This window comes from Paenibacillus sp. PL91 (assembly GCF_012935325.2).
Lineage (GTDB): Bacteria > Bacillota > Bacilli > Paenibacillales > Paenibacillaceae > Pristimantibacillus.
The window spans coordinates 1-115,343 of the sequence record NZ_JABBYG020000010.1 but is presented as its reverse complement, the minus strand read 5'-3'; the positions used below and the strand labels follow the sequence as shown (position 1 = coordinate 115,343).

The 115,343-nt window shown below is 49.2% G+C and carries 105 protein-coding genes, 1 tRNA gene, 1 pseudogene and 2 other annotated features (1 of these 109 running past the window's edge); of the genes and pseudogenes, 12 read left to right on the top strand and 95 right to left on the bottom strand.

Annotation, left to right across the window (positions count from 1 at the left end; translation table 11 throughout):
- The 6 genes from alaS to cymR all read right to left on the bottom strand — a co-directional run.
- Positions 1-2,192, bottom strand: partial view of an alanine--tRNA ligase gene (gene alaS / locus HI950_RS22040; protein WP_169082701.1) — the 5' portion only. Its footprint begins 442 nt before the window's first position; 2,192 of the gene's 2,634 nt are visible here — the first part of the coding sequence; its start codon is at positions 2,190-2,192; its stop codon lies off the left edge, out of view.
- A 355-nt stretch (positions 2,193-2,547) separates the two neighbouring features.
- Positions 2,548-3,618 (bottom strand): AI-2E family transporter, encoded by a 1,071-nt coding sequence (locus HI950_RS22035; RefSeq protein WP_169082702.1) that lies wholly within the window; start codon positions 3,616-3,618, stop codon positions 2,548-2,550.
- 159 nt (positions 3,619-3,777) lie between these two features.
- Entirely contained in the window at positions 3,778-3,975 is a 198-nt protein-coding gene (locus HI950_RS22030; protein ID WP_053374838.1) for a hypothetical protein, read from the bottom strand.
- A gap of 13 nt (positions 3,976-3,988) precedes the next feature.
- Positions 3,989-4,525, bottom strand: coding sequence for a PRC-barrel domain-containing protein (locus HI950_RS22025; RefSeq protein ID WP_169082703.1), 537 nt, complete (start codon positions 4,523-4,525; stop codon positions 3,989-3,991).
- A gap of 17 nt (positions 4,526-4,542) precedes the next feature.
- Entirely contained in the window at positions 4,543-5,697 is a 1,155-nt protein-coding gene (locus HI950_RS22020; RefSeq protein WP_169082704.1) for a cysteine desulfurase family protein, read from the bottom strand.
- Between the two features lie 340 nt (positions 5,698-6,037).
- Positions 6,038-6,457, bottom strand: a complete 420-nt coding sequence (gene cymR, locus HI950_RS22015; RefSeq protein ID WP_053374835.1) for a cysteine metabolism transcriptional regulator CymR — start codon at positions 6,455-6,457, stop codon at positions 6,038-6,040.
- 200 nt (positions 6,458-6,657) lie between these two features.
- Between cymR and mnmA the strand changes: the two genes are divergently transcribed.
- Positions 6,658-7,791, top strand: a complete 1,134-nt coding sequence (gene mnmA / locus HI950_RS22010) for a tRNA 2-thiouridine(34) synthase MnmA (RefSeq protein WP_169082705.1) — start codon at positions 6,658-6,660, stop codon at positions 7,789-7,791.
- A gap of 76 nt (positions 7,792-7,867) precedes the next feature.
- Here mnmA and HI950_RS22005 read toward each other — a convergent pair whose 3' ends face one another.
- On the bottom strand, positions 7,868-9,205 hold the full coding sequence (locus tag HI950_RS22005) for a hemolysin family protein (protein WP_169082706.1): 1,338 nt from the start codon (positions 9,203-9,205) through the stop codon (positions 7,868-7,870).
- 380 nt (positions 9,206-9,585) lie between these two features.
- Here HI950_RS22005 and HI950_RS22000 point away from each other — a divergent pair, with 380 nt between their 5' ends.
- On the top strand, positions 9,586-10,143 hold the full coding sequence (locus HI950_RS22000) for a copper resistance CopC family protein (RefSeq protein ID WP_169082707.1): 558 nt from the start codon (positions 9,586-9,588) through the stop codon (positions 10,141-10,143).
- Positions 10,143-11,228: a copper resistance D family protein gene (locus tag HI950_RS21995; RefSeq protein WP_169082708.1), complete on the top strand. Its 1,086-nt coding sequence runs from the start codon at positions 10,143-10,145 to the stop codon at positions 11,226-11,228. The genes HI950_RS22000 and HI950_RS21995 overlap by 1 nt, the downstream gene beginning before the upstream one ends.
- A 367-nt stretch (positions 11,229-11,595) precedes the next feature.
- Here the strand turns inward: HI950_RS21995 and HI950_RS21990 are convergent, their stop codons facing one another.
- The 14 genes from HI950_RS21990 to HI950_RS21925 all read right to left on the bottom strand — a co-directional run bounded on the left by HI950_RS21990 (position 11,596) and on the right by HI950_RS21925 (position 27,558).
- Entirely contained in the window at positions 11,596-12,906 is a 1,311-nt protein-coding gene (locus HI950_RS21990; protein WP_169082845.1) for a replication-associated recombination protein A, read from the bottom strand.
- A 161-nt stretch (positions 12,907-13,067) separates the two neighbouring features.
- Entirely contained in the window at positions 13,068-13,739 is a 672-nt protein-coding gene (locus HI950_RS21985; protein WP_169082709.1) for a YdeI/OmpD-associated family protein, read from the bottom strand.
- Positions 13,736-14,491, bottom strand: coding sequence for a tRNA threonylcarbamoyladenosine dehydratase (locus tag HI950_RS21980; protein ID WP_169082710.1), 756 nt, complete (start codon positions 14,489-14,491; stop codon positions 13,736-13,738). Before HI950_RS21980 ends, HI950_RS21985 begins: the two co-directional genes overlap by 4 nt.
- A 29-nt stretch (positions 14,492-14,520) precedes the next feature.
- Positions 14,521-16,344, bottom strand: a complete 1,824-nt coding sequence (gene aspS, locus HI950_RS21975; RefSeq protein ID WP_169082711.1) for an aspartate--tRNA ligase — start codon at positions 16,342-16,344, stop codon at positions 14,521-14,523.
- A gap of 44 nt (positions 16,345-16,388) precedes the next feature.
- Positions 16,389-17,636: a histidine--tRNA ligase gene (hisS, locus tag HI950_RS21970; RefSeq protein WP_169082712.1), complete on the bottom strand. Its 1,248-nt coding sequence runs from the start codon at positions 17,634-17,636 to the stop codon at positions 16,389-16,391.
- Between the two features lie 689 nt (positions 17,637-18,325).
- Positions 18,326-18,496 (bottom strand): hypothetical protein, encoded by a 171-nt coding sequence (locus HI950_RS21965; protein ID WP_169082714.1) that lies wholly within the window; start codon positions 18,494-18,496, stop codon positions 18,326-18,328.
- A gap of 94 nt (positions 18,497-18,590) precedes the next feature.
- Positions 18,591-19,034: a D-aminoacyl-tRNA deacylase gene (gene dtd / locus HI950_RS21960; protein ID WP_169082715.1), complete on the bottom strand. Its 444-nt coding sequence runs from the start codon at positions 19,032-19,034 to the stop codon at positions 18,591-18,593.
- Positions 19,035-19,085: 51 nt separating this feature from the next.
- Positions 19,086-21,266, bottom strand: coding sequence for a RelA/SpoT family protein (locus tag HI950_RS21955; RefSeq protein ID WP_169082716.1), 2,181 nt, complete (start codon positions 21,264-21,266; stop codon positions 19,086-19,088).
- Positions 21,267-21,456: 190 nt separating this feature from the next.
- Positions 21,457-21,984 (bottom strand): adenine phosphoribosyltransferase, encoded by a 528-nt coding sequence (locus HI950_RS21950; protein WP_169082717.1) that lies wholly within the window; start codon positions 21,982-21,984, stop codon positions 21,457-21,459.
- Positions 21,985-22,033: 49 nt separating this feature from the next.
- A complete protein-coding gene (gene recJ, locus HI950_RS21945; protein ID WP_169082718.1) occupies positions 22,034-24,046 on the bottom strand; it encodes a single-stranded-DNA-specific exonuclease RecJ in 2,013 nt (670 codons plus the stop codon).
- A 32-nt stretch (positions 24,047-24,078) separates the two neighbouring features.
- The gene (locus tag HI950_RS21940) at positions 24,079-24,996 is read right to left on the bottom strand and encodes a cation diffusion facilitator family transporter (RefSeq protein ID WP_169082719.1); all 918 of its coding nucleotides are present in this window, start codon (positions 24,994-24,996) and stop codon (positions 24,079-24,081) included.
- A gap of 101 nt (positions 24,997-25,097) precedes the next feature.
- Positions 25,098-26,012: a protein translocase subunit SecF gene (gene secF / locus HI950_RS21935; protein WP_169082720.1), complete on the bottom strand. Its 915-nt coding sequence runs from the start codon at positions 26,010-26,012 to the stop codon at positions 25,098-25,100.
- Positions 26,002-27,234: a protein translocase subunit SecD gene (gene secD / locus HI950_RS21930; RefSeq protein ID WP_169082721.1), complete on the bottom strand. Its 1,233-nt coding sequence runs from the start codon at positions 27,232-27,234 to the stop codon at positions 26,002-26,004. Before secD ends, secF begins: the two co-directional genes overlap by 11 nt.
- A gap of 84 nt (positions 27,235-27,318) precedes the next feature.
- Positions 27,319-27,558, bottom strand: coding sequence for a post-transcriptional regulator (locus tag HI950_RS21925; RefSeq protein WP_169082722.1), 240 nt, complete (start codon positions 27,556-27,558; stop codon positions 27,319-27,321).
- 207 nt (positions 27,559-27,765) lie between these two features.
- On the opposite strand from HI950_RS21925, the gene spoVB reads away from it, so the two are divergent.
- On the top strand, positions 27,766-29,319 hold the full coding sequence (gene spoVB, locus HI950_RS21920) for a stage V sporulation protein B (protein WP_169082723.1): 1,554 nt from the start codon (positions 27,766-27,768) through the stop codon (positions 29,317-29,319).
- 46 nt (positions 29,320-29,365) lie between these two features.
- Here spoVB and HI950_RS21915 read toward each other — a convergent pair whose 3' ends face one another.
- Entirely contained in the window at positions 29,366-30,118 is a 753-nt protein-coding gene (locus HI950_RS21915) for a DUF421 domain-containing protein (RefSeq protein ID WP_317618426.1), read from the bottom strand.
- Between the two features lie 228 nt (positions 30,119-30,346).
- Between HI950_RS21915 and HI950_RS21910 the strand changes: the two genes are divergently transcribed.
- Positions 30,347-30,739, top strand: a complete 393-nt coding sequence (locus HI950_RS21910; RefSeq protein WP_169082725.1) for a TIGR04086 family membrane protein — start codon at positions 30,347-30,349, stop codon at positions 30,737-30,739.
- Between the two features lie 79 nt (positions 30,740-30,818).
- On the opposite strand, the gene yajC is transcribed toward HI950_RS21910, so the two are convergent.
- The 60 genes from yajC to HI950_RS21610 form a co-directional block, all read right to left on the bottom strand.
- A complete protein-coding gene (yajC, locus tag HI950_RS21905) occupies positions 30,819-31,127 on the bottom strand; it encodes a preprotein translocase subunit YajC (RefSeq protein ID WP_169082726.1) in 309 nt (102 codons plus the stop codon).
- Positions 31,128-31,141: 14 nt separating this feature from the next.
- Positions 31,142-32,275 carry a tRNA guanosine(34) transglycosylase Tgt gene (gene tgt / locus HI950_RS21900; protein WP_317618425.1) on the bottom strand — a complete coding sequence of 378 codons (1,134 nt, stop codon included), beginning with the start codon at positions 32,273-32,275 and terminating at the stop codon, positions 31,142-31,144.
- Between the two features lie 22 nt (positions 32,276-32,297).
- Positions 32,298-33,344, bottom strand: coding sequence for a tRNA preQ1(34) S-adenosylmethionine ribosyltransferase-isomerase QueA (gene queA / locus HI950_RS21895; protein ID WP_169082727.1), 1,047 nt, complete (start codon positions 33,342-33,344; stop codon positions 32,298-32,300).
- 10 nt (positions 33,345-33,354) lie between these two features.
- The gene (locus HI950_RS21890; RefSeq protein WP_169082728.1) at positions 33,355-35,475 is read right to left on the bottom strand and encodes a SpoIID/LytB domain-containing protein; all 2,121 of its coding nucleotides are present in this window, start codon (positions 35,473-35,475) and stop codon (positions 33,355-33,357) included.
- Entirely contained in the window at positions 35,465-35,932 is a 468-nt protein-coding gene (locus tag HI950_RS21885; protein ID WP_169082729.1) for a thiol-disulfide oxidoreductase DCC family protein, read from the bottom strand. Before HI950_RS21885 ends, HI950_RS21890 begins: the two co-directional genes overlap by 11 nt.
- Before the next feature lie 6 nt (positions 35,933-35,938).
- A complete protein-coding gene (ruvB, locus tag HI950_RS21880) occupies positions 35,939-36,940 on the bottom strand; it encodes a Holliday junction branch migration DNA helicase RuvB (protein WP_169082730.1) in 1,002 nt (333 codons plus the stop codon).
- Positions 36,941-36,959: 19 nt separating this feature from the next.
- The gene (ruvA, locus tag HI950_RS21875) at positions 36,960-37,595 is read right to left on the bottom strand and encodes a Holliday junction branch migration protein RuvA (RefSeq protein ID WP_169082731.1); all 636 of its coding nucleotides are present in this window, start codon (positions 37,593-37,595) and stop codon (positions 36,960-36,962) included.
- A complete protein-coding gene (gene ruvC, locus HI950_RS21870; protein ID WP_169082732.1) occupies positions 37,592-38,095 on the bottom strand; it encodes a crossover junction endodeoxyribonuclease RuvC in 504 nt (167 codons plus the stop codon). Before ruvC ends, ruvA begins: the two co-directional genes overlap by 4 nt.
- A 181-nt stretch (positions 38,096-38,276) precedes the next feature.
- Entirely contained in the window at positions 38,277-38,912 is a 636-nt protein-coding gene (locus tag HI950_RS21865; protein WP_169082733.1) for a BofC C-terminal domain-containing protein, read from the bottom strand.
- A gap of 151 nt (positions 38,913-39,063) precedes the next feature.
- The gene (locus HI950_RS36455; protein WP_169082734.1) at positions 39,064-40,968 is read right to left on the bottom strand and encodes a LysM peptidoglycan-binding domain-containing protein; all 1,905 of its coding nucleotides are present in this window, start codon (positions 40,966-40,968) and stop codon (positions 39,064-39,066) included.
- A 262-nt stretch (positions 40,969-41,230) separates the two neighbouring features.
- Positions 41,231-42,100, bottom strand: coding sequence for a prephenate dehydratase (pheA, locus tag HI950_RS21855; RefSeq protein ID WP_169082735.1), 870 nt, complete (start codon positions 42,098-42,100; stop codon positions 41,231-41,233).
- Positions 42,097-43,071 (bottom strand): homoserine kinase, encoded by a 975-nt coding sequence (gene thrB / locus HI950_RS21850; RefSeq protein WP_169082736.1) that lies wholly within the window; start codon positions 43,069-43,071, stop codon positions 42,097-42,099. The genes pheA and thrB overlap by 4 nt, the downstream gene beginning before the upstream one ends.
- Positions 43,072-43,077: 6 nt before the next feature.
- Complete coding sequence (locus HI950_RS21845; RefSeq protein ID WP_169082737.1) at positions 43,078-44,364, bottom strand: homoserine dehydrogenase; 1,287 nt, start codon at positions 44,362-44,364, stop codon at positions 43,078-43,080.
- A gap of 24 nt (positions 44,365-44,388) precedes the next feature.
- On the bottom strand, positions 44,389-44,826 hold the full coding sequence (locus HI950_RS21840; protein ID WP_169082738.1) for an ACT domain-containing protein: 438 nt from the start codon (positions 44,824-44,826) through the stop codon (positions 44,389-44,391).
- A gap of 125 nt (positions 44,827-44,951) precedes the next feature.
- Entirely contained in the window at positions 44,952-46,277 is a 1,326-nt protein-coding gene (gene obgE, locus HI950_RS21835) for a GTPase ObgE (protein WP_053374802.1), read from the bottom strand.
- A gap of 13 nt (positions 46,278-46,290) precedes the next feature.
- Positions 46,291-47,028, bottom strand: coding sequence for a Spo0B domain-containing protein (locus tag HI950_RS21830; protein WP_169082739.1), 738 nt, complete (start codon positions 47,026-47,028; stop codon positions 46,291-46,293).
- A 135-nt stretch (positions 47,029-47,163) separates the two neighbouring features.
- Positions 47,164-47,475, bottom strand: coding sequence for a 50S ribosomal protein L27 (gene rpmA / locus HI950_RS21825; protein ID WP_056629028.1), 312 nt, complete (start codon positions 47,473-47,475; stop codon positions 47,164-47,166).
- Positions 47,476-47,606: 131 nt separating this feature from the next.
- On the bottom strand, positions 47,607-47,945 hold the full coding sequence (locus tag HI950_RS21820; protein WP_053374799.1) for a ribosomal-processing cysteine protease Prp: 339 nt from the start codon (positions 47,943-47,945) through the stop codon (positions 47,607-47,609).
- 11 nt (positions 47,946-47,956) lie between these two features.
- Positions 47,957-48,268, bottom strand: coding sequence for a 50S ribosomal protein L21 (gene rplU / locus HI950_RS21815; protein ID WP_053374798.1), 312 nt, complete (start codon positions 48,266-48,268; stop codon positions 47,957-47,959).
- Positions 48,269-48,283: 15 nt separating this feature from the next.
- Positions 48,284-48,373, bottom strand: a sequence feature (ribosomal protein L21 leader region).
- 84 nt (positions 48,374-48,457) lie between these two features.
- A complete protein-coding gene (locus tag HI950_RS21810; RefSeq protein ID WP_223285426.1) occupies positions 48,458-49,705 on the bottom strand; it encodes an Rne/Rng family ribonuclease in 1,248 nt (415 codons plus the stop codon).
- A 38-nt stretch (positions 49,706-49,743) separates the two neighbouring features.
- Positions 49,744-50,625 (bottom strand): M50 family metallopeptidase, encoded by an 882-nt coding sequence (locus tag HI950_RS21805; RefSeq protein ID WP_169082740.1) that lies wholly within the window; start codon positions 50,623-50,625, stop codon positions 49,744-49,746.
- Positions 50,618-51,535: a M23 family metallopeptidase gene (locus tag HI950_RS21800; protein WP_169082741.1), complete on the bottom strand. Its 918-nt coding sequence runs from the start codon at positions 51,533-51,535 to the stop codon at positions 50,618-50,620. The genes HI950_RS21805 and HI950_RS21800 overlap by 8 nt, the downstream gene beginning before the upstream one ends.
- A 165-nt stretch (positions 51,536-51,700) precedes the next feature.
- Positions 51,701-52,846 carry an FtsW/RodA/SpoVE family cell cycle protein gene (locus HI950_RS21795; RefSeq protein WP_169082742.1) on the bottom strand — a complete coding sequence of 382 codons (1,146 nt, stop codon included), beginning with the start codon at positions 52,844-52,846 and terminating at the stop codon, positions 51,701-51,703.
- A 7-nt stretch (positions 52,847-52,853) separates the two neighbouring features.
- On the bottom strand, positions 52,854-53,645 hold the full coding sequence (gene minD / locus HI950_RS21790) for a septum site-determining protein MinD (RefSeq protein ID WP_169082743.1): 792 nt from the start codon (positions 53,643-53,645) through the stop codon (positions 52,854-52,856).
- A gap of 3 nt (positions 53,646-53,648) precedes the next feature.
- Positions 53,649-54,314: a septum site-determining protein MinC gene (locus tag HI950_RS21785; protein WP_169082744.1), complete on the bottom strand. Its 666-nt coding sequence runs from the start codon at positions 54,312-54,314 to the stop codon at positions 53,649-53,651.
- Positions 54,315-54,379: 65 nt separating this feature from the next.
- Positions 54,380-54,904 carry a rod shape-determining protein MreD gene (gene mreD, locus HI950_RS21780; protein WP_169082745.1) on the bottom strand — a complete coding sequence of 175 codons (525 nt, stop codon included), beginning with the start codon at positions 54,902-54,904 and terminating at the stop codon, positions 54,380-54,382.
- Positions 54,901-55,785 carry a rod shape-determining protein MreC gene (mreC, locus tag HI950_RS21775; RefSeq protein ID WP_317618424.1) on the bottom strand — a complete coding sequence of 295 codons (885 nt, stop codon included), beginning with the start codon at positions 55,783-55,785 and terminating at the stop codon, positions 54,901-54,903. The genes mreD and mreC overlap by 4 nt, the downstream gene beginning before the upstream one ends.
- A 37-nt stretch (positions 55,786-55,822) precedes the next feature.
- Positions 55,823-56,851, bottom strand: coding sequence for a rod shape-determining protein (locus tag HI950_RS21770; protein ID WP_169082746.1), 1,029 nt, complete (start codon positions 56,849-56,851; stop codon positions 55,823-55,825).
- A gap of 38 nt (positions 56,852-56,889) precedes the next feature.
- Positions 56,890-57,579: a RadC family protein gene (radC, locus tag HI950_RS21765; RefSeq protein ID WP_169082747.1), complete on the bottom strand. Its 690-nt coding sequence runs from the start codon at positions 57,577-57,579 to the stop codon at positions 56,890-56,892.
- Between the two features lie 95 nt (positions 57,580-57,674).
- The gene (locus HI950_RS21760) at positions 57,675-58,304 is read right to left on the bottom strand and encodes a Maf family protein (protein WP_169082748.1); all 630 of its coding nucleotides are present in this window, start codon (positions 58,302-58,304) and stop codon (positions 57,675-57,677) included.
- Positions 58,305-58,358: 54 nt separating this feature from the next.
- Positions 58,359-58,601 carry a DUF4321 domain-containing protein gene (locus HI950_RS21755; RefSeq protein WP_169082749.1) on the bottom strand — a complete coding sequence of 81 codons (243 nt, stop codon included), beginning with the start codon at positions 58,599-58,601 and terminating at the stop codon, positions 58,359-58,361.
- Positions 58,602-58,662: 61 nt separating this feature from the next.
- On the bottom strand, positions 58,663-60,081 hold the full coding sequence (locus tag HI950_RS21750) for an SPOR domain-containing protein (protein WP_169082750.1): 1,419 nt from the start codon (positions 60,079-60,081) through the stop codon (positions 58,663-58,665).
- A 793-nt stretch (positions 60,082-60,874) separates the two neighbouring features.
- Positions 60,875-62,269, bottom strand: a complete 1,395-nt coding sequence (murC, locus tag HI950_RS21745; protein WP_169082751.1) for a UDP-N-acetylmuramate--L-alanine ligase — start codon at positions 62,267-62,269, stop codon at positions 60,875-60,877.
- Between the two features lie 7 nt (positions 62,270-62,276).
- Positions 62,277-63,662, bottom strand: a complete 1,386-nt coding sequence (locus tag HI950_RS21740; RefSeq protein ID WP_169082752.1) for a bifunctional folylpolyglutamate synthase/dihydrofolate synthase — start codon at positions 63,660-63,662, stop codon at positions 62,277-62,279.
- Positions 63,663-63,693: 31 nt separating this feature from the next.
- Positions 63,694-66,336, bottom strand: coding sequence for a valine--tRNA ligase (locus tag HI950_RS21735; protein ID WP_169082753.1), 2,643 nt, complete (start codon positions 66,334-66,336; stop codon positions 63,694-63,696).
- A gap of 56 nt (positions 66,337-66,392) precedes the next feature.
- Positions 66,393-66,632 (bottom strand) — a binding site (T-box leader).
- Between the two features lie 117 nt (positions 66,633-66,749).
- Positions 66,750-68,132 (bottom strand): LysM peptidoglycan-binding domain-containing protein, encoded by a 1,383-nt coding sequence (locus HI950_RS36795; RefSeq protein WP_169082754.1) that lies wholly within the window; start codon positions 68,130-68,132, stop codon positions 66,750-66,752.
- Between the two features lie 86 nt (positions 68,133-68,218).
- Positions 68,219-69,229: an RluA family pseudouridine synthase gene (locus tag HI950_RS21725; RefSeq protein WP_223285425.1), complete on the bottom strand. Its 1,011-nt coding sequence runs from the start codon at positions 69,227-69,229 to the stop codon at positions 68,219-68,221.
- Positions 69,230-69,238: 9 nt separating this feature from the next.
- On the bottom strand, positions 69,239-70,540 hold the full coding sequence (gene hemL / locus HI950_RS21720; protein WP_169082755.1) for a glutamate-1-semialdehyde 2,1-aminomutase: 1,302 nt from the start codon (positions 70,538-70,540) through the stop codon (positions 69,239-69,241).
- A gap of 4 nt (positions 70,541-70,544) precedes the next feature.
- A complete protein-coding gene (gene hemB / locus HI950_RS21715; protein WP_169082756.1) occupies positions 70,545-71,543 on the bottom strand; it encodes a porphobilinogen synthase in 999 nt (332 codons plus the stop codon).
- Positions 71,544-71,560: 17 nt separating this feature from the next.
- On the bottom strand, positions 71,561-73,114 hold the full coding sequence (gene cobA / locus HI950_RS21710; RefSeq protein ID WP_169082757.1) for a uroporphyrinogen-III C-methyltransferase: 1,554 nt from the start codon (positions 73,112-73,114) through the stop codon (positions 71,561-71,563).
- A gap of 5 nt (positions 73,115-73,119) precedes the next feature.
- The gene (gene hemC, locus HI950_RS21705) at positions 73,120-74,091 is read right to left on the bottom strand and encodes a hydroxymethylbilane synthase (RefSeq protein ID WP_169082758.1); all 972 of its coding nucleotides are present in this window, start codon (positions 74,089-74,091) and stop codon (positions 73,120-73,122) included.
- A complete protein-coding gene (locus tag HI950_RS21700) occupies positions 74,091-74,735 on the bottom strand; it encodes a precorrin-2 dehydrogenase/sirohydrochlorin ferrochelatase family protein (protein ID WP_169082759.1) in 645 nt (214 codons plus the stop codon). Before HI950_RS21700 ends, hemC begins: the two co-directional genes overlap by 1 nt.
- 34 nt (positions 74,736-74,769) lie before the next feature.
- The gene (locus tag HI950_RS21695) at positions 74,770-75,582 is read right to left on the bottom strand and encodes a cytochrome C assembly family protein (protein WP_169082760.1); all 813 of its coding nucleotides are present in this window, start codon (positions 75,580-75,582) and stop codon (positions 74,770-74,772) included.
- Between the two features lie 22 nt (positions 75,583-75,604).
- A complete protein-coding gene (hemA, locus tag HI950_RS21690; protein WP_169082761.1) occupies positions 75,605-76,987 on the bottom strand; it encodes a glutamyl-tRNA reductase in 1,383 nt (460 codons plus the stop codon).
- Between the two features lie 198 nt (positions 76,988-77,185).
- Positions 77,186-77,584 (bottom strand): adenosylmethionine decarboxylase, encoded by a 399-nt coding sequence (speD, locus tag HI950_RS21685; RefSeq protein ID WP_053374775.1) that lies wholly within the window; start codon positions 77,582-77,584, stop codon positions 77,186-77,188.
- Positions 77,585-77,864: 280 nt separating this feature from the next.
- Positions 77,865-78,548, bottom strand: a complete 684-nt coding sequence (locus tag HI950_RS21680; protein ID WP_169082762.1) for a DUF4309 domain-containing protein — start codon at positions 78,546-78,548, stop codon at positions 77,865-77,867.
- Positions 78,549-78,717: 169 nt separating this feature from the next.
- Complete coding sequence (locus tag HI950_RS21675; protein WP_169082763.1) at positions 78,718-79,308, bottom strand: non-ribosomal peptide synthetase module; 591 nt, start codon at positions 79,306-79,308, stop codon at positions 78,718-78,720.
- 213 nt (positions 79,309-79,521) lie between these two features.
- Positions 79,522-80,109: a ribosome biogenesis GTP-binding protein YihA/YsxC gene (gene yihA / locus HI950_RS21670; RefSeq protein WP_169082764.1), complete on the bottom strand. Its 588-nt coding sequence runs from the start codon at positions 80,107-80,109 to the stop codon at positions 79,522-79,524.
- Positions 80,106-82,475, bottom strand: coding sequence for an endopeptidase La (gene lon / locus HI950_RS21665; protein ID WP_169082765.1), 2,370 nt, complete (start codon positions 82,473-82,475; stop codon positions 80,106-80,108). The genes yihA and lon overlap by 4 nt, the downstream gene beginning before the upstream one ends.
- 37 nt (positions 82,476-82,512) lie before the next feature.
- A complete protein-coding gene (lonB, locus tag HI950_RS21660; RefSeq protein ID WP_169082766.1) occupies positions 82,513-84,216 on the bottom strand; it encodes an ATP-dependent protease LonB in 1,704 nt (567 codons plus the stop codon).
- A 161-nt stretch (positions 84,217-84,377) separates the two neighbouring features.
- Positions 84,378-84,620, bottom strand: a complete 243-nt coding sequence (locus tag HI950_RS21655) for a hypothetical protein (RefSeq protein WP_169082767.1) — start codon at positions 84,618-84,620, stop codon at positions 84,378-84,380.
- A gap of 10 nt (positions 84,621-84,630) precedes the next feature.
- Entirely contained in the window at positions 84,631-85,857 is a 1,227-nt protein-coding gene (locus HI950_RS21650) for a Ger(x)C family spore germination protein (protein ID WP_169082768.1), read from the bottom strand.
- Positions 85,854-86,957, bottom strand: a complete 1,104-nt coding sequence (locus HI950_RS21645) for a GerAB/ArcD/ProY family transporter (RefSeq protein WP_169082769.1) — start codon at positions 86,955-86,957, stop codon at positions 85,854-85,856. The genes HI950_RS21650 and HI950_RS21645 overlap by 4 nt, the downstream gene beginning before the upstream one ends.
- The gene (locus HI950_RS21640) at positions 86,954-88,525 is read right to left on the bottom strand and encodes a spore germination protein (RefSeq protein WP_187768143.1); all 1,572 of its coding nucleotides are present in this window, start codon (positions 88,523-88,525) and stop codon (positions 86,954-86,956) included. The genes HI950_RS21645 and HI950_RS21640 overlap by 4 nt, the downstream gene beginning before the upstream one ends.
- Entirely contained in the window at positions 88,522-89,619 is a 1,098-nt protein-coding gene (locus HI950_RS21635; RefSeq protein ID WP_223285424.1) for a GerAB/ArcD/ProY family transporter, read from the bottom strand. The genes HI950_RS21640 and HI950_RS21635 overlap by 4 nt, the downstream gene beginning before the upstream one ends.
- Positions 89,620-89,783: 164 nt before the next feature.
- Positions 89,784-90,893, bottom strand: a complete 1,110-nt coding sequence (gene ispG, locus HI950_RS21630; RefSeq protein ID WP_169082770.1) for a flavodoxin-dependent (E)-4-hydroxy-3-methylbut-2-enyl-diphosphate synthase — start codon at positions 90,891-90,893, stop codon at positions 89,784-89,786.
- A gap of 196 nt (positions 90,894-91,089) precedes the next feature.
- Positions 91,090-92,346, bottom strand: a complete 1,257-nt coding sequence (gene clpX, locus HI950_RS21625; protein ID WP_053374768.1) for an ATP-dependent protease ATP-binding subunit ClpX — start codon at positions 92,344-92,346, stop codon at positions 91,090-91,092.
- Positions 92,347-92,362: 16 nt separating this feature from the next.
- On the bottom strand, positions 92,363-92,956 hold the full coding sequence (gene clpP / locus HI950_RS21620; RefSeq protein ID WP_053374767.1) for an ATP-dependent Clp endopeptidase proteolytic subunit ClpP: 594 nt from the start codon (positions 92,954-92,956) through the stop codon (positions 92,363-92,365).
- A 230-nt stretch (positions 92,957-93,186) separates the two neighbouring features.
- Positions 93,187-94,476 (bottom strand): trigger factor, encoded by a 1,290-nt coding sequence (tig, locus tag HI950_RS21615; RefSeq protein ID WP_169082771.1) that lies wholly within the window; start codon positions 94,474-94,476, stop codon positions 93,187-93,189.
- 88 nt (positions 94,477-94,564) lie between these two features.
- Positions 94,565-95,470, bottom strand: a complete 906-nt coding sequence (locus tag HI950_RS21610; protein WP_223285423.1) for a hypothetical protein — start codon at positions 95,468-95,470, stop codon at positions 94,565-94,567.
- Positions 95,471-95,709: 239 nt separating this feature from the next.
- Here HI950_RS21610 and HI950_RS21605 point away from each other — a divergent pair.
- From HI950_RS21605 to HI950_RS21600, 3 genes and pseudogenes are all read left to right on the top strand, one after another.
- Positions 95,710-95,786: transfer RNA gene (locus tag HI950_RS21605), tRNA-Arg, on the top strand.
- Between the two features lie 186 nt (positions 95,787-95,972).
- Positions 95,973-96,124, top strand: a pseudogene (locus tag HI950_RS35990) (helix-turn-helix domain-containing protein); the annotation flags it as partial.
- On the top strand, positions 96,105-96,872 hold the full coding sequence (locus HI950_RS21600; RefSeq protein ID WP_317618429.1) for a cyclase family protein: 768 nt from the start codon (positions 96,105-96,107) through the stop codon (positions 96,870-96,872). The pseudogene HI950_RS35990 and the gene HI950_RS21600, both read left to right, overlap by 20 nt.
- 75 nt (positions 96,873-96,947) lie before the next feature.
- Here the strand turns inward: HI950_RS21600 and HI950_RS21595 are convergent, their stop codons facing one another.
- On the bottom strand, positions 96,948-97,412 hold the full coding sequence (locus tag HI950_RS21595) for an HPP family protein (RefSeq protein WP_169082772.1): 465 nt from the start codon (positions 97,410-97,412) through the stop codon (positions 96,948-96,950).
- 118 nt (positions 97,413-97,530) lie between these two features.
- On the opposite strand from HI950_RS21595, the gene HI950_RS21590 reads away from it, so the two are divergent.
- Entirely contained in the window at positions 97,531-98,424 is an 894-nt protein-coding gene (locus HI950_RS21590) for a LysR family transcriptional regulator (protein WP_169082773.1), read from the top strand.
- Between the two features lie 85 nt (positions 98,425-98,509).
- Here the strand turns inward: HI950_RS21590 and HI950_RS21585 are convergent, their stop codons facing one another.
- The 9 genes from HI950_RS21585 to HI950_RS21545 form a co-directional block, all read right to left on the bottom strand.
- Positions 98,510-99,118 (bottom strand): P-loop nucleotide/nucleoside kinase family protein, encoded by a 609-nt coding sequence (locus HI950_RS21585; RefSeq protein WP_169082774.1) that lies wholly within the window; start codon positions 99,116-99,118, stop codon positions 98,510-98,512.
- A 139-nt stretch (positions 99,119-99,257) separates the two neighbouring features.
- On the bottom strand, positions 99,258-99,989 hold the full coding sequence (locus HI950_RS21580; protein ID WP_169082775.1) for a ThuA domain-containing protein: 732 nt from the start codon (positions 99,987-99,989) through the stop codon (positions 99,258-99,260).
- On the bottom strand, positions 99,990-101,087 hold the full coding sequence (locus HI950_RS21575; RefSeq protein ID WP_169082776.1) for a Gfo/Idh/MocA family protein: 1,098 nt from the start codon (positions 101,085-101,087) through the stop codon (positions 99,990-99,992).
- A 33-nt stretch (positions 101,088-101,120) separates the two neighbouring features.
- The gene (locus HI950_RS21570) at positions 101,121-102,656 is read right to left on the bottom strand and encodes an ABC transporter substrate-binding protein (RefSeq protein WP_169082777.1); all 1,536 of its coding nucleotides are present in this window, start codon (positions 102,654-102,656) and stop codon (positions 101,121-101,123) included.
- 64 nt (positions 102,657-102,720) lie between these two features.
- Complete coding sequence (locus HI950_RS21565) at positions 102,721-103,608, bottom strand: carbohydrate ABC transporter permease (protein ID WP_169082778.1); 888 nt, start codon at positions 103,606-103,608, stop codon at positions 102,721-102,723.
- Between the two features lie 18 nt (positions 103,609-103,626).
- Entirely contained in the window at positions 103,627-104,562 is a 936-nt protein-coding gene (locus HI950_RS21560) for an ABC transporter permease (protein ID WP_411268122.1), read from the bottom strand.
- A gap of 197 nt (positions 104,563-104,759) precedes the next feature.
- The gene (locus tag HI950_RS21555) at positions 104,760-106,373 is read right to left on the bottom strand and encodes a response regulator transcription factor (protein ID WP_169082779.1); all 1,614 of its coding nucleotides are present in this window, start codon (positions 106,371-106,373) and stop codon (positions 104,760-104,762) included.
- 22 nt (positions 106,374-106,395) lie between these two features.
- Positions 106,396-108,138, bottom strand: coding sequence for a cache domain-containing sensor histidine kinase (locus tag HI950_RS21550; RefSeq protein WP_169082780.1), 1,743 nt, complete (start codon positions 108,136-108,138; stop codon positions 106,396-106,398).
- 182 nt (positions 108,139-108,320) lie between these two features.
- The gene (locus HI950_RS21545) at positions 108,321-108,653 is read right to left on the bottom strand and encodes a hypothetical protein (RefSeq protein WP_169082781.1); all 333 of its coding nucleotides are present in this window, start codon (positions 108,651-108,653) and stop codon (positions 108,321-108,323) included.
- Positions 108,654-108,793: 140 nt separating this feature from the next.
- On the opposite strand from HI950_RS21545, the gene asnB reads away from it, so the two are divergent.
- The gene (gene asnB / locus HI950_RS21540; protein ID WP_169082782.1) at positions 108,794-110,638 is read left to right on the top strand and encodes an asparagine synthase (glutamine-hydrolyzing); all 1,845 of its coding nucleotides are present in this window, start codon (positions 108,794-108,796) and stop codon (positions 110,636-110,638) included.
- Positions 110,639-110,717: 79 nt separating this feature from the next.
- On the opposite strand, the gene rdgB is transcribed toward asnB, so the two are convergent.
- The 3 genes from rdgB to HI950_RS21525 form a co-directional block, all read right to left on the bottom strand.
- On the bottom strand, positions 110,718-111,380 hold the full coding sequence (gene rdgB, locus HI950_RS21535; RefSeq protein ID WP_169082783.1) for an RdgB/HAM1 family non-canonical purine NTP pyrophosphatase: 663 nt from the start codon (positions 111,378-111,380) through the stop codon (positions 110,718-110,720).
- A 5-nt stretch (positions 111,381-111,385) separates the two neighbouring features.
- Positions 111,386-112,123 carry a ribonuclease PH gene (rph, locus tag HI950_RS21530; protein WP_169082784.1) on the bottom strand — a complete coding sequence of 246 codons (738 nt, stop codon included), beginning with the start codon at positions 112,121-112,123 and terminating at the stop codon, positions 111,386-111,388.
- Between the two features lie 199 nt (positions 112,124-112,322).
- Positions 112,323-113,375, bottom strand: a complete 1,053-nt coding sequence (locus HI950_RS21525; RefSeq protein ID WP_169082785.1) for a GerMN domain-containing protein — start codon at positions 113,373-113,375, stop codon at positions 112,323-112,325.
- Positions 113,376-113,506: 131 nt separating this feature from the next.
- Between HI950_RS21525 and HI950_RS21520 the strand changes: the two genes are divergently transcribed.
- Both HI950_RS21520 and HI950_RS21515 read left to right on the top strand, forming a co-directional pair.
- Positions 113,507-114,046, top strand: a complete 540-nt coding sequence (locus tag HI950_RS21520; protein ID WP_169082786.1) for a phosphatidylglycerophosphatase A family protein — start codon at positions 113,507-113,509, stop codon at positions 114,044-114,046.
- 288 nt (positions 114,047-114,334) lie between these two features.
- Positions 114,335-115,015, top strand: a complete 681-nt coding sequence (locus HI950_RS21515) for a TIGR00266 family protein (RefSeq protein WP_169082787.1) — start codon at positions 114,335-114,337, stop codon at positions 115,013-115,015.
- Positions 115,016-115,343 lie beyond the last annotated feature (328 nt).

The following is a 115,343-nucleotide window of genomic DNA, read 5'->3' as shown; positions in this document are numbered from 1 at the left end:
TCGATCCGTTTTGGCACATCGTTTGTGTTCGATTTCAAAAGTGAAGCCGATTGCTTAAGCAGCTCAAGCTGGCCTTCCAAATAGTTATACGCATGTTTTCCAGTAACGGCTTCAATTCTTCGCACGCCTGAACCGATTCCGCTCTCGCTAAGCAGCTTGAATAGTCCAATTTGCGAGGTATTGCCTACGTGACAGCCGCCGCAAAGCTCTAAGCTGTAGCTGCCAACCTGTACGACGCGTACAACATCGCCGTACTTCTCGCCAAACAATGCCATAGCGCCCATTTCTTTCGCTTCATTCAACGATTTCAAATCGATTGATACAGCTGTACCAAGCCATATCTGCTCGTTGACGCGGCGCTCGATTTCCACCAGCTCCTCGGCTGTAATGCTGCCAAAATGCGAGAAGTCGAAACGCAGCCGCTCTGCCTCTACCAAGGAACCTGCTTGATTGACGTGATCGCCAAGCACCTCTTTGAGCGCCTTATGAAGCAAATGCGTCGCGGTATGGTTTTTGATTACATCATCACGCACTGCGCTTGTAACGGTCGCTTTTGCGGTTTCGCCAGTACGTACGGTGCCTGACGTCACGATGGCATGATGTACGTTTTGGCCATGAGGCGCCTTCGTCACATCCTCGACCTGCAGCGTAAAGCCATTGCCTGTAATCGTTCCTTTATCTCCGATCTGTCCGCCGCTCTCCGCATAGAAAGGCGTGCGATCAAGAATGACGACTACTTTGCTGCCTTGGGATGCTGCATCCACAAGCAAATCGTCTTGTACGATTGCAAGGATTTGGGACTCAGTTACCAGTACATTATAGCCAACAAAATCGCTTTTAACCGTAAAATCGCCAAGCGGGCCGCCTTGCACCTTCATGCTGCCTGTATCTTGACGGGCTGCGCGAGCTCGCTCGCGCTGTGCTTCCATCGCTGCGTCGAAGCCGGCGCGGTCAACCGTCATCCCGTTCTCCGATGCAAAGTCTTCCGTCAAATCAAACGGGAAGCCGTACGTATCATATAAGCGGAACGCATCGTCGCCATTGATTTCTTTGTTGCCTGCTTTTGTAGCAGCAGCTACGAGCTCGGACAGCATAGCCAAACCGTCAGACAGTGTCTCATGGAAACGCTCTTCCTCCGTGCGGATAACGCGCTCGATGAATTCACGCTTAGCCACTACCTCTGGATAGTACACGCCCATTACCTCTCCAACGACAGAAGTAAGCTCATGCAGGAACGGACGGTCGATGCCGATCGTTTTTCCATAACGAACTGCACGGCGAAGCAATCGGCGAATAATATATCCGCGGCCTTCGTTAGACGGCATGACGCCATCGCCTACTGCGAACGCAACAGTACGAATATGGTCAGCGATGACCTTAAGCGCAACGTCATGCTCTTCGCTCACTTTATAGCTTACCTTTGCAATCTGGCAGGTACGGTCGATGATCGGGCGGAACAAATCCGTATCGAAATTTGAATCGACATCCTGCAAAATCGAAGCAAAACGCTCCAGCCCTGCGCCTGTATCAATGTTCTTGATTGGAAGCGGCGTATAGCTGCCGTCCTTGTTATGGTTGAATTGCGAGAATACGACGTTCCAAACCTCTAGGAAACGCTCATTTTCTCCGCCTGGCCAACACTCTGGATCAGATAGATCGCCGTACTTGTCGCCGCGGTCATAAAAGATTTCGGTACAAGGTCCGCAAGGGCCCTCGCCGATATCCCAAAAGTTTTCCTCCAGCTTGTAAATACGCTCTGCAGGGAGGCCGATTTTTGTATTCCAGAAAGCAAAAGCTTCCTCGTCCTCCGGGTACACGGTTACCGACAAGCGGTCCGGATCAAAGCCGATCCATTGCGGCTCGGTCAAAAACTCCCACGCCCACGTAATCGCTTCTTCTTTGAAATAGTCCCCGATTGAGAAGTTGCCCAGCATTTCAAAAAAGGTGTGGTGACGGCGGGTTTTACCTACGTTCTCAATATCATTCGTGCGGATACATTTTTGCGAATTCGTAATCCGCGGGTTTTCTGGTATGACGCGACCGTCGAAATAAGCTTTCAGCGGCGCCATCCCTGCATTGATCCACAGCAAGGACGGATCGTTATGCGGTACAAGCGATGCGCTTGGTTCGATTTTATGGCCTTTGCTTTCAAAAAAAGCAAGCCATTTTGCCCGGATTTCACTAGCTTTCATTAGTAAGAGCCCCCTTTAAATGATAAAACACAAAAAACGCCCCTGTCATAGACAGGGACGAATAGATTCGCGGTACCACCCTGGTTATTGCTCTGCCGCAAGCAGCATAAGCAATCGCCTTCATTAGACATTAACGGGTCCAACCGGTGAAGTTCATTCACACTCCGAAAAGAGCTTTCGGCCACTCTTCGTCATAAAAGCTCTCTCAACCATCGCCATAAGCTTCCTCTGGAAGCAATAGCGAAGAAGCTTTCTCTCTGGCTAACGGGCATTGGCTTACTTCATTTCGTCAACGCTTTATCCTCATATAATTGACACGATTATTTTAAAATTATAGCCACACGCTTTCCGCCTGTCAAATAATCTTTCTTCGCACATAATACGCGAACATATGCTGAATGATCACCTTGCAGGCTGCGAATATGGGAACGGCTAAAATCATCCCGACAATACCTGCAATTTCGCCTCCGACGAGCAAAGCAAAAATAATCGACAAGGGATGCATATGGAGCGTACGGCCGACAACCTGCGGTGAAATGACATTCCCTTCGAGTATTTGGCACAGCGTATTGATGATCGCCACAAGTATAACCAATTTGAGCGATACGGTTGAGGCCATCAGCAGCGCGGGAGCTGCTCCAAAGAATGGTCCCAAATACGGAATGACATTCGTTATGGCAACGATACTCGCAAGCAGCAAGGCATACGGCATCCCAATCAGCATATAACCAAGATACGCAAGGACGCCTACAATAACACAAACCAAAAACTGACCCCGAATGTAGCTGCCAAGAGCGGTATCGATATCCTTCAGCAGCCTGACTGTGTTTTTGCGGTGCGCCTTCGGCACGTATGTAATGACCGTTCGTTCAAATACGTCGAAGTCCTTTAATATATAGAAAGCGAGAAACGGAATGATGAACGCAATGAACAGCGCATTAACCATCGATCCGATATTGTTCACAAAATTAAACAAGCTCTCCGACAGCTTCTTCTCGATGTTAACGAGCGACTTGTTGATCCCGCTGCGAATGCTTTCGGGCAAAAATGAAGTATTGTTTATGTCCGTAACGATATTTTGGGCACGCATCGACAGCTCCGGGACATGACGGTTCAACTCCTGTACCTGCTCGATGAACATCGGTATCAAATTAACAAGCAGCACGGTAATGACCGCACAGAAGACAGCATAGATCAGCAATACAGCGATCGTTCTTGGCACCTTTCGATCATGCAGCATAGTAACGATCGGGTTCAGCACATAGGAAATAATCATCGCGATAATGAATGGCGCAAAGACGGCCTTCAAAAAAATGTACACGTTCACGATTAGCGGCTTTATAAGCAGCAAGAGATAAATGGCGATCAAGCCTAAAATCAGATATATAAGCCATACAAACAGACGGCTCTTTGTGAAACGCTCCACCGTCCTCACCCCCGTGCATTCTTATTCCGGCTCTCCATAGGCTGGACAAGCGGAACTAATTCAGTATATGTACATGGGGTGGAAATCATCCTTGAACAGCAAAAAAAAGACGGCCGAAGACCGTCTCTTTATATTTTTATTTATTTATGACAAAGCACATCAGTTGACGTGAATTTGCGGTATTTCCTCTTCAAAGAACAAGTCATCGAGCGAGCTTAACGTGCCATCCTCTTCGACTTGGTAAACCGACATTTTGTCGCCGTTAACCGTCAGTTCAATGAAGCATCCCCAGCAATAGAACTGGTGGGAACCAATCTTTCCGATATCTTTCGAATTACAATTCGGACATCTCATCATCTTTCATTTCTCCCTATCCTCTGAAATTGGAAGCTGCGACAGGCTCCAATTCCGCTTCACTGACAGCAGGAACAATAATCGCGTCTTCCCCGAGCAATACGCTATCCGGATCACTCGGCACCTTCAGCCATTTGCGCCCTTCCATCAGATCCGAAACAAAACCGTCCGTAAGCTCGTAGCCTACTATTTGTGTACCCTGATTTGGGTAAAAATAAACATCCGATACACGGCCAAGCTGCAAACCTTGAACAGTAACGACTGGCAAATCCTTTAATTTCACTAATCCTGTGTAAAATGAACGCAGCAATTGCTTCGACTTCATCCTCGTGATCGCAGCTTCACTTGAAATAATAACGGTGTCATCGCCACAGGATAATACGTGTGACCACTCCACTATTTTTACAGATGAAGCAAACCACTTGGCACAATCGAGGATTAGCCCCTTCAACTGCCAATGCTCATCGAACCAAGCATCCTTGACGGTGCCGACCAGCTTGCCGGAATGGATAACGATAACGGGAAGCCCAATAAGCTGTTGAAGTTTAATCACGCTTAGTCGGAGTCCTCCTAGTAGTTATTACGAATACGCCTCACGATTGTTCCAACTTTTAGTGCGGCATCTTCTAATTCCTCCAAAGTATTCCCCAAACCGAAGCTAAATCTTACAGCGGATTGAATTTGTTCCTGCGGCAAATCCATAGCCCGAAGAACATGCGATCGTTCAAGCGCGCCGGACGTACAAGCTGAACCGCTTGCTGCAGCGATACCCTCCATATCCAGATTCATCAGCATCGTTTCTGTATCGACACCGATAAAGCTGATATTGACGATATGCGGCAAATAATGATGCTCGCTGCCATTAATGATGATTGGTACTTCTACATGCGTTTGCAGCAGTTCTATCCATCTCTTACGAAGCTTGTCCATAAAAGGTTGCTTATTTTCCCGCTCGTTCACACAAATGTCAATTGCAGCCGCAAAACCAGCGATTCCAGCGATATTTTCAGTGCCCGCACGGCGTTTTCTCTCTTGAGATCCGCCATGCTGAATCGATTCGATCAGCGTCCCATTTGCGACGTAAAGCGCTCCGACCCCTTGCGGGCCATTGATCTTATGTGCAGAGAAGCTCATCAAATCGACAGGAAGCTCATGTAGACGGAATTTCATCGAGCTCAACGTTTGAACGGCATCAACATGAAAAATCGCGCCGCTCGCCTTCGCGATTTGCCCGATTTCTTCGATAGGCTGCAGGGTGCCCACCTCGTTATTTCCATGCATAATGCTGATGAGTCCCGTTTCGGGCGTAATTGCAGCTTGAACGAGCTCTGGCGATGTACGTCCATCCCGTTCTAAAGGCAGTACCGTTAGAGAGTAGCCTTCTTCTTTGGCAAGCCATTCGCATGTTTGAAGGACGGCGTGATGCTCGCCCGCTGATGTTATAATATGTGATCTGCCCCGCTTGCGCTGCGCTCTAGCAGCGCCGATCAAAGCAGCATTGTCGCTTTCGGTTCCACCGGAAGTAAACAATAGCTCCGCCGGCTTACAGCCTAAGGCTGCTGAAACGGAGTCGCGCGCACGGTTAAGCTGGTGCTTTGCGGCTCGTCCGAGAGCATGCATGCTGGATGAATTGCCTCCAGGTCCCTGCATAAGCTCAAGCATGGCGCTTGCGACGCTCGGATGCATAGGCGTTGTGGCGGCATGGTCAAAATAATGTATTTTCATAGGTCATCTTCCTTTAAATAGTGAACAAGTATGTGTTTTCATGTATTCGAGTATAGCACAACCGCTATTGACACGCATCAATGCCCGCGTACCATCACCCAAACTCTTTTTTACAAAAGCCTCTATTTAGCAAGATAATTACGATCGCTTAACTATGCCTTATGATGTGACTGGAGAAGAAGGGATGTAAGTAACGAAGCAAATGCATCCTCAGGGGGATGCGTTGAAGGGTCCATTTCAGTGGGCGAATGATAGTAAATAAAACGGAGTACTATAAATACATAGCTTTTGCGCAAGTGATATAGAAAGGGCGATAGGTCCGCCCTTTCTCCGCATCCTTTTAGATATAGAACATGTAGCTGTCAGGCTTGCCTTCATCTTCAAAGTTGATCAGATCAGCAAGCGTCGTCGAATCAAGCACCTCTGCAATGCTGTCGCGAATGCGCAGCCATAATTGGCGTTTAGCCGGATCATCCTCTTCGGTAAAGTCTACAGGCGAGATCGGCCCTTCAAGAATACGGATGATATCCCCTGAAGTAATCGTCTCTGGATCTTTGGATAAAATATAGCCGCCATATGCGCCTCGTATGCTTTTCACAAGTCCTGCATTACGCAAAGGTGCTACTAGCTGCTCCAAATAGTGCTCGGAAAGCTGATTTCTCTCTGCAATGCTCTTGAGCGAAGTCGGGCCTTCACCAAATTTAGCCGCTAGCTCCATCATAATGGTTAAGCCATAACGGCCTTTCGTCGATATTTTCAAAGTGGCACCTCTTTTATTTGTTTTATGGTCTGTTAGGAGTGTGTCTGATCAATATGCTCTTAAATCACTGTATTCCCAGTTCCCTTATATGTTAACATATCAAACGAGCATCGTGTGCAAAAAGGTTGTCATCTTCATGAAAAAGTTTTCAGCCTATGTTACAATAGAATATGTTTGATTCAAGCAAGGTGGTGTTTACGATGGAAAAACCAAAAGCTTCGACAAGAGTGGTCGTCGGCATGTCAGGCGGCGTCGATTCCTCCGTCACTGCGCTGCTGCTAAAGCAGCAAGGCTATGACGTTGTCGGCATCTTTATGAAAAACTGGGACGATACCGATGAATTCGGTCATTGCACGGCGGAAGAAGATTCGGAAGACGTTCGCCGCGTATGTGAACAAATCGGCATACCCTACTATACCGTTAATTTTGAACGGCAATATTTTGATAAAGTATTCACTTATTTCTTGGATGAATACAAGCGCGGCCGCACGCCAAACCCAGACGTCATGTGCAATCGTGAAATCAAGTTTGGCGACTTCCTGCAGCGTGCCATGGAGCTTGGCGCCGATTATTTGGCAACAGGCCATTATGCGCAAGTGGAACGTACGGAAGAAGGCGTTACGAAGCTGCTTCGCGGGGTGGATTCGAACAAGGATCAAACCTATTTCCTAAGCGCCCTTAATCAGAAGCAGCTGGCAAAAGCGATGTTCCCGATCGGTCATATACCAAAGCCCGAGGTACGGCGTATTGCCGAGGAGGCCGGTCTATATACCGCTAAGAAGAAAGACAGCACCGGCGTTTGCTTTATCGGGGAGCGCAATTTCAAGACGTTCCTCAGCGGCTATTTGCCAGCGCGAGCAGGCGACATGATCGATATCCAAAGCGGCGAGAAGAAGGGCCGTCACGATGGCCTTATGTATTACACGCTCGGACAGCGCCAAGGGCTCGGCATCGGCGGCTCAGGCAACGGCGAGCCGTGGTTCGTAGCCGACAAGGATCTGGAGAACAACATTCTGTACGTTGTACAGGGCGAGCAGCATCCAAGCCTCTACTCCGAGAGCCTGACGGCGAGCGGCATGAACTGGATTGTTCCGGTAACCGAAGCTGGAACGATCCGCTGCACAGCCAAATTCCGTTACCGCCAGCCCGATCAAGGCGTCAGCGTAACGTACAATTTGGATGGTACGGCACATATCGTATTCGATAAGCCTCAGAAGGCGATCACGCCTGGTCAAGCGGTCGTGCTCTATGACGGTCAGGTTTGTCTTGGCGGCGGTACGATTGAAACCGTTCAAAAGATTGACGCAGCTTCAGCACTAGCTAAGCAAGCATAACAAGTTTTTTCACAAAACAGAGCTGCTCAAACGCAACGTTACGATGCGTTTGGGCAGCCCTTTTTTTTCAAAACCTTTAACCGAAATGCTGATCGTGCTGCCCTCTCACTCGTTCACCGAGCTTTCGAATGGTAAGCCGTGAAATACGCAGATGATCCGTCTCTTCGATGATGAACTCGAATTGCTCCGCATACGTCACACGTTGGTTATTGACCGGTGGAATTTCAATCTTCGAATAGATCCAGCCGCCGATCGTGTCGTAATCATCCGTTTCGATTTCAAGGCCGAAGAAGCTGTTCACCTCCTCGATAAGCATGAGTCCGCTGACCGAGTAAGTGCCGTCTTCTTTTTTTTCAAGATGCTCGCGTTCCTCGTCAAATTCGTCTTGAATTTCGCCAACGATTTCCTCCATAATATCCTCTAATGTTACCAAGCCTGAGGTGCCGCCATACTCGTCGATCAATATCGCGATTTGAGACTTCCGCTTTTGCATCAGCTTCAGCAGCGTGCTAATTTGCATCGACTCGGGCACAGTCGTAATCGGCCTCGTAATTTGTCTTATATCATGCAGGCTATGCGTCGTATCCTTGAGCAGATCCTTGATATGAACGAAGCCAATAATATTATCCTTGTCATTCTCGCATACCGGGTACCGCGTCAGCATTTGCTCCAGTGCGAGCCTCTTGTTCTCTTCAAGCGAATGGCTCGTATTCAGGCAAACCATTTCCGTGCGGGGAATCATAATTTCGCGTGCATTCGTTTCGGTAAACTCGAAAATATTATCTACGAGCGTAAGCTCCGTATTGTCAATGAGCCCATTCTTGTGGCTTTCCTTCATCAAAATGCGAATTTCATCCTCGGTATGTGCAGCGTCCTTCTCGGTCGCCGGTTCGATGCCCATTCGCTTCAGAAGCTGATTGGCCATGCCGTTAAGCACCCAAATGAACGGATACATAATCTTGTAGAAATAGATGAGCGGAGTCGCCGTTAACAGCGTAACCCTTTCTGCTTTGCGGATAGCTACCGTCTTAGGCGCCAACTCCCCTAATACGATATGAAGCACCGTGATGAAGGAAAAAGCGAGGAAAAAGGAGAATGTATGAATAAATACCTCGTTGCGTATGCCGATATAGCCAAAAAAAGGCTCGATTAGTTTGGCCACGGCTGGCTCGCCAATCCACCCAAGCCCGAGCGAAGCAAATGTAATGCCAAGCTGACAAGCGGACAAATAAGCATCCAAATTGCCTGTCAAATGCGTGGCATGCTTGGCACGCGAATGCCCTTCGGAAGCGAGCGTATCAATTCGGCTCCCTCGCACCTTCACCATTGCAAACTCGGCCGCCACGAAAAAACCGTTCAAAAAAACCAAAAATAAAATAAGCGCCAGGGATAAACTAACCGGTAATGGGTCCATTCAACGATATCCTGTCCTTCGCACAAGGGGCAAATGCTATGCGATGACAGGTACACCTCCCTTTGGAACAAAGATACGGCGATCTTTGTGTAATGTAAGAGCTCTCCAAGTTGCCAAGCCGCCGCGTCAAACGGGAACACCGCAAGGGTAAGCCGTTCTCAAGACTGTAATTATATGTATTCGCCATAGGCTAGCCTTTATACGCGGATTTCCCGACTCAGCTCGTGTTATTTAAACATTCGGCGTAGCAGACTTCAACAAATGTTCATAAAGCCGCTACGAAATGCTCATTTAATGGCAAGCTAACGATTCGCCGTATCTGTTATAATGCAAACAGCTTGAGAAACAGATTAGATAATAAATATGTAGGAGGATTACAAATGAAACGGATTTTGCTTATATGCCTGGCAGCCCTATGGCTAGTTCCCGGCGTCGCTCTTGCCCATTCCAAACTAGAAACTGCGGTGCCTGCAAAGGATGCGACGGTCAACGTCTCGCCCGAGCTTATAGAGCTTACCTTCAACACCAAAATTGAGAAGCTAAGCAATTTTAAAATATTGAATGCCGCAGGCGAGGAAATGGAGAAAGATAAAGTCGAAGTCAGCGGAATGTCGATGAGCGGAGCTTTGCCAGCCGAGCTTCCAAATGGCATCTACACCGTAAAATGGACCATCATCGGAGCAGACGGCCACTCTGTGGAAGGCGATTATGCTTTTACGGTCGAAGCTCCAGTTGTGACGGAAGAGCCAACAGCTGAACCGGAAGCAACGGCCGAAGCACCGACTCCCTCTCCTGAGGCAAGTGCAGATGCTGACAATGCTGTGAATCCAAGCGAATCGACAACCGATAAGGAAGGTACAAACTACACGCCCGCTTTCATTATCGGAGCGATCATCGTAGTTGCTGCACTCGTCTTGTTCATGCGGAGGCGCAAATAATGATTTATATCAGCGAAGGCCTTCTTTACATTTGCTTCGCTATTCTGACAGGAACCCTGCTGCTGCGGCTAGTGCCGGAGGACAGAAGGCCCTCCATTCAGGTACCGAACGGCTTGCTTCTCGCATGCGCGATAGCGATTCCGATTTTGTCTTATGTTCCAATTCATAAGCTCGCTCTCGTTTTCGCCAAAGACTTTGATATGACATATGGCTCGATTCTCAAAAGCATTTTGCTCGATATCAATACCGGGAAGGCATGGGTTTGGACTGCGATCGGTTCTGTTGGACTTGCGTTTCTGCTGGGACTCAAGGCGTTCCGGGGCGACAAGCATATGCCTAAGGTTGCTTTGTTTGTCACGTTTTTGCTAATTGTATGGTTAGGGTATGCTGGCCACGCGTCTTCGCTTTATGGGTTTAGAGGATTAGTTACCCATTCCGCCCACTTCCTTGCCGTAAGCGTATGGATCGGCATCTTATTCGTCATAAGCTGGTTTTCCACGGATAATGCGAATTGGCATGCGTTTCTGCGCTGGTTTTCTCCGGTTGCAATAATCAGTGTACTGGTAACGCTTCTAGCGGGCATCGTGCTCATGTCATTCACGACTCCCGAGTATGTGAACGCCTGGATGCTGCCCTACGGGCAAATGCTTCTTATCAAGCATTTATTGATCGTGCCGTTACTGCTCTTTGCTTACACGAACGGCTTCGGATACAAAAAAATAGCTAACCGCGAAGATGGCTTCAACCCAAGAAGATGGCTAAAAGCGGAAAGCATCATCGCACTGCTCGTACTCGCGGCAACGGGTGTCCTAGGACAGCAAACGCCGCCGCACAAGGTGAAAGAGACGCTGCAAACCGTCTCCCCGTCACCGTTATTCACATCGATCTACAAAGGCAGCTTCAGCCCGGACATTGCTTTGAAGTTTACGCTGCATTTTGAGAGCATTCTCATGCTTGCAGCAGCTTTGGTGATGGCTGGCGGTTTGGTCTGGATGTATCGCTCGAATAAGCTTATCCCTGCTTTCTTGATGGGTATTTTGACTGCCGTATTCGGCTATTTCGGACTTATGTTCTCGATTGCTTAAATCGCATATGGCATGTAAAAAGGGACAATTCCTAAATATTAGGAATGTCCCTTTTTTGTAGCTGGATTTTGCTGAACCATGCTCAATTAGCTCATACACATGAATATAGCATTAACAGGAAATGTTCCCGTTAAATAGCTGGAAAATTAGCTCAAATCGTGTTTATCAGGATTTTCTCATGTAAATCCGTGCGTATGCAATAAAAGGAGTGCTTTCTTCGAATGTAGTGGGCGTGTTTCCAGTTATTTCTGCCTAAAGCCCATTATGCATTAAATTTAGATGGAGTATTTCCCGTTATTTTTTAATCTATATGGCTCATACACGAATAAGACTTCCCATTGATTGTCAAATAAAAGCCTTAACCCGGTCATTTGCCTTTGCGCTTTTGCTGGTTTTGCTTGATTTTATCTTCCATCCCTTGCTCCGTTGCCTTGTAAAAGGTCATTCCGCCCAGCCTTTCAGGCAAATACTGCTGAGCTACATAATGGTTCGGATAGTCATGCGGATATTTGTAGCCCTCATGCCCTAGCTGCTGCGCTCCCTTATAATGCGTATCCCGCAAATGAAGCGGCACCTCTGCGCCTCCTGCCCGCTCAATAGCCGCCTCCGCATTGCCGATCGCAATTGCCGTTGCGTTTGATTTAGGGCTCTCTACCGCAAATAGAATCGCCTGCGAGATGTTGTACTTCGCTTCTGGCCAGCCAATCTTATGATAAGCATCCATTGCGGTAACCGCTTGAATCATCGCCTGCGGATTAGCGAGCCCAATATCCTCGCTGCAAGCGACGATCAGCCTGCGGATAAAGGTCATCGGGTCCATGCCCAGCTTCTCTACCGCGTACAGAAACCAGAACAGCGCCGCATCGCTTGAGCCGCGCACGCTCTTGTGGAAGGCTGAAAGCACATCATATTGCGTCGACAGGTCGGCGCGTATCGACGGCTTGCGGATCGATTCCTGCGCTACCTCAAGCGTCAAGTGAACCGAGCCATCCTGCTCCGATGGCGTCGTGACCGCAGCCAGCTCAAGCGCGTTGAGCGCGCGGCGAATATCTCCGCCTGCCATAGCGGCAATATGATGGAGAGCGTCTTCATCCGCTCGCAGATCCATAAAGCCGAGTCCCCGCTCCCGATCGGAAAGCGCTCTTCGCATCGCTTCATAGGCATGCGCCTCAACTAGCGGCTCCAATTGAAATAAGGTCGATCGGGAAAGCAAGGCGCCATTTACATGATGAAACGGATTTTCCGTTGTCGCCCCAATAAAGATAATAGTGCCCTGCTCGACTGCAGGCAGCAAAGCATCCTGCCTTGCGGTATTGAAGCGATGCACCTCATCCAAAAAAAGAATCGTCTTCTTGCCGTACATCGCTTTATTCGTGCGTGCCTGATCAATGACCTCGCGGACATCTTTGACCGAAGCGTCTACGGCATTCAGCTTCACGAACTCCCCTGCCGTCCGCAGTGATATAATATGAGCCAGTGTCGTTTTGCCGCAGCCGGGAGGGCCATATAACAAAATAGACGACACCTGGTCGCCTTCAATGGCTCTGCGCAGCAGCTTGCCTGCCCCTACGATATGCTCTTGTCCAATATATTCGTCCAGCGTCTGAGGCCGCATGCGATCTGCTAGCAGCCTTGCACGCGGCCTTTCAGCCTCCTGCTGATAAGAAAATAAATCCATTTTCGCTTCCCAACCTTCTGCCATCTGTTACATCGATCATAGCATACAAGCACATTTGTTCGCCAGATACGTGCTTTGGAGCTGCTTCATAGAATGCGCAAAACAGCCGTACCGCAGAAAAAGCGATTAAGCTTTTACTGCAGCACGGCTGCATATGTTCCTTATTTGTCGAATGGAGATTTAAGGCCTCTCGCTAGCTTATCGACTGTCGCAGCTACCCGATTCGCACGCGTTTCCTCGCGCTTCGCATCGGTGATCCACTTCACAAAGTCTCGCCTCTTCGCTGCCGTCAAACCGCCAGTGAAAAATTGCTCCGCCGCTTTCGTTGCTTGCAAAGCAGCGGCAAGATCCTCCGGCACAGGCAGCTCTTCACCTTGGGAGGCGGTCGTGCGCTGACCAGCCGCAGCAGCCAAGGCTGCGGAGGATGTCCGGCGGCTTGTACCGCTCTTCGCAGCTCCAGCCGGACGGTAACGCATCGAGGACCAAGTATCGTCCATCGATATCATGGCGACACCTTCCACATTTAGCGTGAGCATCAGCTTCCAGCCTGTATCGCGATTAATGTCCGTCTTTATTTTGGACGTGCCCTTCGGATACGTAATCCATAACAATTCATCCGGCTTAACCGCCCGGATCGCTTCAGGCGCATGCTCTGCAAGCTCGGCCAAACTTACGACGAACAGAAGGACAAAATCATACTGGATATCCGACTCGGCAACCGCAGCATCTGCATTCAATCCTAGCTCGGCCAAGTAATGATCGGAAGGCGACTTAAGCACAAGGGCCTTCATCTCCGGCGTTAATCTCAGTTTTTTGGCAAGCGCTTCATTCATAGCTCAATGCCGCCTGCAATAAGCAAATCATTTACGACGACGCTGACCATGATTAGGCCCGCAACCGGCGGAACGAAAGCATTGCTAGCCGGAGGCTGCTTTGCCTTACGAATCTCTGGTGCATTCTCAGGAACGATCTTCTTCGTGACATCCTCACGCGGCTTCATCGGAGTCTCGGTCGAGAATACGACCTTGACCCCACGCTTGATGCCTTCCTTGCGAAGCTTTGTGCGTATCACACGCGCCAACGGGTCGGTGTGCGTCTTCGATATGTCGACAACCTGAAACTTTGTCGGGTCCATTTTATTCGCTGCGCCCATGCTCGAAATGATTGGAATTTTGCGCTCCAAGCATTGTTTGATCAAATGAATCTTATACGAAATCGTATCGGATGCATCAACGACATAGTCGAGCGGATATTCAAAAAACTGTTCAAACGTTTCCTCTGTATAGAACATCCGCAAGGCTACGACATCGCATTCGGGATTAATAAGCTTAATCCGGTCGCGCATAAGCTCTGCTTTTGGCTGACCAACGGTAGTCGTGAGCGCATGAATCTGACGATTGACGTTCGTAATATCGACAACGTCTTTATCTACGAGAATAATGCGGCCTACACCAGTACGGGCAAGCGCCTCAGCAGCTATGCCGCCAACGCCGCCGATGCCGAGCACGGCAACCGTGCTCCCCTTCATAAGCGCAAGCCCTTCCGGCCCAATAGCCAGCTCTGTACGTGAAAATTGGTGAAGCATCAGGCTGCCGCCTCCTTAGCAAAAATCGCTTATTTTTCGTTTGTATCCGTTGCTGGAGCTGCTGCAGCTGCTGCGGCAACTGGCTGCTTCGGTTTAAGCACCGTGCGGATATGAAGCTGCTCAAGCTGCGAAAGCTCGACCTCGGACGGCGCATCGCAAAGCAAATCGGTCGCACTTGCCGTTTTCGGGAATGCAATCGTTTCACGCAGGTTCGTACGGCCGGTAAGAAGCATTACCAGACGGTCAAAGCCGAAAGCAATACCGCCATGTGGAGGCGTTCCGTATTCGAATGCATCAAGCAGGAAGCCGAATTTCTCTTGCGCTTCATCCTTGTCGAAGCCAAGCGCTTTGAACATTTGCTCCTGCACTTCACGTTTGTAGATACGCATGGAGCCGCCGCCTACCTCGTAGCCGTTCAGTACAAGATCGTACGCTTGTGCGCGAATTTGTCCCGGGTCTGTATCGAAGAAATGCAGATCGTCTTCATTCGGACGCGTGAACGGGTGATGTTCGGCAACATAACGCTTCGCATCCTCATCCCAGCCTAGAAGTGGGAAATCTACCACCCATGCAAATTTAAATTTCGATTCGTCGATTAGGCCAAGATCTTTGCCCAGCTTCGAGCGAAGGTTGCCAAGAACGTCTGCAACTACTTTTTTCTTGTCCGCAGAGAAAGTCAGCAAATCGCCGTCTTCTACTTGCAGGCGCTCTGTAAGAGCCGCAATTTCTTCCGGTTTAAGGAATTTAACGATCGGGCCGCGCCATTCTCCGTCCTTCACCGTAATCCATGCAAGGCCTTTGCCGCCGTAACGGGCAGCGAATGGCTGCAGGTCGTCTAGCTCCTTGCGGCTCCAGCTCGCACAGCCTTTAGCGTTCAGCGCTTTTACAACGCCGCCGCCAGCTGCTATGCTCGCGAATACTTTTACATCGCTGCTTGATACGATATCTGTAATATCTTCAATTTCTAGGCCGAAACGCAGATCCGGTTTGTCGGAGCCGTACTTGTTCATGGCATCCGCATAAGTAATGCGTTGGAATGGAAGCTCAAGCTCTACGCCAACTGTTTCTTTCAGAAGCTTAGCTGTCAGCTCTTCCATCAAGGCAAGCAATTGATCCTGCGACAGGAAGGAAGTCTCGATGTCGACTTGCGTGAATTCCGGTTGACGGTCTGCACGAAGATCCTCATCGCGGAAGCAGCGTGCGATTTGATAGTAACGCTCGATACCGCCAACCATCAAGAGCTGCTTGAAAATTTGCGGCGATTGCGGCAAGGCAAAAAATTCGCCTTCGTGTACGCGGCTCGGCACCAGGTAATCACGTGCGCCTTCCGGCGTGCTTTTTGTAAGAATCGGAGTTTCCACGTCGATGAAGCCTTCTCCGTCTAGGAAGTCGCGGAATACTTTAGCTGCTTTCGAGCGCAGGAACAGTGTTTTTTGCATTTCCGGACGACGCAGGTCCAGGTAACGATATTTCAAACGAAGCGACTCATCTACTTCTACGCCGTCTTCAATTGGGAACGGAGGCGTTTTTGCAGCGTTCATGACTTCGATTTTTGTAACGCGTACTTCAATTTCGCCAGTTGCAAGGTTTGCGTTGTACGTTTCGGCATCGCGCTCCACGACTGTACCTTGAATCGCAAGAACGAATTCGTTGCGGGCACGGTCAGCGATCGCCAGCGCATCGCCGGAGAAATCCGGGTTGAAAACCGTTTGAACGATGCCCGAACGGTCGCGCAAATCGATAAATAGTACGCCGCCAAGGTCGCGACGACGCTGTACCCAGCCGTTTAGAATGACAGTTTGACCAACGTCAGCTTTCGTTAAGCGGCCGCAGTGATGTGTTTTTAACAACATAATAATCATGCTCCTCGTTTAGTTAGATTGTTATATGGTGAAGATTAACCGCTAATTTCATCGGCAAGCTTATCTAATGCTACGACTCGCTGCTCGCCTTTGGCCATATCCTTAAGTGAAATCTCTCCGCGCTCAAGCTCATCATCGCCGAGAATAGCTGTGTAACGCGCCTGAAGGCGATCTGCCGACTTCATCTGCGCCTTCATCTTACGACCAAGATAATCGCGTTCTGCGCGAATGCCGCGCTGTCTAAGCTGGTAAACGAGCTTCGTCACCTCGCGCTCCGCCGCTTCGCCAAGCGCCACGACATAAACATCAACTTGGTTGAAAGCTGGCAGCTCCGTTTCCTGGTGCTGCAGCAGCAATATCGTTCTTTCAAGGCCAAGCCCTAGACCGACTCCCGGCTGATCAGGTCCGCCAATGTCCGACACCAGACCGTTATACCGGCCGCCGCCGCCGACTGTATCGATTGTACCGATGCCCTCAGCCTTATATTCAAAGGCCGTATGGGTATAGTAGTCGAGTCCGCGAACGAGCCTGTGGTTGAGCTCATAAGGGATGCCCATATCGCTCAAATACATTTTAACTTTGTCAAAATGAATTTGGCATTCCTCGTCCAAGCTGTCCAAAATCGAAGGCGCGTCTGTAAAATGCTCCTGATCGACCTTGCAGTCAAGCACGCGAAGCGGATTGCGGTCCAAGCGCGATTGGCAATCCTTGCAAAGCAGCTCGCGCTTCGGCTCAAGAAAAGCAAGCAGCCGCTCGCGGAATACGGCGCGGACAGCTGGCGTGCCAACCGAATTGATCTCAACGCGTACGCCCTTGAGGCCTACCTCCGTGTAGAACGTATAACCTAGCGCGATAACCTCTGCATCGATAGCAGGATCAACAGAGCCGATTGCCTCTACGCCGAATTGGTGCAATTGGCGGTAGCGGCCTGCCTGCGGACGCTCATACCGGAACATCGGACCGATGTAATACAGCTTAGACACGTCCGGCTCGCCGTACAGCTTGTTTTCCACATACGACCTTACAACGCCTGCGGTCCCTTCTGGGCGCAGCGTTAAGCTGCGGTTGCCGCGGTCTGTGAAGGTGTACATCTCTTTCTCAACGATATCGGTCGTTTCACCTACACCGCGCTGAAATAGCTCCGTCGATTCAAAGATCGGCGTACGAATTTCGCGAAAGTTGTAACGCTGGCAAATCTCGCGCGCTTTCTGCTCCACATACTGCCATCTCTCTACTGCGCCAGGCAAAATATCCTGCGTGCCCGGCATTTTCTGAAATGCCATTGAATAACCCCTCCTGCCCGCTTTTAAATCCGTTTAAAGTTCGGAAAACACAAAAAACTCCCGTTCCTCATAGCTTGCGCCAAAAGGGACGAGAGTGAATCTCCCGTGGTACCACCCACATTTCGAGCCTGCATCAAATGCGTTCGGCTCGCTCCAAGACGGTTAACGTCCGTCATCCGCAGTCCAGCTACTGTGCGCCAGTCGCAGGCCATTGCCCGCTCCCTTCTGCCGTTCACTGTCTGTTCTCCGGGAAGTCTGTTCATTCTGCCGTTATAAGGATGCTTGCAGCCAAGTGGCATCCCTCTCTGAGTATAGCGCGTAGAATTACTTTGTCCCATCGTTGAATCGTTATGTTCAACCGCTAAACGTGCACATCCTGTTCGGATGATTTCAACCGTTCATGCTAGTTATACTGAAGATTAATTCTACCTCTGACAGCGATTAAAGTCAAGATCGATCTGTGCCTGCCTCGGCCCAATTGCAAAAGGGCAGAAAAAAACCTACAAAACACGTTTGTAGGTCCAAAAGTAAAATATATTTTTAAAAAGGGGGTCGAGTTCTAGTATAGGTTAATGATGTTAAAAAGAAGTTAGAGATTGATTACAGTAATATTACAATTTCGAAAGCGTTTTTACGGTAATTATAGAAAACCGCCCTTGCGGTTAGCTCGGACGGCTATCTATGACCATCTATAAAAGGCCTGAATTATCGCGGCGCGGCTGCTGTGGGAAGCCGGCCCATTCCTCTGCCGCTTCGATATCATCCTCTAGCTCGGCAAACACCTTGGCTTCTCTGCGGTCCGGATGGAGAAGACTCCGGGAGATGCGCTCCATGCCTTGCTCCTTGCGTGATTGATGCATATGTGGGATTCCTCCAATAGGGCATTCTGCTCGCGACGAGTTTAACTACTCTTTTCGCAAAGCTTCATGACTATTGTTTCCCATGATCAAATTCTTAAGCGCCGCTCTCCAAAATAATCGTGACAGGACCTGAGTTGACAAACTCAACGTCCATCATAGCACCGAAGCGGCCTGTCTCTACGACTAGGCCCATAGAACGAAGGTTTTCGTTGAACTTATCGTACAGCTGTTCCGCTTGCTTGGGCCTTGCTGCCGCCATAAAGTTTGGCCGCCTGCCTTTGCGGCAATCGCCATAAAGCGTAAACTGCGATACCGACAGCACCTGACCGCCGATATCGGTAACCGAATGGTTCATTTTGCCTGACTCGTCCTCGAAAATACGAAGATTAGCGACCTTATCCGCCATCCATTTGACGTCAGCTTCCGTATCCTCATGCGTTATTCCAACCAGCAGGACGAGTCCAAAATCAATTGCGCCTACTGCTTCGCCCTCAATAACGACCTTTGCCTGCTTGCTGCGCTGTAAAACCACCTTCACCGCTTAAACCTCCGATATTTGTTCCGCCCATCCACAGCAAGGGCCAAACGATTATTGCATAATACGTTGAACAGAATAAATTTCCTGAACCCGTTTTATTTTCTCCACGACGGCATTGAGATGCTCGATGTTGCGGATAAGCACCGTTATATGAATAAGCGCCATTTTATTTTTGACCGTCCGACCGGTTACGGCTGAAATGTTCGTCTTGCTCTCCGACACCGCCTGCAGCACTTCGTTCAGAAGCCCTCTGCGATCGCTGCCCGTAATTTCGATATCAACGCTGTAATTGGCCTCAATGGATTCTTCCCACTCGACCTCAATGACGCGGTCTCCCTCTTCGCCTTGATCACCGAACGGAATGTTCTGACAATCCATCCGATGGACGGAGACGCCTCGGCCGCGCGTAATGTAGCCGATAATCGAATCGCCTGGCACCGGGTTGCAGCAGCGAGCGAACCTGACAAGCAAATTGTCGATCCCTCTTACCGTTACGCCTTGGTTAGGCCTGGACTTCCGGTTTCCTGGGGACTTAATTTCTTTCACTTCACTCGTCAGCTCTAGCTGGCTTGCCAGCTCGGCCTCCTTGCGCATCTTCTCGGTAAGCTTTGTGCAAATTTGTGCTGCAGTAATACCGCCAAAGCCGATGGCGGACATCATATCTTCAATGTCGTTAAAAGCAAACTTCGCCGCAGCCTCCTGCAGCTTATCGTCCTGCAGCCACGCAGATGGCTCAAGGCCAAGACGCTTTAGCTCGCGCTCAAGCAGATCCTTGCCCTTCGCTACGTTCTCCTCGCGCCGCTCCTTCTTGAACCATTGCCTGATCTTGCTGCGGGCATGCGAGGATTGTGCAATTTTCACCCAATCCTGACTTGGTCCATACGAATGCTTCGACGTTAAAATCTCGACGATGTCCCCGGTCTTGAGCTTATGATCAAGCGGAACAATTCGTCCGTTCAGCTTCGCGCCAATCGTCCGGTTTCCGACTTCTGTGTGAATCCGGTATGCGAAATCAAGCGGTACGGAGCCGGCAGGCAGCTCGATCACTTCTCCGCTAGGCGTAAACACAAACACGAGATCGGCAAAAAAGTCCATTTTGAGCGATTCCATAAATTCAGACGCATCGCGCGCTTCATGCTGAAGCTCCAATATTTCGCGGAACCATGACATTTTGTCCTCAAAATTGCCTCCCGGTACAAGAGACCCCTCTTTATAGGCCCAATGGGCCGCAATTCCGTATTCCGATGTCCGGTGCATTTCCCAAGTACGGATCTGCACCTCAGTAGGCTCTCCATTTGGCCCTATAACCGTCGTATGCAGCGATTGATACATGTTCGCCTTCGGCATCGCGATATAGTCTTTAAAGCGGCCTGGCATCGGTTTCCAGAGAGTATGAATAATGCCGAGCGTCGCATAGCAATCCTTGATGTTATCGACGATAATGCGAATCGCAAGCAGATCATAAATTTCCGTAAATTGCTTGTTCCGGTCGGTCATTTTTTTGTAAATGCTGTATAAATGCTTCGGCCGTCCGGAAATATCGCCCTCGATGCCCATTTCATCAAGCTTCTCCGTTATGCGGGAGATAACATCATCAATAAATTGCTCGCGTTCCGCACGCTTCTTCTTCATCAGATTGGCAATGCGGTAATATTGCTGTGGATTCAAATAACGAAGCGCTATATCTTCCATTTCCCACTTGATCGCCGAAATACCAAGACGATGCGCAATGGGGCAAAATATTTCCAATGTCTCGTATGCGATACGCCGCTGCGCTTCCTCCGATTGGAACTTGAGCGTGCGCATGTTATGCAGGCGATCTGCTAATTTAATGAGAATGACGCGAATGTCCTGGGCCATCGCAACAAACATTTTACGGTAGTTTTCGTTCTGCTGCTCTTCCTTGGAACGAAATTGAATTTTTTCAAGCTTTGTCAGACCGTCTACCAGCATCGCACAGGTTTCGCCAAATTTCGCGCGCACCGTCTGCAAATCCACTGTCGTATCCTCAACGACATCATGAAGCAATGCCGCAATAATCGACAGCACGTCCATTTGCATATCAACAAGTATATCTGCAACCGCTACGGGGTGCAGAATATACGGCTCTCCCGATTTCCTCACTTGTCCGTGATGGGCTTGTTCCGCAAAGTCATAGGCTTCCTGGATGCGTATAAGGTCCTGCTCTTTCATATAGGCGGATGCCTTCTCGAGTAAATGCTCAATGCCCATGAAACGTCCCTTTCTGTTTACACTCCTGGCGGATCCCATTCATGCGTTTTCCGAGTTTTTATAATATTATGCCTGTTATAGCGGCACCACGTCAACTACTGGAGAGCTACTGTAATAAAATAAAACCGCCTGCCCTCGCGATAGAGGGGACAGGCGGCGTATTTAGAGACGGTTCCTACCGTTTCATTTATTAGTAAGTCATTAGGGAGAACACGTCGATTCCTTCAAGTTTCTCGCGCCCCGTAAGATACGAAAGCTCGATTAGGAATGCTGCACCAACCACTTCGCCGCCAAGCTGGCGAATCAAATTAATGGAGGTTGCAATCGTGCCGCCAGTTGCCAGCAAATCATCAGCAATCAAAACGCGTTGGCCTGGTGTTATAGCGTCCTTATGCATAGCAAGCTGATCCTTGCCATATTCCAAATCGTAAGTAGCCGTAATCGTTTCACCTGGAAGCTTGCCGCTTTTGCGGATTGGAGCAAAGCCTACGCCAAGCGCCAGTGCAAGCGGAGCGCCAACTACAAAGCCGCGCGCTTCAGGTCCAGCAATGATGTCAATTTTCATGTCCTGAACAGCAACGCGCATTTCTTCGATGGCAGCGCGGTAGGCTCCGCCGTCTTTCAGAAGCGTTGTAATGTCTTTAAAACGGATTCCTGGCTGCGGGAAATCTTGAATTACCCGAATGTAATCTTTGAAGTTATATTGCGTGTTGGACACAAGAGGTCAACCCTTTCCATTTCAACAAATTAGTTTAAATTATCAAACTCTATACAGATAATTGTGATGCTTCAAATTGCTGTTTAGCCGATCTATACCTGGCTGAAGCAGATAAATCTCGTTTCTGCGGCGACGCGGCTGCAATCATTTGACCATTTCTGAGGTCAATGAACTGCAGCTCCTCGAACACACCCAGCATGAGCTCCACCGTCTCTAAGGATAAACCGCTTTGCTCAGATAAGCGAGCGTTTAATCCTTCCAGCGGCGCTTGCCCAAGCTGCTTTAGCTGTTGATAGACTTTCCCGAAATGCTCGCGCTCCGGAAAATCAGCCGCCGCAGGATCATAGTGGACATCATGCAGCTGAAGCTGCGGCTTGCGCTGACCATTCCAAACGTTGACGGACAGCTCTCCAATTACATCGATTTTACAGCCCGGCTTTAGTTGATCCGCCAGCATGCCCATGCTAAAGCCAATTCCATCCAAAGCACGGCGTCCGCTGCCGAGCGACAGCTTCAGGTGCTTCGATTCCTTGCCAATTGTACGCCTTTCTGCCAGCTCCGTCCGGTGGAATAGCAGCCTAGGTGAAGGATTTCCCATCCCGAAAGGCTCCAGCTGAGAGAGCTCAGTAATCGTCTCAAGCGTAGCCTCGTTTACCGAGCATACGAGGTCAACCGATGTTTTTGGAATCCAATCATCAGCACTTAGCCATTCGGAAGCAAGTGCGCCAAGCCGTTCTTCGAGCGCTAGCAAGCGATCGCGATGGAGGCTCATGCCCGCAGCAGCCTGATGACCGCCGTAATGATCGAGCAGCTCGTCGCAGGCTGTAAGCGCGGCATGCAGGTCAAAGCCCTCTATGGAGCGCGCAGAGCCTTTACACATCCCCGTCTGTTCATCGATGCCAAGAATAATAACCGGCTTATAATTTCGTTCAAGCAGCTTCGAAGCGACGATACCGATGACGCCCACATTCCAGCCTTCGCCTGCAAGCACGATAACAGGCGGCGAATTAGTTCCAGCCGCTTCAGCCTCCGCAACCTTTGTCTGCCACTGCTGCTCCGCTTCTCTCACGATACTCTCAACTACGCGCTGTCGTTCCTTATTTAAGCTGTCCAACCCGATTGCCGCCAAAATCGCATTGTCGTAATCCTCGGTCGTCAGCAGCTCAACCGCACGCTTCGCATGATCCAGTCTCCCAGCTGCATTAATGCGAGGCGCCATTCCGAAAGCTACGCTTGTCGCGGTGAGACCCTCCAGCTCGATGCCGCCTGCCTCCGCTAAAGCCCGAAAGCCTACGCTTGTATGACTGCTCAGCCTCTCAAGGCCATACCTCACCAGAATACGATTCTCGTCCTTAAGCGGCATTAAATCGGCAATCGTTCCGAGGCAGACGATGTCTGCCCACTCCAGCGGCGGCCGCTCCAGCAAGGCGTGCGCCAATTTGAATGCGACGCCAACGCCCGCGAGCCCTTTAAACGGGTATTCGCAGCCCTCCTGCTTCGGATTAACGACTGCGCTCGCTTGCGGGATTTGATCGGGCGGCTCATGGTGATCGGTGACGACAACGTCGATGCCAAGCTGCTTCGCATATTCAATTTCTTGAACAGCGCTTATGCCTGTATCGACCGTAACGATTAAGCCGATTCCTTCCTCAGCCGCAAGCTCGATCGCTTTTTTGTTCAATCCATAACCTTCTAAGGCGCGATGAGGAATATAATAGTCAAAATTATATTGTAGAGTACGAAATAAATGTACCAATAATGAAGTGCTTGAGACGCCGTCGGCATCATAATCGCCATAAATCCGAATTTTCTCGTTGCTATCAGCTGCCCTTTTAATCCGTTCGACAGCTGCCTTCATTCCTAGCAATAGATAAGGATCATGGAAATGCTCCATTCCGCCTCGCAAAAAACGCTCCGCTGCTTCAGCGTCTTCATAGCCGCGCTGCACGAGCAGCCTTGCTACAAGCGGAGGCACGCTAAGACTGGAAGCTAAACTTTTCGCTTTATCCTCATCGGTTAAAGACCATGGCGCTACAGCCCATCTTGTCTTCCTTTGAATCATGTTGCTTTCTCCTCTCCTGCTGTTGGCAGTTCTTATTGCAGCAGTGTCGGCATCTGCTCCTGATTCGGATCATGATTGGACTTGTACGGATAACCAGGATCATATGGCTCAACATAAATCGAAACATCCGTCACATGTATAAAACGTTTCATAACGAGCTGCTTTACCCGTTTCGCAATCTCATGACCCTCAAGAACAGAAATACGCGGGTTAACGCTTATTACCATTTCTGCTATGACATAATGTCCATGCTCTCTCGCTCGCATCGATTGCACGGTGACGACTCCTTCAACGCGCTGTACAAGCTGCATCAGCTCATCGGGATTTTCATCCGAGACGTCGCCATTGCCGTCTTTGCGAATGAAGACGGTAGCCATTCTGTAGCCGTTGATTACGACGATGACAGCAATGACGATTGCAGCAGCCGGATCAAAATAGTACAGCACCGGAATTGACAGCATTTTGCCAATGATGGCTCCGCTTGTTCCTACCAAAGCAGCCGCAGAGCAATAAAGGCCCATCAAGCGCTCCTTTGAAGGAAAAAATAGCTGCTGAACGATTAAAGACAGAGCAATCGCCGCGATCGCGCTCCAGTGGGGCGAGCTTGTCACGCCATTGGAAATATCCCTGATTGCGGAAATGCCGATTTCGAGCCCAATGATGAGAAGCACGACTGACAATAAAATCGTAGTCGCAGCTTCTCCCCTCGTATCCTCAGCTTCCGATGGCGCATTTGGTTTTGCCATTTTGCGCTGACGGCTAGCCCGTAAACCTGATATTGCAATAACGCCTGCAGCAACCTCGGCTGCCGTTCGAAATGCATCCGCAAGCAGCGCCTTGCTTCCTGACAACCAACCTATTACGCCTTTAAATAGTGCCAGCAGCATGTTTCCCCATAAGCCGGCCCAGCTTGCGGACTCTGCTTTTGCATATCGCTGTGTGGTTGACATTTGTACCTCCTAAAGGTTTGCGAATGCAAACCTACTTCGTAAGCATGTGCTTAGGTTTGCGAATGCAAACCTACTTCGTAAGCATGGAATGCTCTACTCGATTACGCTGTCGGTTTAACAGCGACCTTCTGCTTTTGCTTCCCTTTAAGAAGAAGCCACAGCGGGCTCGCGATACAAATCGACGAATATGCTCCGCTCGTAAGACCGATAATTTTCGCAAGCGCGAACAGCTTGATTGATTCGCTTCCGAAAATGAACAAACAAACCGCAACGATCAGCACCGCTAATACTGTATAAATATTACGCGCCATCGTTTGCCAAATACTTGCGTTTACCATCTCTGCAAGCTGATCGCGGTTTTTGAATTGACCGAAGCGCAGATTTTCGCGAATCCGGTCAAAAATAACGATTTTATCATTGATGGAGTAACCGATCGTCGTTAGAACAGCCGCGATGAAAGGTAGATCCACTTCGAGTCGGAAAATCGAAAATAGCGCAACAACGACAAACGCATCATACAAAATCGCGATGTTCGCAGCCAGCGCAAAGCGCCATTCAAAGCGGATCATTACATAGATCATAATCGCAACGCTCGCGATAAGAATCGCCCATATTGTTTTGATCCCAAGCTCCTGTGCCATATCCGGGGATACGACGTTAACCTCTGAGGATACTTGGTCGCCGTATTTTGCTTTAAAGCCTTCTTGGATTTCTACGATTTTGGCTTGTGTAAGCACCTCGTCAAAACGAGCGGAAACTCGTTCGTTTCCTGTACCGCCAACCGTAGGCGTAATGTCCTCGATTCCTGCTTTCACAAGAATTTCTTTGGCATCCTGCTGCGTAATGGCCTTGCCTACCAAAATATCCATATTCGTTCCAGCCTTGAAATCAACGCCGAAATTGAGACTAAAGAAAAGCAAAGACAAAATGCCTAGTACAGTTAACGTGATTGAGAACAGAAAGAACTTGTTGCGGTTCCCAATAAAGTCATAACGAATCTTTGTATTAAAGTTCACGGATTTCTGCCTCCTTCACGCCGTAATAGCTTGGTTTTGTAAACAGATTGCTCTTAATAAGCAGCATAATCAACAATCTCGACAAGAAAATATTCGTAAGCATACTTACTAGAATACTGAAGATCATCGTCAGCGCAAAGCCTCGAATCGCGCCATTGCCGATGTAATAAAGCACAGCACTCGCAATAATATTCGTAATGTTGGCATCCATAATTGTACGGAACGAGTTTTTTGAGCCTGACTTCAGCGAGGACAGCAAGCTTTTGCCGCTGCGAATCTCTTCTTTTATCCGCTCATACATAATGATATTCGCATCGACCGCCATACCGATACCGAGTACGAAGGCCGCTATACCAGGCAAGGTTAAGGTAGCATTCATCAAATTGAATACAACGATCAAGAGCCACGTATACGTAATGACCGTAATACCGGCAACGACGCCTGGAATACGGAACAGGATAACTAGGAATACCAAAATAATGACCGTACCGATAATGCCCGCTTCAACTGTATCCTTAAGGGATGCAAGACCGAGCTTAGCGCCTACGGATTGGGTATATTTTTCAGTCAGCTTGAGCGGCAAAGAGCCCAGGTTGATCATATCAGCAAGTTCATTAGCTTCATCTACCGTGTAATCACCAGAGATTTGAGCAGATCCGCCGGAAATCGGAAAATTAACATTCGGTCTGGACAGCTCTTTGTCATCGAGGTAAATTGCTAAATATTTGCCCGTCAAGCGGGTCGTAATTTCTTCGAATTTTTTTGCGTCTTTAAGCTCGATTGTAACGAACGGCTTGCTTAAGTTGTCGTAACCGATACCCGCGCCGTTTGGCTTGAAATCACTGCCATCAAGCTCGATTTTGTTGTCAGGACCGCGGAACGTCAGGTTGATAGGTTTTGCAAGAATCTCTCTTACTTCGTTCTCATTCTCAACGCCTGCTAGTCTCAGACGAATCCGGTTGGTGCCTTCAGTCGTAATCTCAGGCTCCACAATACCAAGCTCGTCAATCCTTTTCTCCAAGCTTCTTGCCGTTTCTTTCAGCGACTCAGGTGTAACCGCCTGTCCACCTTCAAGTGGCGAAGCTTCGTACAAAACCTCAAATCCGCCTTTTAAATCAAGGCCTAGCCTTACATCTTTTACTAGCGATGGGCTTGTCCAAGCGATAACGCCAAACATAATGACTACGATCGCAAGGAAGGCAATTATTCTCTTCCCGAACATACGTCTAAATCCCCCTTATGATCTCAATATTCCTATTATACAGACGTGGTAAAATCGAGTCAAAAAAAAAAGAAACCCTCTACTTTAAAATTGGGTTCCTTTGTATGCGCTTATCGTCATGAAATTCATGAATTTCATAACCTTTAGAGATAAAATATCGTTCACTAGTTCGTGAAGCTCAGGTTGTCCTGTTTTATTGTATTTCTCGCTAACGCATTCCCAAACCTCTTGGCCTGTAACATGCTCATAGCCAATCAATTGAAATTCCTCCGCCTTGCTGTTGCATAGCTCCTCGATCATACGGCTTAACTCTTCGTCTGCCATGCTGCGCCTCCTAAAAGCTTGTCTACCCTTCTATTCGCTATGTCTTTGCCATATTCCTGCCCAAATATATCGCAATCGGCAAAATGCATGACATGGAATCGGACATGCCGCGCATAAAGATGATAGTACCGGCCTGTCTCATAGCTTCGTCTAATGCGAGGCAGAAGCTAACCAGCTATTCCATGATAGAGAAGAGGGTATCTAATTATGACGAAGCAAACCTTTATTAAGGGAGCCATGATTTTACTTGCTGCTGGCATTATTAACCGCCTGCTCGGCTTCGTGCCGCGCATCGCGCTTCCTCGCATAATTGGCGCAGAAGGCGTCGGGTTATATCAGCTCAGTTATCCGTTTCTAACCGTTATGCTTACCATCATTACTGGAGGGATACCGCTAGCCGTTGCAAAATGGATCGCGGAAGCCGAATCGCAGGGCGATTCCGCACGCGTGAAATACATTTTCCGAACGGCGATGGCACTTGTTACCTCGCTTGGTATTTTGATGACAGCCGTAATGCTGCTATGTGCCCCTTGGATCATGAAGCATGTACTGCCGGATGCCCGCGTATACCGTACATTTATGGTTATGACTCCTCTATTGCTTATCATAGGTATTTCCTCGGTTTACCGCGGTTACTTTCAAGGCAAACAAAACATGATACCTACTGCAGTATCTCAAACCGTTGAAACGATTCTTCGCATCATTGCATCGCTCTCTTTTGCTTACATGCTGCTTCCTCTAGGACTCGAATGGGCGGCTGCGGGCGCTATGCTTGGCGCTGTTGTGGGGGAGATCGGCGGCTTAGCCGTGCTTCTTTGGAAATATTATCGCGACAAATCACGGATTAAAGAAGCCTTAGCAAATCACCCAAACTCTGCAAAAAATGAGCCCGTCCTGCGCAGGCTGCTTGGCTTGTCGATACCGGTAACGGGAAGCCGTATGGTTGGCTCCTTCTCCTATTTGCTAGAATCTATTCTTACCGCGCGTAGCTTGGCGGCTGCCGGTATCGCAACAGGCATCGCAACCGCGCAGTATGGCGCTCTTCAAGGTATGATCGTCCCTCTCCTGCTTTTGCCGACTGCCTTAACTTACTCCCTTGCCGTATCGTTAGTCCCTTCTCTTTCGGAGGCAGCAGCAAACGGCGATAACGCCTTGATTCATAAGCGGCTTCACCAATCGTTAAGGCTTGCCCTTGTTTCAGGCGCTCCTTTTGTTGTCATCATGACCTTGTTTGCTGAGCCGATCTGCCGCATTCTTTATAATCACACAGAAATAGCACCGATGCTGCAGCTCATAGCTCCAGTCGGCATTTTTATTTACTTGCAAGCGCCTCTTCAAGCCGCGCTTCAAGCACTCAACAAGCCAGGAACTGCCCTAATCAACACGTTGATCGGCGCCATCGTCAAGCTGGTTCTTATCGTACAGCTCGCATCAGATCCCGACTTCGGCATATACGGAGCTTTAATCGCCATTAATGTGAACATCGTGCTCGTCACGGTTTTGCATGGCATTAGTGTTCTCCGGTTTATCGGCTTTCATATGAAAATTATTGATTTTGTAAAGGTAGGCGCGGCGATGCTCATCATGGGAGCAGCAGCGCGGTTTACGATGAATCGCCAGCCGCTGCCGGCAGAGTGGATCAATTTGATTCTCGCTTGCGCTGCAAGCGTAATTGTTTATTTGCTGCTCATGGTGTTGATGAAAATCATTGACCGGCATGATATAAAACGTATTCCTTTAGTCGGCATCTGGTTCAAATAAAACGTGTGTTATGAAAAAAAGCGTTAAAGAAAGGGCAGCCCTCTCTTTAGCGCTTTTTTTGATCATGCCTATCGACAAACAGCTTTCCCTTATGGTCAATCGTGCAAAAGAATACGTCCTTAAAATCGGTAACGCCTTTCTCCTGCAGCACGTTTTTAAGCCAAAATCTCGTTTTCTCCAGCTTTTCCAAATTTTCATCTTGTACTTTGCCATCCATAATGAGCGGCACTGGCAAAATTTCGAATCGATATTTTGGTGGAATAATATTCATTTGGTTGAAGCTACTTAACTTTTTATCTAATTTATCTTCGGCATACACGTCATTATTGTTGTCTTCAAGTGCTTCGGAATTTTCTCTTGGAATAACGGATAGCTTGCCGCTTGTTTCCAAGACGGCAAATTCAACATCGGATACTGCGCTGATTTTATTTTCCCTCAGCTGAAGCATTAAATCATCCAAATTGTAGCGTTGCTTACGCATTACATCGCTATTTAATTTGCCCTTGTCAATAATGACGCTTGGCTTGCCATCAAACAACAACCTTAGTTTCCTGCTTTTCATCGTCATAAAGGCACTTACCACTTGAATGAGCAGCAGTACAGCCATTGGCAAAATGCCGCTCCACATCGAGCGTTCCATATCCTCAATTACAATGACGGCAATTTCCGCGATCATAACTGAAATAACGAGATCGAATACCGATAGCTTTCCGATTTCTCGTTTTCCCATAAACCGCATGATCAAAAATACGACGAAATAGATGATCACCGTCCGGATCAACAGGCCCCAATATTCCACCGGAAACCGCCTCCTCGATTTTGTCATACGAGCTGATATCAGCTGCGTTTGTCCGTACAGCTATTCTGACCTACGCCCATAGACATCATACTGATGCAGCTTACACGAATATATGGCAATGGTTAACCGAAGCCCAATAAATACTTATAAGTCAGCGTATTAGTTGTACTATTCCACTAAGCTTGACCATATGGTTAAGTAATACGTACCTTTGTTGGGGGGAATTTGATGAGTTCGGTTAAACAAGCTCCTAAACCGCCATTAATTGCTTCACCTTTGCTCGCCGGCGTGCTTTTTTCAATTATTTGGTTAGCAGTAGGCGCTTTGCTGCTCTCGCTGCTTTTGCATTTTACCGGTATGAAAGAAAGCAGCTTGCCTACTAATGCATTAATTGTTCATGGCTTTGCATCGCTTGCGGGCGGCTTTACCTCCGGCCGGCGTTCAGAGAGCAAAGGCTGGTACAATGGCGCATTGCTTGGCCTATTGTACGGCGCAATCGTCATCATTATCAGTTTTCTTGCCTCAAACACTTCATTGTCGCTCCACAGCGTGCTTCTCTTAGGGGCATCTCTACTCGCAGGCGCTTTTGGAGGCATGATCGGAGTTAATATGAAGAAATAAGCAGCAGCGCTTGTTTACCAAAATAATAAAAAGAACGGCTGACATGCATGCATGTCAGCCGTTCTTTGGTTTACGTATATTACTCCGTTACTGCTGGTGCTGAGTTGATGATCGTGTTGATTGCGCTGCGCTCAAACGTCATTTTTGTTGTATCGTTTACACGAAGAACAACCGTATCATCGCTGAGCTCCACAACCGTACCGTGCAAACCACCAATTGTTGAAATTTTATCGCCTTTTTTCAATTGGTTAAGCATGGAAGTACGTTGCTTTTGTTTCTTCTGCTGCGGACGAATAAGTAAGAAATAAAACACCGCAAACATGAGCACAAACGGCCAAATCATACCAAGAATATTACTTGAACCTGCTGCATCTGCTGCTAGCCACATCGAAATCCCCCCTTTCAAAACCCTTTCTCATTATCGAACAGGCCGTAGCTCGTGAAGAAGGAATCCCGGAAATCAAGCAGCCGGTCTTCCATAATCGCTTGCCGAACGTCCCGCATGAGTTGTAGCAAGAAATGCAAATTGTGATACGTGGTCAGCCTCATGCCGAAAGTCTCATCGGCTTTAATTAAATGCCGGATATAAGCACGCGAGTAGTTCGTGCATGTATAGCAGGAGCACTCTGGATCTAATGGACCAAAATCTTCGGCGTACTTTGCATTGCGTATGACAAGTCTACCTTGACTCGTCATCGTTGTCCCATTCCGGGCGATTCGAGTTGGCAGAACGCAATCGAACATATCGATGCCGCGGATAGCGCCTTCAATTAGTGCATCCGGTGAGCCGACTCCCATTAAATAACGCGGTTTATTCGCTGGCAAAATGGGAACCGTATAATCGAGAACATCGTACATAAGATGCTTAGGCTCGCCTACACTCAGTCCACCAATAGCATACCCCGGGAAATCCATGGAAGTCAAATCGTTTGCGCTTTGAATGCGCAAATCTTTGTACATCCCCCCTTGAACAATTGCGAACAGCCCTTGATCATGAGGTCTTGCATGTGCTTTGAGGCAACGCTCTGCCCATCTTGTCGTCCGCTCTAACGATTTTTTCACGTATTCATGCTCAGCCGGGAAAGGCGGGCATTCATCAAATGCCATCATAATATCCGAACCAAGCGCGTTTTGAATTTCCATTGCCACCTCAGGCGAGAGAAACTTCTTGTCGCCGTTTAGATGGGATCGAAAATGAACGCCCTCTTCCGTAATTTTGCGCATTTCGCTCAAGCTGAACACCTGAAAGCCGCCGCTATCCGTTAGAATCGGGCGATCCCAGTTCATGAATTTATGCAGACCGCCGGCATTCCGAACGATCTCATGACCTGGTCTAAGGAACAAATGATACGTATTGCTCAAAATAATATGAGCATCCATCGTTTTAAGCTCTTCCGGGCTCATTGTTTTGACGGTAGCTTGCGTGCCTACCGGCATAAAGGCTGGCGTCTCGATGATGCCATGGGGTGTATGCACACGGCCAAGCCGAGCGCCTGATTGCTTGCATTGTTTGATTAATTCATATTTTACAGCCACAATTCACGCTTCCTATTCCTAATTAGTAAATAAACATAGCATCGCCAAAGCTGAAAAAACGATATTCTTGCGCTATCGCTTCCGCATAGGCCTGCATGACAGCATCGCGTCCAGCCAGTGCGCTTACAAGCATAACAAGCGTTGACTTCGGCAAATGAAAATTAGTGAGAAGTGCATTTACGAGCTTAAACTCATAGCCCGGAAATATAAAGATCGATGTCCAGCCACTGCAGGCTTCAATCGCATTGCCTTCAAAGCGAGCCGCTACAGTCTCAAGCGTTCTTGATGAGGTTGTCCCTACAGCAATTATACGCGCCCCGCGCTGTTTGGCTTCATTTATTACGGCTGCATTTTGTTCATTCAGCTCATAATATTCTGCATGCATCTCATGATCCTCAACAAGCTCCACGGACATCGGACGGAACGTTCCCAGCCCGACATGCAAAGTTACATAAGCTAGCTTGACGCCTTTAGCCTGCAGCTTCTCAAGAAAATCATCCGTAAAATGCAAGCCAGCGGTTGGCGCAGCTGCCGACCCCGCATGTTTGGAGTAAACGGTCTGGTATCTTTCCCTCTCTTCAAGCCGCTCCTTGATATAAGGAGGCAAGGGCATTTCTCCGAGACGGTCCAATAGCTCTTGGAAGATGCCGTCATAAATAAATCGGATCGTTCTGCCGCCCATCTCGCCTTCCTGCTCAATGACAGCTCGCAGCAGCGGGTTGCCTTCCCCATCGTCTCCGAAGGACAGTGCAGTGCCAACCTTTAAGCGTTTAGCCGGCTTGCCGAGAGCCTCCCAGCTATCGCCTTCGAGCTGCTTTAGCAGCAGCAGCTCGATTTTAGCACCCGTATCACTCTTAATGCCAGTCAAGCGTGCCGGAATAACTCTAGTATCATTTAATACGAGCACATCTCCCGCTTGGACATAATTCTCCAGATCGGTAAATTTGTTGTGCGAAATTTCCCCTGTCTGCTTATTAAGGGCAAGCAGCCTTGAGGCCGTTCTGTCCAATAAAGGTGTCTGCGCAATTAAGCGCTCCGGCAATTCAAAATCAAACCATTCTACGTTCATATCGATTCAATCATTCCTTAGCGATGGTTACATCTTTGTAATAGTATTTCAAAATATATTGATAGTCATACCCTTGCTGCGCAAGGCTTAAAGCACCATACTGCGATAAACCGACACCATGACCGTTGCCAGTCCCTACAATACGGAAGGAAGGCTCCTTCGTTGCCGCACGCATATGTCCGCTTCCATCGAGAATAAACATATGGGCATCTGCTGCTTCTGATGACTTGCCGCCGGCACTTATAGCGTAAATCGGAGCAGAATCCGCAGGTTTATTGCGCGTTGCCGAGCTTGCTCCAAGCAAAGTGACTTTTGCCGTCTCCTCGATCTGGAATAGTGTACTCGGCAGCGAGCCTTGCACGCCTAATGCACCCCGGTAATCAATCGGATAGGTTACAGCGACCTTTTGTCCATTTGCCAAAATCTCCGTTGCACGCCCTGACGGGCCACGCTGGCTCACTTCCAATGTTTTTAGCGGACCGGAAATGGCGGCTTTCGCTTTCGCATTAATAACCGTCAACATTTCTTGAGCCGTATATGGCCCGCGTACCCAGGTCATTGAATTTGATTCTACGCTTTTGTCCAGAACTACAACCTGTGTTCCGCTGTCAGCCTGCGCAATGGCAGGTATGCTCTCCTGAATGAGCGGATGCTTGCGCACCTTTGTTCCGTTCGTATTTACTTGCATGATCAGGCTGCCCGCAGCAGTTGTTTGTCCCGTCTCATCAAGCAAATCGTCACGAATGTAGCCGATTGCTCCGCTTGAGAGCACAACTCTATACCAGTTGTATAAGCCAGCCTCTGACGAGATATCTGGGCTCTTCGCTGCTTGCAGGTAAGGGACCGCATTGTTCCATATTTCCTTGGCATCTGCCGTCATTCCTCCGCCATTCGCTGAGAACAACGCTTCAATAACCTTCCCATTGTACAAGGCGACTTCGCCTGACGTCTCATCAACGGCGGCTATAGTTGTTGGACGCTCTGAGCCTACGCCATAGTAAGCTTGGCTTAAGGTCGTATCCACGACATGAGCGATTTGGAAGCCAAAGCCTTTATTTAATGCAAATGAGCGTGCTGCAACAGCTTGCGCCTTTAAAGCTTCGGCTGGCCAAGTTGGGTACATTTCGACGCCAACAACCGAATATAAATATTGCTCAAAAGGCAGCTCATTTATGACAGCCATGCTTCCATTTAGGATGCTAAGCTCAAACATGCCTCGATAGCTGCGACCGCTTCTCTCCGTCAGCTTGATCGGCTCCGATCCTGCCGGCGATACCGTTATTTTCGCATCACTTCCCGCAAACATATAAAGCTCTGAGCTGCGCTGCGCTAGAGCGCTGGCGGAATGGTCATTTCTTACTAACAAATAAGGAGTCTGTGAATCTGCTTGTTTCAATGCTCCTCCGTTTGCTGCCTTTGCAGCAGCAGCCTTTACGATTTGGAGTTCCGCATCGGTCACGGCAGCTCCTACCATAACCGAGTAGCTTGCTGCGCCAGCCTGCTCTGAGCGAATGGCTACGAATGCATCCAAGCCTACTGCCCCAAAGCCGCTTGCAGCTGCCTGTGCAGCCTCCTTGCTGGCTTGCGGTCCGCTTTCCAGGTGAAGCGGACCTTGCAGCAGCGACTTAAAGCCGTCCGTCAGCTTCGTAAGCTCGCCGTCGCCATTCCATTTCGTTTGTGCCGTTGCCGCCTCCGAAGCAGTCTTGTATGTACCTTCAATAACTTGATAGACGATTGCTCCATTCTTGGATAGCGATGTCAGGAAAGCTGCTCCCTTCAAAGCTTGCAGTCTTTTGAATACGGCTAGCGCGGAGCCGAAATTTGTTGATTCAAATACTTTTACTTTAAAGTTGTCAACTGTAAACCGAGCCGAAGCAGCCCCCTCGACATTGAACCAATCATGAATGCCATCCGGCTGTCTTACGCCGATGCTCATGCCGCCAGTAGACGAGAAAGTCGCTGCAGCTGTCGTATCGACATATTTCCCAGGCAATTGCATAAATAAGGCAACTCGGATTTTATCCAGCTTCGGCACCGCCGCCTGCGACGGCGATCCCGTCCAAGCCGAAGCAAGCAATACGATCGCAACAGCCATAATGACGTATCGCTTGAAGGATTGTTTAATTGTCATGCTTGTTATTCTCCCCTTTGCTTTGCGGCAACTCGCACCCATTAATCGTACAGCTTTGCTCTGCTTTGCCAAACCATTCATATCTTCTGCTTGCTATAAATCGATAGATTCGATCAGCCGCTCGTTTCATTCCGGGAATTCGATAAAAGGCAGACAGCCAGCGCAAGCCCTTAACCGTTCTCAAAATACGAACGACCCCGTCCGCACCGGCGAACAACTGGCCTTGCTCATCGGCAACATGTATCTTCTCGTACAGCTCAACGAAATTCAGCGGACGTATATGCGGGACAAGCTGCTGCGCCTGTCCTTCTGCTTCCAATTGCTGAATCTGCACATAATGCAGTTCTGCCTTAGCATTCAGCTCCTTCAGCTTCGCTACGGAAGCAAGGCAAAGCTTGCACTGTCCATCATAGATAACATATAGCCTCTCTGATGCGCCATTTTCGGTGGAGCTCATAGACATCTACCTCCCGGGTATTGGAAGCCCTAAATGCCGATAGGCATTATCGGTAGCAATCCGTCCACGCGGCGTACGCTGCAAAAAGCCGATTTGCATGAGATAAGGCTCGTACACGTCTTCTATCGTTTGGCTTTCTTCACCGATCGTTGCAGCAATTGTATCCAGTCCAACTGGTCTGCCGGCAAACGTGGTCATCATCGCTTGCAGCATTTTGAAATCGATATTGTCAAGGCCCATCGGATCGACCTGCAGCAGCTCCAGGGCAGATTGTGCGATGTCATGCGTAATGACGCCATCTCCGCGAACCTGGGCAAAATCACGCACCCGCTTGAGCAGCCGATTCGCGATACGCGGAGTTCCGCGTGAACGCATCGCAATCTCCGAGGCAGCTTCTCCTACGATGCTGACATTCAAAATCTCTGCTGTTCTAGCCACGATAAAGGCGAGTTCATCTACCGTGTAGAACTCTAATCGGCTGACTACGCCGAAGCGGTCACGAAGCGGCGCTGACAATAAGCCTGCTCTAGTCGTTGCGCCAATTAAAGTGAACGGCGGCAAATCCAGTCTTACCGAACGAGCGCTTGGACCTTTGCCGATCATAATATCGAGCGCAAAGTCTTCCATCGCCGGATACAATACTTCCTCAACCGTGCGGTGCAGCCGATGAATTTCATCGATGAACAGCACGTCGCCCTCCTGCAGGTTCGTAAGCAGCGCAGCCAAATCACCCGGACGTTCGATCGCCGGCCCGGATGTCGTCCGAAGACTGACTCCCAGCTCGTTGGCGATAATATTCGACAGCGTCGTCTTGCCAAGCCCAGGCGGCCCATACAGCAGCACGTGATCAAGCGCTTCTTTGCGCAATTTTGCCGCTTCAATATAAATTTTTAAGTTTTCCTTTGCCTTCGATTGTCCTATATACTCGGCCAAATAGCGGGGGCGCAAGCTAAGCTCCACCGCTTGGTCTTCCATCATAAGGTTGGCGGAAATGATTCTATCGTCCATCTGCGTTCATCTCCTTCCGTTAGCCTTTAAACAGCTGCTGCAAAGCCCGCTTCATCAAGGAATCAACCGTTTCCTCCGCCGTTACGCTATGCTGAAGCCCGTTCCATGCTTTATCCAGCTCAGCAGCCGTGTAGCCGAGCGCTGCAAGGCCTTCCCGCGCCTCCTGCCAAGCCGTGCCTGCGCCCTGTCCCGAATGTCTGCTCGATGTAAGGTCAAGAGCTACGCCTGCAGCGGTTAATAAGCCTCCGTCAAGCCCGGCGCCGATCAGCTTGTCCTTCAAATCGAGAATCATTCGTTGAGCGGTTTTCTTTCCTATGCCGGGAAGCTTGATGAGGAAAGCAATATTCTCCTGCTGAATCGCCGCAATGACCGCATCCGGCCGGCCGCCCGATAAGATGCCTAACGCAACGCGCGGGCCTATTCCCGATACCTCGAGCAGCTTGCGGAACAAGGTCTGCTCCTCCCTCGTTTCGAAGCCGAACAATAAAATAGCGTCCTCACGGACGTTGTGATGAATGAAGACGGTGACGGGCTCCTCTTTTTTGGCAAATGCGTACGGGTTGGGAGTGAATACGCGGTAGCCTGTATCCCTTACGTCCAGAACGATATACTCGGAGTCCAAATGGACGACAATGCCTCTTAAAAAATCGATCACGAACGATTCACCTCATTAATTTTCTGGTTCAGTACGACGGAATGAGCATGGCAAATGGCTACTGCAAGCGCATCGGCAACGTCATCCGGCTTAGGCACCGCCGAGAGCTTCAGAAACATTTTGACCATTTCCTGCACCTGTTTCTTCTCCGCTTTCCCGTACCCGACGACTGCCTGCTTCACCTGAAGCGGCGTATATTCGCCGATCGGCAATCCCCGCTGCGCAGCCGCCAAAATAATAGCGCCTCTAGCCTGCGCCACATCAAACGCTGTCGTTACGTTCCGGTTAAAAAACAACTTCTCTACGCCTACGGTATCTGGTTTATATTTATCCATCAATGCACCCGCGGACTCGTAAACTTGCAGCAACCGCTGCTCGGGGGGCGTATGGGCTTCCGTCTGAATTGCGCCGTATTGCACGGGCGTAAGCTTGTGTCCGATCTTATCTATGAAGCCAAATCCAACGATTGCATAACCAGGGTCAATTCCAAGAACGCGCAAACGGCCATCTCCTCAAAAGTTTTACAGGGTAAAACATACTAACAGCATACTCTCTGAAAGTTGCTTCATCCATTATAGCAAAAGATGGCGTGAATGAGAACGCGCGTTTGATATTTCAGCTGACGGACCTAAATAAAAAAAGATCGCACAATAGGTGCGATCTCTCGTTACGGCCATCCTGCTAATAGGCAGGCTTCATTACTTTTTGGTTTTGCTCAATTGCAAAATCGCTATAGGTGGACAACACGCTGTTGTATTCATCCATGTCGCTAATCCGAATTCCCTTCGCAAGCTGATCCAGCTTGTCCTGCGGCAGGCTGCTTTCCATATAGCGAACATCTAGCTGGAAAAAGGTGCGAACGACTTTTTCCTTTTTCGGAACACCGTCAAAGAGCGTAAGATTGCCCTTCTTGTCCACTCCCATATAGGCGTTGGCCTTGCAGTGCTCGGACATGTCATCAATGCTTTGTTCAAAATGAACGGTGCTTTGCTCCGTGTCGAGCACCGTCTTCCATTCTGGATGAGCTTGCAAGAGCTCTATAATTTGTTTGCTCATCATCCGGCCAAGCGGTTTCGACTCTTCTCCGCACACATAAATTTGGTGAAGCTTAACGGAAAGAAGTCCATTTTGCCTCTCCAGCGTCTTTACGATGCTGCTTTGGTGCTCAGCTAGATTTGGCGCAGCTAATATGTTTTCGGTATTTAAGGCGAGCGAACCTGCAAATAGGCTAAACAGAATTGCGCCCAGCAACCACATCGGACGGCGCTTGTTGCGAAGTCGCTTTTTTAAGTTTTTCCAAAGGCTGAATTCCATCATGGGGATGACCCCTTCATTATATTTTTTGATAGTATGCGCCAATGTTACATAAATATTCAAAGCCTTCTTTCTCCGCCCCCTTCCAAGCCTAAAAAGAAAAAGCGCACCGAAGCCTAATGGCTTCTGATGCGCTTTAATTCAGTTCTGAATGTTAACGATTGATCCATGGCTGATTGCCACGTTTATTTTTGTTCGGGCGAGAAGCAACCGTTCGGATAACCGCCTTTTTGGTGTTTTTCCGCGGTACAGCTGCTTTTACTGCTTTCGGCGCTTCAACATCCGCTTCCTTAGCAGCATTTTGATCTGACCGATTTCCCTTGCAGCCGCAGTCACCTTGATTTACATTGCCAACACCAGCTGTTTGCGGCCAGTTTGGGTATTGCATATATGGCGCAGAATTTCCATAGCCATTTCCGTAGTCAGGCTGCATATTCGCTGGCGAGACTGCGCCATGGCCATAACCGTAGCCATAATCCGGCTGCATATTAACAGGTGAAATTGCACCATGCCCATAGCCATGCTCTGGCTGCATGCCGGCAGGGGATACCCAGCCTTGATTTGGTTGAGTCGCTAACGGAGAAACCCAACCTTGGTTCGGCTGCGCCGATAACGGCATGATCCCTTGGTTCGGCTGTGCCGATAACGGCATGATCCCTTGGTTCGGCTGCGCCGATAAAGGCATGAATCCTTGGTTCGGCTGCGCCGATAACGGCATGATCCCTTGATTTGGCTGCGCCGATAACGGCGATATTCCTTGGTTCGGCTGCGCCGATAACGGCATTATTCCTTGGTTCGGCTGCACCGCCATCGGAGCTACAAAGCCTTGGTTTGGAAACGCTGAAGCCCCTGCAACCATCTGGCTATTTTCATGAGCACCCTCTTGAAGAGGACTTACCATCGGCTGACCGTAGCCCCATCCTGGACCAGCGCTCAACGGCAGCGTCGAAGGTGATGGATAGCTTCCGACAAATACGGTTCCTGGAGGACAATCAAATGGTGCTTCGTTGCCTTCACTAAACGGACTTAAATTGTTTTCAAATGGGACAGGCTGCTGCCAGCTGCCGTAGCCGTGACCGGTTTGTTCTCCCATTACCATCGGGTGGCCATAACCGTGTCCCATTTGCGCTGGCATAACCATTGGCTGGCCGTAGCCATGCCCCATTTGTGCCGGCATCGTCATCGGCTGGCCATAGCCGTGACCGCCAAAGTTTGGCTGCTGCGAAGCAGGGGAGACCATTTCAGGCGCTTTCGGCAAATCATACAAGGACAACGCTTCTGTTGCCGGTATGCCATATTGCTTGAACAAATCAACATTAGGCTTGTATTCGGAATGGATCGGTTTCAGCTTTTTCTCTACCGGCTTCTCGATCGGGAGTGCTTTTTTCGCCGGCTCAACTGCAGCCGCTTTAGGCGCAGGGAGCGGTGCTGGCGCTACCGGCTTCACGATTGGAGCCGTAGGCTTTTTCTCTTGAACGGGTGCCTCTGGCGCCGGTTCCACTGGTGCAGGCGCCACTGGCGCAACCGGTGCAATAGGAGCGGTCGGTGTCTTGCCCGTGATTGGACCTGTAGGCGTCTTCCCTGCAAATGGAGCCGTCGATAGCTTACCGACCAAGCCCTGTACGCCCTGCATGATCGATGTTGGGTGGAGGGAGCTGGCGCCGCCTGCATTTTGCGCAGCTACGTGTCCCCCGCCATGGCCTGGAACTTCCTGCGTTGAATGACCAACCTTAGGTATGTTCACAATCTCGCCAGTGAGCAGCACGTTCGGATTTTTAAGCTGTGGATTCGCTTTAATCATGTCTGCAAGCGGCACTCCCCAAGCTTTTGACAGCTTCCAAAGCGTATCTCCTTGTTTTACGATATGCTGGTGCATAATATCCATTCCGCCTCCTGGTCCTCCTGCATGGCTTGACGGAATTTTCAGCTTCATGCCTACATCAATGGCGTCCGGATTCGTAATGCCCGGATTAAGCTTCAAAATCTCTTCCAGCGATACGTTATACTTTTGGCCGATAAAGTATAAGGATTCGCCTTTTTTCACAATATGGATTTTCACTCGCTGTTAACCTCCTGTCACGTTCTGAATAACATGGCACACTAATGCCTATTATCAATCCTTACATCCTATGCAGAACATGGGCAGGTGTCTCCACTTTCACAAAAAAAATAGTAAAAAAGCCGAGCACACCCCTAAGAGTGAACTCGGCTTCCTTTAACGTCTTTGATTAATCGAGCACTTTTATGCCGAAAACAGAGACGTTTTTTCTAAACTTCAAGATCATCGTTCCTTTTTCCGGCACTGTTTTTCGCACCGCAAATCATTTATTAAATTCCGCAAAGCTAGGATAGCTTCCCAGAACACGCACCTGACAGCCGATAGCCTCGATTTCTTGAATAGCTGAAGGAAGCAGCACCGTATCAAGCGCCATTTCGATATCAATAAAGAAATAGTAATTGCCGAGCTTTTTCTTCGTCGGACGCGACTCGATGCGGGATAAGTTGATTTTGCGCCATGCAAAAGCGGAAAGCACTTGGTGGAGCGCACCCGGATAGTCCTCAGGCAGCGTAATTAAAATGCTCGTTTTGATCTGATCGGATTGGCGAGCCGTGTATGGTTCTTGTCCAACCAGCAAAAAACGGGTGTAATTGTTATCGTGGTCGGTAATCTCGCTAGCGAGCACATCCAACTTCTCATTTGCAGCAGCTGTCTTGGTGCCGATTGCCGCCCATCCGGCATTCGGGTTATTTTGCACGATTCTTACGCCTTCAGCTGTACTGCTTACATGCTCCGTAACGGCATGAGGCAAATGCGTGCGCAAAAACTGCAAGCACTGTGCAATCGCAACGGGGTGGCTGATAACCTTTGTAATACGCGAATAATCCAATTCTCCGTCATCGCCGAGCAGCTCCGACTCTCGTCCGATCAAATTTTGAATGGATGGGTATACCCACTCTGCTTGAATCGGAATATCCACCTCATGCACGAGCCAATCCATATGTAAGCTCACAGAGCCTTCAATTGTATTCTCGATCGGAATGATGCTGTAATCGCTGATGCCATTGACCGTAGATAAGAACACATCGGAAATAAGCCGGTGATGCTTCCAATTAATTTCTTCTCCATGAAAAAAATGTCTAGCTGCCTCATCCGATACGGAGCCGGCAGGTAAAACGGCTATCGTCTTCATAGCTTCATTTCTCCTTTAATTCTATCAGGAAGAGGAATGGCTGGCTGCTTCAAAATATCCTCAACCGTAACTTGCGGGCCATTCACGCATGGCGACAGCCATAGCGTCTTCGCTTCAATGCCTTCTTGCTTGAGCATATCAAGCAAAAATTGCTCGAGCGGCTTGCCATTCGTCCTGTCGTCAACAAAGGCAATGAGCGTCGGCCCTGCTCCGCTTAGCGCAACGCCAAGCGCGCCATGCTCAACCGCGCTCTCCAAAATTGCCGACATGCCGGGAATGAGCGCTGCGCGGTATGGCTGGTGCAGCCGATCTTTCATCGCATGCCGGATCATTCCAAGCTCTCCGCCAGCAAGCGCCGCGACGAGCAGCGAGCTGCGGCTGACGTTGAATACGGCGTCTGCCATGCTGACCTGCGACGGCAGCGCATGACGCGCCTTCTCCGTCGAAAGCTGAAAGGCCGGTATCGCAACGAGCGTAGTGAGGCTCTCATGCGGCTCAATGCGTATGTAATCAGCCCGCTCGCCGTCCCAAGCTGAAACGATGATGCCTCCGAACAACGATGCGCCCACATTATCAGGATGCCCTTCTAATGTCGTAGCCATTTGGAACAGCTTATCGTTTGTGAGCGGACTGCCGATCAATGCATTCGCTGCAACCAGCGCGCCTACGATAGCCGTTGCGCTGCTGCCAAGTCCACGCGTAAGCGGAATATCGCTGTGCATCGAAATCGACAGCTCCGGTACTTCGACGCCCGCCTCTTTGAAAACCAACTGCGCGACCTTATATAGCAAATTTGATTTGTCCTTTGGCAAGCCCTTCATATGATCGCCGTAAAATTGAAATTCCGTTTGATCCGAGATGCACATTTCAACCCATGCATACAGCGAGAGCGCCATTCCGAGCGTATCGAAGCCTGGACCCAAATTGGCCGTGCTTGCTGGTATTTTAACGATGACTCTACGATTATTCATTTTAAATTACCCTTCTACGCGATAGACGCTCTTTACTTCGTGAACGACATCAAGCGATTCGAACGATGCAAGCACTTTCTTCATGGCTGCTTTATTCGCATCATGCGTTATGACAATAATTTCAACTTCCGGATTCGACGGAGTAGGCTGCTGCAGCACAGACTCCAAGCTCACTTCAAAGTCAGCGAATACTTGCGTAATGCGCGCAAGAACGCCGGCGCGATCCGCTACTTTAAGCAGCAAGAAATATTTGGAAGAGATTTGCTCGTCAGTTTTCAGCTTCTTCTCTTTGTAAGCAAGGCTTCCCTGCATGCCGTTAACGCCAAGCTTCAGGTTCTTCACTACGGCAACTAAATCGGACACGATAGAGGTTGCTGTCGGCAGCTCGCCTGCGCCTGCCCCGTAGAACATCGTTTCGCCAACCGCTTCGCCGTATACATATACCGCGTTAAACACGCCGTTAACCGATGCAATCGGATGCGTTTGCTTTACCATCGTTGGCTGAACGCTAATGCTGATCAGATCATCCTGACGCTCCGCGATACCGAGCAGCTTCACTTCATAGCCAAGGCGCTTCGCATACAAAATATCTTCTTTGCTTACCGAAGAGATGCCTTGAACCGAAACATCCTCAAGCGCTACGTTGGCACGGAAGCCGATTGTAGCAAGAATCGTCATTTTGCGCGCCGCATCAAGACCCTCGACATCCGATGTCGGATCGGCTTCTGCATAGCCAAGCTCCTGGGCTTCCTTCAGCACGTCTAGGTAAGAAGCGCCCTCTTGGCTCATTTTTGTCAAAATAAAGTTTGTTGTTCCGTTTACGATACCCATGATTTTATTGATACGGTCGGAGGAAAAGCCTTCAACGAGCGTACGGATGATTGGGATACCGCCTGCTACACTGGCCTCATACATCACATCGCAGCGATTCTCCTGCGCTTTCGCCAATATTTCAGGACCATGCAGCGCCATCAAATCTTTATTGGCTGTTACGACATGCTTGCCAAGGGATAGCGCCTCCAAAATGTATTCCTTCGTAAGCCCGATTCCGCCCATAACCTCAACGATAACGTCAATGTCCGGGTGACGGATAATATCCCAAGGGTCTTCTGTAAGCTTATCTTGATCCATGGAGACATTGCGCGCCTTGCTCTTATTCTGAACGAGCACCTTTTCAATGACGATCGGCGAGCCGACCTGACTTGCCAAATCCTCTTGATGTCCTTCAACAATGCGAACGACACCTGTACCTACAGTTCCAAGACCTAATAATCCAACTTTAACCGGCTTCATATATAACCTCCATTATCTATTCTGTTATCCTTGTCCGATGACCGAGGCTTTGCGCACGCCTGGCAGGCTGCGGAGCATTTCGACCAACGATGACAGTTCCCCGGAAAGCTGCGAAATATCGACTGAGATGACGACGTTAGCCAAGCCTTGAAGCGGAATGGTCTGATTCATGGTCAGCACATTGCCTTCCAAGCCTGCCACCGTGCTGAGCACGTTCGAGAGCACGCCCGAGCGATGCTCCAAATCCATGGCAATCGTCGCAATGCGTTCACGCTCAAGCTCATTGAGCGCATAAACGCCATCTTTATACTTATAAAAAGCGCTTCGACTAAGCCCAGCGCGCTCAACCGCTTCATGAACGGTTGCCGCTTCGCCTCTGCTAAGCATCTCTTTTACTTGTATCGTCTTCATTATCGCTTCCGGTAAAATGTCCTCCCGAACGACATAATAGCGTTTAGTCACTATTCGTCCTCCTCAAAAAGACAATTGTTCACCTATAGTGGACATTATATCGAAATATACTGTTTCGGGCAATAGGCAAAATAAGAAAAGACGGCTTTCGCCGTCTTCATTCCTGCATTTGTGTTCTAGCCGTTTGGATTGTAATCGCTGCCCTCGAAGAATTCAAACGCGAAGTCGCCGATTTGTACCATATCGCCATCTTTTGCGCCCATTTTACGAAGCTCCGCATCGACTCCCATTTTGCGCATCGTACGCGCAAAGCGCATAACCGCATCATAAGAGGTCAAATTCATTCGCTTCATATATTTATCGATTCCTTCGCTGACGATCACGTAAACTTCATCTTCCTTATGAATGGTAAAGGTTGTTTCTTCACGTTTCTCATAAGTGTAGACTTTACGCTCAGCTACATCCTTCACGTCTTCGATCTCGACCTGTTCGGATACCGTATCAAGCACGTCAGCCGCTTTGTACAAAAGCTCCTGTATTCCCTGCTTTGTGAGCGAGGAAATAGGTAAAATTTCGTAATTGCGGTCGCCGCTCACTTCTGCAAGCTGCTGCTTGAACAGCTCAAGCTGCTCCTCGGAATCCGGCATGTCCATTTTGTTTGCAGCAATGATTTGCGGACGATCGGCAAGCTTCTCATTGTAGAGTACCAGCTCTTCGTTGATTTTCACCCAATCCTCAAAAGGATCGCGTCCTTCGGAAGCGGACATATCGATGACATGGATAATGACCCTTGTCCGTTCAACATGGCGAAGAAACTCATGTCCGAGCCCAACACCTTCATGCGCGCCCTCGATCAAGCCCGGCAAATCGGCCATTACGAAGCTTCTGCCGTCCCCTACGTCTACCACGCCAAGATTCGGCGTAATGGTCGTAAAGTGATAAGCGCCAATTTTGGGCTTTGCTCCAGAAACGACAGAAAGCAAGGTCGACTTGCCTACGCTTGGAAAGCCAACAAGCCCAACATCTGCCATGACTTTAAGCTCAAGCACAACCCAGCGCTCTTGCCCTTCCTCGCCGTTCTCCGAAATATATGGAGCAGGGTTGTTCTGCGTTGCGAAGCGGATGTTGCCTCTGCCGCCTCTGCCGCCTTTTGCAATGACGATCTGCTGCCCATGGCGCGTCATATCCGCGATGATTTCCTGTGTATCATCATCAACGATTACCGTACCCGGCGGGATGCGAACGATCGTATCCTCCGCACCCGCTCCGTGCATGCTCTTTACTTTTCCGCGCTCTCCGCGATTAGCCTTGAAATGCTTCTGATAGCGGAAATCCATCAATGTCCGGAGACCTTCGTCAACTTGAAAAATCAAGTCGCCGCCGCGTCCGCCGTCGCCGCCTGCTGGACCGCCCTGCTCTACGTATTTCTCCCGGCGAAACGAAACGATACCATCGCCTCCGTCGCCGCCTTTTACAAATATTTTCGCTTTATCGACAAACATGTTGTGCCCCCGTTCATGCGCGCATTTCCGCCCTCAGCAGCACCTTTGCATACGGCTGCTCGAAGTTGATCGGCTGCATTGGCGCGCCTTCCAACTGCTGTTGTATTTTTTGCTTCCATTGCTGCTCGTTCATTAGCTCGCCGTCATAATAGAAGGTTGCATAGAGCGCTTCCTCATCCCTTGACAGCTCCAGCGTTAGAACGGCAGCATGACCATAGCCAGGCTTCACCGCAAACCGATATGCGTTAATCGTATGAATGAGCGTTTCGGCTATTTGATCGGCATCCGCCGTTATTTCGTTTAAGTGAATATCGCCTTTAATAACGACTTGCAGCTCCAGCGAGTTGGATATCGTGCGAAACGATTGAAAATAACTAATCAGTGATGGTACGCCAAGTTTGGATATGCTGCTCTCCATAACCATCCGCTCACTTATTTTCTCCACATACTCAGCTGCTTTATCCAGCTTTTTAAGTCGAATGTAGCCAAACACGACTTGCAAATCGTTCATCCAGTCATGACGGTGATGATTGAGAGTCCGTATAGCAGAATTTTGCAGCGATTGAATCGTTCGCGTAGTCCGCTCCGCATGCTCTTTCCGTTCCGTTCGTACAAAGTAAGTCGCAACAGCTATAAGCCAAACGAGAAAGACAGCAGTTAACCACACTTTAGCGGGCCAAATAAGTACTGCGGCACAAGGCAATAAAATCGTTGCCGCCGCGTAATATTTCGCCATTGTTAAGCGTCCCATCGATTAAACCTACTTTCTTCGTATTTCCTAGCTTATCCAGTATATCACGCGACCGTCCCACGGTCACCAGCCTCGACATAAAAAAGACCCGGCCAAGCGATGCAGGCCGGGTCTTGGTGCATATATAAGGTTGTATTAAGCTTCTACTGCTGCAGCTACCGGAGCTTGAACAGCTGGATATACGCTCACTTTTTTGCGATCGCGTCCCCAACGTTCGAACTTCACTACGCCTTCTACTTTCGCATAAAGCGTATCGTCTTTCCCGATGCCTACGTTAGTACCTGGGTGAATTTTTGTTCCGCGTTGGCGAAACAAAATGCTTCCAGCGGATACGGTTTGACCGTCAGCACGTTTAGCGCCAAGGCGCTTCGACTGCGAGTCACGTCCGTTCTTCGTGGAACCAACACCTTTCTTCGAAGCGAAAAGCTGAAGATTCAGTTTCAACATAGTTATTCCCTCCTTCTTAAAGGTTTGTGGAGCAAACCTACTTCGTAAGCATAAGCTTTTAGGTTTGTGGAGCAAACCTACTCGGAAGCATGAACATTAAGGTTTATAGTAAGTAAACCTACTTCGAAAGCCTACGCATTAAGAAGTTCATGAATAACGACATGCTTGCCGTATGATTTTGCGATAGTGTCAAGCATAACCGCCATCGATTCCAGCAAGAGCTGCATCCGGCTATCCGAAGCCTCGTCTGCAAGCGTCGGAATATCCGACGACAGCCAGCCGTTCTTCATCTTAGCGGGGAGCTCTTCTCCTGCTAAAGCTTCGATCGCGTTAACGGTACCGACCGATATGGCCGATACGCCCGCACAAACGATATCTTTGCCGGGCTTCGCATATTTAGCATGTCCTTCGACTGCAAATGATACGATACGTCTGTCAGCGGCTCTTCGTACAAATGTAACGGTTATCATAGAAATTCCTCTTACGCTTGGATTTTCTCGATTGTTACTTTTGTAAACGGTTGACGATGACCTTGCTTACGACGATAGTTCTTTTTGGCTTTGTATTTGTAAACGATGATTTTTTGGCCTTTGCCTTGTTTCTCGACTTTGCCTGTTACTGTAGCGCCGGAAACAACCGGAGTTCCAGTTACAAGACCGTCACCTTTAGAAACCGCCAAAACACGATCAAACGTTACGCTCTCGCCTGCTTCAGAATCCAGTTTTTCGATGTAGATAACATCGCCTTCCTGAACTTTGTATTGCTTTCCGCCTGTTACGATGATTGCAAACATTGTTGGTGCACCTCCTTATTTTCGAAGACTCGCCTAATTCAGGTGGCCTGCAGCCTGCGCCGCAAACGCTTATTTACCCAATCGGAGCGGTACTTGTACATCTCATTCCTCACGAGGTACGAGACACACACCCAAAGAGTGTACCATACTATGCAAGCTATATCAATTCTTCTTCGAAGAAAAAATAAACTATTTAAGGGATTCGCTCCGTTTGTTATTCGCTCCACAGCACTCGCAGCGCTCTGTCAGTTGGCGGACAGCGTTCTCGCGGGCCTTTTTTCGTGTCATCTCAATCAACCCGAGCTTGGTCCAGCCGAGTATCGTACATTTCGTTTGATCGATGCGGCATTTCTCTGTCAATCTTTGCATGACATGCTCGCGATGCTCTTCCTGCTCCATATCGATAAAATCAATAATAATAATGCCGCCGACATCCCTTACTCTAAGCAATCTTGCAATCTCGTCCGCCGCTTCCATATTCGTGCGAAATACCGTATCTTCTAAGCCGGAGGTTCCCGTAAACTTCCCCGTGTTCACATCAATGACCGTGAGTGCCTCCGTCTCTTCCCATATGAGATAGCCCCCGCTGACAAGCGGGATCTTGCGCTCGAAAGCACACGTTACTTGCTCTGTCACAAGGTAAGCATCGAATAGAGACAGCCCTTGCTTTTGTTGATACGGCTTCAACCGCTCGCGAAGCTGAGGGGTCATCTCCTCTAGCAGTGCTGACGCTTCCTCAAATCTTGCTTCATCATCGATCCATATTTCATCCATGTCGATCGTTAACGTATCGCGAACGGCACGCCTCATAAGGCCAGCCTCTCGGTGCAGCTCGTAAGGTGCTTGCGCCTCTATGCTCCGTTCTGCAATGCCATGCCATATCTCGCGAAGCTGCGAGACGTCGGCACGCAAGGAAAGCTCGCTTTCTCCTCCAGCCGCCGTACGCAAAATAATGCCTTCCTCCTGCTCCCGCAGCTTCTCCCCGATGGCGCGCAAGCGCGTACGCTCGCCTTCCGGACCGATTTTTTTGGATACGCCGACATAGTCGGCATTCGGCATGTAGACAAGCCAGCGGCCAGGCAGCGTAAAATGTGTCGTCACGCGGGCGCCCTTGCCCCCTAGCGGCTCCTTCATCACCTGCACGATGAGCTCCTGCCCCGGTTTGATCAGCTCCTGAATTTGCGGCTTTTGTGCGGGCTGTTTTTCTAAATGAGGATGAAGCAGCTCATCAATATACAAAAAAGCATTTTTGGATAGTCCGACATCAACGAATGCTGCCTGCATGCCAGGCAGAACGTTCACGACACGACCTTTATAGACATTGCCAACCAAACTGCTTGCTTTTGTTTTCTCCATAAAAAATTCTACCAAGCGGCCATTCTCCAGCACGGCGGTTTGCAGCATTTCACCGTGTACGTGCATCAGCATTTGCTTCATTCCCGAATAATCACCTGCCAGTACGCTTTTCATCTATTTTAACTGAAAAGTTCCGATACTGCACGATTGGGATTATTTTCCGACAAGCAGCCTTCGACAATTTTCTGCTCCGGCAGCACCTTAACCTCCTTGCTGGACGCCTCTACCATATAAATGAGATGGTATTGCTCCCTTCGGAACAATCTGGCAACGGACAAAATCGACTGCCTCCCATTAACGATAATCGGACTCGCAATATGCCCCCTCGTCATCGCTTGCACCGATACACGGTCGCGATACATTAGAAAGCGATAAAATAAAAAGGGAACGTTCCGATAATACGTCCAATTATTCATCACAAGGAATAAACCGACGATCAGCAGATTGAGCTGGATGCCATCCTTATAGACAAGCCAGGGGAGCAGTGAGCTGATAATCATGATTGCGCTAAACAACAAGCTGATTCGGGCTGACCAGATGAGCATTTTGTAGTAATTGACGGTATAGCTTAAAGCAGCCTGCAGCAGCTTGCCGCCGTCAAGCGGATGAATAGGCAGCAGGTTGAACAAGCCGATCATCAGGTTCGCCTTCCACACATACTCCGCCCACCCTTGGTCCCATAGCCCCAGCTGTCCACAGCCCCATGCAGCAAGCCCCATCCATACATTTTGCAGAGGACCTGCTATCGCTACGATAGCTTCTTCTTTCGCGGGAACGCCGCCCGCTTCATCGACCTCTACAACCCCGCCAAACGGAAGCAACTTAACTTCTCTGACAGTCCAGCCGAAGCTGAGCGCCATGACAACATGGCCGATCTCATGCACCAGCACGAGTAAAAACAAAGTAATTAGCTCGGCAAAATAGCCTGTCATGACCGACCCAAGCATAATGATGACAAAGAGCGGATGGATCGACCATAGAATGCCCTTCCATTTAATCAATCGGTATCACACCCACAGGATCGATGTACAGATCGTTTTGCTTCACCGCAAAATAAAGCAAGCTCGGCTGCGTGCCTTCCGCCTTCAGCAAATTGCCAATTGGATCACCCGCTTCAACCCAGTCATTCACTTGTACGTCTGTCTTTCCAAGCAAACCGTAGATCGTCACGCGCTTATTCGCATGCTGGATAATGACTGTCGAGCCTTTCTCGTTCTGATCCGTTAAAAGCAGTACTCTGCCTGTCTCCGCAGCCACGACCTGCTCCTCTGATTTCCCCGCCAGCTCTATGCCGTTCAGAAGCTCTGCAAAAGTTCGCACTAGCGAGCCTCCTTGCAGCGGCGTCACCACGGGCAGCTTAACGGTTCCGTCCGCGCCAACCGCATCCGGTGTCTTGTCCTCAAATATAGGAATAAAAGATGGAGCGCCTGCAAAGGTTTCCTTATACCAAGCGGCGGCAGCGGCAAAATCGATCTCGTCCGTTAATGCCTGCTTCACCAATGCTTGTCCCTTAAGCGTATACTCCGTATCATATCGGAACATCGCCCATATCGCTCCAAACAACAATAATGCGATAACAAACTTCCATTTCAGCTCCCTACGAAAAGGATGCCTGCTCCGTACGTACCGCGGATCTATTTTATCGGTAAGATCAGGCCCTTTGACATAGCTTCTCTTATTGCTAAAGCCCTTGTCCTCATTCCAGCTTGCCCAAGGGTTTGGATTGGTTTTCCATACGACCTCGGGATCAAGCTCTATTTCTTCCCTATCGTCATGATAAAAATATTCATGGTTATAAGGAACATGCACGCCTTGATCACTGTCTTTGATTGGATTTGCTGTCGCTTGCCGATCCAGCAAGCTTTTTGTTTTCTGCTTTTTGCCCTGCTTCTCATTATCCTTCATTTGCATCTCTTGTTCCTCCCCCGCTTCCATCGTCGCATGCGACAGCTTGTTCCTTTATACATGGATATGTGGGGGGTGAGACAAGTATGCGAGGATGATTTTCATAAAAAAAAAGCCACCCTCATTCGGATGACTTTCGTCCTAGAAGCAGCTTTATCGCTGAATTTACATTTAGTCGGCCAGCTCATACTTTTCTTGATGCGCCTTAATGCTGAATACGAGCCCGATGGACAGCATATTGAGCAGGAGAGAAGTCCCTCCATAGCTGATAAAAGGTAATGTAATCCCCGTAATTGGCATAATCCCTATCATCATTCCGATGTTTTGGAACACCTGGAACACATACATAGACACGATTCCGATAACGATAAATGAGGCTCGTAAATCATAGCATTTGAAAGCTATGATGATCATGCGATAGATAAGCAAGAAATACAGCAGCAGCAAGATGGCCGCTCCTTGGAAGCCAAACTCCTCACCAATAACGACAAAAATCGAGTCAGAGTATGGATAAGGGATAAAGCCGCGATTTTTCATATCGCCTTGCATATAGCCGTCGCCGTTCAAGCCGCCGGAGCCAATGGCAATTTGCGCATTTTCCGACTGATGCTTATCATCGGCTTTTGCTTGATCCGGGTTGATAAACGTATTGATCCGCTTATGCCAGTGTCCCATTTCATGCTTGTCCAAGTAATCATAGATTTCCTGATTGAATGTGTTGAATAGAGATACGAACAGAACTAATCCTACAACAACGACTCCGAGGCCTGCAATGACATGCGAATATTTCACATTCCCGATCCAAAGCATCCCTAGCACGATAACGAGGTAAATGATTGCATTTCCTAGGTCAGGCTGAATCATAACGAGCATGAAAGGCAAAAAAGAGAAAGTGGCTATAGGGAGCAAATCCTGCGTAAGCGTCAACCGATCCCCTTGACGCCGTCCCATTAAATGGGCGATTCCGATGATGAGTATGATTTTGACGATTTCCGCTGGCTGAAACGACATGCTCCCCAATTGGAACCAGCCTCTCGCGCCATTGATGACCGCGCCAAAAAAATAAACGAGAATCAACATGGCAATGCCCACTCCGTAAAGAACGTACCAGCTCTTCAGCACAATTCGGTAATCAAACAAGGTTGCTGCGATTGCGACGAAGAAGCCGATGCCGTAAAACAAGAGTTGTTTTGTGTCGGACCCCGAGTATTTCGGAAAATTTGCAGTAGCGCTATGGATAACAATAGTGCTGATAATCATGAGGAATATAAGGATAATTAAAATTCCCCAGTCCAGCTTTTTTAATTTGTTAAGCAAGTTGTAATCATCCTATTCCAAGGAACTTACGGAAACGCTTGAATGCTCCCGCCTTCTCATCGAGAAGCATGAGCGGAACCATGTCGCCGAGAATTCGGCGCGCAATGTTTCGATAGGCGATAGCGGCGCGCGAAGCCGGATTCATAACCGTCGGCTCTCCGCTGTTTGCAGCAGAAATTACTTTCTCATCATCTGGCACAATCCCAACAAGATCAACAGCTAGAACTTGGCAAATTTCATCAATATCGAGCATTTCGCCGTTTTTCATCATATTTTGACGAATCCGGTTGATGATAAGCTTGCTCGGAATTTTCTCTTGCTCAAGCAAGCCAATGACACGGTCAGCGTCACGAACTGCCGCATTCTCCGGCGTCGTAATGACGATAGCCCGGTCAGCGCCCGCAATCGCGTTGCGAAAGCCATGCTCGATTCCTGCGGGGCAGTCTATAATAACGTAGTCATGCTCCTTCTTGAGTTCCAAAATCATATTGCGAACCTGCTCGGGCGTAACGGAATCCTTATCCTTTGTCTGTGCGGCTGGCAGCATATATAGCTCATCGAAGCGCTTGTCCTTCACGAGCGCTTGATTCAAACGGCAGCGCCCTTCGGCAACGTCTACCAAATCATAAATGATCCGATTTTCCAATCCCATGACCACATCTAGATTGCGAAGTCCGATATCTGTATCGACCATGCATACCTTCTTGCCAAGCAAAGCTAGCGCGGTACCCAGGTTTGCCGAGGTGGTCGTCTTGCCGACGCCGCCTTTACCTGATGTCACAACAATCGCTTCTCCCATGTTCTACACTCCTTTAAACATTATAGGATTATGCCGTATGCGGAATAATTGCGCTAGCTTATCGATTTGCATTCGGCCTTCGCTTAAGAAGGCGAATTCCATTGATGCATCGCCGGTCATCCATTCCTCTGGCGGTCTGCTGATAACGTCAGCAATGCGAAGCTGAGTTGGCCGCATGAGCGAAGTTGCAATGATCACATCGGTCCGCCCGCCTACACCCGCATGAGCAGTGCCGCGCAAAGCTCCCAGCACATATATATCGCCCGTACATATTAAAGTACCGCCTGGATTCAAATCGCCGATTAAAAGTAAATCGCCATCATGCTCGTAGGTTTGGCCTGAGCGAACAATAGACGTGAGCACTTGCAGATTAGGCTGCTGCCCTTGCTGTGAATCGGTCTTAGGCGCTTCGGATTCAACGGACTGCACCATTAAATTCCCTTGCGACCTTATGACATTTTTGATTCGATCCTTGTCGTCATCCGTTACTTGCCTCGCACCCAGCTTTACCTGAACGTGAACAAGCGGGCCTGTGAGCAGCTGCTGATGCGTTTTTTCCAGCTTGTACTGCAGTTCATCCAAAAGCGTCGCAAATTCACATTTATCGTCGAGAAGGAACACGAGACCTTCTTTTACGCCCTTAATTATAATATGCTGCTTATCGGTCACGTTCGTCCCTCCCCAACCTATTGCATTCTTGCTCCGCCTAACAAATTCCTGCCTGCGCCATTATTTTATTCCTCATCCTTCTCCGATTTCACTTTCGACTGGCCTTCAAACAACTTTCTGGCAGGCACGTAGCATGCGAGGGCAAACACCAGCTGAAGAAATAAACTAGGAAGGATGTAATCGATAAGTGCCCATGCGTAGCTCTCGTTCGTAATTCGAAACACCTTGTAAATAAAATAAATGACACTGTCATATAAGATGCAAGCAAAACCGATAATCGATATCGCCATCATGATCGTTGAACGGCGGCGTTCCAGCAGGACGCCCGTAAAATAACCCATCAAACCCATAACGAAAGCATTTATGCCGAGCAAATGGCCAAAATAGACAACGTCCTGCAGCATGCCAAAGCTTGCTCCGAGCAGGAGCGCTAAATGTCGTCTGCTGTAGAGTCCAGAGAAAATGACGATGACAAATACGAAGTGAGGAATGATCCGATGGCCGAGGCCGGCAGGAATGATCCATGGCATTACGGCTCCCTCCAAAATGAACAGAAGAACCATAAGCAGGATGATTCGGTTCATACTCATTGCTCGGCATCCTCCGTTTCAGGAACTTGAACGACAAACACCTCAGTCAAATGGTCAAATTTGGCTGAGAGCTCAACCGATGCCGTATAGGTAAGGCCAAAATCGCCAAGCTGCTTCGATTCTACCGTTCCGACAACGAGTCCTCTTGGATAAACATTGCCGTTGCCTGATGTAATGACCGTATCCCGTATGTCCATTTTATCTTTCTCAGCGATTTTGGACATGACCGCTCTGGCCGTTTCTTTATTGTAGCTGCTAAGTATGCCGAATGAGTCATCCTCTCGCCCCATAATCGTAACCGCGATGGAATTGAAGGTTGGCGATGCCTCATCTAGCTCTGTAATCGGCGTTACTGCTGCCGTGTAAGGCGTTACTGAGCTTACAAGTCCAACTAGGCCCTGTACGGTCGTAACTGCCATATTCGGCTTAATGCCGCTTTTGGATCCTAAATTAATGGTTAGCGTCCGATTGTTGGCATCGTTACTGACGGATATAACCTGAGCGATTAAATAATTATAATTATACATTTCCTTCTGTTGCTGCGTGAATAAAAGCTCTTCTTTATATCTTTTATTTTCATTCTCGATGAAGTTGTATTTGATCTTATCCCGAGCATAAGCAGCCGCTGTAATGCGGAGCTGCTCATTCTCTTCATAGATCGTGCGAAGATTGCGAATATCCTCAAAGAAGCCCGCTATAGAACCAGCGGGCTTGTAAAACCATTGCTGCACGTATGCTGTTGTATCCTTTAGAAATTTCTCCGGCCAAGACAATTCCTTGCGATCACTCAGTGAAAAGCCGATGACCGCTATAAACAAAATAAACCCGATCATAAGCATAAACATACGCTTATTTCGCATCAGCTTTAACAGCTCGATCACCTGCCCATTTCATATCCGTTTCCCCAATAAACGTTTTCTAGCGTCTTGAACGAGATGAACTTCTTGCCTTGAATAAATGGATATTGTCCAATGAGCGGCCTGTGCCGATCGCCACGCAATCAAGCGGGTTATCCGCAACGATGACCGGCATGCCAGTCTCGCGCTGCAGCAGCTTGTCCAAGTTGCGTAGCAAAGCGCCGCCGCCTGTGAGGACGATGCCCCTATCCATAATATCGGCAGAAAGCTCCGGCGGGCATTTCTCCAGCGTTACTTTAACGGCGTCAACAATCGCATTCACCGTGTCTGCCAATGCTTCCGTAATTTCGTCAGAAGTGATCGCAAGCGTCTTAGGCAAGCCAGATACGAGATCGCGTCCGCGAATTTCAATCGTTTCTGGTTTATCAAATGGAAGCGCTGATCCGATTTCCATTTTCAGCTGCTCCGCTGTCCGCTCGCCAATCATGAGATTGTATTGACGTTTAATATACTGGGTAACCGCTTCATCCATTTCATCGCCAGCCACTCGAATAGAGCGTGCGGTAACGATGCCGCCGAGCGAGATGACTGCAACCTCCGTCGTTCCGCCGCCGATATCAACAACCATGCTGCCTGTCGGCTCCCAAACGGGCAAATCAGCGCCAATGGCTGCTGCAAACGGTTCTTCAATCGTATAGGCCTCGCGTGCTCCAGCTTGCTTTGTCGCATCCTCTACCGCGCGTTTCTCAACCGCTGTAATGCCTGAGGGCACGCAAACCATAACATTTGGATGGCGCGGGAATAATGAGCGCTGCTTTTGCGCTTGGCGAATGAAATATTTGATCATCGTTGCCGTCGTTTCGAAATCGGCGATAACGCCATCCTTCATAGGACGAACAGCACGAATATTGCCTGGCGTTCTGCCGATCATTTTTTTGGCTTGCTCGCCAACTGCTTCGATTGTTTTTGTATCCGTACGAAGGGCCACCACAGACGGCTCCCTTACTACAATTCCTTTTCCCTTGACGAATACGAGCGTATTCGCTGTGCCTAAGTCAATACCCAAATCTTTCGAAAAACCACCAAACATGTTGTTGCTCCCTTCTAATTGCCAATCACTTTATTATATTACATGTAGCCTTGTTCCTTCAAACTAACGAACCGTCCGTCTCCGATAACTAAATGGTCTAGCAATTCTATTCCGACTAGCTGTCCGGCTTCTGCCAAACGCTCCGTTAATGCAATGTCCTCTGGACTTGGGGTGGGATCGCCGCTAGGGTGATTATGAACACAGATGATAGATGCGCTGCTGCGCTGAATGGCTGCACGAAATACTTCGCGAGGATGTACCAGCGACGCGTTAAGTGTTCCTACCGATAAGGTTTCGCGGGCAATAATATGATTTTTCGTGTTCAAAAACAAACATACGAAGTGCTCCTTCTTCAAATACCGGAGCTCCTCCATCACATAGTCCGCGGCATCCTGCGGCCTCTTAACGGTAACCGTATCGCCAAGCCTACTGCGGGTAATTCGCCTCCCAAGCTCGATGCCTGCGCGAAGCTGCAGCGCTTTGGCAGGGCCTATTCCTCGAATAGCCGTCAACTCTTCCATACTCATGTCCATCAAATTACGCAAGCTGCCGCATTGCTTGAGTATCGTACCCGCCAGATGCACAGCGGATTGCCGCTGAGTGCCTGTTCGCAGCAGGATGGCAAGCAATTCGGCATGGCTAAGTGCTTCTGCCCCATATTTCATCATGCGCTCTCTTGGACGTTCCTCATGGGGGACTTCACGCAAAATCATAGAATGCGATTCCATGTCCCAACCCCGCCTTTTTTCTAAAAAAATAAGGTTCAATCATATACTGCCTAATTCATGAAAAATAATCCGATCGAATATTTTGCGCCTACGTTTTAAAAAACAGCAATGTCATAAGTAGCCAGCATGTCCGATAGCAGCGACAGCGGTAAACCGACAACATTAAAGTAACAGCCCTCGATTTCGTCAACAAGCGTTGATCCTAGTCCTTGAATGCCGTAAGAGCCTGCTTTGTCTCGCGGCTCGCCGGTAGCGACGTACCTTGCAATCTGTTCCTCGCTCAGCGGCTTCATCTTCACCTTGGTCATACGATGTGCAAGCTGTGCTTCCCCACTCGATGAGAGCACGCAAGCGATGCCTGTATACACTTCATGAGCACGTCCTTGAAGCCTTCTCAGCATAGCCTTCGCCTCATCATCGTCAACAGGCTTGCCCAGCACATCTCCATCAAGGACGACAATCGTGTCAGCGCCAATAATTAGAGACGTCTCAACGGCTTGCTTTTGTTGCAGCAGATCCAATGCCGCATTCGCTTTGCGCAGGCTGAGCTGTTCTACAACTTGCTCCGGCGACCAGTGGGCCTCAATCGATTCATCCGTATCTGTAGACAAAATATAAACCGGCAAAGAAAGGTCCAGCGATGCGACCAGTTCCTTCCGGCGCGGTGACGAAGAGGCCAGCACAAGCTGGCTTATCGCTTCGTTGCGTGATAGTTTAGATTCCATAAAATAATTGCTGCGCTCCTTCGTACTTGCCTCCGTTTTTCTTTCGCCCACGCTCTACATTTTGCGGTACAGCCAAATCGCGAGAGCAGCTCCAATCAAACTGAACATACTGATTTGAAGATGCAGCGATAGGTTGAAGCTGAGCACATATAGATCGATAGCTGGAGACCATGTAGCTTCAATCGGTTTCGTCAAAAAAGAGATGCCTGAGACTGGTGCCAGCCACCTCGACACCAACGCGCCGGCTAGCAAGCCAATAATGATAAAAATGAGAAGAAACCAGCCGTTTTTCTTCATCTTTCAACGCCTCTCGCCATGAAATGACATCTACGTCCATTATACGCATGAACCTATTCGTTTACAATGCGCTGATGGACTCAAACCATTCTTTTTGGGAAATGATCGCCTTCATAAGCTGCGTTTGAGTCGACCATAAATAGGCCCGAGAAGGCTTTTTATCGTACTCAACCATCGATTTTGCAGCCGTATTGATCGCTTGAATGACCTTATCGAGATAGGCTTTTCCTGCCGCATCCTCTATACCTATTCGCATCGTTGCTGCATTTTTAGTCCATTTTTGATGCTCGGTCTGCCAGGATGCCGCAGCAGCTTCACTAAGCGGGGACAACGAAGGCTGCTCCAGCTGCGCGATTGTCAATTCATCCAACATTTGGACGATTTCTCTTGTCTTTGTGAAGAAGGCTTGCGCTGAGGCTTGCTCACCTTTAAAAGGCAATTTACTAGGAGCTGTTATACTTACTTCCTTGATGTACAGATCCATATCCGCCATCTGCCCGCGGATCGTCTGTGCCTTGGCTCGGTCACCGCCCATTCCAGCATACACGCGGTAATCAGCAGCGCTTGTCAGCGCCGCGCCAGCAAGCCCTTTCTCCGCCAGTTGAGCCAGTGCGGCGTCCTTGCCTTCCGTATTGCTGAAAACGCCAAACTGCAGCATAAAATACGTTTGATCCAGCCCTTCAAGGCTAACCATCGCCGCATTCGGATCCGGTTTTGCTGCCGAGTCATTGTCGGTTTCCGTCTGTGCGCCTTCACCTGTATTGGGTGCATTCCCTGCTTTGCCTCCGCTTGTTTCGCCGATTATTTCATTGCCCGTTACTGGCTGCGTTTGCGGCGTTTCATCTGCGCCTCCAGGCCAAATGCTTGCCCCCGTAAACAATGACAACAGCAAATAACCGAACAACGCTCCTGTAGCGAGCGCTGCCGCAACCGACAAAAACACATTAAACCAGGAAGGCGTTCCAGTCTTCCGTTTCATTCGCGTATATTGCTGCTTATTTCTTCTTGGCTCATCATATACAAGCTCATCCTCATAAGAATGAATCGGACCATGAACGGTCTCCGCTTTAAAATGGCGTTCCTCAATGTCATCATCGTCTTCCTGCTGAATTGGAGCTGCCAGGACAACTGGCTTTGACACTTTAAGCTTTTCCTTTTTCTCCTTTTGCAAGGGTGCTTGGGTCGGAGCAGCAGCAGGCATAGGCTTCGTGTCGGAGTCTCTTATTAGCTGCTCCAAAGCGCTTATATCCTCTTGGAACGGGCTGTTCCAAGGGTTGATTTCGCTGCTGGCTTGCTGCTCTGTATATGGATAAAGCGGTATAACGTTCTTTTTAGCCTGTTTATTGGCATTATTCTCATTCATTTGGGAGGAAACGCTATTCGATGGAGCATCATAGTGTTCGTCAGTGCTGCGGTTTTCATTGTTAATGGACTGTCCATTGCGGTCAAAACGATAGGTGATTCGGTTTTTTTGATTCATATCATCCACTCCTTGTCCCGTTCATCTAGTAATAATCTATGAGACTTTTAAGAGATTTAGACCGGGACGCTTCGAGGGATGTCTGGGATGACTACCTGGCCTTCAAAGAAATTTTTATCCAGTCCTTCTTAAAGGCTTTCGAACCCACCCAAACCCTCCCTTCCAAGGGAGGGCCCCAAAAGGGTTGCACCCTCTGAACACCCGCAACTGGACTAACGTGGGAGCTCGAGAGACGCTTAATAGCTGCGTTTATGGTCGATCGCTTTCGTCCCTGCGGGACATGCTGGATGCTTGCTCACTCGACGAACGGTTTCTTATACATGACTAACTAGGGGGGATGTTGCTTATGTTGCGTATAATGTAACCGCACGGTTCCACGGGATTGTGCGATAAACGAAGAAACTTACCTTAGCTGCTTTTTCTGAGTCAGAGTCAAGAGTTTTAGTGGATAAGGGAAATATCGGATTAAATACATATAATGGATAATTTATTTATGATTTCACCTCCTGAGATTTGGGATGCTTTCGAACTTCTGTTGCACTTTATACAGTGTAGCTATTCTCTCCGAGTGTCATGTCAGATTTCTATTGTACAAAGTGCAATGTATTACGCGTATCTACGCAATAGAGAATCCTAGAGTCTACTATTGGTATTTCTAAATTTAGTCTATAGCCTCAGCAACAATAGTGATATGTTGGGGAAAGCGAAAAAGTATTGAGCGGTCTAGCATCCAATACGCAAAACTAAAAAATGCGCGTTGATTCCACAAATGGAACCAACGCGCATTTTGTAATTAGTGGGCTGCTTTCAACGATTTGGCCAGCGAATCCGCTACCTTCCAAATGTCGCCTGCTCCCATTGTTATGACAAGATCGCCTGGGGCAACCCGTTCAGTCAAATATTCGAGCACTTCCTCTTTCGTTGGAAAATACTCAGTGTTCGCGTTGCTGTTGCTTTTGATCAGCTCAACCAGCTTATGCGAGTTTACTCCTTCGATTTCCAGCTCGCCTGCAGGTGAATAAATATCGGTGATGATTACCTCATCAGCCTCAGGAAACGCTCGGCTAAACTGCTCGAACAAGAAAAACGTCCGCGTGTAGCGCTGCGGCTGGAAAACCGCAATTATGCGTTTGCCAGTCGCTTTGGCTGCGCTGATCGTCGCTCTGATCTCCGTCGGATGATGGGCATAGTCGTCGATGACCAAAATATCATTGACTTCTCCAAGCACCTGAAAGCGGCGTTTAGCGCCTCTGAAGGCTTGAATCGCTACCGCGATTTTGTCGAAGGACAAGCCCGCTTCAAGGCAAGTAATGACCGTTGCCATCGCGTTATAAACATTATGAAGCCCCGGAACAGAAAGCTCCACATCTCCAAGCGCTTCTCCGTTATGCGTCATCGTGAAGGATACCTTGCGATCTCCAAGCACGATATTTTGAGCTTTGTAGTCTGCCTCGCCGTCAATGCCGTAGGTGACAAGCTGCGATGAATCGATATTGCCCTTATAAACCTGCGGTATCAGTTCGTTAACCGTCTCGTCATCCGCGCAAACAATTGCCTTCCCGCCGTCTTTCACCTGCTGCAAAAATTGTACGTAGGCAGCCTTCAGCTTGCCGAAATCGCCGTCATAGTTTTCAAGATGGTCCGGCTCGATATTCGTTACGATAGCTAGCGTTGGGTGGTAATGCAGGAACGACCCGTCACTCTCATCCGCTTCCGCAACAACATACTCGCCTTTACCCGCCTTGGCGTTAGTGCCTACATTAACGATCTCGCCGCCGATAATATAGGTAGGGTCCGCGTCGCAATTTTCCATAACAAGCGCGATCATGGAAGAGGTCGTCGTCTTGCCATGAGCGCCGGCGACTGCGATTCCTTTGCCCGCGTTCATCAATCTAGCCAACATTTGCGAACGATGCAAAACCGGAATGTTCAGCTCCTCCGCTGCCTTCCGTTCCACATTATCCCTAGAAAGCGCCGTCGAGTAAACGACCAGATCCGCTCCCTTTACATTTTCCGGCTGATGACCGATATAGATGCTGGCACCATTTGCAGCAAGCTTCTCTGTTAATTCTTGACGTGCGACATCGGATCCAGTCACTTTATAGCCCATTTCCAGCATAACGCGGGCAATGGCACTCATTCCGTAACCGCCGATTCCGATGAAATGAACGTGTTCTGCCGTATTCAAAGACGGTTCACCAACCTTTTTCAGAATCCGAGTTATACAAGATGCGGGAGCGAACGTCAGCTATTAAATAAAGCGTACCTGTCACGACCCCAAGGTCTGTTTCCCCGGTTAACTGTTGTAGTTTTTGTAATGCATGTTGCCAATTCTGTTCTACTACCAGCTCGAAAGAGTACTTATCAGGCTGTTGTTCCCGCATTTCTTGTACTAATTCAGCCAAGGCGGGAGCTTCTTTTTTCATCCGAAAATCAGGCTCGGTCACAATAAGCGTATCCACTATTGGTAGTATATGCTTAAGAACATCCTGATGATTCTTATTCTCCAGCATACCCATCATAAGATGCAAACGATCATACTTATAGGTGTTTTTTAGAGCATCTGCAAGCGACTCTGCACCTTCCGGATTGTGTGCGCCATCGATTAGAATCCGTGGTTTCTGTGAAACCATCTCTAGACGTCCCGGCCAAGCGGCAGCCCGCAGCCCTTCCGCCAAAATGTCATCCTCAACCACAAGCGCATTGTATTGGCGCAGCACCTCAAGCGTCATGACCGCGACAGCCGCGTTCGTGCGTTGATGTGCCCCATTAAGCGTAATCGTAAGCGGATCGATGCTCCTAAACAAATTCGTAAAGGAGAAGGTTTGCTCATCCTCTCGAACCGAAAGCGCCGTTTCATGGAACTGCTCACCAAGCAAATAAAGCGTGCTTTGCTTCTCGGCCGCGATCCGCTTGATCACCTCTACCGCTTCAGGCTGCGTTACCGCACTGACAACCGGAATTCCGGCTTTAATAATGCCGGCCTTCTCGCTTGCGACGGCAGCGATCGTGTCGCCAAGCCGGTCCATATGATCGTGGCCGATATTCGTAATGACTGAAACGACGGGATGTACAATATTCGTTACGTCAAGCCTTCCGCCAAGCCCCGTCTCCCACACCACATAGTCAGGATAAGTAACCTTCGCGTAAAAAAGGATGGCAAGCGCAGTAGATACCTCAAACATCGTCGGCGAACCAAGCTCTGTCTCTGCGATTGCTTCGACATGAGGCTTGAGATCGTTGGCCAGCCTTAGAAGCGTCTCCTCTTCGATGTCGACACCGTTATACTGAAACCGATTCGTGAATTTCGTTATATACGGCGACGTAAAGGTTCCTACATCATATCCGGCACGAAGAATTACGCTTGTTAAATAAGCGGAAGTTGATCCTTTGCCGTTCGTTCCGGCAATATGAATAAACTTCAATCTCCGATGCGGATTGTCCAGCAGCTCCATTAGCTTTTCGACCCGATCAAGACCGGGACGAATGCCAAATGGAATGAGCCCTGTAATCCAGTCTACCGCTTCTTTATAGGATTGCAGCGGCTCTCCTCGCCGCTGCTCTGCATTATGCTCAATCATACTATTCGAACCTTCTTCCGTTTTTGCAGCGTTATCCGCGCAATTCCGCAATTCTAGCTAGCACTTTATCGCGTTTGTCTGCATAATCGTTCATTTTGGCGCGTTCCTCTTCAATAACCTTAGCTGGCGCTTTCGCTACGAAGCCCTCATTGCCGAGCTTCTTCTCAACCCGCTCCACCTCGGTATTTAAATGCTGATGTTCCTTTTCCAGCCTTGCAATTTCCTGCGCGATATCGATCAAGCCAGCAAGCGGCAAATAAAGCTCTGCTCCCGTTATGATAGCCGACATTGCTTTGTCAGGCGCGCTGATATGCAAGCCCGTCTCAAGCATGGACGTGCCGCAGAAACGTTTGATGAATTCTTCGTTGCGCGACAAGATCGCTGCTTCTGCCTCGCCTGACGGCTTGATCAGCATTTCAATCTTTTTGCTCATCGGCACGTTCACTTCCGCACGGATATTGCGTACCGCACGGATCATTTCCATGAGCAGCTCCATCTCTTTGACTGCATCAGGCGCTTCAAGCGCTTTGTCATATACCGGCCATTCAGCAAGAGTAATCGTCTCGCCTTCATGCGGCAAATGCTGCCAGATCTCTTCGCTGATGTATGGCATGAATGGGTGGATCAGACGCTGTGTCCGGTCAAGTACATAGGCCAGAACGGATTGAGTAGCCTTTTTCGCTGCTTCATCCGTATTGTACAGGCTAAGCTTTGCGAACTCGATGTACCAGTCGCACAGATCATCCCAAATGAAGTTATTTAATAAACGTCCGGTTTCACCGAACTCGTAGCTGTCGATTAGACGGGTTACATCGCGAACCGTTTCATTCAAGCGATGCAAAATCCAGCGGTCAGCCGTACCCAAACTAACGGTAATATCGATGTCCTTCGCTTCCACGCCTTCCAAATTCATAAGCGCAAAGCGCGATGCATTCCAAATTTTATTCGCGAAGTTGCGCGCCTGCTCTACCTTCTCCCAGCGGAAGCGCAAATCCTGTCCAGGCGTGCTGCTAGTAGAGATCATATAGCGCATCGCATCCGCGCCGTATTTCTCGATCACCTCAAGCGGATCGACGCCGTTGCCCTTCGACTTGGACATTTTTTGTCCTTCGGAGTCGCGAACAAGGCCGTGGATCAACACATCCTTAAATGGAGACTGCTCCGTAAATTCAAGCGCCGTAAAGATCATCCGCGCAACCCAGAAGTAAATGATATCGTAGCCCGTAACGAGCACGTCCGTCGGATAGAAACGCTTCAGATCCTCGGTTTGATCCGGCCAGCCGAGCGTTGAGAACGGCCAAAGCGCAGAGCTGAACCAAGTATCTAGCACGTCGTTGTCTTGACTCAGGTGGTCTCCTGCCATATCCTCGCGGGATACATGCATCTCGCCTGTCGCTTCGTCATACCATGCCGGAATGCGGTGGCCCCACCAAAGCTGTCTGGAAATACACCAGTCGCGAACGTTCTCGATCCAATGCAAATAAATTTTCTCGAACCGTTCAGGTACGAAGTTAACGCCTTTGCCTGCCTTTTGCGCCGCAATTGCCGCTTCAGCAAGCGGCTTCATCGCAACGAACCATTGCGTGGACAGGTATGGCTCTACAACAGCTCCGCTGCGTTCGCTGTGCCCTACTTGGTGAACATGATCCTCTATTTCAATGCAAACGCCTTGCTCTTGCAAGTCCTTCACTAGCTGTTTGCGGCAATCGAAGCGATCGAGACCTTGATAAGGGCCAGCTTCGGCATTCATCGTGCCTGTCTCGTCCATGACGATAATTTGCGGCAGGCTGTGACGCTCGCCAACCTCGAAGTCGTTCGGATCATGCGCCGGCGTTATTTTTACAGCGCCTGAGCCAAATTCCTTGTCCACGTATTCATCCGCAATGATCGGAATTTCGCGGCCGACAATCGGAAGCACAATCAGTTGACCGATCAGATGCTTATAGCGATCATCCTCGGGATGAACGGCTACCGCCGAATCGCCCAGCATCGTCTCGGGACGAGTCGTTGCTACCGTTATGAAGCCGGAGCCGTCCTTAAGCGGATATTGTAAATGGTACAAGTGGCCGTTAACTTCTTTATGCTCTACCTCAATATCGGATAGCGCCGTACGTGCGGCAGGGTCCCAGTTAATGATTTTTTTGCCGCGGTAGATAAGCCCCTTCTCGTAGAGACGAACAAATACTTCGCGAACCGCTTTGGACAGCCCTTCATCCAGCGTGAACCGCTCTCTCGAATAATCAAGAGAAAGACCCATTTTCGCCCATTGCTCGCGAATCGTATTCGCATACTCTTCCTTCCACTCCCATACCTTTTCGAGGAAAGCTTCCCGGCCGAGGTCGTAGCGGGAGATTCCTTGCTCACGCAGCTTTTGCTCCACTCTTGTCTGAGTTGCAATGCCCGCATGGTCTGAACCTGGGAGCCAAAGCGCATCATATCCCTGCATACGCTTTGTTCTGATCAAAATATCCTGTAGCGTAAAATCTAACGCATGCCCGATATGAAGCATTCCGGTCACGTTTGGAGGCGGGATCACAATTGTATATGGCTTTGCGTCCGGGCGTTTGCCCGCCTCGAAAAATTGGCCCTGCATCCAGTAATCGTACCATTTCTGCTCGGCTGCCTTCGGATCATAGGTTGTCGGCATTGCAGTTGTCGTTTGATTTTCTGACATTCGTTCCATCCTCCATAAATCGATCTACAAAAACAAAAAAACCTTCCGCCCTTATCATAAAGGACGAAAGGTTTAGCTTCCGTGGTACCACCTTTGTTCCATGCGAACAAGATCGCATGACACTCAAACAGATAACGGCTGCGGCCGGCCTGACTTCGGTAGAGCACAGGTTGCTCTTCCTTGACTCAGGCAACTCCGGGGCGACTCGTAGCAGTCACTTCCTGCAGAACCTCTCAGCGTAACGGTTCCACTCTCTGAAGGCTTTGCTGCATACTATTCCCCTTCAACGTCGTTATAACGCATATATGTTTAATCATACCTTTGTTGTACCTCTGAGTCAACCAAACTTCCATAACAAATGCCCCTATTGCTCAAAATAATGAGCAATAGGGGCATTTTTGTCATCTTAACCATCATGGAATGTAGATTAGTTGTCCTTCAGACACGCTGGAATCATCCAATCGGTTATAAATGATGATTTCTCTTGGGTTCAAGCTGTAACGCGAGGCAATAACGTCGAGCGTCTCGTCCCGCTGCACGATGCACATCCGAATTTTACGGAATTCCGTATCCTCCGAACGTTTGCCGAGAAATAAGTTTTTCCATTCGATCTCATCGCCCGATGCTTGTACTCTCGCTACCTCATCCGCTCGCTGCTGAGCGACTACCTCTTCAGCTGCCTGACGGGCTGCTTGCTCCCGCCTGCTAGTCTGAAGCAGCGTAAGAATGCCCACATCAGGCGGCGATCCGCTTCCATCTTGAGGCTGAGGCTGCTTGCCTCCAACTGCGATGCGAAGCTCCTGTTTTTCCTGATCGGAATCCTGCCTCTGCGGCGGCAAAGCATCTGGAATAATGAAAGACGGCTCCTGTGCTTCAAACTCATTGCGTTCCTGCTCGAGGGCCGGCTGCGCGCTCTGGAAGGGCGATTGCTCCTGCTCAGCGCTTGTTGGGAAATTCGCATACGATTCGGAATTCGCAAGCCAGCCCTCATGGCTCGTTTGCTGGGAGGATAACGTGATTTCCCGTTCTTCCTCCTGGAATTCCTCCTGCTCCTCGGCTTGCTGCGTTGAGCTCGGGAACAGCTGCGAGGACGACCATCCTGTATCGTACGATACCGATGAGATCATAACCGTAGGCTGCGAATCATTCGTTTCAATCGTTTCAATCGTTTCAATCGTTTCAATCGTTTCATTCGATGCATTCGATGCAATCGATTCCATTGAATCAACCGTTTCATCCGACACTTCCGGCCGCTGCTGGAAAGAGAATTCCTCTTGCGCAGCAAAATCATTTTGCTCCGGTATGTACGGCAGCTCGTTAGCAGGATACTGGCTGTTTAAAAACTCCACGGCGCGCTCCTCGTAAGCTTCCCTCTGATGGACAACCGTGAACGGCTCTTCCCGCCAGAGCTCCTCTTGCTCCTGTACAGGCTGAGCGGAAATGCCTCTTAGAGAAAGGACACCTGTAATGTTTAATGTGCGGGCAGACAATAAGTCGACATCAAAATTATCGATTTCAATCGAAATATCGTCCAGCCGAGAAATGCGATTCATCGGCAGCGTTATTTCGACGGGTATCCAGTGCTCAAGCGTCAACGAATTTTCGGAATCATTTTGACTCCTATAAATTCCGCTCAGAAGCAGCTGTCCTCGAAGTACGGCGTGATCCCCCTGGTCGATAACCTGGATGCGGGGAACAAGCTCAATTTCCTCCAGCTCGTCAATTGCCGCTACATCATCGGGCAAATGGACGCGCTCATACACGTCAAAGCGTAATCCGTTCGTTTGATCCGACACGCCTAAGTCCTCCCCTCTCATACTGAATGCTTGGGCTAACGTTACATTCACTACTTATCTATATGGGATGTTAGGCAGGAGCATGACTATCTTTTTGAACGGGAATGTATGTTTTCTGAAAGCTGTACGAGCCACTGCGGCCAGGGGGCGACAGCTTCAACAAGCGAATCGGTCCAAGGATGCGGAAAAACGAGCTTCTCCCCATGAAGCGCTTGATGACCGAGCAGACGCGCATCGCCACCATACAAGCCGTCCCCTACGAGCGAATGTCCGATATAGCTCATATGAACGCGTATTTGATGGGTTCGTCCTGTCTCCAGCTTCACTCGTAAAAGCGACAGCTGCGAGCTTGCATCAATCGTCTCGTAGTGCGTAACGGCTTGCTCGCCGCTCTCTGATACACGCCGTTTCGCGCGATGATGGCGATCCTTCCCAATCGGAAGGTTGATCGTCCCGGATGGCTTGGCTAATCGTCCATGCACAACAGCGATATACTGCCTGTCAATCGCCTTGGCACGCATAGCCTCATCCAGCTTCCACTGTGCCAAATCGTTTTTGGCATAGAGCACTGGACCGGAAGTATCGTCATCGAGTCTGTGGATGTGCCGGACGGTGAGCGGATCACCCTGGCTCAGCAAATGTCTAGCCGCCGCTTCATCCAGCGTGCCGGTCTGCCCGGCAACCGCTTCATGCACGGCCATCCCCGCAGGCTTGTGAAGCACCAAGCAAAAATCATCCTCGTATAAAACGGCGGGTGCCTCCACATAAGATGGCATAGAAGCTTTGCGATATAGCGCATCCTCCTTTGGGTCTATAGCCGGAAAAGCCAAAAGCTGAAGCTTATCCCCATTCCACTGGATGCCTCCAATTGAAAAGAGCCTGTTGATCCACTTCTGCGGAAAAAAAGAACGGGCCAGCAGCCACTGCCGCACAACATGCGGATGGCTGCCAGCCCGCGGCTGTGCAAGCTCCGGCGTATTGGCCGGATCTTTTTCCGAATTGGGATCAACGGATGTGTAAGCGGAACTATCGCCTAAAGCCAGCCAATCAAGCTCCAGCCACTGGCCGTTCCGCTTTACTTGCCCATTGATCATCATATTTTCCTCCTACAGACGGCTAAACGCAATATCATGCGCTTCGATTGTTGCGTCAATATCCTCATTTGTATGAACCGCGGAAACGAACATTCCCTCAAATTGAGAAGGTGCTACGCTTACTCCTAAATCAAGCATCGATGCAAAATACGTCTTAAACCGTTCAAGATCGGATGTTTTAGCCGTTTCGTAGTTAATGACGAACGTATCGGTAAAGAAAGGACAAACCATTGAACCAACCCGATTGATCGTGCTTGCGATACCGTGCTTGCGAGCATTCGCCTCAAAGCCGAGCTGTAGTCTGACGGCTTGGCGCTCTAGCTGCTCATAAACCTCAGGCGTAAGCAGCTTCAGCGTCGTGTAGCCTGCGGCCATTGCAAGCGGATTGCCTGACAACGTTCCGGCTTGGTAAATCGGCCCGCTTGGCGCAATCAGCTCCATGAGCTCGCGCTTGCCGCCATATGCGCCAACCGGCAGTCCGCCGCCGATCACTTTGCCGAAGCATGTTAGATCCGGCTTAATGTCATAAAGCCCCTGCGCACAGCTGTAGCCCACGCGGAAGCCCGTCATAACCTCGTCGAAAATAAGCACAGTGCCGTACTGCGTCGTCACATCGCGAAGTCCTTGCAGAAAACCGGGAAGCGGCGGTACGACGCCCATATTGCCGGCAACCGGCTCAACGATGACGCATGCGATTTCCTCGCCGAAATTCTCGAACGCAAGCTTCACGGATTCAATATCGTTATAAGGCACCGTAATGGTGTGTGTAGCCACATGCTCAGGCACGCCTGGACTGTCAGGCAGGCCTAATGTCGCTACGCCAGAGCCTGCTTTAATCAGCAAGCTGTCGGCATGGCCATGATACGAGCCCACGAATTTCAAAATTTTGTTACGCTTCGTGTATCCCCGTGCAAGGCGCAATGCGCTCATCGTCGCTTCCGTACCGGAGTTCACCATACGGACAACGTCAACCGAAGGAACCCGTTCACAGACAAGCTCCGCCATCAACGTCTCCAGCTCGGTAGGGGCGCCAAAGCTCGTCCCTTTCTCCGCCGTCCGTTTAATCGCCTCAATGACCTCGGGGTGGGCATGCCCCATAATGAGCGGTCCCCATGAAGCTACGTAATCAATATAGCTGTTGCCGTCGATATCATAAATGCGGCTGCCTTCTCCCCGCTCCATATATACAGGATTTAAGCCAACTGACTTGAACGCTCTAACCGGACTGTTCACTCCGCCTGGTATAACCTTCTTCGCTCTTGCGAACGCAGCTACCGAGCGTGCGTCATTTCTAACGTTCGACTGATCACTCATCTGCTTACCCCTCTCCTCTTAACCAACGAGCCGCATCCTTTGCGTGGTACGTTATAATCAGATCAGCGCCCGCGCGCTTCATTCCCGTTAAGGTTTCAAGCACGATCGCTTGCTCATTAATCCAACCATTGGCAGCAGCTGCCTTCACCATCGAGTATTCGGCGCTCACGTTATACGCGGCTACCGGCAGATTGTATTTATCCTTCAGCAAGCGCAGGATGTCTAGATAAGCAAGCGCAGGCTTTACCATAAGCATATCTGCGCCCTCGGCAATGTCCGATTCCGCTTCACGCAGCGCCTCGCGCACATTCGCCGGGTCCATTTGATACGTCTTCCGGTCGCCGAATTGCGGCGCGGAATGAACCGCATCACGGAATGGACCATAGTAAGCAGAGGCAAATTTCACTGAGTACGAAAGAATCGGAATATCGCTATAGCCAGCCTCGTCCAGCCCTTCTCGAATGGCGAGCACGAAGCCATCCATCATATTCGAAGGAGCGATAATGTCTGCTCCTGCCTCCGCTTGCGACACGGCTGTCTGTATGAGCAAATCCAAGGAGGAGTCATTATCGATCTCTGCAACGCCTGTACCCTCGTGGACATGCACAACGCCGCAATGGCCGTGATCGGTGAATTGGCATAGGCAGGTATCCGCAATGACAACAAGCTCTGGCGCCCATTCCTTGACGGCGCGAATCGCTTGCTGAACGATGCCGTTCGCGTCATAGGCTGACGTGCCGATCGCATCTTTAGTCTCAGGAATTCCGAATAACAGCACCGATTGAATGCCCAGCGCAACAACCTCGCGAATTTCTTGCTCCAGAAGATCCATGGATAAATGATAGATCCCCGGCATCGACGGAATTTCATTTCTTACATTTTGGCCGTGGGTAACGAAGATCGGATATATAAAATCATTCACGCTTAGAACGGTTTCCCTTACCATGCTCCGAAGAGCGGCCGTTCTGCGCAATCTGCGATTTCTAACTTGTGGAAAAATCATTGCTAATCATTCCTTCCTCACTGTGGTTGCTTGTTGCTTTGCTGATAATCGGCAATGGCTTGTAGCAAGCCAGCAAGCGTCGAATCCGTCGGCTCAATGGCGACCTTCAAGCCTGCTTCAGTTGCCGTCTGCGTTGTAATCGGACCAATGCTCGCAATCGGAATATCCGACAGCACCTCCACGGGATTGGGCACACCTTTGCGTCTTAACACTTCAAGCAGGTTCGTAACGGTAGACGAGCTCGTGAACGTGATCAAATGAATTTCCTTTTCGCGAATCCATTCAAGCGCCAGCTCGTCCTGCTGATCCGCAAGCACCGTCTCGTACACATCTATTTCCGTTGGCAACAGCCCCATAGCCTTCAGCTCGCGAGGCAGTACTTCACGCGCGAGATCGCCCCGCGGCAGCAGCACGCGCTCGCCAGCCTTTAACTGCGGAGCAAGCTGCTCCAGCAGCCCTTCCGCATGGAACTTGGCAGGCAGCTCCTCTACCACCAAGCCTCGCTTTACGAGCGCCTCTGCCGTCTTAGGACCAACCGCTGCGATTTTGGCGCCAAAAAATCTTCTCATATCAATGCGGAATTTACGCAGCCATCCAAAAAAATATTCAACGCCATTCACGCTTGTAAACATAAGCCATTGATAATGCTCGGCTTGCTCAAGCTGCTCCCGCAGCGACTGAACAGCTGCCGGATCAGAGGGCTCTACCGTCTCAATGACAGGAAATTCGCAAGGCTCTCCGCCCAGCAATTCAATCTGATCCGCAAGCTCGCTTGCTTGCGATCTAGCGCGCGTAACAAGGACCCGCATGCCGAACAGCGGCTTGTTCTCATACCATTTCAGCTTCTCGCGCTGCAGCACCACCTCGCCGACGACGATTACGGCAGGAGGCTGGAAGTTCGCCGCTTTAACGATCGTCTCGATCGTCTCAAGCGTGCCGACGACGGTGCGCTGCTCGACTCTCGTTCCCCAGCGTATGAGCGCCACCGGTGTTTCTGGCGGCTTGCCGTGCTTGATAAGCTGGTCGGCTATATATCCGATCTTGGCAACGCCCATAAGAAAAATAAGGGTGCCCGTTGCGTTCGTTACTTTATCCCAATGAATGGAGCGATCAAGCTTGTCCGGACTTTCATGACCTGTAATGATGGATAAGGATGAGGCTAAATCACGGTGTGTGACCGGAATGCCTGCATAAGCAGGTACGGCAATGGCCGAGGTAATGCCAGGTACGATTTCGAACGCTATTCCGTTGTCATAGAGCAGCTCCGCCTCTTCGCCAACACGTCCAAAAATCGTAGGATCGCCGCCCTTCAGGCGCGTAACCGTCTTGCCCTGCAGCGCCAAATCAACAAGCAGCTGATTGATTTCCTCCTGCTTCATCGTATGGCGATCCGGCAGCTTGCCGACGTATATTCTCTCCGTCCCCGGCTTCAAATGCCGAAGAAGTCTCGGGCTTGCCAAACGATCGTATACGACTACATCACATTCCTCTAAGCATTCCAGTCCGCGCACAGTAATCAGCTTCGGATCTCCCGGTCCGGCGCCAACCAAATAAACCTTCCCCTTGTCCAAGCCTGTCACTCCCCAATTTCAGCTAAAATGCGGTCTGCACCACGTTCGATGAGTGCAGCAGCTACATCCCGTCCAAGCTGCTCGGGGTCCGTACCCTGCTTCACTTCCTTCAGCAGTGTTGTTCCGTCTGGCGAACCGACCATTCCCGTCATAACGAGCTGGCGCTTGCCGTTTGGTCCGCCGTCTTCTTCGCCGAGTACACAATAAGCTCCAATTGGGACTTGGCAGCCTCCGTTCAGTGTACCAAGAAAGCTGCGCTCCGCGCGTACGGTCAGTTCCGTCTCATTATCATTAATCAGGGACAGCAATTCCCTTATTTGCACGTCATCCTCGCGGCATTCAATGCCAAGCGCGCCTTGTCCTACGGCAGGCAGGCACACATCCACAGGAATATTCGAGGAAATGCGGTCCTGCCATCCCATGCGCGTAAGGCCTGCGGCAGCAAGCACCACCGCGTCAAAGCCTTCGGTTTCCAGCTTGCGAATGCGGGAATCGATGTTGCCGCGAATGGATTCGAGCTGAAGATCCGGCCTCGCATTTTTGAGCTGGCTGGAGCGGCGCAGGCTGCTAGTACCCACCCGGGCGCCTAGCGGCAAATCGTCCAAGCTGCCTCCTTCACGCATAACGAGGCAATCCCTAGGATCCACACGTTTCGGAATGGCGCCGTTAATCAGGCCTTCCGGTAGCGCGTAAGGCATATCCTTCATGCTATGTACAGCCATGTCGATAACGCCGTCTACGAGCGCTTGTTCAATTTCTTTTACGAATAATCCCTTGCCGCCTACCTTGGACAGAGTGACATCCAGAATACGATCGCCCTTTGTCACTATTTTTTTCACTTCAAACGTGTAATCGAAGCCATGCTTCTCGCTGATTCGCTTCAGCTCCTCGATCACTTGACCCGTCTGCGTCAAAGCGAGCGCGCTTTGCCTTGTTCCTACAACGATGACTCTTTGCCCTTCATTTACCGTTGCCATTATGTAAGCCCCCTGTCTATCCGATGAAGCAAGCTCTGCAGCCATTCATCGATGTCAAAGCTGTTTCTCCTCTGCTGCACAGCCTCCTCGGCTGCAAGCTTCAAAACGGTTTGCCTATCCTGCTCATCCAACACTCTGCTTCGTACAAGCTCGCGTAAACGCCGAAGCCGATTTGTTATCTCTTCATATTGCGGCCCGTACTGCGCTTCCAGCTCCTGCTTGATCTGCTGCGACAATGCGGGGCTTGCGCCAGAAGCCGTAACCGCCAGCAATAAATCGCCTCTTCTTACAACAGAGGGAGAAATAAATGAGCTGCTCTTTGATTCATCCGCCGCGTTTACGAGAACGCCAAGCTGCTCCCCGGCGGCCGCTACCTCTGCATTCACAAGGCTGTCATTGGTTGCCGCAAAAACAAGCCATGCTCCCCGCAAGTCAGCTTCGCTGTACTCTCGCTGGAAACAGAGGATCTTTCCCTCTTCGGCTAGCCTTTCGATTTTTGGAGTGAAGGTTGGGCTAATGACCCATACCTCGTCCGCTCCCGCTTCCAGAAGCCCAAGCAGCTTTCGCTGCGCGATGCTCCCGCCTCCAATGACAACGCAGCGTTTGCCTTTTAACTGCAAGACGACCGGATAATATCCATTCATCTGGGCTATACCTCCCTGCTGCCTCGCTCCCTCACTAGTGAAAAGAAGAAAAGTAATTAGAAAATAAATTCAAAAGCAGCAAGCCAAACGAAAATATATACAAACGGGCTAATTGCAGCCCTGGCCTTCTCAGCATCGCTCTCTGATACACATAAATCACATACATAATCAATGTTCCAAGTGAAGAGAGCACTTTCCAATCCAGCAGCAGCCCGGCTCGTCCTTCAACAAGCAACGAAGTAACCGCAATGGCGAGCGACATCGCAAGCAGCGGAACACCGATAATAACGGCCCGATCGCCATAACGCTCAATCGCATCTAAGCTCGGCAGTCTGCGAACGAAGTTCGTCCACCGTTTTCGTTTCAATTGATTATGCAGGAACATATACATGCCAGCGAACAAAGCGCCAAGTGTCAGCGCCGCATAAGCGCACATTATAAGACTGATATGAATATATAATAGCTCTCTTGTCGTTTTCCAAACCTCTAGCGATTCACCGTTTCCAGGACTGCTATAGAGATTGAGCGCTAACACCGCAAAGCCTATTACATTGACGAAAAATACGACAAAATCAATTTTTATAAATCGGCTGATGACTAACGATATCGTGACCAATAACCATGAAAAGCAAAGCCAATACTCAAACGTCGTTATTTCGGTCATTTGCAAATGGGACACGATGCGAGCAACCAAATAACCAGTCTGCAATACCCAAACAAAAATAAGCAGCCCTGCACCCACCCGTTTCGCTCTCCGACTTGCGTTAATGAAGTCGGAGAAATAAAACAGGAGGCTCAGGGCGTAAATATAAAGTATCGCATCATATAAAAAGTTTTGCGTCACCATAGTTCCTCCACATTGCGGCCATCTATCTTGTAATAGGTGCTAATACCGCCGCTGCTGCATGGGGTTGAACGATTTTCTTTTTTTCTGCAGCGACAGCAGCTGATGCCGCTTCAAGCTCAGCTTGACGCGTTTTGGTAAGCTCATCCTCGAGCGCGAACAGCTTGACAAACATGTCCATCGCTTCATCTGCTCGTTTCTCGCCGGCCATTTCTTTGATACGCAAAATCGGGTCCTGCATCATCTGGTTAACGATGCTCTTCGTTAGCTTGCGGATTACTTTAAGCTCATGCTCGCCAAGATCCGGAAGCTTATTCGTCAAGCTGTTCATCGTTTCCTCATGAATGCTGGCTGCTTTCGTTTGCAGCGATCTAATAAGCGGAACGACGCCAAGCGTTTTATACCACTGCTCGAACAGGTCGATCTCCTCGGCGATCATGGCTTCGATTTTGGATGCTTCTTGGCGGCGATGCTCCAGATTACTTTCCACAATGCCCTCCAAGTCATCAATATCGTATAAGAACACATTTTCCACCGCAGCAATCGATGGGTCCAAATCACGCGGAACCGCAATGTCGATCATGAACAGCGGCTTTGCCTTGCGACGCTGCATCGCTGATGCAACCTGCTGACGTGTCAGCACGTAACCGTCCGAGCCTGTCGAGCTGATGATAATGTCCGCTTCATGCAGCTTCTCAGCCGCCTCTTCCATAGACCAGGCAGAGCCGTTAAATTTATCCGCCAGCTTTGCAGCGCGCTCATAAGTCCGGTTCACAACGACAACGCGGTCAGCGCCGTTCGCGTATAAGTGCTTGGCCGTAAGCTCGCTCGTCTCGCCAGCGCCGATAACCATTACTGTTTTTTTGTTGAATTGGCCAAAAATCCGTTTCCCCAGCTCTACCGCAGCGTAGCTGACAGAAACAGCCGATTCGCCGATCGTCGTCTCGGAATGAGCACGCTTGGCCATCGTAACAGCTTGCTTAAACAGCATGTTGAATACGGTACCTGTCGTTTTCTGCTGCTGTGCAAGCAAAAATGCGTTTTTCACTTGTCCCAATATTTGAGTTTCGCCAATGACCATCGAATCCAGCCCGCTCGTTACCCGGAACAGATGATCGATCGCCTTCTCGTCCTCATACATATATAAATGGTTCGTAAATTGCTGTCTAGGCAATTTAAACCACTTTTCCATAAAGCTGCGAATGTAATGTCCACATAGATGGTGCCTGTCTACAACTGCGTATAGCTCCGTACGATTGCAGGTCGCTACTATGACACATTCCATGATGCTTTGTGTCTGAATGAGCTGTATTAATGCCTCCGGCAAATCCCGTTCCGCGAAAGCGAACTGTTCTCTTACTTCTACGGGAGCCGTTCGATAATTCAGTCCAACTGCGATAATGTGCATGCGCGGTCACCTGCCTCCTTCTCTAGTGCGTCTTTGCCTTGATGTTAACGATAATTATAGCATAGTTGGACATTCAGATAATGTTCATTTATGAATAATATTTGAAAAGTACACAATCATTATTCCCTTTTCATGCAAAGAAATAACCATGGATGAAATCCATGGTTATTTCGCTATGATCGATAAGTTTTAAAGCTCTTAAACGAGCTCAGTTTGTTTCATTTTCGGTTCTTCCACTTGCAGTTCACCCATACCACGTACAAGCTTCTTCGCATAAGTCGCTTTTGGCTTCAATACAGCGAGCATGTAGTCGATCGCAAGCTGAGGATCTACAGTTTCACCGCAGGTATAACAGTCTAGCGCGGCAAAGCCTCTCTCTGGATACGTATGAATCGAGAGGTGACTCTCCGACAGCATCACGAGTACAGTTGCGCCTTGAGGATCGAATTGTTTTGCTTGAACTGACAATACAGTAGCACCACATGCTTCAGCAGCCTCTACCATGTGTGATTGCAAAAATTCAGCGCTGTTCAGTAGATCAAAGTCTACACCCCAAGTATCAACAGCAACGTGTCTTCCGAAAGTTGAGTATTCCATCTTTCGGTTCCCCCTTCCTAGGAATAAAATGTTTGAAAAATTTCATCCGCTAGGACCTACGTCATTCACTTCTCGAGGGATTAATCTCTCGCAACATAACTATGTCCTGAGTGAATCCTGGTTCCTATTATTATCATCAACAATCTTTTCAACGAGAATAAAAATAACATCTATCCGAAATAATTGCAATACTTTTTTTTATTTCGGTTTGGAAAAGCTTATACGCCAGCCCCGTTTTCAATGTATGACAGGTAAGCTTATCCCGCTACAGCAGCTCCGCTTACCCCGCCATATTATTTTTAGTATCCTCAGGGCTGATTACGGAGATATGATCGACCTTTCCTGTAGCTTTCGCAATAATAAATTTAAGCTGATACTGTTTATTCACTTGGTATGTGTAAATTTCGTCCGTACCGTTTACTGACTTCTCGTCCGCGCTGCCCAGAGCAATCTCAAGATCCTTTAACGTAATCACTTGAAGCTTGTCTGAATAGGACCTTACATCAAATACGACCATTCCTTTGTTATAGCCAAAGGTAATGCCTTTGTCCACATAAGTTGCATACATGCCTTTTCCAGCCGATTCATTATCATCCGCCTTGCCCCATTTTTTCTCAATATCATCATAAAGAGCGATGTGCGCGGCATAGTCGCTGCCTGCAACCTTCCCTTCCTTGGCCAAATCATATATCGAGCCAATCAGCACGCCGATTTGTGTCCCGCTACCTGCTTCGCCATTGTCTGTGCCTGCTGATTCGCCTGGCTGCTGTGATGGCTCTGTGCTCGGTTTAACTGCAGGTTCATTGGTTGGTTCGGTGCTTGGCTGTTCGGCAGGAGCCTCCGTTGCTGGCGGCGGAGTCGGATTTGCGCTCGACTCGTCATTGCTGCAGGCTGTTAATGATAAGGCAATCGCAAAGGAAATGCCGATTGCAAACTGTTTGAATCGTCTTGTTTGGTTTAACATAAGTCCATCTCCTCTTTATGTCTAGTATCTTAGGTGTCATCCAAATCGCTATACCCAGTTACTAACTGCAAAAGAGTGAAATATGTTGCACTTATCACCAGTGTAATATTAGGAAAAAAAAAGAGAAGCCGCTACAGCGGCTTCCCTATTCCTTATTGAACTTGCTTCATTACGCTTCTAGCGCGAAGAGCTTTCGAGTCAAATCGGTCAATCGCTCATCGATCTTGCCAATTTCATCCGCGTCCTTCGTTTGGTTGCGAAGATCAAGCAACTCATTGACTGCGCTGCCCAGAAGACCAATCTCACGCTCAATCAGACGACTGTGGAACACGCGCTCCAATTGGCCTAGCGTATCCTTAAACTCGAATACGACACGGTCGCCGGTCTTAGAGCTTTCGACAATTTGGTGAACGGAACCGTTCTTATAATGATAGATCATCGTATAATGACTGTAGATTCGGTTGACGATCGCGTTCCCGCGGAAAGCAGATACTGCTTTTCGCATGGCATTGGTCAGCCTCGGTTGAACAAGACGGCAAGATAGTACGCATACATAATAGTCTTGTTGACGTTCAAAGGTCAGTCGGACTTCTTCCCTCCCTGCTACATCTTCGAGAACGAGCTCCTGATTTCCATTATCGAGCACTAGCACCTGAAGGCGAATTTGCTGCTCTTCAAATAAACGGATAAACTCAGCCATCTCTTCATTCGTCAATTGCAGTTTGGCATTTACATACTCTGTGGCTAGCCGCTTAGCCATAAAAATCTCCTCAATTCTTTGAACTTGCACGGTTTGGTCTTTGTACTTTGGTCTTGTTGCTTAAGTATATTATACGTGATCCGAACATTTTATTCCTGTCGTCCATCCCCGATATTCTCGCATATTCCACAAAATAACGGTAGAATTCACGAGGAATGCCGACTTTTTCACTGTATCCTCTGCTTTATATCATAACTTGCTGCACTTGCTACCTTATGTTGCAATCGCTTCGTTAATGATATCCCAAAGCTGCTCCCGTCCGATGCCCAATTCAGAGGAAAATAAGACGACGGAATCGCGTGGATCTGCCTCCAGCGTCTTTTTAATCATCTTGATATGTTTGTCCCATTTGGACTTCGGAATTTTATCCGCCTTCGTTGCGACGATGCAGGTCGGAATTTCGTAATGCTTCAGCCATTTGTACATTTGTTGATCCTGCTGCGATGGCTCATGGCGAATATCGATGACAAGCAGCTGCAGCTTAAGTGGCTCGCGATCGCGAATGTAGCGTTCGATCATTTCACCAAACTGCACGCGCTGTGTCTTGGATACCTTGGCATACCCATAACCCGGAAAATCGACCAAATAGATTAGATCATTGACCCGGTAATAGTTGAGCTGCTGCGTCTTGCCCGGCTGCGAGCTCGTACGCGCTAAGTTTTTGCGTAAAATCAGTTTGTTGATCAATGAAGATTTTCCGACATTCGAACGCCCTGCCAGAGCTATCTCTGGCAAGGCGTCCTCTGGGTATTGATGGGGTTTTACTGCACTGATGACGAACTGAGCTTGTGTAATTTTCATAAAATCGATGTACCTGCCTTCTCCTCCGTTTGAATCGGAAGCAACGCATGCTGCAGCACTTCATCCATATGACTGACAGGAAAAAATTGCATATCATTGCGCACGCTATCGGGAATATCCCGTAGATCCCGTTCATTTTCTTTCGGCAACAGCACCTTGCGAATGCCTGCACGATGCGCGGCAAGCGATTTTTCTTTCAAACCGCCAATCGGAAGCACACGGCCTCTGAGCGTTATTTCGCCTGTCATCGCCACTTCCTTATTCACATAGCGATTCGTAAGAGCTGAAATAAGCGCTGTTGCAATGGTAATGCCCGCGGATGGACCATCCTTAGGAATGGCTCCCTCTGGGATATGGATATGAATGTCGTTTTTCTCATGGAAGCCTGGGTCAATGCCCAGCTCGATCGCTTTCGAGCGCGTATAGCTGAACGCAGCTTGCGCGGATTCCTTCATGACATCACCTAGTTTACCAGTTAACGTTAGCTTTCCGCTACCCGGCATTACCGTAACCTCGATAACAAGCGTATCTCCGCCAACTTCCGTCCATGCCAAACCGGTCACCGCGCCGATTTGGTTCTCGCTTTCTGCGAGGCCATAACGGAATTTGGCAGGTCCAAGCCACTCCTTAAGCAGATCGCTCGTAACCTCTAGCGGCTCTGGCGCTTCCTCCTGCTCCTTAGATACAAAATGCTTCGCTGCCTTCCGGCATACCGCTGCGATTTGCTGCTCCAAATTCCGAACGCCGGATTCCCGCGTATACTCCCGAACCAGCTGCAGCAGCACTTCTTCCGAAATGATTAGCTGCTCCTCGGTTAGGCCATGCTCCTTCTTCTGCTTCGGCAGCAAATAACGATTGCCGATCTGCAGCTTCTCAAGCTCGGTATAGCCAGGAATGTACAACACTTCCATCCGATCCAGCAGCGGACGAGGAATATTGTGCATCGCATTAGCTGTTGTCACGAACATGACATTGGACAAATTGAATGGCACCTCGACAAAATGGTCGCTGAACGTATTGTTTTGCTCCGGATCTAGCACCTCTAGTAGCGCTGATGCCGGATCTCCGCGGAAGTCCATCGCCATTTTGTCGATCTCATCAAGCAGGAACACCGGATTTAGCGAGCCCGCGGTCTTCATTCCTTGGATGATTCTTCCCGGCATGGCGCCAACATAAGTACGACGGTGACCGCGGATTTCCGCTTCATCGCGCACGCCACCTAGCGAGATGCGAACAAATTTGCGTCCAAGCGACTTCGCGATTGAACGGGCAAGCGACGTTTTGCCGACGCCAGGAGGCCCAACCAAGCAAAGAATGGGTCCCTTCAATTGCTTGACAAGCTGCTGCACCGCCAAATATTCGAGCACCCGCTCCTTCGGCTTCTCTAGGCCGTAATGGTCATCATTGAGAATAGCTTCTGCTTTGCTGAGGCTCAGATCGTCATCCGTCGTCTTATTCCAAGGCAGGGAAAGAAGCCAGTCGATATAATTGCGGATAACGCCGCCCTCCGCAGAGGTAGAGGGCATCTTCTCGAGCCGATCGATTTCCTTCTCGATCTTCTCCTTCACATGCTCCGGCACGCCCGCTTCAGCCAGCTGCGACCGCAGCTCCTCTACCTCGCCAGCGCGGCCTTCCTTCTCGCCAAGCTCCTTTTGGATCGCCTTCATCTGCTCGCGCAAATAATATTCCTTCTGCGTCTTCTCCATTTGCTTCTTGACGCGTTGGTTTATTTTGCGCTCGAGCTCAAGCACCTCGCGCTCGTTGTTCAAAATATCAAGCAGCCTCTCGAGGCGCTCGCCGACATCGACCGTTTCAAGAATGTCCTGCTTATCCTTGATCTTGAGCGATAAATGGCTTGTAATAACATCCGCAAGGCGGCCCGGATCATCGATGTCCGATACGGCCGCATACGTCTCCGGCGTAACCTTCTTCGACAACGATATATAATGCTCGAATTGATTTAATACGGAGCGCATAAGGGCATCCACTTCTGGATCGTCCGTCTCCTGCTCCGGCAATTCTCGAACCGATACCTCGTAAAACTCGTCATTCGGCAAATAGTCCAAAATCTCCGCGCGCGTAACACCCTCCACGAGCACGCGGATCGTACCGTTAGGCAGCTTCAGCATCTGCCTTACCTTTGCAATGGTGCCGACTTTATAAATATCTTCCTCCGTCGGCTCCTCAATGTTCACTTCAGACTGTGAACAAAGCAATATCATATGATCTTCGACCATCGCGCGTTCTAACGCACGAACCGATTTGTCCCTACCCACATCAAGGTGGAGCACCATGCTGGGATAAACGAGTAGCCCTCTTAGCGGAAGCAAGGGCAGCCGACGACCTTTCGATTTACTAGGTCCCACACCAGCACCTCCAAATGTTAACGTCTACCCTAGTTTATCATTCTACGGAATCTGCCTGCAAATACGGAACGGCAGAAGCGATAAAAAGATCTGTTCCAAGCGGAGCATCCACCCGTACAGGGGATACCTCGGCACCTGGAAATACATACTTAAACACTTCTTCCACCTTTTCAACCGGAATGACCTTAAGTCCTTCCAAATCTGCAAATATAGCCTGCCAGTTCTCCCTTGGGATAATGACCGTTTTTGCCCCAGCTTGGAACGCAGCCTCAACCTTAGCCAATACGCCGCCAACAGGCTTCACGTTGCCATGAATGCCAACCTCGCCGGTCATTGCCAGCTTGTTATCGATTGGAATGCCTTTGATCGCTGACGTTATGGCCGTTGCCATTGCAATTCCCGCAGAAGGTCCGTCGATTGGCGTGCCGCCGGGAAAGTTGATATGCAAATCAAAATCCTGCGGATTCAAACCAATTCGACGCAATACTGTAATTACATTTTCCACTGAGCCTTTTGCCATACTTTTTCTTCTAAGTGTTCGCGAGCCGCCGCCGAGTTCCTCCTCATCAACAACACCGGTAATCGTGAACTGGCCTTTGCCTGCAGCCGCAGGAATCGCGCTAACTTCGATTTCAAGCAGCGTTCCCATGTTTGGCCCATACACGGCAAGACCGTTAACGAAGCCGATTTGTGGCGCCTCAGGCACCTTGCGGTCAGGACGGGGCGGAATTTGGCTGCTGTTTACGACCCACTCAATATCACCCGCAGAGATGCTGTCCCGCTTTTCAGATAAAGCGACGCCCGCAGCAAGCTGAATAACATTAACCGCTTCGCGTCCGTTGGTCGCGTACCGCTTCACGACATCAATCGCTTCAGGACATGGCGGGAAGCCGATTTTTTTGACCGCGTTTTCGGCTACCAAAGCAATTTCATCGGCAAGCAGCGGACGGAAAAACACTTCCATGCAGCGGGACCTTATTGCAGGCGGAATCTCCTGCGGCGAACGCGTTGTCGCGCCAACTAGACGGAAATCAGCTGGCAGTCCGTTCTGGAAAATATCATGAATATACACCGGTATATTCGAATCCTCCGAATTATAATAAGCGCTCTCCAGAAATACTTTACGGTCTTCCAGCACTTTTAACAATTTATTCATTTGAACCGGATGCAATTCACCAATTTCGTCAATAAACAAAATCCCGCCATGCGCCTTCGTCACAGCACCTGGCTTAGGCTGTGGAATGCCGGCAACACCCATTGCGCCTGCACCCTGGTAAATCGGGTCATGCACGGAGCCGATGAGCGGATCGGCTATTCCGCGCTCGTCAAAACGAGCGGTAGTCGCATCGATCTCTGTAAACTTCGCCTCCGGCAAAAACGGCGAGGATGGATTTTTTTTCGCTTCCTCCAGTACGACACGGGCCGCAGCCGTCTTCCCGACGCCCGGCGGTCCATATATAATGACATGCTGCGGGTTAGCGCTGCACAGCGCCGCCTTTAAGGCACGCAGGCCGTCACGCTGCCCCACAATATCCTGCATTGCTTGCGGCCTTGTCTTCTCGGCTAGAGGCTTCGTAAGCGATATGCTCCTTAGCTTCCGCAGCTTGTCCATCTCTTTGCGCGATTCTCGGTCAACGGCCGAGCGGTTCGTCTTCTGATTGCGCAGCAGGTTCCAGAAATACAAGCCAATTACGACCGCAAAAAACACTTGGATCAACATCAATACAACACTTAAACTCATTAGCAATCCGCTCCTCTCAAGCGCAAACGGCTGATGCCGTCTTAGTAGTAAGCTTATATTCAAATAAGCAACCTATCCGTAATAAGCATGCGTATTGATAGTATTGCCCCTGTGAAGTGGTAATAACCGTTAAAGCAGTTATTTTTCGCAATCGCTGATTGCTACCGCAGCCAGCTCATGATGTTTAAAAAATGTTCTATGGGCGAGACCATTAGCGTCATTAGCGTTACTAGTGTCATTGGCGGCCATTCAAAATGCTCGGAAGCAAATAAGTAAGCCGCCCATACGATCATCGTCGCATAAAGCATATACTCCCGGTGCTTGCCTTGCTTCAGGAGCGGCTTGATGCCGAGCCAGAGCGCCGCGACAAACGCAGTGCCGAATGCAGCTGTCTTTATATCCATGACGCGCCCCCTATTCTTTGCCGTTGCGCAAATTATTTACGTTAAACGGCTTATTGCTAAGCCCCACATTCGTCATCGTAATATCGGCAGTCACATTGATTTCGATAGCGGAGAAAGCGGCATCCCAATTCTGCTTCCATACCCGCCATTGCTTGCGGTACTTCCGATGTGCCATATCGGCAAAACCGACCGCATCGGTTTTATATTTCCGTGCGGCCCTCCAGCCCGCATTCGCGGAGCCGACGATCTCCTTTTCAACCTCCTGCTCTAGGCTCGCAATCACTGCCGGATTATAAAAATCCATTTCCTTGCAGTCGGACTGCGTCAGCGAGGCTTTTCCTTTAATCTTAACCTTCACGGACATTTTCCCCTCTTTCACGGAAGGCGTCAGCTCCGTCGAAGAATTGCCGATCATAACCGTTGAAAATTTTTCGCTCTCATTGGGGCAGGCGATAGTTAAAATCGATTTCTTGATATCGTTTCTTATGAAAGCGACGCCAAGCGCTTCTTTCCGGGTCAGCCAGCCTACCATTTTGTCTTTTTTTATTAAAGCTGCCCTGCCCAGCTTGATTTTTGCCGGAAGCGTCGTTTTTTCGAATGTCTTCAAGTCGGACGATTCCGAATCCCCTGACACGAATACTTCCGGCAATAGCGCGCTGGCCGAATCGCTGGCCAAATTCATCGCAAGCTGGTACATTTTCACTTCAGGCAGCACAGAAGTATATTCGGCTTCCAAATGGTTGATCTCCCTTATGCCGTTGCCAGAAATTTTTTGAATTTGCATCATTTGCTCCAAAATTTTACGGGCGCTTCCCGGCGTTATCAATACGTCAACGGTTTCCCTCGCGTCCGTATTGCGCAAATAAACGTCTAAAATCGGATTCAACCCTCTCCTCGCCGTTTCTTCGCTAACGACTATGACACGGTTATGCGCAAAATAAAGCTTGCGCGGGCTCTCGAAGAAGCTTCGCGAATTTGCCTCCCTTATCGTTTTGCCCACCGTCGAATAGACGTTAACCGGGGCGCCGGCGCCGCCGCCTGTAATGCCGATCCCGGAAGAAATCGAGGAAGGAATAACGACTTGGAATGAAACCAGCCAATCATTGCCCTTTCTGTCTATCGAGGTAGCGGCCGTAATGGCTAACTCATTCAATTCGATTCTGTTCCAGCAGCCAGGCAGCAGAGCCGCGCACAGCAAAATGACGAGCATACGGACAAGCATGAACTGCTCCCTCATACGCCAGCCTCTCCCGTCTTTGCCTTATGGCGCGTTAGGCGAAGGCCGCACCAAATGAGCAGAGAAACCGCGTAATTGTTCAATAAGAAAAAGATGGTCAGCGTCGAATAGCTATATTTGACAACCGCAACGCTGCTCGGCCAAGAGTACAACGCCATAGCGACGACAAGCGCGCCCCCGGCTAAATACAAAGCAGGGTGCGCTTTGATTTTAAACGTATCCGAAACCAAATGAAAAAAAACAAACATGGAAACCGACACCTTCGCAAACATCGATGCCGTCCATGCCGAGAGCAGCAGTACATCCACCCGCTCAACGAATTGTCCGATTTCGATCGTGCCGATCGCCGCAAATGCAGGATAGGACATCGCACCGATAATTTTTGTCCCGAATACCGCAATCGTCACTGCCGTAATAACCGAAATGAGAATGCCGGAAATCAGCGTGCCCCATATGGCGATTCCCCTTGCCGAGGATGCTTTCTCCAAATACGGGAGCAAGAGCAGCAGCGCCGCAATTTCCGAGAGCCAGCCTAGCGGCATAAAGCCGGATACGGCAAGGCGAATCGGCGTGCTATCGAATACCGGAAGGAATTGTGAAAAATCATACTGGCCCCCTAGGAGCAGCACATTCAAGCCAACGAATAGCAAAACAAATACGAATACGATAAAATGCACCCGAGCCATCACTTCGATCCCTTGCGAGGCCATATAGACGGATACAAGCACGATGATGCTCACCAGCAAGAGCAGAGGCGTCATCATCAATATTTGCTCGGACATGTAATCGGCAAAATGCCTGACGACCGTAACCGTCGTTATGAAGTAATAACCGCACATCACAAGTCCGATCACGGTCGAGACGAATTTTCCGAATCGGCCCGCCAGGAAGTCCAGCAGCGGCGTCCTATTGTTTTGGAGACAAATGCTTCCTATGACGAACGCGAGCAGTAGGGCTGCGGCAACCGATAAAAGGATGGAAATCCATCCATCCTGACCCGAAATATGGATGACGTAGCTGGGTATAAACAAGATCGAGCTAGGCAGAATCGTATTTACGATGATCGCTACCGCTTGCAAGCTCGTTATGCGCTGATTCACTTGACTTCACCACCTTTGCGAGAATCGTCGGCGGCTTTTTCCGTATAGCTGCTCGTCTTGCCCTGCCGCGTTGTATGCTCTTTTTTGTCGAGTTTCGGACGTTTTTTCATCGCCCACCAAGGCACCCTAATAAATACGTCCTTTAAGTTGCCTGGCACGAGAGGCGATATAGGCGTCAAATAAGGAATCCCGAATGAGCGAAGCGCCGACAGATGCGTGAGCAGCAGCATAAGCCCTGCCATAATGCCGAATACGCCGAAGGTACCGGCAAGAATCATAAGCGCAAATCGGATGAGGCGAGCCGCCGTGCCCATATTGACCGCTGGAATGACGAAACTGGCGATCGCCGTGAAGGAAACGACGATGACCATCGCGGCGGATATGAGGCCTGCCTGCACGGCCGATTGGCCGAGCACGAGTGCGCCGACGATCGAAATCGCAGGACCGATAACGCGAGGCATTCTGATGCCCGCTTCACGCAATATTTCAAACGTAAGCTCCATGATCATCGCTTCGATTAGGGCAGGGAAAGGAACCCCCTCCCTTTGGGCAGCAATGCTGATCAACAGCTGGGTCGGCAGCATTTCCTGATGAAACGTCGTGATGGCAATGTACAGCGACGGAAGGAGCATCGAAACGAAAAAGGAGCCGAAGCGAATGAATCGCAAAAACGTTGCAATATCGTAGCGCTGGTAATAATCCTCGCTGGATTGAAAAAATTTGACGAACGTTACAGGAGCCAGAAGTACAAACGGCGTGCCGTCTACAATAATCGCAACCTGCCCTTCGAGGAGCCCCGCTGCAACCGCATCGGGCCTTTCGGAGTTTTGCAGCAGCGGGAACGGAGTAAACGTTTTATCTTGAATAAACTCCTCGATATATCCGCTCTCCAATATGCTGTCTGTATCGATTACATCCAGCCGGCGGCGCACTTCCTCCACCACTTTCTCCTCTGCAATCCCTTTCATGTAAACGACAACAACCGTCGTCCGCGTTTGATGTCCGATGATCCGGTATTCCATTCGAAGATTGGTCGACTTTATTTTGTTGCGAATGAGGGACGTATTTGTATGTACGGCTTCGGTAAACCCTTCCTTTGGCCCGCGGACAACGGTTTGCGTGCTCGGTTCTTCTACGGCTCTCCTCTCAACGCCGCAGGTATAAGCTGCAATGGCTTCGCTGAATCCGTCAATCAGGATGACCGTATTGCCTTCGAGCATCGCGAGCAGAACTTCATCTATGCTTTTGAGCTTTTGAACGCCCCCGATCGCGAGCGACCGGTAGAGCACGGTCTGAAAAACATTTTCCCCATTGCCGCCGACGCTGCCGGAAGACTGCTCGGAAAGCATGCTCAGCACGAGCAGGTTGACCATATTCGCCTCTGTCATGCCTGCTATGTATAATAATGCCGCTTTGGCGTTATTGAACAAATGCAGCGGCCGAATCATGATATCCGGCTCCGTCCCCAGCTCATCAGTTACCATTTTCAAATTTTGATCCAAGCTGTTCGATAAAGGCGTTAAGTCCTTCACGTCCTTCTCGATGTTATATTTGAGCTTCTCGTTCATTCCGCAAGCCTCTTTTCGCTTTGTCTCTTCTTAATCATTGCGAGCATAAGCAGCAGTAATGGAAGCACAATTTGAAAAAATGGGAAATGATATTTGATGTTGTACTGAAAACCAAACCAGATTTGCTGCATGTAGTTTCTGAAAGCAAAGGAGCCAAAAAAAATGACAGCCCCGACAGCAAGAATGACGTACGCCCTCTGCAGCTTAATTAAATAAGACAAGGCCATCACCGCTCCAAAATAATAAGTTGTCAGCTTAAAAAAAACGCCGGTGAAAAGCAGCAATGCGACAAAGGGGTCGATTCGCTCCAAAAATTGGGCAAATTCGATGAGGTTAGTCACCTGCATGAGAGGAACCGCAGCCGTTCCCGCAAGATTGCCTAAAACAGAGAATATGAATACATTCGTAAGTGTTATAAACAAACCGGAGAATAGATAACATTTAATGGACAGGACTGCCATTCCGCTGTTGTTCTCCGTATATTTCCAAAACATTAAAAATAAGATCATTTCACCAAATGGAAAGGAGATCAGCTCCGGGAAGGCTACGTCCCAAACCGGCATGATGCCATTATCCAGCACTGGGGTAATATTTTCGAAATGAAGCAAGCCCGAGCCTGCAATTAGCAAAAATAAAAAAACGTAAATGCCAATAACAATGGGAAGGACAACCTCGGACATCCGAAAAAAAACATCGATGCCGTGAAATACGGTGTAAGCCGCCAAGATGCATATAATGAGCATAAGAGAAACCAGCGGCGTTTGCGGCAGCAAATAGATAATCATCAGATCGCCAAATTCCCGTACATTGCGGATGGATTTATAGCAGAAATAAATAACGTAAGAGAATGAGATGATGTAGCCAAGCGGCTTTCCCATCAGCTCGAATATGATTTCGATGAGATTTTTATGAGGAACCATCTTAAACAGCTTCAGGTTTACGCCCCATAACATGATTAGTCCGCATATCATGCCGATCAGAACTGCAAGCCATGCATCCTTGTCGGCATCGCTCGCCAGAAAAAACAATGAGGAGCTGCCGATCAAAAACATCACAATCAGGGATCCCAATTGATTCAGACTAATACGCTCCAAGTTCCCCCCGCCTTTGCCTCATGCCATGCTGTAAACAATATTTTTCCTTAATTTCCGTAAAATATGCATATTAGCTTGCCATGGAAGCGACCCCGCCGTCTGCGAACAAAAAAAAGAGGCTTATTCGCGTCAACAAATGACGTAAATAAGCCTCTTACTCGGAGTTAAGCCGGCGCATGATGCTTCCGGCCTGGAATTTCGCCTGTCGCTTCAAACACGCGTACGATTTCGTCGATTTCCTTCTTTAGCTCGCTTAGCAGCTCTGCTTCTGGCACCTTGCGAATCAGCTCTCCATAACGGAAAAGCATGCCTTCGCCTCTAGCTCCTGCGATGCCGATATCCGCTTCGCGGGCCTCTCCAGGACCGTTAACCGCACAGCCTAGCACAGACACCTTGATCGGAACTTTAATTTTAGAAATATAGTCCTCTACTTCATTGGCGATTGAGAATAAATCAATATCCAATCGGCCGCAGGTCGGGCAGGATACAAGAGTAGCAGCATTTGTAATAAGTCCGAAGGTTTTGAGCAGCTCGCGAGCGACCTTAACCTCTTCCACCGTATCGGCGCTGAGGCTGATCCTAAGCGTGTTGCCGATACCGAGCGCAAGCAGTGCACCGATACCAGCCGAGCTCTTAATCGTGCCGGTGTGCAGCGTGCCAGCTTCCGTAATGCCTAGGTGAAGCGGATATTTGATCACTTTAGCGGCCATGGAGTAGGCAGCAATCGCCATCGGTACATCTGACGCTTTGAGCGAAACGATAATATCGTGGAAATCAAGCTCCTCCAAAATGCCGATATGGAAAAGCGCGCTCTCAACCATTGCTTCCGGAGTCGGGTAACCATACTTCTCAAGCAAATGATTTTCCAGCGAGCCGGCGTTAACGCCTATCCGAATCGGAATTCCTTTTTCCTTGCACGCCTTAACGACAGCCTCTACCCGTTCCCGGCGACCGATGTTGCCCGGATTAATCCGAACCTTGTCGATGCCGTTCTCAATGGCCAGCAGAGCCAAACGATAATCAAAATGAATGTCCGCAACAAGCGGGATATGAATGCGCTTCTTAATCTCTTTAATCGCTTCAGCAGCTTCCTTGTTGTTGACGGTAACCCGCACAAGCTGGCAGCCCGCTTCCTCAAGTCCCAATATTTCAGCGACAGTCGCTTCTACGTCAGCAGTCTTGGTCGTACACATGCTCTGAATAATAACCTCATTGCTGCCGCCAATCGTAAGATTGCCGACTTTAACCGCTACCGTATCTTGACGTAAGTACATAAGCTTATCTCTCCCATGAACGGCAAAGTCCACCCTTTGACTGGCGGCAAAAACCGCGCGGCTGGGTGGAAACAATGACGGTAGTCAAGCGTAAACGTGCTTTAGCCTTCAATCGGCGGCTAAAGCACGTTTCGCGGTGATATATAAGCTAAGTTATAAGCGCAAGGCTTATAGCTTCTTATATTTGAACGCTAGATTACGCGCTCTCTTCTTTCTTCTTGGTCTTCTTAGCCGTAAGCTCCGGCATAATTTTTTCTTGAACGGTTTGTTCGGTGATGAGGCAAGTACTCAGGTCATCGCGTGATGGCACCTCGTACATTACTTCAAGCATGATGCTCTCGATAATCGCACGCAAGCCGCGGGCGCCTGTGTTGCGCTTGATCGCTTCCTTCGCGATGGCATCCAGTGCAGCCGGCTCGAAATCGAGCTTCACGTTGTCCATCTCAAGCAGCTTCTGATACTGCTTCACAAGGGCATTCTTCGGTTCGGACAAAATCCGAACGAGTGCCGGCTCATCAAGCGGCTCAAGCGTTGAAATGATCGGCAGACGGCCAACAAACTCCGGAATAAGTCCGAATTTGAGCAGATCCTCAGGCAATACCATCGTTAGGTATTCGCCAGCTTTAAGATCCTTCTGCAATTCGCCCGTGGAGCTGAAGCCGATAACCTTCTTGCCGATACGACGTTTGATCAAAGACTCCAGCCCGTCGAACGCGCCGCCGCAAATGAACAAAATGTTTGTCGTATCGATTTGGATAAACTCTTGATGCGGATGCTTGCGTCCACCTTGCGGCGGAACGGATGCAACCGTACCTTCCAATATTTTCAGAAGCGCTTGTTGAACGCCTTCGCCCGACACGTCGCGAGTAATCGATGGGTTTTCCGATTTGCGAGCCACTTTATCGATCTCATCGATATAAATGATGCCGCGTTCCGCTTTTTCCACATCATAGTCAGCAGCCTGAATGAGCTTGAGCAAGATGTTCTCAACGTCCTCGCCGACATAACCTGCTTCTGTAAGCGAAGTTGCATCCGCAATTGCAAAAGGTACGTTCAAAATCTTCGCCATCGTTTGAGCAAGCAGCGTTTTACCTGAGCCCGTAGGACCTAGCAGCAAAATATTGCTCTTCTGCAATTCGACGTCTTCGATTTTGCTGCCGGAATTAATCCGTTTGTAGTGGTTGTATACCGCTACAGACAACGATTTTTTGGCAAACTCTTGACCGATGACATAAGAGTCCAGGATAGCCCGGATATCTTTCGGTTTCGGAATATCCTTAAGATCAAGCTCTTCCTCATTGCCGAGTTCTTCCTCAACAATTTCGGTACACAGCTCGATGCACTCATCGCATATATAGACGCCGGGACCGGCAACCAATTTACGTACTTGATCCTGCGATTTGCCGCAGAATGAACATTTCAACTGGCCTTTTTCGTCGTTGAATTTAAACATGTAATCACCCCTTCGATTAAATCGTCGATACCGGTGCTGTAATCACCTTGTCAATCAAACCGTAGGCAAGAGCCTCTTCCGCGCTCATGAAATTGTCACGGTCGGTATCGCGGTCGATTTTCTCATAAGGCTGTCCGGTGCGATCTACATAAATTTGATTCAGCTTTTGTTTTGTTTTCAAAATCCAATCCGCATGGATTTTGATATCAGAAGCTTGACCGCGAACGCCGCCAAGCGGCTGGTGAATCATAACCTCTGCGTTAGGAAGCGCAAAACGCTTGCCCTTCGCACCCGCTGTAAGTAGAAGCGAGCCCATGCTTGCTGCCATGCCCATGCAAATCGTGGACACCTCAGGCTTAATATATTGCATCGTATCAAATATACCCATTCCCGCAGTCACGGAGCCGCCGGGAGAGTTAATGTACAGATGAATGTCTTTCTCTGGATCGTCGGCCGCCAGAAACAGCAGCTGTGCAATGATGGAGTTTGCTACATCATCATCGATTGCGCTCCCAAGGAAAATGATGCGGTCCTTCAGCAAACGGGAGTAAATATCGTAAGAACGTTCCCCGCGATTTGTTTGTTCGACTACGATCGGTACTAGATTCATGCGACCAACCTCTTTTCGTTTATGACTTTGGTTACTTACTTATTGTAACACGTCATCGTATTGATGTCATTTTTCCAATACTACAGTATACGACGACGGCCGTTCGATATGTACGGAGATTAGCCTCCATGGCAAGCACATTTTCATATGTAGGGTCAAAATAAGGCACGTACCAATGACGTGCCTTATCCTGAGACAAACCGTTTATTTAGTTTAGCTTATGTGATAAATTAAACCGCTTTGCTGTTTTCAAGCAAGAACTTGATCGTTTTGCGAAGTGTAATATCTTCTTGAAGGCTGCTTAGGTTACCGTTTTTCGTGAAGATTTCGCGAAGCTCTTCAACTGGACGGCTGTAAGCTTTAGACAGCTTTTCAAGCTCTTCGTTCAAATCCTCGTCATTTGCAGCAATGCCTTCTGCTTTAGCGATTGCGTCAAGCACAAGGTTGTTGCGAACGCGCTTCTCAGCATCGTTTTTCATTTGCTCGCGAAGAACGTCTTCGCTTTGGCCGGAGAACTGGAAGTAAAGCTCCATGTTCATGCCTTGCGCTTTAAGACGGTTTTCGAAATCCTTGATCATGTAATCTGTTTCCGTAACGATCATCGGCTCAGGAATTTCAACGTCCGCTGCTGCTGTAGCTTTCTCAATAACAGCTGTTTCACGAGCTTGCTCGCCTTCTTGGTCTTTACGCTCTTTCAGCTTGCCTACGAGATCCTGCTTGTACTCTTCAAGAGTATCAAACTCGCTCACGTCTTTAGCAAACTCATCGTCAAGAGCTGGAAGGTTTTTGCGTTTGATTTCATGCAATTTCACTTTGAACACAGCAGGCTTGCCTGCAAGGTGCTCAGCGTGGTAGCTCTCAGGGAACGTTACTTCAACGTCCTTGAAGTCGCCGATTTGCATGCCGACAACTTGTTCTTCGAAGCCAGGAATGAAGGAATTAGAACCAAGCTCTAGCGAATAACGCTCGCCTGCTCCGCCTTCAAATGCTTCGCCGTCTACATAGCCGTCGAAATCAAGTACAGTGATATCGCCGTTTTGTGCAGCGCCTTCTTCAACTACAGAAAGCTCAGCGTGACGCTGTTGCAAACGCTCAAGCTCAGCTGCAACTTCCTCTTCCGTAACTTCAGAAGCGACCGCTTCAACTTCCAAGCCTTTGTATTCGCCAAGCGTAACTTCAGGCCTAACGATAACTTTTGCTTTGAATTTGAATACTTCGCCTTTTGAGAATTGCTCAACATCGATCTCAGGACGGTCAACCGGCTCAAGATTATGTTCTTTTACTGCATCGGAATAAGCATCTGGCAGCAGGATGTCAATTGCATCCTGGTACAGGCTTTCAATTCCAAAACGGGATTCGAAAATGCCGCGCGGCACTTTACCTTTACGGAATCCAGGTACGTTTACTTTTTGAACCACTTTTTTGAACGCTTGATCAAGAGCATCAGATACCTTCTCCGCTTCAACCTCCACGTCGATCGATACGATGTTCTTGTCTATTTTTTCCCAAGTTGCTTTCATTTTATGCCTTCCCCTCCGAAAATGCTCATGCATCAGTAGTAGTCACGTTTCATAAACCATTCTATTATAAACAAGCTGGGCTAGATTATCAAGACTCTGGTTCATCTTCCCCGGATTGCTGAAGCACTGCAACCTGCCGCAATGCCTTGCATGCCTGCTCATAACGGAATCTTAATCCTTCGGTAATGCCGTATGTATCACGAATATCGTCATCGTTGGCCGAGCCGTAAACGGTAAGGAGCAGTGTCAAATGCAGCGCTGCTGCAAAATAATCAACCGTATCCTCATCATCTCTCAGCATCCAATGATAAGCAGCCGTACCATACAAAAATTGCAAACTTTCCTTCCAAAGCTCTCTGGCAAAATGCGGCAAAGTTGGATCGTCAACCTCGGCAATCTGCTCCGTCCGCTCTAAAATCCGAATAACCGGCGACGGAAAATCGTCCATAGAAAGTGGCGTTGCCTCCAGCTCGAACTCTACAGTTTCTCCTAATCTCTCCAAAGTAAGCGTCCCGCTCGCTCCTCGCTTGCGCAAGCATTGAAGGGCCTTAAATTGAACGACCGGATGCACCTGCTCGGTTGCCAGCCATTTCTTAATAGATTCGTCCATGTCCGGAGATTGAATATAGGCGGCGCGTTCAAGGGCAAGGATCTGCTGATCGATCATCGGATGATTTTGCATGATGTAGAGCACTTGGTTTACATAAGCCTCATCCTGGTCGGGTGGATTCAGAAGTTGCTCTCGTATAGTCGCCTCGTCTTCTTCCTTTTCCTGTTTGGACATTACGTAGCCTATGCCTTCTTCACCGATTCCGTCTTCAGGAAAAGCCATGTCGAGCCATGTCAGAAGACTGTCCCACTCTTCATAATGGCGCGCATCCTCGCCCTGGCATTGCAGCAAAAAGCGCAGCAACTCCTTGGCCTCCCCGTATTGTTCCGCTTCCAGCATACGGGTTAACTGTACCTGATAATGGTCCAGCATGCTAGGGAACAAATAAACGTTATCCTTGTTGTCGCCTTGTGTGTCATTGGGAGTTGTAATGATAACACCGCCTTATGGTCATGCCGTTTGTTCATTCGTTCAATCTTGCGTACGATTATACCATGTACGAACAAAAGAAAAAACAAATGTAGCATCTAGGCTATGCTTAAAGCAAATATTAGAATAAATTACCGATGATATTAAAAATGTGCTTGCAATATTATAAAGGCATGTGGTATATTATTGCTTGTGTCCCGGTAGCTCAGCTGGATAGAGCAACGCCCTTCTAAGGCGTCGGTCGGGAGTTCGAATCTCTTCCGGGACGCCATAAGAACTACGATGAATCAGTTTAATGATTTACATAAACCCGCAATTCCCTTGTATACAAAGGAATTTGCGGGTTTTTCTTTTTACACAACACAATTGAGAATACGTTAGGTTATGATTTTTTTTACACATTTTTTCACACGGGGTTTTTTTACAATGAGGATTACTCTTATCACTCAGGAAATGTAACTGCAAGATAGAGTGTGCAATGCAGTTAATAGAGAAAAATGGAGATATTTATTCAGCAGTTGCTGAATGTGGTTTTGTTGATTTGACTCATTTAAATAAACACTTTAAAAGCGTTTATGAAGAACAGCATATGAATATAGTCACAATTAAATTGAGTAGGAATTTTAATGCTGAGCTTGTATTTATACTCACAGAGGAGCGTCTTAGAATGCCGAAATACGTTGAAATTGGTTACCCCATTTATGAAGGAATGCCTGTTTATCCAGGATTGCCAGAAGTGAAAATAGAGCCTAGAGAGCGTTTGGACAAAGGGGACGACTGGAATGGAAGTGTGTTAAGCATTTATCTTCATGCCGGTACCCATGTCGATGCCCCATGGCATCATTTGAATAACGGTAAGGGAATAGATGCTGTTCCAATTGAAGACTTCATCTACCGAAAGCCGCTATTAATTGACTGTCCGCTTGGCCCGAACGGCTTAATCACCATCGAAAAGCTCGATGAATATGATGACCTGTACGAAGCGGACATTCTGATCTTCAATACGAGCTATTGGAAACACCGGGAAACGGATTTCGAGAAATACGCCAATAATTTCCCAGCCGTCTCTCCAGAAGCTGCCGAATACATCCGTACGAAGTTGCCAAACTGCAAAGCGGTGGCCATTGATACCTTGAGCATTGAAAATTTGACAGAAGCAAAAGGCAATGGATATTTTGTCCACCATGCATTCTTAGACCACGAAAAGTATAAAGAGCCGACAATGCTTATTTATGAAGACATTAATCCAGCGCCGTTGGTTGGAAAAAAGCTAATTTCCGCCTTCGCAGCACCACTCCGCATTAAAAACCACGATGCATCTGTCGTTAATGTCATCGTTGAAATTGAAGAATATTGAACTACGTTTAGACTGAGCGTTGTAGTTAGCATAGAAGGCTGCTCCCGGTATAAACCGATCGGAGCAGCCTTCTTTTCATTGCCTTGCCGCGGAAGGCTTGGATGCAAGCATCCTGCGATAAACATAGGCGGCTACTGCGATAATGACCGCTCCCAGCAAGACCGGGGTAACCAAAAACGACCAGCTTGCCCCGCTTAGCATAACGACAAGCGGATCAGCGCCTGCCGGAGGATGAACGGTTCTCGTATATTGCATCAGAAGGATGGAAAGACCTACGGATAGCGCGAGAGACCAAGTCGACGTCCCAAATAGCTGTAGCATCGCAAGTCCTACTCCCGTACTGATGAGATGCCCTCCAACGATGCTCCTCGGCTTGGCAAGCGGACTTTCCGGCAATACGAAAGCAATAACGCAGCTTGCGCCAAAGGGAGCCATCAGCAGCGTTACAGACGCCGCATCTCCCATTAAAAGCAATAATGCTATTGCAGCTGTTCCTCCAACAGCAGCAGCCAGAGGCTTCCAGCTTATTTTCCTCAGCATTTTCCTGCACCTCGTTTCGTTTTATTAACGCTCATGCTATCATAGGGTTATCTATTTGAATATTGAATGTTTGCGATAATATGTATTTCATTTTCCGATACCAAAGGAGGCAGGCGAAATGCTTGAATCGTGGGAAGGACGTTTTTTCATTACCTTTGCCGCTGTGCTGGAGGAAAAAAGCTTCAGCAGGGCTGCGGACCGCCTTGGCTATGTGCAATCGACTGTCACCTCGCATATTCGGCATTTGGAGCTGACTAGCGGAAAAAAGCTGTTTCATCGATTGCCGCGCGGCGTCGAGCCGACGGAGGCCGGGTTGCAGCTCGCGCCCTTTGCCTACCAGTTCATCCAGCTTGGGCAGTCGCTGCAGGATGCGCTCGTGGAAGCGGACAGCCCGTCCGGCATCGTGCGAGTAGGGCTACTTGAGTCGTTTGCGGTGTCGCATATGCCGCTTTTTCTAACTGGCTTCCTTAAGCAATTTACGAAGATCAAGCTGCATTTGACGCCGGGGCTTATGCAGGATGTAACCGACCAGGTAGCCAGCCATCGCGCCGACCTCGGAATCGTCCCAATGGCACCGGAACGCGATGACCTTCTATTTACGCCCCTTCTCGAAGAGAAGCTGACGCTGGTCTGCGCCCCTTCCGTTCGCGAGCGGTTCGAGCAGCAAGGCTGGCGGTCACTGTACGACTCCGCCTTTATCAGCTTTGGAGAGCAGTGCATCTATCACACATACGGCCGCGATGTGCTGCGGGGCGTCGATGTCGAGCTTGCCGACCAATTGTCCTTTCCGAGCGTCGAGCTGATCAAGCAGACCGTAGGCTGCGGCATGGGAATCGCCTTCGTACCCGAATCCAATATCGCCAAGGAGGTCGCCGCCGGCACGCTGCTTCCACTGCCCTATGAGCGGGAATTAACGCTGACGCATGGCGTCATCACACACAAATCACGCGAACCCAAAGCGGCTGCGAGAGCTCTCATCCAGCATTTAAAGGCATATTTTTCAACCAATTGATTTAGGGACAAGCAGCACAAAAAAAAGGCGGCTTCACGGAAATGAACCGCATGAAGCCGCCTCTGCTATGTTTATTAAGAAAGCATTAAACCGATAGGGTCGCCTGCTTCTCATTTACAAAATGGAATAATTGCTCTGCTTTCTCATCTGTAAGCTCATCGCTGTTATCGAATACAAGAACCGAAGAGCTTGGAATGTCCCAGTTGATCTGCGGCACAAATTCAATCCGCTTCTCAAAGTCGCTCCAATGGTTCAGCTTCCACTGGTCGCGCTCGGTTTGGCGGCCGACGATGCGGTTCTTTTGCAGCTCCATGTCAAGTAGCGTGACGACAACGACCTTCACGTCCACGTCCTGCTTCGTGAGCCCTGCTGCCGCAAGCACATCCTCGATCCATTGCTTGTTTTTCAGCTCCGCCGTAAAAGGAGAAATCATAAATACGCTTTGCCCTGCTGCAAGGTTCTCAATGCAGACATCCTTCGCCGTATCGTATTCCAAATCACGCAAATGCTTTTTATAATAATCGGAATCCCGATCTCTCTTATCAAGGCCATTCTGCTCCAAAATCGCCTCTACAAATCTACCGCCAATCGTATCGCGATCAAGAAAGGCCGCTGGAATGCGATCCGCGAGCTTTCTTGCTACTGTTGTTTTGCCTGTGCCTGCTACGCCTACGAAAAAAACCAACTTTTGCAAAACGAAAACCCTCCACTATTTTTTTGTAGAAGTATATCATTTTATTCGACATTTTAATAGAATATTCTCCTCTCTTCAGACTATATAAATAGAGGACAGCCCCCCAAGGCCCATTACCTTTGGAGGAATGTCCTCTCTGTTATTCCCCTCTTACAATCGCTTCCATCGGAACGGGGATATGCCCATAGCTCGGCTTAGCGCCTCGCTCTGCCCCGCACCATTGCACGGCGTTCGCAATGACACGCATCACGTCCGCATTGTGATAGGTGGGGTAGGTTTCGTGTCCAGGCCGGAAATAAAACACTTTCCCTTGTCCTCTATAGTAGGTGCAGCCGCTGCGGAACACCTCTCCACCCTCAAACCAGCTAACGAATACAAGCTCATCTGGCGCAGGGATATCAAAATGTTCGCCGTACATCTCTTCCTGCTCAAGCTCGATGTATTCGCCGATTCCCGCAGCGATCGGATGCGCAGGATTCACGACCCAGAGCCGCTCCTTCTCATCCGCCTCCCGCCACTTCAGCGCGCAGCTGGTGCCCATGAGCTTCTTGAATATTTTTGAATAATGGCCGGAATGAAGCACGATAAGTCCCATGCCCTGCAGGACGCGCTCATGCACCTTCTCAACGATCCGGTCATCCACTTCGTCATGCGCCATATGTCCCCACCATATCAATACATCGGTATCGTTCAAGGCGCGCTCGCCAAGCCCATGCTCCGGCTCATCCAGCGTCGCTGTTTGAGTATCGCAGCCGTAGTCGGTCAAGGAACGAGCAATTTGGGCATGGATGCCTTCTGGATAGATAGCCTTTGCTTTATCATTTGTCCTCTCATGTCGGAATTCATTCCAAACCGTAACGCGAGTGTTCATCTATCTGTTCCCTCCTGCCGCTTGATGATGGGAGCGGAATTCCGCCAAGGATATCGTTCGTTTGTTTTCGGCAGCCTTATAAATCGCTTCAAGCACCTCTTGATTGGCAAAGCCGTCTTGAATGGTCGGAAGCTCCTCACGAACATGGCCGCGCACCATATCGAAGAAATCCGCCATTTGAGCAAGCTCATACTTAGCAGGCACTTTCAGTACCTCCGTTACAATGGATGCAGGATGCTCCGCATTCGGATGAATCCACGTTAATTCATTCCCTCGCTCACAGCCTACCGAAATCGTTCCAAGCTCGCCGTAGATTTGAAGCTCAAGCTGGTTGCCCGAGCCGTAGGCATTTCTAGAAGTCTGAAACACACCCGTAACCTGTGAATCAAGCGTCGCCAGAAAGCCGGTAAAATCATCAACGTCTACGATCCCCTCCGCACCTGTAGCGGGATCGCGCCGGCTTGCAATAAATGTCTTCATCTGTGCCGTCACTTCATCGAATTCGCCAATCATAAAACGTGCCGCGTCGACCATATGGGAGCCGAGATCCGCTAGCGCGCCCGTTCCTGTTATTTCGCTGCGATAGCGCCAATTCATCGGCGTATCGTATATCGGCACGCCCCATGATTGCAAATATTGGACGAATATATGCCTAACCTGCCCGATCTTCCCCTGCTTAATCAGATCACGGGCGTAACGGAAGGACGGCACATAGCGATAAGAGAAGCCAACCATAGAAGGTATGGGATTTCCAAGGTAAAGCTGGTGCAGTTCATACGCTTCCTCGAACGTTCGCGTGAAGGGCTTCTCGGTCATAATGGGCTTGCTGTGCTGCAAGCAGCATTTCACAATTTCAAAGTGGGCATCATTTGGCGTAATGGACAGGACGGCATCCACCTCATCGCTCGCAATCAAATCCAAATAATGCGTAAATCTGCGATTTCCCGCTATGCTCAGCTTGTCGCCAGCCCGTTTCACAGCCTCGCTTGAACAATCGCAAAGGGCCGTAATCCGTACTCCTTCCAGCTTCGATATGCTCTCGATGTGCACGTTAGCCATGCCGCCAAGCCCGATGATGCCGACTCTAATTTCCGTCATAGATTCTCTCTCCATTTCCCTGCGCATTTGCATTTATTTATTCGCTTTAGCCCATTCGTCCAGCTGTTTTTGCTTCTCCGCAACGATTTTGTCCATCCCTGCCGCTTTCATCTTCTCGATATAGATCGGGATTTGCTCTTCCGGATCAACGGAGCCGGTTACGATGACGTTTTTAAATTCCTTCTCTACGTTGCTTGTCGCTGCAATTTCCGTTTTGACGGGCTCGGCGTTAAACGTAAATCCTAGCGCACGCGATTTCTCGGCGCTCTCGTTATAGTCCTTGTATGCCTGCCATTTGTTCGGATCTTCGTTTGCCCAAATATGAATCAAGGGAAGATTGCCGAGCATCCAGTTTCTAGTTGGCGGGTAACCCGAGCTGCTGCCGTCTACGCCTGCCGGAAAATCAATGATGTTATCCGACTTTTTAACATAATGCGTGCCTTCAATTCCGTTAATAAGCAGATTCATAAGCTCGCTGTCTGAGAACAAGAGATTAACGAACATCATGGCACGCTCTGGATTTTTGGATGTCCGCGAGATGGCGAGCACCGCGCTGGTCGCATCCGTTGTGCTTGTAAATGGCGACATAAGCTGAATCTCTACCAATTCCGTCCCTTGCGAACGGGAATTTTCCAAATTGGAGCCTGGCTTGAACGACCCTGTCTGTGCAAACGCCTTGCCCGAGCCGAGCGCCTTGCCGATGTCTTGCAGCGTAGCTGCATCTTTATTGATATAGCCTGCCAAAAACCATTTGCGCATCAGCTTGGCGTATTCCATATATTTAGGGTCTTCGATTTTGCTGATGACGCTCAGCCCTTCACCGGTGCGGGCTAGCTCTCCGGGTCCGTCGCCAAGCAAGTCGTAGTAGCCGTAATCGAGAATGGCTGCAGATGGGGATGCGCCGCCATTTACGATAAAGGGAGTGACGCCAGGTTCATTGTCTTTGATCGTTTTGAGCAGCGGTTCCAGATCGGCGAGTTCCTTAACTTTGGATAGGTCGAACTGATATTTATCCACCAAATCTTTGCGCAAAATCAATCCTTTGTCGGCCGCAAATTCCTTATTGGCGACCATGCCGTACAGCTTGCCGTCCACTTTGGCTGCATTGACGATTTGTGCATCGATCGTATCTAAGAAAGCACCGCCGTACTCCTCCACCAAGTCATCCAATGGAAGGAATTGTCCTTTGCCCACCTGCTGCGAGAAGCCGTTCCAGCCTGCGGAGAAAATAAGATCGAACGCTTCGTTCGACGTAAACATAAGGTTCGTTTTGTCCCCCCATGCGCTCCAATCGATCGAACGGATCTCAAGCGTTGCATTCATCTTCTCCTTCAGGATGACATTTACTTTATCCAAAACCAGCTGCTCGTCTTTTGGCTGCGACCCCGGAAGCACGAGCACGATTTTGTACGGGTCAAGCTTCTTCTCCCCTTCATCGCCAGAGTTAGTCGCCTCGCTTTTATTGCTGCCGCTAGAATCAGGCGTGTTTGAATTGCCGCAGCCGGACGCGATAAGCGTTATCGCAAGCACCAATAGCAGCCAAATGTAATTTCCCTTTCTTTGTTTCATTGTGATACCCCTCCCGTATTTGTACTGATGATATCTATACTAAACTGGTCTGATAGATCCAGCATTAGCCTTTTACAGCGCCAACCGTCATCCCTTGCACAATATAACGTTGGAAAAATGGGTACGCGAGCACGATCGGCCCTAGTCCGACTACCGCCATCGCCATTCTGACCGTTTCCGTCGGAACGCTCGCCAGCAATTGCGATTGAAGCGAGCCAGTCGTCTGATTCAGCACCACTTGAATGTCCGTTAACGTTTTGTTCAATAAATACTGGATGCTGTACATATCGATGTCATTAATATAGATCAAGCTGTTGTACCAATCATTCCAGTAGGCAAGCGTCATGAACAAGCCAATCGTCGCCATGACGGGCAGTGACAGCCGAAGCACGATTTGAAAAAATATGCGGAGCTCGCCTGCTCCGTCCATCGAGGCCGACTCAATAACCTCCGGCGGAATCGTCGTCGTGAAGAACGTTCGCATAATGAGTACGTTAAAGCCGCCGATCAGCAGGTTTGGCACAATTAATGCAAGCAGCGTATTGTTGATATTCAGCAGATTCGTATAGACCAAATACCAAGGCACAAGCCCTCCGTTAAAGAGCATCGTGAAAAAAACATAGAAGGTCAGCAGCTTCCGCAGCGGAAAGTCTTTGCGCGAGATGGGATAAGCAAAGAGCGCCGTTAACAATAGTCCGCAAAACGTGCCTGCAACCGTTACAAATATCGTTACCGCATAAGCATTTACGATGGTCGAAGAATCATAGAACAGGTACGTGTATGCGCTAAAATCGATGATCTCCGGAAAGAACGAGTAACCGTTGCGCAGCAATGATTTTTCTTCCGTTATCGACACCATGAAGATAAGCAGCAAAGGAAAGATCGTCGCCGCGATGTACAGAACAAAAAACAAATGGATTAAAAACTGCGGGCTCCTTTTTAATAAAAGCATAGCTTTGTTCCCCCTAGCCTAAAATAGCGCGTGATCGCTGTTTATTTTTCTGACGATGTAATTTACGCCGAAGATGAGCAGGAAGCCAAGCACCGATTGATACAAGCCGGCTGCCGAAGCCATCCCGACATCTCCCATTTGCATAAGCGCGCGATACACATAGGTGTCGATAACATCCGTTGCGGACATCAAAGCTCCTGAATTCATCGGAACCTGATAAAACAATCCGAAATCCGCATTAAAAATTTTGCCCACCTGCAGCAGCGTCATGATCATGACGACAGGAATGATGAGCGGAAACGTAATCGACCGCACCTGCTGCCATTTGCTCGCCCCGTCAAGCGTTGCCGCTTCGTAATACTCGGCGTCTATGCCGACGATGGCAGCTAAATAGATGATGCTGAAATACCCGACGCTTTTCCACACATTCACGATCGTCAAAATGTACGGCCAATACTTTGGCTCGCTGTACCACGTAATGCCGTCCAGGCCTAGCGGCTCCAGAATCAATTTGTTCACAAAGCCATACTCTACGCTGAGGAAGCTGAATACCAAATAGCTGACAATGACGGCTGAGAGCAAATAGGGCAGCAAAATAATGCTTTGGTAAAAGCGTGACATCAGTTTTTTCTTAAGCTCATTGAGCAGTATCGCCACACCGACGCCCAGTATGACATTTATGAAAATAAATAAAGCGTTGTAGAGAACCGTATTGCGCGTAATCAGATAAGCTCTATCCGTTTGGAACAGAAACTCGAAATTTTTAAAGCCGACCCAATCGCTGCCGAGAATGCCCTTCGCGTAATTTAAATCTTTGAAGGCGATGATGACGCCAAACATCGGCAAATAATTGTTGATCAAAAAATACAAAATGCCCGGCACCGTCATCAGCAGCAAAACCCGATGCTTCCTCATCATTTTCCAGAAGGTCGAACTGCTGCTGTTTCCTGTCATTGCGGCTTTCAATATGCATCGCTCCAAGTCGTTAGTGTTCTATGGAGCAATCATATCCTGTTCCGAAGAAGCGACCTACCTCTTAAATGACTTGGTCGATACGGATTGTGACATTTAAAGAAAGATACAAAAAAAGAGCCCGCGCTTAGCACATGACTCTAGGTTCTTGCTTAAATGGAAGCTTTGCAGCCCAGCCGTTATACGTTTTTGGAAAATTGCTTGCGATATTCTTGCGGATTTAGGCCGTAATATTTGCGGTACAGCTTGGAGAAATGCGAAAAGTTCGTGTAATGAAACATTTTGGCTATATTGCTTACCGTCTCGTTTGAGTTCAGCAGCAGCTCGTTCACCTTTTTCATTTTTTGCTGGATCATATAATCAGACAGGCTCATTCCGCTTTCCTTGCGGAAAAGTCTCGATAAGTAAGCAGGGTTAATATGGACACTTGCCGCCAGGCTCTCGCGAGACATTTCGTCGAATAGATGGTTCTCAATAAGCCGCTTCACCTTCTCCACAATAGTCGACTCTTTCTCTCTGCTCGATAAATGATCGCAAACCGTCTCGATAAGCTTCATCGTCCATGCCCGCAATTGCGCAAGCGATCTTGTCGCCGTTGCCATGTCGAGCGTTGTCCCGCTTCCCAGCACCGCATGAGCCGGCACGCCGCGCTTCTGAAGCACATAATAGACGGTCTGCAGCAGCCCGTGATAGATGATCGTCAGCGTCTCCCCCTTTATGCCTGCGTCCGTCCCAAGCTTGTCAAACATATCAGACGCAACGTTTTGCAGCTGTTCGCATTTTGCTTGCTCGAGCAATTCCGCCCATTCAAAAAATGCAGGCAGCTGAACCTCTTTTGCAGAGGGCGTCTGTTCCTTATAAAATAGCACCGCTTGGCTCACCGCAACATTGTTCAGCTCCATTTGGAGCAGCGCGTTGTAAGATTGCGACATTGCAGCGAGAAATGACCATTCTCCAATATAACAGGATACCTTGCAATACAAATAGGTTGAGCATGCCTCAATATACGCCTGGCATCTCTTCTTCATCTGGTCAAAGGACAGCGTCCGCCCCTTCGTTCCATCATCAAACAACAGCGCAAATAATACGCCGTTGCCGTCTCTTATCACTTGCCCAGGCTCGCTTAGAAGCAGCAGCTCCTCGGCTGTTTTGCGGAGGGCATACTCCATCACGTCCTCGTCGCGTGCGCTGAAGGGCTTCTCCCACTTCTCCAAGCTAATTAATATAGGAAGAACTCGATAATCAGACTTAATAGGAATGTCATTGGCCGCAAGCGCCCGTTCGATATGCGAGGGCAAAGGCACGATGCGCTGCCACATCAAATCCTGCCAAAAACGTTCATATAGAACCGTTTTGTTCGTTTCCCACATTTTGTAGTACTTCATATAGATCTCGTTTTGCTGCTTATCCCTTTTCACTTCGAGCTGCTGCTCCAGCGCTTTGTGCACCGTATTTTTTAAGACGTCGAAGTCGACCGGCTTAAGCAAATAATCAAAGCTGCCAAGATGTATAGCTTGCTGCGCGTAAGCGAAATCGGCATGGCAGGTTAAAAAGATGATAGGCAAGGCGGGAAAATGCTCCCTTACCCATCCTGCCAGCTCGATTCCGTTTTGCCCCGGCATTTCAATATCGCAAAGGATGACATCAACCTCAGACTGCGCGAGCCTTGCTTTTGCCTGGTCGACATTAAACGCTTCATAAATGGCTGTGAACCCGAGACCGCTCCAATCCACGCCGGATTTGATTCCTTCTACGGCAAACCATTCGTCATCGACGATTAATAATTGAAACATCGTTTGGTTCAGCTCCTTGTCACTACTCGGAAAGAGTACGGTATGGTATCGTTAGTTGGATGCATGTCCCTTTTGGCTTGCCAGAGTTAATGCTGAGCTCGGCGGCATTGCCATATTGAAGCTTAAGCCGCTGACGCACATTCCATATGCCCAGACTTCCCTCGCCCGAATACAGATAGGAATGATTGTCGTTCAGCTCAGCGAGCTTCTCCTCCACTATTCCTCTACCATTATCGCGAATGATGATTTCATAAGAAGCCTTCCGCTCAGACTCCCCGCTCCCCCATCTCAAATGAACACCGATTTGAAAGGGCTCCGTTCCCATTTCAAAGCCATGCTTGATCGCATTTTCCACGAATGGCTGGATCAGCAGCGGAGGGATCGCAGCCTGCTCTAATTCAGGCTCCATCGTCAGTTCAAACTTCAAATAGTTCGGAAAGCGCAGCTGCTGAATTTCCAGATAGCTCTCGATATGCTCCAGCTCATTAGACACGCTCACAAAACTGACATTCGTCCGTGTCACGAACCTAAAATATTTGGATATATGAGTAGACATTCGTTTGATTAAATCATTTTTGTTCAGCTCGGCTAAATTGTAAATGATATTGATCGCATTCAGCAAAAAATGCGGGTTGATTTGCGCCTGCAAATGTTTTAATTCGGCCTGCTGCGTGCGAATCTGCTCCTCGTACACATTAATTTTCAAATCCTGAATTTCAGCCGCCATATCGTTGAACGTATCATTGATAATCGAAAATTCCTTCGATTTCTCATCCCCCAGCCGCGCTTTGAGCTCTCCCCGTTTAATTTGTCTCATCCCTTTTATTAAATCGCTCATCGGCTTTATGAGCGTCGTTCGCAGAAACAGTAAGTAAATGGCGAGAACAGCTGCACCCGCCAAAGGGATGAGATAAATGAGTCGCTGAAAGTAAGGAAGCTGCTGCAGCAGCTTCGACTCGGGTACGAGTACGGACAGATAAACCTCGGAGAACAAGGATTTAGTTGCGACCAAAATATAATCCGCATCTCCTGCCAGCTCCTTGTACGGCTCATCTTTTGCCGGCAGCAGCAGCTTATCGCCCAGCGCGAATTCTTCCAACGATGTATCGGTCAATATCGTTCCTTCATCTGAAGCAAACATTGCTTGCCCGTTTTCCCCGATATCCAAATACAGAAAGGGAACCATTAAACGGTTCATATCAATCCACATGCCCATTACAAGGCCGTACTCCGTCTTTACAAGCCTAACAATCGCCGATTGTCCATCATATTGAATGACCTTCCACTGTTTCTCCGCAAGCGATTTTTCATTCTGCTGAGAGAGGAAGTCGCGCAAAGCTGCGCTCGCATGCTCGTAATCCGTAAAGTCTCCGCCTTCATAGGCGGTGCTCAAGAGCTCGTCGTTACTGGGCGAATAAATAAAAATCATATTCACATGATCGAAGCTGCTCATATCGGCAACCATCTGATTTTGATTCCGAACTTTAGCGAAAAAATAGTTAGCGCTTTCATATTCTGCTGTGGCATACGTTCTCAAATCCGAATTTTTGGCAACGTAATTGTAAATATAATTTTCGCCATCCTCAAGCGTCCGATCGATCTCGCTCATGTACATGGAAAGCATATTTTTTGTCGATTGACCGACCTGATTGCGAACGACATCCATCGCATAGTAATTGACGTAGATCAGCATACAAAACAAAGGCACCGTTACCGCCAAAAAACCGACGATTAATTTAAACTGCAATGACGCTTTATTTTTCATAGGTGGTCTGTCCTTCTCATTGACATAGGGACGATTAAGCCCGTTTGGTTGTAGAAGTATATCATTTTTCGGGCTATTTTAATAGAATGAAAAGCTCAAAAACAGTCGTTTTGCCAGCAGCAAAGAAGAGGATGCGAAGAAGCATATTCTCCTCCTGCACCCCCTTCTTACGGCGAGCATATTTATAGCAGCTGCATCGACTCGATATGCCGTTTCGTCGCATCCGTACCATACTCATACAACTGCTTATAAATGCGTTGAATCAATGCGTCATAGCCGCTGTTTATTTCACTGTTGCTTGCCGTACCGTAGGGATGATGGGAAAAATGAAGCATTTCCGCTTCATCCATGCTGGACAGCTCGTCCATCAGCTCTCTAAGACGCGTATGCTCTTCCTCGTTTACTATAATCTCAAGCTCATATGCTGCAGCCTCCGGGTCCTCTAATATTTGGCCCGCCTGAACCGATACGTAATATGGCTTGCGTTCCTCGCTGCTTGCTTCTTTTTCAGCCATTACTCGCATGCTCCTTCCTGCCTCATTAACTTTTACAGCCACCTCTAGCATCCCCCGCCGGACAGACATTTTATCCCTTTTTCCGCATATAACTGATATTATCGCTACTTTGAGACCAGCAAAAGAGAGGAATGAGATCGATGTGTGGAATTACCGGCTGGATCGATTGGAACCGTGATCTGACTAAGCAAAGTGAGAGCTTAGAGAAGATGACTGACACCCTTGCACCGCGCGGTCCCGACGCTTCCGGCACGTGGATATCAGCGCATTGCGCTTTAGGCCATCGGCGTTTATCGGTCATTGACCCGGAGAACGGAGCACAGCCGATGATCCGACATACCGGTGATGACAAATATGTCGTCGTCTATAACGGGGAATTGTATAATGCGCCTGAGCTCCGCAAGGAATTGGAAAGCAGAGGCAGAACGTTTACGACAAGCTGTGACACGGAAGTGCTGCTGGTCGCTTTTATGGAGTGGGGCAAGGCATGTGTGGAGCGTTTCAACGGAATATTCGCATTCGCGATATGGAATGCAGCAGAACAGGAGCTGTTCCTCGCTCGTGACCGGCTTGGCGTTAAGCCGCTATTCTACAGCACGCAGGACGGTTTATTTATTTTTGGCTCGGAGCAAAAATGTATTTTGGCCCACCCGGCGGTGAAGCCGGAGGTCGGAGCAGAGGGACTTGCAGAAATCTTCATCCTTGGACCGGCGCGCACGCCTGGCCAAGGCGTATATAAGCAAATTAGCGAGCTCAGGCCCGGCCGCTGCATGACCGTTAATCACGCTGGCGTTAAGACAGTTACGTACTGGCAGCTTGAAAGCAGTCCACATGAGCATGATGTCGCTGCAACCGCAGAGCATGTGAGAGAGCTGCTTAAGGATACGGTTGAGCGCCAGCTCGTTTCCGACGTTCCGGTGTGCACCCTGCTCTCCGGCGGGCTTGACTCCAGCGCGCTGACGACGCTTGCCGTCAATTATTACAATGATAACGGGCAGGGCAATGTCCATACGTACTCCGTCGATTATACCGACAACGACAAGCATTTTAAGGCGCATGCCTTTCAGCCAAACAGCGATGCTCCGTGGATAGAGAGAATGACGACGCATCTTGGCACGATCCATCATCCGATACAGTTCGATACGCCGGAGCTGGTTGGCGCTTTAAAAGCGGCGACCTTCGCCCGCGATTTGCCCGGCATGGCAGATGTCGATGCGTCCTTGCTGCTCTTTTGCCATGAAATCAAGAAGGACGCTACCGTAGCGATATCGGGCGAGGCGGCCGATGAAATTTTTGGCGGCTATCCTTGGTTCCATCGCGAGGAGGCGCTAAATGCGAATACGTTCCCATGGTCGCTTGCTTCCGCCATGCGCGCCGATCTGCTTGCCCCGGACGTTGCCGCATGGATCAAGCCGCTCGATTACATTGGTGACCGTTACGCGCAGGCGATAGCCGAGGTTCCCCATCTCGATGGCGAATCCGAGCAGCTCCGTAATATGCGGCAAATGTCTTATTTGAACATTACGCGCTTCATGCCTACGCTGCTTGACCGCAAGGATCGGATGAGCATGGCAGCCGGGCTAGAGGTTCGTGTTCCTTTCTGCGATCATCGACTTGTCGAGTATGTATGGAACATTCCTTGGGAGATCAAAACATCCGGCGACCGGGAAAAGGGCATTTTGCGCAAAGCGCTGCGCGGCGTTCTTCCCGATGATGTGCTGACTCGCAAAAAAAGCCCCTATCCCAAAACGCATAACCCAAACTATTTGGCGGCCGTCAAAGAGTTGCTGCTTGATGTGCTGAACGATCCAACCTCCCCGCTGCTTCCGCTGATCAATGTGAAAAAGGTCAGGGAGCTTGCAGAATCGGATTCAGCAAAATCGAACATCCCTTGGTTCGGCCAGCTTATGTCCGGTCCGCAGCTGTTCGCTTATTTATATCAAGTGAATTTATGGCTGAAGCAGTACAAAGTCGTGATTGGCTGATTAGGCATAAAAAAACAACCCCATCTCCTAGCGCCGCTCAATCGGCCGCTATAGATGGGGTTGCTTATTTTCTTTCCGATTACGCTTGCTCAAGCAGCGGAAGCAGCTGCCTTAGCGCTACGCCGCGATGACTGATCTGCTGCTTCTCTTCCTTCGTCAGCTCAGCCATTCCGCGGTTTAAGCTTGGCAGCCAAAATAACGGGTCATAGCCAAAGCCGCCGGCGCCATACGGAATATCCGTTATCACGCCGTCTACCGTGCCTTCTGCTTCCACAAATTCGCCGGTTGCCGGATCGTACAGCGCTAACGCGCAAACGAATTGCGCCTTGCTCAGCAGCTGCGAACCATCGGGCAGCTTGCCTAAATCCGTTAGCTCGTTATTTTCCTGCAAGCGTGCCAGCTCCCGAATCAGCTTCGCATTGTTGTCACTGTCAGATGCGTCTTCGCCCGCGTAGCGAGCCGAATAGACGCCCGGATCTCCGCCAAGAGCGAAGACCCGCAGTCCAGAATCATCAGCCAGCACGGGAACGCCTAGCGCATCGCCCGTCGTCTTCGCTTTGATCCTCGCATTCGCAGCGAACGTCTCGCCGTCTTCAACGATATCTGGAATTTGCGGATAGTCCAGCAGGCTTGCCGTTTCCTTGCCTAGCTTTTGGAGCGCGTGTGCGAACTCCTTCACTTTGCCTGCATTTTTGGTCGCAACGACAATGACCTCATGGGATAAAATCGAGTGCTTCGTCATGGCCACTAGCCTCCGATTCGAGCCGCCAAAGGTCCCAGCACATCACGCTGCTTGCTGATCAGCTCTGTGATGCCCTCTTCCCCTAATGCCAGCAATTGATTAAGCTCATCCCTTGAAAAAGGCGCTTCCTCGCCCGTACCTTGCACCTCAACAAATTTGCCGCTGCCCGTCATAACGACGTTCATATCGACCTTTGCCTTCGAATCCTCTTCATAGTTCAGATCCAGCAATGCCCGCTCTTGAATAACGCCTACGCTTACCGATGCCAGAAAATCTGTAATCGGGTATTTGGCGAACTGAACCCTCTCGGATAGCTTGTTGATCGCGATCGATAGCGCAATGAACGCCCCGGTAATTGATGTCGTACGCGTACCGCCATCAGCTTGAATAACGTCGCAATCGAGCGTAATTGTCCGCTCCCCGAGCGCCTGCAAATCAACGACCGAGCGCAAGGCACGCCCAATCAAGCGTTGAATTTCCATCGTCCGTCCGGTTAATTTGCCCTTTGCCGCTTCGCGAATATTACGCGAATGGGTAGCGCGCGGAAGCATCGCATATTCGGCTGTAATCCAGCCCTTGCCCTGCCCCTTCATGAAAGGGGGAACACGATCCTCAAGGCTTGCCGTACAAATGACCTTCGTATCTCCTACCTCGATAAGGACTGAGCCCTCAGCGTATTTATTGACACCTGTCGTTATGGTTACCGGCCGAAGCTGGTTCGGTTGCCGACCGTCGTTTCTCATGCTAATTTCCTCCTGAGTGATGCGTTTGTATGTTTCGTTAACAAAACTTATGTTCGTTGTAGCCAATTGATCCTTCCTACAATCTTTCCTATTTTAACAAAGTAGGCAGCGAATTGCATCCGCCGCCCCTGAAAAAGAAAAAAGAGGCTCCCAAAGGAATTTCCTTTGGAGCAGCCTCTTCATGCAAGCTGATGATTGATTAAGATTTAATGGCATTGACATGATGCGGTCTGCCTACAGGCTCACTGTAGGATTTGTCAGCCATGTCAACGACATTGGATTCCCCGTTTACTTTGATTTGGACAGTTGTCGCTTTCGAATTTTCGGTAACGGAGAGGACAAGCGCTTGAAGCATTTCGGTCGGAAGCTTCTGTCCTTCCTGATACGCCTCATCCTGCAAATCTACAGTGGCAACATCGCCCTCCAGAACAACGTTCTTCACTTGAACATCGGGCAAAATAACGCTGGTCAGCTCTTTTTTGTCAAGCGGACCTGAGATTAGCTGCTCTAGCGCTGCTTGCGTAGGAGACGCCGAGCGATCGACAAGTCGGGTAACCGGTACGTAATATTGTTCGTCGTTTAAGGTTTGAGCCGAGAAGTACAGCGTAACCGGTGTGGATTGCGCGTAGTTCACGCCTTCAGCCGCCTCGATATTGATACCAACCGCCCGCGTCAGCGTATCGTCAAGCGGGTAGCCGTCAACTGGCATTTCCGGGAGCTTGGCCCCTTCATACCAGATTTCAACCCCTTCGATTCCAGGCATAGCTGTCAGCGTCCAAGTGATCGCCTCTACGATTGTCCGCTCGTCTTGCGGGTTGTAGCCCGTGAATGGCTCGGAAAAATCGACGATAGCAAGCTTTTGTTCTTTATCGATTTTGTAGGACTTAATTTGCGTGCCTTGCGGGATAACCGCTCGGAAATCCTCTGGCAGCTGATTCGCGTAGGCGCCGTTCTCCACCATCATTTCAAGCGCCTTCTGCCCCGCTGCTTCATTGGCTCCAAGCGTTGTCTGGAGTGAGATTGGCGCCAGATAGCCATTGCGGTCTTCGAGATAAACAGTCATTTGCGATTCTTCGGAAGCGCCTACTGCCTGTCCAGTTTCTGCGCCCTCTACCCCATCCTTCACTTCGATCTGCGGCGGATCGATTGACTTGCTTGTCTCTTGCGAGAACAGGCCGCAGCCTGCAGTTAGTATGGGCAGAACCAAAACTCCAGAAAGTACAGCACCCCTAATCCATCTTTTTTGAATCATATTGACCTTTCCTCCCTAATCAAGTTTTGCCTGTCGGCTTTGTACAACTCCTTATTTGTAGTACTATGTATACGAGCCCTTCCCTGATTTAGACCAGTTTTGTCCATAAAATCCTAAGGGGGAACAAAAACATGTCCAATCCCGAAATTTATAGCCTCAATAGCCGCAAGGTGGCTGATGCTACAGACGAATGGCTCATTAAGCGCGGAGTAACTAAGCTCGCTATCGCCGAGCTTGTGCATTTTCTGCAAAAGGACTATTTCCCCGGTTTGAAGCCTGAGGATTGCATTGTGCACGTGGATGCCGTCCTGTCAAAGCGCGAGGTGCAAAATGCCGTATTGACCGGCATTCAGCTCGATATTCTCGCCGAGGAAGGCAAGCTGATGCCGCCGCTGCAGGATATGATCAAGCATGACGAGAGTCTTTATGGCTGTGATGAAATTTTGGCGCTGTCGATTGTCAATGTTTATGGAAGCATCGGCTTTACGAATTTCGGCTACGTCGATAAGCTGAAGCCAGGCATTCTGGTCAGGCTGAATGATAAGAGCGACGGCGAGATACATACATTCCTCGACGATATCGTCGGCGCTATCGCTGCATCTGCAGCCAGCCGCATGGCTCACCGCAGACAAGCAGAGCGAGAGGGCGTTACTCAACCACCGCTCGATTAAGGCAATGGCAAAAACATAGGATTATTTGAAGAAGGGTTTTGCTTATGAGAAACCTATAGGTCCACGCTTATGATGCAGGGTTTTGCTTATGAGAGACCTATAGGTCTCCGCTTATGATGCAGGGTTTTGCTTATGCGGGACCTATAGGCCTACGTTTATGATGCAGGGTTTTGCTTATGCGGGACCTATAGGTCTACGTTTACGATGCAAGTTTTTCTTACGCTAAACTTTTAGGTCTACCCTACGATGCAGGATTTTGCTCACGCAAAACCTTTAGGAGGATAACTTATGAATTATGATATTTTTTATAAAGGTTCCTTTGCCATGCTGAAGGTAAAGCTAAACCCGGGCGAGAGCGTTAAGGCCGAAATGGGTGCTATGGTTTCCATGTCGCCAAGCATCGACCTGAAGGGTACTACAGACGGCGGTTTCATGCGCGGGCTCGGAAGGATGCTGAGCGGGGAAACGTTCTTTTTTCAAGAAATGACGGCGACTCGTGGTCAAGGTGAAGTTCACCTTGCTCCACCTTCACTAGGCGATATTGAGGCCATCGAGCTCGATGGCTCTTATAAGCTATATGTTCAGAAGGACGGCTTCTTGGCTGGCACAAGCGGCATTGAGGTCAACACAAAAATGCAAAACCTAGGCAAGGGACTTTTGTCTGGCGAGGGCTTTTTTATAGTTGAGATCAGTGGCAGAGGCACAGTGTTTCTATCCTCATATGGTGCGATCCACGCGCTTAACCTGAGCGCTGGCGAAGAGGTCATTGTCGATAACGGCCACTTGGTCGCTTGGCCTGGTTACATGAATTATACGATTGAGAAGGCATCAAAGGGCTGGCTATCCAGCATTACGAGCGGTGAAGGACTTGTATGCCGCTTCCGCGGAGAAGGTGTTGTTCTAATTCAATCCCGCAACCCGGCAAGCTTCGGAACCTGGCTGAAAAAGTTCATACCAGGCGGCAACTAGCTGCTTTGCTTTTTTGAAACGCAGCAGTAATATCCCGGAATTTTTATACGTAACGCAATGCGCAGACGCCGTATGTCCGTATAGCAGGATTAGCAGGATTAGCAGAATAAGCTGGATAAGCAGAATTACCAGGAATACCTCCAGCTAATTTAGGTGGTTTTAGCTTTTATCCGCATTTAGATGGAAAATCTCCCGTTAATCCTCCACACTTCATCCAATTCTGGTGAATGTGTTCCGATTAACGGGAGATTTACATCTAGAATAAAAAGTGGACACCTCGTTAAGAGAAATCAATAATGAATATATCTAGGAGGTGTTCGCATGGGTG

Coding starts and splice junctions, on each gene's coding strand:
- HI950_RS21595 (WP_169082772.1), bottom strand. CDS start 97,412: ATGCTGAGGAAAATAAGCTGGAAGCCTCTGGCTGCTGCTGTTGGAGGA.
- minD (WP_169082743.1), bottom strand. CDS start 53,645: ATGGGAGAAGCGATTGTTGTGACATCAGGTAAAGGCGGCGTCGGCAAG.
- tig (WP_169082771.1), bottom strand. CDS start 94,476: ATGAAAGCAACTTGGGAAAAAATAGACAAGAACATCGTATCGATCGAC.
- HI950_RS21525 (WP_169082785.1), bottom strand. CDS start 113,375: ATGATTCAAAAAAGATGGATTAGGGGTGCTGTACTTTCTGGAGTTTTG.
- HI950_RS22005 (WP_169082706.1), bottom strand. CDS start 9,205: ATGGACCCATTACCGGTTAGTTTATCCCTGGCGCTTATTTTATTTTTG.
- HI950_RS21700 (WP_169082759.1), bottom strand. CDS start 74,735: ATGAATGGATATTATCCGGTCGTCTTGCAGTTAAAAGGCAAACGCTGC.
- HI950_RS21575 (WP_169082776.1), bottom strand. CDS start 101,087: ATGACGGAAATTAGAGTCGGCATCATCGGGCTTGGCGGCATGGCTAAC.
- rplU (WP_053374798.1), bottom strand. CDS start 48,268: ATGTTTGCAATCATCGTAACAGGCGGAAAGCAATACAAAGTTCAGGAA.
- yajC (WP_169082726.1), bottom strand. CDS start 31,127: ATGTGGCTAGCAGCAGATGCAGCAGGTTCAAGTAATATTCTTGGTATG.
- ruvB (WP_169082730.1), bottom strand. CDS start 36,940: ATGGACGATAGAATCATTTCCGCCAACCTTATGATGGAAGACCAAGCG.
- HI950_RS21865 (WP_169082733.1), bottom strand. CDS start 38,912: ATGATGGAATTCAGCCTTTGGAAAAACTTAAAAAAGCGACTTCGCAAC.
- HI950_RS21830 (WP_169082739.1), bottom strand. CDS start 47,028: ATGGGACGCTTAACAATGGCGAAATATTACGCGGCGGCAACGATTTTA.
- HI950_RS21800 (WP_169082741.1), bottom strand. CDS start 51,535: ATGCAAATGAAGGATAATGAGAAGCAGGGCAAAAAGCAGAAAACAAAA.
- mreD (WP_169082745.1), bottom strand. CDS start 54,904: ATGAGTATGAACCGAATCATCCTGCTTATGGTTCTTCTGTTCATTTTG.
- HI950_RS21810 (WP_223285426.1), bottom strand. CDS start 49,705: ATGAAGCAAATGCTGATGCACGTACACGGTGAAATGCTGCAAACCGCC.
- HI950_RS21600 (WP_317618429.1), top strand. CDS start 96,105: ATGAATATAGTCACAATTAAATTGAGTAGGAATTTTAATGCTGAGCTT.
- HI950_RS21980 (WP_169082710.1), bottom strand. CDS start 14,491: ATGCTTCACCAATTTTCACGTACAGAGCTGGCTATTGGGCCGGAAGGG.
- HI950_RS21565 (WP_169082778.1), bottom strand. CDS start 103,608: ATGCTTTTATTAAAAAGGAGCCCGCAGTTTTTAATCCATTTGTTTTTT.
- HI950_RS21965 (WP_169082714.1), bottom strand. CDS start 18,496: ATGCATCAATCACGCAAGGAGCAAGGCATGGAGCGCATCTCCCGGAGT.
- secD (WP_169082721.1), bottom strand. CDS start 27,234: ATGTTCGGGAAGAGAATAATTGCCTTCCTTGCGATCGTAGTCATTATG.
- HI950_RS21985 (WP_169082709.1), bottom strand. CDS start 13,739: ATGAATGAAGCGCTTGCCAAAAAACTGAGATTAACGCCGGAGATGAAG.
- radC (WP_169082747.1), bottom strand. CDS start 57,579: ATGGAATCGCATTCTATGATTTTGCGTGAAGTCCCCCATGAGGAACGT.
- HI950_RS21990 (WP_169082845.1), bottom strand. CDS start 12,906: ATGGATTTATTTTCTTATCAGCAGGAGGCTGAAAGGCCGCGTGCAAGG.
- HI950_RS21755 (WP_169082749.1), bottom strand. CDS start 58,601: ATGAAGAAAAACGGCTGGTTTCTTCTCATTTTTATCATTATTGGCTTG.
- HI950_RS22000 (WP_169082707.1), top strand. CDS start 9,586: ATGAAACGGATTTTGCTTATATGCCTGGCAGCCCTATGGCTAGTTCCC.
- obgE (WP_053374802.1), bottom strand. CDS start 46,277: ATGTTTGTCGATAAAGCGAAAATATTTGTAAAAGGCGGCGACGGAGGC.
- thrB (WP_169082736.1), bottom strand. CDS start 43,071: ATGAATAATCGTAGAGTCATCGTTAAAATACCAGCAAGCACGGCCAAT.
- HI950_RS21640 (WP_187768143.1), bottom strand. CDS start 88,525: ATGAACGAGAAGCTCAAATATAACATCGAGAAGGACGTGAAGGACTTA.
- speD (WP_053374775.1), bottom strand. CDS start 77,584: ATGGAATACTCAACTTTCGGAAGACACGTTGCTGTTGATACTTGGGGT.
- hemL (WP_169082755.1), bottom strand. CDS start 70,540: ATGAGTGATCAGTCGAACGTTAGAAATGACGCACGCTCGGTAGCTGCG.
- HI950_RS21955 (WP_169082716.1), bottom strand. CDS start 21,266: ATGGGCATTGAGCATTTACTCGAGAAGGCATCCGCCTATATGAAAGAG.
- clpX (WP_053374768.1), bottom strand. CDS start 92,346: ATGTTTAAATTCAACGACGAAAAAGGCCAGTTGAAATGTTCATTCTGC.
- HI950_RS21890 (WP_169082728.1), bottom strand. CDS start 35,475: ATGACAATTAAACAATCCTTCAAGCGATACGTCATTATGGCTGTTGCG.
- HI950_RS21925 (WP_169082722.1), bottom strand. CDS start 27,558: ATGGCAGACGAAGAGTTAAGCCGTATGATCGAGGAGCTATGCAACAGC.
- aspS (WP_169082711.1), bottom strand. CDS start 16,344: ATGTTGTTAAAAACACATCACTGCGGCCGCTTAACGAAAGCTGACGTT.
- HI950_RS22020 (WP_169082704.1), bottom strand. CDS start 5,697: ATGAAAATACATTATTTTGACCATGCCGCCACAACGCCTATGCATCCG.
- HI950_RS21820 (WP_053374799.1), bottom strand. CDS start 47,945: ATGATAACCGTTACATTTGTACGAAGAGCCGCTGACAGACGTATCGTA.
- hisS (WP_169082712.1), bottom strand. CDS start 17,636: ATGGCATTTCAGAAAATGCCGGGCACGCAGGATATTTTGCCTGGCGCA.
- hemC (WP_169082758.1), bottom strand. CDS start 74,091: ATGGCAACGGTAAATGAAGGGCAAAGAGTCATCGTTGTAGGAACAAGG.
- HI950_RS21695 (WP_169082760.1), bottom strand. CDS start 75,582: ATGGTGACGCAAAACTTTTTATATGATGCGATACTTTATATTTACGCC.
- pheA (WP_169082735.1), bottom strand. CDS start 42,100: ATGAAGACGATAGCCGTTTTACCTGCCGGCTCCGTATCGGATGAGGCA.
- HI950_RS21910 (WP_169082725.1), top strand. CDS start 30,347: ATGAGTTCGGTTAAACAAGCTCCTAAACCGCCATTAATTGCTTCACCT.
- ispG (WP_169082770.1), bottom strand. CDS start 90,893: ATGTACTTACGTCAAGATACGGTAGCGGTTAAAGTCGGCAATCTTACG.
- HI950_RS21570 (WP_169082777.1), bottom strand. CDS start 102,656: ATGAAACAAAGAAAGGGAAATTACATTTGGCTGCTATTGGTGCTTGCG.
- HI950_RS21940 (WP_169082719.1), bottom strand. CDS start 24,996: ATGTCAACCACACAGCGATATGCAAAAGCAGAGTCCGCAAGCTGGGCC.
- HI950_RS21845 (WP_169082737.1), bottom strand. CDS start 44,364: ATGAAGCCGGTTAAAGTTGGATTATTAGGTCTTGGAACTGTAGGTACA.
- rpmA (WP_056629028.1), bottom strand. CDS start 47,475: ATGTTGAAACTGAATCTTCAGCTTTTCGCTTCGAAGAAAGGTGTTGGT.
- HI950_RS21655 (WP_169082767.1), bottom strand. CDS start 84,620: ATGGATATAAAGACAGCTGCATTCGGCACTGCGTTTGTCGCGGCGCTC.
- clpP (WP_053374767.1), bottom strand. CDS start 92,956: ATGAATCTAGTACCGATCGTAGTCGAACAAACAAATCGCGGGGAACGT.
- HI950_RS21770 (WP_169082746.1), bottom strand. CDS start 56,851: ATGTTTGGTGGTTTTTCGAAAGATTTGGGTATTGACTTAGGCACAGCG.
- HI950_RS21515 (WP_169082787.1), top strand. CDS start 114,335: ATGAATTATGATATTTTTTATAAAGGTTCCTTTGCCATGCTGAAGGTA.
- HI950_RS21590 (WP_169082773.1), top strand. CDS start 97,531: ATGCTTGAATCGTGGGAAGGACGTTTTTTCATTACCTTTGCCGCTGTG.
- HI950_RS21885 (WP_169082729.1), bottom strand. CDS start 35,932: ATGAGCTCCACCGAAAATGGCGCATCAGAGAGGCTATATGTTATCTAT.
- hemA (WP_169082761.1), bottom strand. CDS start 76,987: ATGCACATTATCGCAGTTGGACTGAATTATCGAACGGCTCCCGTAGAA.
- spoVB (WP_169082723.1), top strand. CDS start 27,766: ATGACGAAGCAAACCTTTATTAAGGGAGCCATGATTTTACTTGCTGCT.
- HI950_RS21520 (WP_169082786.1), top strand. CDS start 113,507: ATGTCCAATCCCGAAATTTATAGCCTCAATAGCCGCAAGGTGGCTGAT.
- rdgB (WP_169082783.1), bottom strand. CDS start 111,380: ATGACGAAGCACTCGATTTTATCCCATGAGGTCATTGTCGTTGCGACC.
- HI950_RS21550 (WP_169082780.1), bottom strand. CDS start 108,138: ATGAAAAATAAAGCGTCATTGCAGTTTAAATTAATCGTCGGTTTTTTG.
- HI950_RS22030 (WP_053374838.1), bottom strand. CDS start 3,975: ATGATGAGATGTCCGAATTGTAATTCGAAAGATATCGGAAAGATTGGT.
- HI950_RS21545 (WP_169082781.1), bottom strand. CDS start 108,653: ATGGCTGAAAAAGAAGCAAGCAGCGAGGAACGCAAGCCATATTACGTA.
- HI950_RS21725 (WP_223285425.1), bottom strand. CDS start 69,229: ATGATGATCAATGGGCAAGTAAAGCGGAACGGCCAGTGGCTGGAGCTT.
- HI950_RS21650 (WP_169082768.1), bottom strand. CDS start 85,857: ATGAGGGAGCAGTTCATGCTTGTCCGTATGCTCGTCATTTTGCTGTGC.
- mnmA (WP_169082705.1), top strand. CDS start 6,658: ATGGAAAAACCAAAAGCTTCGACAAGAGTGGTCGTCGGCATGTCAGGC.
- recJ (WP_169082718.1), bottom strand. CDS start 24,046: ATGATTCAAAGGAAGACAAGATGGGCTGTAGCGCCATGGTCTTTAACC.
- asnB (WP_169082782.1), top strand. CDS start 108,794: ATGTGTGGAATTACCGGCTGGATCGATTGGAACCGTGATCTGACTAAG.
- HI950_RS21995 (WP_169082708.1), top strand. CDS start 10,143: ATGATTTATATCAGCGAAGGCCTTCTTTACATTTGCTTCGCTATTCTG.
- HI950_RS21740 (WP_169082752.1), bottom strand. CDS start 63,662: ATGATTGAGCATAATGCAGAGCAGCGGCGAGGAGAGCCGCTGCAATCC.
- lonB (WP_169082766.1), bottom strand. CDS start 84,216: ATGAGTTTAAGTGTTGTATTGATGTTGATCCAAGTGTTTTTTGCGGTC.
- HI950_RS21675 (WP_169082763.1), bottom strand. CDS start 79,308: ATGGCTAAGCGGCTAGCCACAGAGTATGTAAATGCCAAACTGCAATTG.
- hemB (WP_169082756.1), bottom strand. CDS start 71,543: ATGATTTTTCCACAAGTTAGAAATCGCAGATTGCGCAGAACGGCCGCT.
- HI950_RS21750 (WP_169082750.1), bottom strand. CDS start 60,081: ATGAATCAAAAAAACCGAATCACCTATCGTTTTGACCGCAATGGACAG.
- queA (WP_169082727.1), bottom strand. CDS start 33,344: ATGAACGTAGAATGGTTTGATTTTGAATTGCCGGAGCGCTTAATTGCG.
- HI950_RS21555 (WP_169082779.1), bottom strand. CDS start 106,373: ATGTTTCAATTATTAATCGTCGATGACGAATGGTTTGCCGTAGAAGGA.
- HI950_RS21760 (WP_169082748.1), bottom strand. CDS start 58,304: ATGGAATCTAAACTATCACGCAACGAAGCGATAAGCCAGCTTGTGCTG.
- yihA (WP_169082764.1), bottom strand. CDS start 80,109: ATGAAAATTACACAAGCTCAGTTCGTCATCAGTGCAGTAAAACCCCAT.
- HI950_RS21680 (WP_169082762.1), bottom strand. CDS start 78,548: ATGTTAAACCAAACAAGACGATTCAAACAGTTTGCAATCGGCATTTCC.
- HI950_RS21580 (WP_169082775.1), bottom strand. CDS start 99,989: ATGAACACTCGCGTTACGGTTTGGAATGAATTCCGACATGAGAGGACA.
- HI950_RS21560 (WP_411268122.1), bottom strand. CDS start 104,562: ATGACAGGAAACAGCAGCAGTTCGACCTTCTGGAAAATGATGAGGAAG.
- HI950_RS21735 (WP_169082753.1), bottom strand. CDS start 66,336: ATGTCAGAAAATCAAACGACAACTGCAATGCCGACAACCTATGATCCG.
- rph (WP_169082784.1), bottom strand. CDS start 112,123: ATGAGAAACGACGGTCGGCAACCGAACCAGCTTCGGCCGGTAACCATA.